Annotated in this window: 129 protein-coding genes (2 of these 129 cut by a window edge); 57 read left to right on the forward strand and 72 right to left on the reverse strand. The window is 37.6% G+C overall.

Annotated features, from left to right (window positions below; translation table 11 throughout):
* Both NOX80_RS02570 and NOX80_RS02575 read right to left on the reverse strand, forming a co-directional pair.
* Positions 1-763, reverse strand: the start of a protein-coding gene (locus NOX80_RS02570; RefSeq protein WP_256551775.1) for a glycine--tRNA ligase. The gene continues 779 nt to the left of window position 1, outside the view; 763 of the gene's 1,542 nt are visible here — the first part of the coding sequence; its start codon is at positions 761-763; its stop codon lies beyond the left edge, outside the window.
* A gap of 61 nt (positions 764-824) precedes the next feature.
* The gene (locus tag NOX80_RS02575) at positions 825-1,619 is read right to left on the reverse strand and encodes a hypothetical protein (RefSeq protein WP_256551776.1); all 795 of its coding nucleotides are present in this window, start codon (positions 1,617-1,619) and stop codon (positions 825-827) included.
* Between the two features lie 62 nt (positions 1,620-1,681).
* Here NOX80_RS02575 and NOX80_RS02580 point away from each other — a divergent pair, with 62 nt between their 5' ends.
* Together NOX80_RS02580 and NOX80_RS02585 are read left to right on the forward strand one after the other, a co-directional pair.
* Complete coding sequence (locus NOX80_RS02580; protein ID WP_256551777.1) at positions 1,682-2,365, forward strand: ComF family protein; 684 nt, start codon at positions 1,682-1,684, stop codon at positions 2,363-2,365.
* Between the two features lie 78 nt (positions 2,366-2,443).
* Positions 2,444-4,054: an Ig-like domain-containing protein gene (locus tag NOX80_RS02585; RefSeq protein ID WP_256551778.1), complete on the forward strand. Its 1,611-nt coding sequence runs from the start codon at positions 2,444-2,446 to the stop codon at positions 4,052-4,054.
* Here NOX80_RS02585 and NOX80_RS02590 read toward each other — a convergent pair.
* The 6 genes from NOX80_RS02590 to NOX80_RS02615 form a co-directional block, all read right to left on the reverse strand.
* Positions 4,046-4,813: an amidohydrolase gene (locus tag NOX80_RS02590; protein ID WP_256551779.1), complete on the reverse strand. Its 768-nt coding sequence runs from the start codon at positions 4,811-4,813 to the stop codon at positions 4,046-4,048. The two genes, NOX80_RS02585 and NOX80_RS02590, sit on opposite strands and share 9 nt — an antisense overlap.
* A 157-nt stretch (positions 4,814-4,970) precedes the next feature.
* The gene (locus NOX80_RS02595) at positions 4,971-5,714 is read right to left on the reverse strand and encodes a succinate dehydrogenase/fumarate reductase iron-sulfur subunit (protein ID WP_256551780.1); all 744 of its coding nucleotides are present in this window, start codon (positions 5,712-5,714) and stop codon (positions 4,971-4,973) included.
* 44 nt (positions 5,715-5,758) lie between these two features.
* A complete protein-coding gene (locus NOX80_RS02600; protein ID WP_256551781.1) occupies positions 5,759-7,759 on the reverse strand; it encodes a fumarate reductase/succinate dehydrogenase flavoprotein subunit in 2,001 nt (666 codons plus the stop codon).
* A 20-nt stretch (positions 7,760-7,779) separates the two neighbouring features.
* Positions 7,780-8,619: a succinate dehydrogenase cytochrome b subunit gene (locus tag NOX80_RS02605; RefSeq protein WP_256551782.1), complete on the reverse strand. Its 840-nt coding sequence runs from the start codon at positions 8,617-8,619 to the stop codon at positions 7,780-7,782.
* 190 nt (positions 8,620-8,809) lie between these two features.
* Positions 8,810-9,676 (reverse strand): hypothetical protein, encoded by an 867-nt coding sequence (locus NOX80_RS02610; protein WP_256551783.1) that lies wholly within the window; start codon positions 9,674-9,676, stop codon positions 8,810-8,812.
* A 54-nt stretch (positions 9,677-9,730) separates the two neighbouring features.
* Positions 9,731-10,585: a ChaN family lipoprotein gene (locus tag NOX80_RS02615; protein WP_256551784.1), complete on the reverse strand. Its 855-nt coding sequence runs from the start codon at positions 10,583-10,585 to the stop codon at positions 9,731-9,733.
* Between the two features lie 111 nt (positions 10,586-10,696).
* On the opposite strand from NOX80_RS02615, the gene NOX80_RS02620 reads away from it, so the two are divergent.
* Positions 10,697-11,989, forward strand: coding sequence for an aminopeptidase P family protein (locus NOX80_RS02620; RefSeq protein ID WP_256551785.1), 1,293 nt, complete (start codon positions 10,697-10,699; stop codon positions 11,987-11,989).
* A 110-nt stretch (positions 11,990-12,099) separates the two neighbouring features.
* Positions 12,100-12,882, forward strand: a complete 783-nt coding sequence (locus NOX80_RS02625; protein ID WP_256551786.1) for an alpha/beta fold hydrolase — start codon at positions 12,100-12,102, stop codon at positions 12,880-12,882.
* Positions 12,883-12,885: 3 nt separating this feature from the next.
* On the opposite strand, the gene NOX80_RS02630 is transcribed toward NOX80_RS02625, so the two are convergent.
* The 4 genes from NOX80_RS02630 to NOX80_RS02645 all read right to left on the reverse strand — a co-directional run bounded on the left by NOX80_RS02630 (position 12,886) and on the right by NOX80_RS02645 (position 21,610).
* A complete protein-coding gene (locus NOX80_RS02630) occupies positions 12,886-15,651 on the reverse strand; it encodes a PD-(D/E)XK nuclease family protein (RefSeq protein WP_256551787.1) in 2,766 nt (921 codons plus the stop codon).
* A 63-nt stretch (positions 15,652-15,714) separates the two neighbouring features.
* Entirely contained in the window at positions 15,715-17,118 is a 1,404-nt protein-coding gene (locus NOX80_RS02635) for an OmpA family protein (protein ID WP_256551788.1), read from the reverse strand.
* A gap of 109 nt (positions 17,119-17,227) precedes the next feature.
* On the reverse strand, positions 17,228-18,424 hold the full coding sequence (kbl, locus tag NOX80_RS02640) for a glycine C-acetyltransferase (RefSeq protein WP_256551789.1): 1,197 nt from the start codon (positions 18,422-18,424) through the stop codon (positions 17,228-17,230).
* A 33-nt stretch (positions 18,425-18,457) separates the two neighbouring features.
* Positions 18,458-21,610, reverse strand: a complete 3,153-nt coding sequence (locus NOX80_RS02645; protein WP_256551790.1) for a UvrD-helicase domain-containing protein — start codon at positions 21,608-21,610, stop codon at positions 18,458-18,460.
* A 118-nt stretch (positions 21,611-21,728) separates the two neighbouring features.
* Between NOX80_RS02645 and NOX80_RS02650 the strand changes: the two genes are divergently transcribed.
* Positions 21,729-22,337, forward strand: a complete 609-nt coding sequence (locus tag NOX80_RS02650) for a superoxide dismutase (protein WP_256551791.1) — start codon at positions 21,729-21,731, stop codon at positions 22,335-22,337.
* 224 nt (positions 22,338-22,561) lie between these two features.
* Here NOX80_RS02650 and NOX80_RS02655 read toward each other — a convergent pair whose 3' ends face one another.
* The 4 genes from NOX80_RS02655 to purN all read right to left on the reverse strand — a co-directional run bounded on the left by NOX80_RS02655 (position 22,562) and on the right by purN (position 26,602).
* Positions 22,562-24,460 (reverse strand): amidophosphoribosyltransferase, encoded by a 1,899-nt coding sequence (locus tag NOX80_RS02655; RefSeq protein ID WP_256551792.1) that lies wholly within the window; start codon positions 24,458-24,460, stop codon positions 22,562-22,564.
* Between the two features lie 72 nt (positions 24,461-24,532).
* Positions 24,533-25,462, reverse strand: a complete 930-nt coding sequence (locus tag NOX80_RS02660) for a PfkB family carbohydrate kinase (protein WP_256551793.1) — start codon at positions 25,460-25,462, stop codon at positions 24,533-24,535.
* 87 nt (positions 25,463-25,549) lie between these two features.
* Positions 25,550-26,038 carry a ribonuclease HI gene (gene rnhA, locus NOX80_RS02665; RefSeq protein WP_256551794.1) on the reverse strand — a complete coding sequence of 163 codons (489 nt, stop codon included), beginning with the start codon at positions 26,036-26,038 and terminating at the stop codon, positions 25,550-25,552.
* The gene (purN, locus tag NOX80_RS02670) at positions 26,039-26,602 is read right to left on the reverse strand and encodes a phosphoribosylglycinamide formyltransferase (protein ID WP_256551795.1); all 564 of its coding nucleotides are present in this window, start codon (positions 26,600-26,602) and stop codon (positions 26,039-26,041) included. It abuts the gene before it with no gap.
* A gap of 174 nt (positions 26,603-26,776) precedes the next feature.
* Here purN and NOX80_RS02675 point away from each other — a divergent pair, with 174 nt between their 5' ends.
* The 5 genes from NOX80_RS02675 (at position 26,777) to pyk (ending at position 31,224) form a co-directional block, all read left to right on the forward strand.
* Positions 26,777-27,013 (forward strand): acyl carrier protein, encoded by a 237-nt coding sequence (locus NOX80_RS02675; protein WP_019037482.1) that lies wholly within the window; start codon positions 26,777-26,779, stop codon positions 27,011-27,013.
* Positions 27,014-27,204: 191 nt separating this feature from the next.
* Positions 27,205-28,458: a beta-ketoacyl-ACP synthase II gene (gene fabF, locus NOX80_RS02680; protein WP_256551796.1), complete on the forward strand. Its 1,254-nt coding sequence runs from the start codon at positions 27,205-27,207 to the stop codon at positions 28,456-28,458.
* A 7-nt stretch (positions 28,459-28,465) separates the two neighbouring features.
* Positions 28,466-29,206, forward strand: coding sequence for a ribonuclease III (rnc, locus tag NOX80_RS02685; protein WP_256551797.1), 741 nt, complete (start codon positions 28,466-28,468; stop codon positions 29,204-29,206).
* Between the two features lie 96 nt (positions 29,207-29,302).
* Positions 29,303-29,788, forward strand: a complete 486-nt coding sequence (locus NOX80_RS02690; protein WP_256551798.1) for an IPExxxVDY family protein — start codon at positions 29,303-29,305, stop codon at positions 29,786-29,788.
* A gap of 5 nt (positions 29,789-29,793) precedes the next feature.
* Positions 29,794-31,224, forward strand: a complete 1,431-nt coding sequence (gene pyk / locus NOX80_RS02695; RefSeq protein ID WP_256551799.1) for a pyruvate kinase — start codon at positions 29,794-29,796, stop codon at positions 31,222-31,224.
* A gap of 56 nt (positions 31,225-31,280) precedes the next feature.
* On the opposite strand, the gene dinB is transcribed toward pyk, so the two are convergent.
* Positions 31,281-32,363 (reverse strand): DNA polymerase IV, encoded by a 1,083-nt coding sequence (dinB, locus tag NOX80_RS02700; RefSeq protein ID WP_256551800.1) that lies wholly within the window; start codon positions 32,361-32,363, stop codon positions 31,281-31,283.
* 41 nt (positions 32,364-32,404) lie between these two features.
* Positions 32,405-34,453 carry a site-specific recombinase gene (locus NOX80_RS02705; RefSeq protein ID WP_256551801.1) on the reverse strand — a complete coding sequence of 683 codons (2,049 nt, stop codon included), beginning with the start codon at positions 34,451-34,453 and terminating at the stop codon, positions 32,405-32,407.
* A 95-nt stretch (positions 34,454-34,548) separates the two neighbouring features.
* Here NOX80_RS02705 and NOX80_RS02710 point away from each other — a divergent pair, with 95 nt between their 5' ends.
* Both NOX80_RS02710 and NOX80_RS02715 read left to right on the forward strand, forming a co-directional pair.
* Positions 34,549-35,019: a CYTH domain-containing protein gene (locus NOX80_RS02710; RefSeq protein WP_256551802.1), complete on the forward strand. Its 471-nt coding sequence runs from the start codon at positions 34,549-34,551 to the stop codon at positions 35,017-35,019.
* Positions 35,019-35,474: a YciI family protein gene (locus NOX80_RS02715; RefSeq protein WP_256551803.1), complete on the forward strand. Its 456-nt coding sequence runs from the start codon at positions 35,019-35,021 to the stop codon at positions 35,472-35,474. Before NOX80_RS02710 ends, NOX80_RS02715 begins: the two co-directional genes overlap by 1 nt.
* A 1-nt stretch (position 35,475) precedes the next feature.
* Here NOX80_RS02715 and NOX80_RS02720 read toward each other — a convergent pair whose 3' ends face one another.
* From NOX80_RS02720 to NOX80_RS02745, 6 genes are all read right to left on the reverse strand, one after another.
* The gene (locus NOX80_RS02720; protein ID WP_256551804.1) at positions 35,476-35,937 is read right to left on the reverse strand and encodes a septal ring lytic transglycosylase RlpA family protein; all 462 of its coding nucleotides are present in this window, start codon (positions 35,935-35,937) and stop codon (positions 35,476-35,478) included.
* Positions 35,938-36,012: 75 nt separating this feature from the next.
* Entirely contained in the window at positions 36,013-36,435 is a 423-nt protein-coding gene (locus NOX80_RS02725) for a hypothetical protein (RefSeq protein ID WP_256551805.1), read from the reverse strand.
* A 103-nt stretch (positions 36,436-36,538) separates the two neighbouring features.
* On the reverse strand, positions 36,539-38,731 hold the full coding sequence (locus NOX80_RS02730; RefSeq protein ID WP_256551806.1) for a M12 family metallo-peptidase: 2,193 nt from the start codon (positions 38,729-38,731) through the stop codon (positions 36,539-36,541).
* 98 nt (positions 38,732-38,829) lie between these two features.
* On the reverse strand, positions 38,830-39,489 hold the full coding sequence (locus NOX80_RS02735; RefSeq protein ID WP_136403485.1) for an aspartate kinase: 660 nt from the start codon (positions 39,487-39,489) through the stop codon (positions 38,830-38,832).
* A 72-nt stretch (positions 39,490-39,561) separates the two neighbouring features.
* Positions 39,562-39,921, reverse strand: coding sequence for a YraN family protein (locus NOX80_RS02740; protein ID WP_256551807.1), 360 nt, complete (start codon positions 39,919-39,921; stop codon positions 39,562-39,564).
* Between the two features lie 9 nt (positions 39,922-39,930).
* Positions 39,931-40,827, reverse strand: a complete 897-nt coding sequence (locus tag NOX80_RS02745) for a S66 peptidase family protein (protein ID WP_256551808.1) — start codon at positions 40,825-40,827, stop codon at positions 39,931-39,933.
* Positions 40,828-41,104: 277 nt separating this feature from the next.
* On the opposite strand from NOX80_RS02745, the gene metG reads away from it, so the two are divergent.
* Genes metG through NOX80_RS02770 form a run of 5 tightly spaced genes read left to right on the forward strand, consistent with a single transcriptional unit; the run spans position 41,105 to position 45,869 of the window.
* Complete coding sequence (gene metG, locus NOX80_RS02750) at positions 41,105-43,165, forward strand: methionine--tRNA ligase (protein WP_256551809.1); 2,061 nt, start codon at positions 41,105-41,107, stop codon at positions 43,163-43,165.
* 18 nt (positions 43,166-43,183) lie between these two features.
* The gene (locus tag NOX80_RS02755; RefSeq protein WP_256551810.1) at positions 43,184-43,873 is read left to right on the forward strand and encodes an HAD family hydrolase; all 690 of its coding nucleotides are present in this window, start codon (positions 43,184-43,186) and stop codon (positions 43,871-43,873) included.
* Complete coding sequence (locus tag NOX80_RS02760) at positions 43,870-44,496, forward strand: chloramphenicol acetyltransferase (protein ID WP_256551811.1); 627 nt, start codon at positions 43,870-43,872, stop codon at positions 44,494-44,496. Before NOX80_RS02755 ends, NOX80_RS02760 begins: the two co-directional genes overlap by 4 nt.
* 6 nt (positions 44,497-44,502) lie before the next feature.
* On the forward strand, positions 44,503-44,958 hold the full coding sequence (locus tag NOX80_RS02765) for an NUDIX hydrolase (RefSeq protein WP_256551812.1): 456 nt from the start codon (positions 44,503-44,505) through the stop codon (positions 44,956-44,958).
* Positions 44,959-44,966: 8 nt separating this feature from the next.
* Positions 44,967-45,869 (forward strand): histone deacetylase family protein, encoded by a 903-nt coding sequence (locus NOX80_RS02770; protein ID WP_256551813.1) that lies wholly within the window; start codon positions 44,967-44,969, stop codon positions 45,867-45,869.
* A 4-nt stretch (positions 45,870-45,873) separates the two neighbouring features.
* Here NOX80_RS02770 and NOX80_RS02775 read toward each other — a convergent pair whose 3' ends face one another.
* Positions 45,874-46,200, reverse strand: a complete 327-nt coding sequence (locus tag NOX80_RS02775; protein WP_256551814.1) for a single-stranded DNA-binding protein — start codon at positions 46,198-46,200, stop codon at positions 45,874-45,876.
* A gap of 51 nt (positions 46,201-46,251) precedes the next feature.
* The gene (locus NOX80_RS02780; protein WP_256551815.1) at positions 46,252-48,018 is read right to left on the reverse strand and encodes a T9SS type A sorting domain-containing protein; all 1,767 of its coding nucleotides are present in this window, start codon (positions 48,016-48,018) and stop codon (positions 46,252-46,254) included.
* A 248-nt stretch (positions 48,019-48,266) separates the two neighbouring features.
* Between NOX80_RS02780 and NOX80_RS02785 the strand changes: the two genes are divergently transcribed.
* The 7 genes from NOX80_RS02785 to NOX80_RS02815 all read left to right on the forward strand — a co-directional run bounded on the left by NOX80_RS02785 (position 48,267) and on the right by NOX80_RS02815 (position 56,219).
* Positions 48,267-49,796, forward strand: a complete 1,530-nt coding sequence (locus NOX80_RS02785) for a bifunctional GNAT family N-acetyltransferase/carbon-nitrogen hydrolase family protein (RefSeq protein ID WP_256551816.1) — start codon at positions 48,267-48,269, stop codon at positions 49,794-49,796.
* A 7-nt stretch (positions 49,797-49,803) separates the two neighbouring features.
* A complete protein-coding gene (locus tag NOX80_RS02790; protein WP_256551817.1) occupies positions 49,804-50,340 on the forward strand; it encodes a YfiT family bacillithiol transferase in 537 nt (178 codons plus the stop codon).
* Positions 50,341-50,434: 94 nt separating this feature from the next.
* Positions 50,435-51,241, forward strand: coding sequence for an SDR family oxidoreductase (locus tag NOX80_RS02795; RefSeq protein WP_256551818.1), 807 nt, complete (start codon positions 50,435-50,437; stop codon positions 51,239-51,241).
* A gap of 56 nt (positions 51,242-51,297) precedes the next feature.
* Entirely contained in the window at positions 51,298-52,377 is a 1,080-nt protein-coding gene (locus tag NOX80_RS02800) for a winged helix DNA-binding domain-containing protein (protein ID WP_256551819.1), read from the forward strand.
* Positions 52,374-52,763, forward strand: coding sequence for a VOC family protein (locus tag NOX80_RS02805; protein WP_256551820.1), 390 nt, complete (start codon positions 52,374-52,376; stop codon positions 52,761-52,763). Before NOX80_RS02800 ends, NOX80_RS02805 begins: the two co-directional genes overlap by 4 nt.
* Positions 52,760-53,164 (forward strand): DUF6157 family protein, encoded by a 405-nt coding sequence (locus NOX80_RS02810; RefSeq protein ID WP_256551821.1) that lies wholly within the window; start codon positions 52,760-52,762, stop codon positions 53,162-53,164. Before NOX80_RS02805 ends, NOX80_RS02810 begins: the two co-directional genes overlap by 4 nt.
* A 328-nt stretch (positions 53,165-53,492) precedes the next feature.
* The gene (locus NOX80_RS02815) at positions 53,493-56,219 is read left to right on the forward strand and encodes a T9SS type A sorting domain-containing protein (RefSeq protein WP_256551822.1); all 2,727 of its coding nucleotides are present in this window, start codon (positions 53,493-53,495) and stop codon (positions 56,217-56,219) included.
* 61 nt (positions 56,220-56,280) lie between these two features.
* On the opposite strand, the gene NOX80_RS02820 is transcribed toward NOX80_RS02815, so the two are convergent.
* Positions 56,281-58,347 carry a M13 family metallopeptidase gene (locus NOX80_RS02820; RefSeq protein WP_256553056.1) on the reverse strand — a complete coding sequence of 689 codons (2,067 nt, stop codon included), beginning with the start codon at positions 58,345-58,347 and terminating at the stop codon, positions 56,281-56,283.
* A gap of 170 nt (positions 58,348-58,517) precedes the next feature.
* Here NOX80_RS02820 and NOX80_RS02825 point away from each other — a divergent pair, with 170 nt between their 5' ends.
* The 4 genes from NOX80_RS02825 to NOX80_RS02840 all read left to right on the forward strand — a co-directional run bounded on the left by NOX80_RS02825 (position 58,518) and on the right by NOX80_RS02840 (position 61,770).
* Entirely contained in the window at positions 58,518-59,189 is a 672-nt protein-coding gene (locus tag NOX80_RS02825; protein ID WP_256551823.1) for an SCO family protein, read from the forward strand.
* Between the two features lie 113 nt (positions 59,190-59,302).
* On the forward strand, positions 59,303-59,536 hold the full coding sequence (locus tag NOX80_RS02830; RefSeq protein ID WP_256551824.1) for a FeoA family protein: 234 nt from the start codon (positions 59,303-59,305) through the stop codon (positions 59,534-59,536).
* 4 nt (positions 59,537-59,540) lie between these two features.
* Positions 59,541-61,643, forward strand: coding sequence for a ferrous iron transport protein B (gene feoB / locus NOX80_RS02835; protein ID WP_256551825.1), 2,103 nt, complete (start codon positions 59,541-59,543; stop codon positions 61,641-61,643).
* Between the two features lies 1 nt (position 61,644).
* Positions 61,645-61,770 carry a FeoB-associated Cys-rich membrane protein gene (locus NOX80_RS02840; RefSeq protein ID WP_136403505.1) on the forward strand — a complete coding sequence of 42 codons (126 nt, stop codon included), beginning with the start codon at positions 61,645-61,647 and terminating at the stop codon, positions 61,768-61,770.
* Here NOX80_RS02840 and NOX80_RS02845 read toward each other — a convergent pair.
* Complete coding sequence (locus tag NOX80_RS02845; protein ID WP_256551826.1) at positions 61,767-63,653, reverse strand: Nramp family divalent metal transporter; 1,887 nt, start codon at positions 63,651-63,653, stop codon at positions 61,767-61,769. The genes NOX80_RS02840 and NOX80_RS02845 overlap by 4 nt on opposite strands.
* 2 nt (positions 63,654-63,655) lie before the next feature.
* Positions 63,656-64,312 carry a metal-dependent transcriptional regulator gene (locus tag NOX80_RS02850; protein WP_256551827.1) on the reverse strand — a complete coding sequence of 219 codons (657 nt, stop codon included), beginning with the start codon at positions 64,310-64,312 and terminating at the stop codon, positions 63,656-63,658.
* A gap of 101 nt (positions 64,313-64,413) precedes the next feature.
* Between NOX80_RS02850 and NOX80_RS02855 the strand changes: the two genes are divergently transcribed.
* From NOX80_RS02855 to NOX80_RS02885, 7 genes are all read left to right on the forward strand, one after another.
* The gene (locus tag NOX80_RS02855; RefSeq protein ID WP_256551828.1) at positions 64,414-66,672 is read left to right on the forward strand and encodes a TonB-dependent receptor; all 2,259 of its coding nucleotides are present in this window, start codon (positions 64,414-64,416) and stop codon (positions 66,670-66,672) included.
* The gene (locus NOX80_RS02860; protein WP_256551829.1) at positions 66,672-67,142 is read left to right on the forward strand and encodes a thioredoxin family protein; all 471 of its coding nucleotides are present in this window, start codon (positions 66,672-66,674) and stop codon (positions 67,140-67,142) included. The genes NOX80_RS02855 and NOX80_RS02860 overlap by 1 nt, the downstream gene beginning before the upstream one ends.
* Positions 67,143-67,475: 333 nt before the next feature.
* A complete protein-coding gene (locus NOX80_RS02865; protein WP_256551830.1) occupies positions 67,476-69,851 on the forward strand; it encodes a TonB-dependent receptor in 2,376 nt (791 codons plus the stop codon).
* A 152-nt stretch (positions 69,852-70,003) separates the two neighbouring features.
* Positions 70,004-70,414 carry a BrxA/BrxB family bacilliredoxin gene (locus tag NOX80_RS02870; protein ID WP_256551832.1) on the forward strand — a complete coding sequence of 137 codons (411 nt, stop codon included), beginning with the start codon at positions 70,004-70,006 and terminating at the stop codon, positions 70,412-70,414.
* A gap of 87 nt (positions 70,415-70,501) precedes the next feature.
* Entirely contained in the window at positions 70,502-71,236 is a 735-nt protein-coding gene (locus NOX80_RS02875) for a lysophospholipid acyltransferase family protein (RefSeq protein ID WP_256551833.1), read from the forward strand.
* A gap of 4 nt (positions 71,237-71,240) precedes the next feature.
* On the forward strand, positions 71,241-72,230 hold the full coding sequence (locus tag NOX80_RS02880; RefSeq protein WP_256551834.1) for an acyl-ACP desaturase: 990 nt from the start codon (positions 71,241-71,243) through the stop codon (positions 72,228-72,230).
* Positions 72,231-72,289: 59 nt separating this feature from the next.
* The gene (locus NOX80_RS02885; RefSeq protein WP_371926074.1) at positions 72,290-72,934 is read left to right on the forward strand and encodes an HD domain-containing protein; all 645 of its coding nucleotides are present in this window, start codon (positions 72,290-72,292) and stop codon (positions 72,932-72,934) included.
* Here NOX80_RS02885 and NOX80_RS02890 read toward each other — a convergent pair whose 3' ends face one another.
* Positions 72,935-74,425: a hypothetical protein gene (locus NOX80_RS02890; RefSeq protein WP_256551835.1), complete on the reverse strand. Its 1,491-nt coding sequence runs from the start codon at positions 74,423-74,425 to the stop codon at positions 72,935-72,937.
* Between the two features lie 124 nt (positions 74,426-74,549).
* Between NOX80_RS02890 and yiaA the strand changes: the two genes are divergently transcribed.
* From yiaA to NOX80_RS02905, 3 genes are read left to right on the forward strand one after another with little or no spacing between them, the layout of a single operon-like run.
* On the forward strand, positions 74,550-75,014 hold the full coding sequence (gene yiaA / locus NOX80_RS02895) for an inner membrane protein YiaA (protein WP_256551836.1): 465 nt from the start codon (positions 74,550-74,552) through the stop codon (positions 75,012-75,014).
* A gap of 53 nt (positions 75,015-75,067) precedes the next feature.
* On the forward strand, positions 75,068-76,333 hold the full coding sequence (locus tag NOX80_RS02900; RefSeq protein WP_256551837.1) for a DUF2157 domain-containing protein: 1,266 nt from the start codon (positions 75,068-75,070) through the stop codon (positions 76,331-76,333).
* Positions 76,334-76,339: 6 nt separating this feature from the next.
* Entirely contained in the window at positions 76,340-76,900 is a 561-nt protein-coding gene (locus tag NOX80_RS02905) for a GDYXXLXY domain-containing protein (RefSeq protein ID WP_256551838.1), read from the forward strand.
* A gap of 240 nt (positions 76,901-77,140) precedes the next feature.
* On the opposite strand, the gene NOX80_RS02910 is transcribed toward NOX80_RS02905, so the two are convergent.
* The 5 genes from NOX80_RS02910 to NOX80_RS02930 form a co-directional block, all read right to left on the reverse strand.
* Positions 77,141-77,923, reverse strand: coding sequence for an enoyl-CoA hydratase/isomerase family protein (locus tag NOX80_RS02910; RefSeq protein WP_256551839.1), 783 nt, complete (start codon positions 77,921-77,923; stop codon positions 77,141-77,143).
* A gap of 10 nt (positions 77,924-77,933) precedes the next feature.
* A complete protein-coding gene (locus NOX80_RS02915; protein WP_371926075.1) occupies positions 77,934-79,409 on the reverse strand; it encodes a PAS domain-containing sensor histidine kinase in 1,476 nt (491 codons plus the stop codon).
* Positions 79,410-79,967, reverse strand: coding sequence for a CopD family protein (locus NOX80_RS02920; RefSeq protein WP_256551840.1), 558 nt, complete (start codon positions 79,965-79,967; stop codon positions 79,410-79,412).
* 11 nt (positions 79,968-79,978) lie between these two features.
* Positions 79,979-80,995 (reverse strand): ferrochelatase, encoded by a 1,017-nt coding sequence (gene hemH / locus NOX80_RS02925; RefSeq protein ID WP_256551841.1) that lies wholly within the window; start codon positions 80,993-80,995, stop codon positions 79,979-79,981.
* Positions 80,996-81,090: 95 nt separating this feature from the next.
* On the reverse strand, positions 81,091-81,963 hold the full coding sequence (locus tag NOX80_RS02930) for an AraC family transcriptional regulator (RefSeq protein WP_256551842.1): 873 nt from the start codon (positions 81,961-81,963) through the stop codon (positions 81,091-81,093).
* Positions 81,964-82,192: 229 nt separating this feature from the next.
* On the opposite strand from NOX80_RS02930, the gene hemA reads away from it, so the two are divergent.
* The 12 genes from hemA (at position 82,193) to NOX80_RS02990 (ending at position 97,122) form a co-directional block, all read left to right on the forward strand.
* Complete coding sequence (gene hemA, locus NOX80_RS02935; protein WP_256551843.1) at positions 82,193-83,452, forward strand: glutamyl-tRNA reductase; 1,260 nt, start codon at positions 82,193-82,195, stop codon at positions 83,450-83,452.
* The gene (gene hemC / locus NOX80_RS02940; protein ID WP_256551844.1) at positions 83,445-84,362 is read left to right on the forward strand and encodes a hydroxymethylbilane synthase; all 918 of its coding nucleotides are present in this window, start codon (positions 83,445-83,447) and stop codon (positions 84,360-84,362) included. Before hemA ends, hemC begins: the two co-directional genes overlap by 8 nt.
* Positions 84,362-85,039, forward strand: coding sequence for a uroporphyrinogen-III synthase (locus NOX80_RS02945; RefSeq protein WP_256551845.1), 678 nt, complete (start codon positions 84,362-84,364; stop codon positions 85,037-85,039). The genes hemC and NOX80_RS02945 overlap by 1 nt, the downstream gene beginning before the upstream one ends.
* Positions 85,036-85,548 (forward strand): GNAT family N-acetyltransferase, encoded by a 513-nt coding sequence (locus NOX80_RS02950; protein ID WP_256551846.1) that lies wholly within the window; start codon positions 85,036-85,038, stop codon positions 85,546-85,548. The genes NOX80_RS02945 and NOX80_RS02950 overlap by 4 nt, the downstream gene beginning before the upstream one ends.
* A gap of 35 nt (positions 85,549-85,583) precedes the next feature.
* Positions 85,584-86,609: a uroporphyrinogen decarboxylase gene (gene hemE / locus NOX80_RS02955; RefSeq protein ID WP_256551847.1), complete on the forward strand. Its 1,026-nt coding sequence runs from the start codon at positions 85,584-85,586 to the stop codon at positions 86,607-86,609.
* 27 nt (positions 86,610-86,636) lie between these two features.
* Positions 86,637-87,191 (forward strand): DUF3575 domain-containing protein, encoded by a 555-nt coding sequence (locus NOX80_RS02960; protein ID WP_256551848.1) that lies wholly within the window; start codon positions 86,637-86,639, stop codon positions 87,189-87,191.
* A 2-nt stretch (positions 87,192-87,193) separates the two neighbouring features.
* Positions 87,194-88,099 (forward strand): oxygen-dependent coproporphyrinogen oxidase, encoded by a 906-nt coding sequence (gene hemF, locus NOX80_RS02965; protein WP_256551849.1) that lies wholly within the window; start codon positions 87,194-87,196, stop codon positions 88,097-88,099.
* A gap of 64 nt (positions 88,100-88,163) precedes the next feature.
* Positions 88,164-89,213 carry a DUF4421 family protein gene (locus tag NOX80_RS02970; protein ID WP_256551850.1) on the forward strand — a complete coding sequence of 350 codons (1,050 nt, stop codon included), beginning with the start codon at positions 88,164-88,166 and terminating at the stop codon, positions 89,211-89,213.
* A gap of 313 nt (positions 89,214-89,526) precedes the next feature.
* On the forward strand, positions 89,527-90,684 hold the full coding sequence (locus tag NOX80_RS02975) for an HlyD family secretion protein (protein ID WP_256551851.1): 1,158 nt from the start codon (positions 89,527-89,529) through the stop codon (positions 90,682-90,684).
* Positions 90,677-92,836, forward strand: coding sequence for a peptidase domain-containing ABC transporter (locus NOX80_RS02980; RefSeq protein ID WP_256551852.1), 2,160 nt, complete (start codon positions 90,677-90,679; stop codon positions 92,834-92,836). The genes NOX80_RS02975 and NOX80_RS02980 overlap by 8 nt, the downstream gene beginning before the upstream one ends.
* Before the next feature lie 20 nt (positions 92,837-92,856).
* Positions 92,857-96,030 (forward strand): lantibiotic dehydratase, encoded by a 3,174-nt coding sequence (locus NOX80_RS02985; protein ID WP_256551853.1) that lies wholly within the window; start codon positions 92,857-92,859, stop codon positions 96,028-96,030.
* Positions 96,031-96,033: 3 nt separating this feature from the next.
* Positions 96,034-97,122 carry a quinone oxidoreductase family protein gene (locus NOX80_RS02990; RefSeq protein WP_256551854.1) on the forward strand — a complete coding sequence of 363 codons (1,089 nt, stop codon included), beginning with the start codon at positions 96,034-96,036 and terminating at the stop codon, positions 97,120-97,122.
* A 264-nt stretch (positions 97,123-97,386) separates the two neighbouring features.
* Here NOX80_RS02990 and NOX80_RS02995 read toward each other — a convergent pair whose 3' ends face one another.
* The 36 genes from NOX80_RS02995 to NOX80_RS03170 all read right to left on the reverse strand — a co-directional run bounded on the left by NOX80_RS02995 (position 97,387) and on the right by NOX80_RS03170 (position 108,537).
* Complete coding sequence (locus NOX80_RS02995) at positions 97,387-97,551, reverse strand: class I lanthipeptide (RefSeq protein WP_256551855.1); 165 nt, start codon at positions 97,549-97,551, stop codon at positions 97,387-97,389.
* Positions 97,552-98,266: 715 nt separating this feature from the next.
* Positions 98,267-98,437, reverse strand: a complete 171-nt coding sequence (locus NOX80_RS03000; protein WP_256551856.1) for a class I lanthipeptide — start codon at positions 98,435-98,437, stop codon at positions 98,267-98,269.
* A 75-nt stretch (positions 98,438-98,512) separates the two neighbouring features.
* Positions 98,513-98,692 carry a hypothetical protein gene (locus NOX80_RS03005; protein WP_256551857.1) on the reverse strand — a complete coding sequence of 60 codons (180 nt, stop codon included), beginning with the start codon at positions 98,690-98,692 and terminating at the stop codon, positions 98,513-98,515.
* Positions 98,693-98,761: 69 nt separating this feature from the next.
* The gene (locus NOX80_RS03010; protein ID WP_256551858.1) at positions 98,762-98,938 is read right to left on the reverse strand and encodes a hypothetical protein; all 177 of its coding nucleotides are present in this window, start codon (positions 98,936-98,938) and stop codon (positions 98,762-98,764) included.
* A 66-nt stretch (positions 98,939-99,004) separates the two neighbouring features.
* Positions 99,005-99,181, reverse strand: a complete 177-nt coding sequence (locus tag NOX80_RS03015) for a class I lanthipeptide (RefSeq protein WP_256551859.1) — start codon at positions 99,179-99,181, stop codon at positions 99,005-99,007.
* A 66-nt stretch (positions 99,182-99,247) separates the two neighbouring features.
* Positions 99,248-99,424, reverse strand: coding sequence for a class I lanthipeptide (locus tag NOX80_RS03020; protein ID WP_256551859.1), 177 nt, complete (start codon positions 99,422-99,424; stop codon positions 99,248-99,250).
* A gap of 67 nt (positions 99,425-99,491) precedes the next feature.
* A complete protein-coding gene (locus NOX80_RS03025; protein WP_256551860.1) occupies positions 99,492-99,668 on the reverse strand; it encodes a class I lanthipeptide in 177 nt (58 codons plus the stop codon).
* A 26-nt stretch (positions 99,669-99,694) separates the two neighbouring features.
* Complete coding sequence (locus tag NOX80_RS03030) at positions 99,695-99,859, reverse strand: class IIb bacteriocin, lactobin A/cerein 7B family (RefSeq protein ID WP_256551861.1); 165 nt, start codon at positions 99,857-99,859, stop codon at positions 99,695-99,697.
* A 26-nt stretch (positions 99,860-99,885) separates the two neighbouring features.
* Positions 99,886-100,050: a class IIb bacteriocin, lactobin A/cerein 7B family gene (locus NOX80_RS03035; RefSeq protein WP_256551861.1), complete on the reverse strand. Its 165-nt coding sequence runs from the start codon at positions 100,048-100,050 to the stop codon at positions 99,886-99,888.
* A 26-nt stretch (positions 100,051-100,076) separates the two neighbouring features.
* Positions 100,077-100,241, reverse strand: a complete 165-nt coding sequence (locus NOX80_RS03040) for a class IIb bacteriocin, lactobin A/cerein 7B family (RefSeq protein ID WP_256551861.1) — start codon at positions 100,239-100,241, stop codon at positions 100,077-100,079.
* 26 nt (positions 100,242-100,267) lie between these two features.
* Complete coding sequence (locus tag NOX80_RS03045) at positions 100,268-100,432, reverse strand: class IIb bacteriocin, lactobin A/cerein 7B family (protein WP_256551861.1); 165 nt, start codon at positions 100,430-100,432, stop codon at positions 100,268-100,270.
* 26 nt (positions 100,433-100,458) lie between these two features.
* Positions 100,459-100,623 carry a class IIb bacteriocin, lactobin A/cerein 7B family gene (locus tag NOX80_RS03050; protein WP_256551862.1) on the reverse strand — a complete coding sequence of 55 codons (165 nt, stop codon included), beginning with the start codon at positions 100,621-100,623 and terminating at the stop codon, positions 100,459-100,461.
* Between the two features lie 26 nt (positions 100,624-100,649).
* A complete protein-coding gene (locus NOX80_RS03055) occupies positions 100,650-100,814 on the reverse strand; it encodes a class IIb bacteriocin, lactobin A/cerein 7B family (protein ID WP_256551862.1) in 165 nt (54 codons plus the stop codon).
* Positions 100,815-100,839: 25 nt separating this feature from the next.
* Positions 100,840-101,004 carry a class IIb bacteriocin, lactobin A/cerein 7B family gene (locus NOX80_RS03060; protein WP_256551861.1) on the reverse strand — a complete coding sequence of 55 codons (165 nt, stop codon included), beginning with the start codon at positions 101,002-101,004 and terminating at the stop codon, positions 100,840-100,842.
* Positions 101,005-101,029: 25 nt separating this feature from the next.
* The gene (locus tag NOX80_RS03065; protein ID WP_256551861.1) at positions 101,030-101,194 is read right to left on the reverse strand and encodes a class IIb bacteriocin, lactobin A/cerein 7B family; all 165 of its coding nucleotides are present in this window, start codon (positions 101,192-101,194) and stop codon (positions 101,030-101,032) included.
* Positions 101,195-101,220: 26 nt separating this feature from the next.
* Complete coding sequence (locus NOX80_RS03070) at positions 101,221-101,385, reverse strand: class IIb bacteriocin, lactobin A/cerein 7B family (RefSeq protein WP_256551863.1); 165 nt, start codon at positions 101,383-101,385, stop codon at positions 101,221-101,223.
* 71 nt (positions 101,386-101,456) lie between these two features.
* Positions 101,457-101,630: a hypothetical protein gene (locus NOX80_RS03075; RefSeq protein WP_256551864.1), complete on the reverse strand. Its 174-nt coding sequence runs from the start codon at positions 101,628-101,630 to the stop codon at positions 101,457-101,459.
* The gene (locus NOX80_RS03080) at positions 101,608-101,739 is read right to left on the reverse strand and encodes a hypothetical protein (RefSeq protein ID WP_256551865.1); all 132 of its coding nucleotides are present in this window, start codon (positions 101,737-101,739) and stop codon (positions 101,608-101,610) included. The genes NOX80_RS03075 and NOX80_RS03080 overlap by 23 nt, the downstream gene beginning before the upstream one ends.
* 15 nt (positions 101,740-101,754) lie before the next feature.
* Positions 101,755-101,925 (reverse strand): class IIb bacteriocin, lactobin A/cerein 7B family, encoded by a 171-nt coding sequence (locus NOX80_RS03085; protein ID WP_256551866.1) that lies wholly within the window; start codon positions 101,923-101,925, stop codon positions 101,755-101,757.
* A 292-nt stretch (positions 101,926-102,217) separates the two neighbouring features.
* Complete coding sequence (locus NOX80_RS03090; RefSeq protein ID WP_256551867.1) at positions 102,218-102,385, reverse strand: class IIb bacteriocin, lactobin A/cerein 7B family; 168 nt, start codon at positions 102,383-102,385, stop codon at positions 102,218-102,220.
* A gap of 27 nt (positions 102,386-102,412) precedes the next feature.
* The gene (locus tag NOX80_RS03095) at positions 102,413-102,571 is read right to left on the reverse strand and encodes a class I lanthipeptide (protein ID WP_256551868.1); all 159 of its coding nucleotides are present in this window, start codon (positions 102,569-102,571) and stop codon (positions 102,413-102,415) included.
* Between the two features lie 18 nt (positions 102,572-102,589).
* A complete protein-coding gene (locus NOX80_RS03100; protein ID WP_256551869.1) occupies positions 102,590-102,742 on the reverse strand; it encodes a class I lanthipeptide in 153 nt (50 codons plus the stop codon).
* A gap of 141 nt (positions 102,743-102,883) precedes the next feature.
* On the reverse strand, positions 102,884-103,063 hold the full coding sequence (locus NOX80_RS03105) for a class I lanthipeptide (RefSeq protein WP_256551870.1): 180 nt from the start codon (positions 103,061-103,063) through the stop codon (positions 102,884-102,886).
* A 13-nt stretch (positions 103,064-103,076) separates the two neighbouring features.
* Entirely contained in the window at positions 103,077-103,259 is a 183-nt protein-coding gene (locus tag NOX80_RS03110) for a hypothetical protein (RefSeq protein ID WP_256551871.1), read from the reverse strand.
* Positions 103,260-103,261: 2 nt separating this feature from the next.
* Positions 103,262-103,429, reverse strand: coding sequence for a hypothetical protein (locus NOX80_RS03115; RefSeq protein WP_256551872.1), 168 nt, complete (start codon positions 103,427-103,429; stop codon positions 103,262-103,264).
* Positions 103,430-103,443: 14 nt separating this feature from the next.
* Positions 103,444-103,605 (reverse strand): class I lanthipeptide, encoded by a 162-nt coding sequence (locus NOX80_RS03120; RefSeq protein WP_256551873.1) that lies wholly within the window; start codon positions 103,603-103,605, stop codon positions 103,444-103,446.
* An 8-nt stretch (positions 103,606-103,613) separates the two neighbouring features.
* Positions 103,614-103,784, reverse strand: a complete 171-nt coding sequence (locus NOX80_RS03125) for a class I lanthipeptide (protein WP_256551874.1) — start codon at positions 103,782-103,784, stop codon at positions 103,614-103,616.
* Between the two features lie 163 nt (positions 103,785-103,947).
* Positions 103,948-104,124 carry a class I lanthipeptide gene (locus tag NOX80_RS03130; protein ID WP_256551875.1) on the reverse strand — a complete coding sequence of 59 codons (177 nt, stop codon included), beginning with the start codon at positions 104,122-104,124 and terminating at the stop codon, positions 103,948-103,950.
* Positions 104,125-104,141: 17 nt separating this feature from the next.
* Positions 104,142-104,306 carry a class I lanthipeptide gene (locus tag NOX80_RS03135; protein WP_256551876.1) on the reverse strand — a complete coding sequence of 55 codons (165 nt, stop codon included), beginning with the start codon at positions 104,304-104,306 and terminating at the stop codon, positions 104,142-104,144.
* A gap of 94 nt (positions 104,307-104,400) precedes the next feature.
* Positions 104,401-104,556, reverse strand: coding sequence for a hypothetical protein (locus NOX80_RS03140; RefSeq protein WP_256551877.1), 156 nt, complete (start codon positions 104,554-104,556; stop codon positions 104,401-104,403).
* A 210-nt stretch (positions 104,557-104,766) separates the two neighbouring features.
* Positions 104,767-104,943, reverse strand: coding sequence for a class I lanthipeptide (locus NOX80_RS03145; protein WP_256551878.1), 177 nt, complete (start codon positions 104,941-104,943; stop codon positions 104,767-104,769).
* A 12-nt stretch (positions 104,944-104,955) separates the two neighbouring features.
* Positions 104,956-105,114: a class I lanthipeptide gene (locus tag NOX80_RS03150; RefSeq protein ID WP_256551879.1), complete on the reverse strand. Its 159-nt coding sequence runs from the start codon at positions 105,112-105,114 to the stop codon at positions 104,956-104,958.
* A 12-nt stretch (positions 105,115-105,126) separates the two neighbouring features.
* Positions 105,127-105,285, reverse strand: coding sequence for a class I lanthipeptide (locus NOX80_RS03155; RefSeq protein WP_256551880.1), 159 nt, complete (start codon positions 105,283-105,285; stop codon positions 105,127-105,129).
* Positions 105,286-105,389: 104 nt separating this feature from the next.
* The gene (locus NOX80_RS03160) at positions 105,390-105,575 is read right to left on the reverse strand and encodes a class I lanthipeptide (RefSeq protein ID WP_256551881.1); all 186 of its coding nucleotides are present in this window, start codon (positions 105,573-105,575) and stop codon (positions 105,390-105,392) included.
* 51 nt (positions 105,576-105,626) lie between these two features.
* The gene (locus NOX80_RS03165; protein ID WP_256551882.1) at positions 105,627-105,821 is read right to left on the reverse strand and encodes a hypothetical protein; all 195 of its coding nucleotides are present in this window, start codon (positions 105,819-105,821) and stop codon (positions 105,627-105,629) included.
* Positions 105,822-106,692: 871 nt separating this feature from the next.
* Positions 106,693-108,537 carry a helix-turn-helix domain-containing protein gene (locus NOX80_RS03170; RefSeq protein ID WP_256551883.1) on the reverse strand — a complete coding sequence of 615 codons (1,845 nt, stop codon included), beginning with the start codon at positions 108,535-108,537 and terminating at the stop codon, positions 106,693-106,695.
* A gap of 187 nt (positions 108,538-108,724) precedes the next feature.
* Here NOX80_RS03170 and NOX80_RS03175 point away from each other — a divergent pair, with 187 nt between their 5' ends.
* The 7 genes from NOX80_RS03175 to NOX80_RS03205 all read left to right on the forward strand — a co-directional run bounded on the left by NOX80_RS03175 (position 108,725) and on the right by NOX80_RS03205 (position 114,609).
* Entirely contained in the window at positions 108,725-108,892 is a 168-nt protein-coding gene (locus tag NOX80_RS03175) for a hypothetical protein (RefSeq protein ID WP_256551884.1), read from the forward strand.
* Between the two features lie 126 nt (positions 108,893-109,018).
* Positions 109,019-109,993, forward strand: coding sequence for a porphobilinogen synthase (gene hemB / locus NOX80_RS03180; protein ID WP_256551885.1), 975 nt, complete (start codon positions 109,019-109,021; stop codon positions 109,991-109,993).
* A 4-nt stretch (positions 109,994-109,997) separates the two neighbouring features.
* Positions 109,998-110,387, forward strand: coding sequence for a c-type cytochrome (locus NOX80_RS03185; RefSeq protein WP_256551886.1), 390 nt, complete (start codon positions 109,998-110,000; stop codon positions 110,385-110,387).
* An 84-nt stretch (positions 110,388-110,471) separates the two neighbouring features.
* Entirely contained in the window at positions 110,472-110,942 is a 471-nt protein-coding gene (locus tag NOX80_RS03190) for a methylated-DNA--[protein]-cysteine S-methyltransferase (RefSeq protein WP_256551887.1), read from the forward strand.
* A gap of 72 nt (positions 110,943-111,014) precedes the next feature.
* Complete coding sequence (locus tag NOX80_RS03195) at positions 111,015-112,172, forward strand: serine hydrolase domain-containing protein (RefSeq protein ID WP_256551888.1); 1,158 nt, start codon at positions 111,015-111,017, stop codon at positions 112,170-112,172.
* Between the two features lie 20 nt (positions 112,173-112,192).
* A complete protein-coding gene (locus NOX80_RS03200) occupies positions 112,193-112,906 on the forward strand; it encodes a 3'-5' exonuclease (RefSeq protein WP_256551889.1) in 714 nt (237 codons plus the stop codon).
* Positions 112,907-112,920: 14 nt separating this feature from the next.
* Entirely contained in the window at positions 112,921-114,609 is a 1,689-nt protein-coding gene (locus NOX80_RS03205) for an ABC transporter ATP-binding protein (RefSeq protein ID WP_256551890.1), read from the forward strand.
* A gap of 98 nt (positions 114,610-114,707) precedes the next feature.
* Here the strand turns inward: NOX80_RS03205 and NOX80_RS03210 are convergent, their stop codons facing one another.
* Positions 114,708-115,343, reverse strand: partial view of a CoA transferase subunit B gene (locus tag NOX80_RS03210; RefSeq protein WP_256551891.1) — the 3' portion only. 24 nt of this gene lie beyond the right edge of the window; the window shows 636 of its 660 coding nt (coding positions 25-660); the start codon falls outside the window, past its right edge; its stop codon occupies positions 114,708-114,710.

A 115,343-nucleotide genomic window follows, 5' to 3' on the forward strand; every position in this document is an offset into this window, starting at 1 on the left:
CTACGATTTCATTACGGAAAGCTTTTCCGGTTTGTGCAATACCGAAAGGCACTTTCATACGTCCTGTTTTTTGAACATTCAGGAAGTTAACGAAAATTCCCTGAGCGGTTTCCGGACGTAGGTATAGATCCATTGCCGAATCAGCAGATGCACCTAATTTTGTACCGAACATCAAATTAAATTGACGTACTTCAGTCCAGTTTTTAGATCCGGATTCCGGACAAGCGATTTCCAGCTCTTCGATCAAAGCTTTAACATCAGCCAGATTTTCAGTTTCCAGTGAACGAGCCATACGCTCCAGAATTTCTCTTTGACGCGTACGATATTCCATTACACGGGCATTAGTCGTAACGAATTGCGCTTCATCAAAAGCGTCTCCGAAACGTTCACGTGCTTTATCAATTTCTTTTTGTGCTTTCTGATTTAATTTTTCAGCATAGTCTTCAATTAAAACATCAGCACGATATCTTCTTTTTGAATCTTTATTATCAATTAACGGATCATTGAAGGCATCAACGTGGCCGGACGCTTTCCAGGTAGTCGGATGCATAAAAATAGCCGCATCGATACCCACGATATTCTCGTGCATCTGAACCATGGATTTCCACCAATATTCACGAATGTTTTTCTTTAATTCAACACCGTTCTGAGCATAATCATATACTGCGCTCAAACCATCATAGATTTCGCTCGAAGGGAATATAAATCCGTATTCTTTTGCATGCGAAACTACATTTTTAAATAAATCGTCTTGTTTTGCCATGTTGCAAAAATAGGAAAAAGAGATTGTAAAAAACAGGGGAAATTTTAACTTTTTACGGCAATTATCTAAATTGGAAATTAGCCGTTCCGATTATTCGGTCCTGATGTATGATATTGACTTCATACTCGCCTCGGATTAGTTTTTTTTTATCGACATCTACAAAGGCGCAGACATCGGTAGCTTTATTTTCGTAGAACACGATTCCTTTTGCCGTACAGCTTAAATCGCAGTTAAATTTTTCGTCGGAACGGGAACAATTCGCCAGTATTGTATTTTCCGGATTGACGATTTGATAAAAGATTTCCTGATTCCCTTTCGGAATGGATTCGGTAAAATTTAAAGTATAACAAATCCGGATTTGATCAATTTTTTTGGAGCGATTGGTTTCGAGATAGTCACTGTAGATAATTTTTACACCTCGAACACTGACATTGAGTGCTTTTAAGTTTTTTGAGGGAAGCTCCTCATTGTCGGAAGGATGATCATTTAATTCGGCTAACGATTTTACCGATTTTCTTTTCTCCGTTTTGATTTTAGTTGTAAGAATTTTTCTTTTCGCTTTTTCTGCTTTACTGCTAATGGAGTCTGCTTTTGAAAAACTTTTTAAATGCATATCCGGCTTAAACAGTACTGTATTTTTATCCGATCGGTTGACCAGCATACCATTAACCGAATCATATCGTTTTAAAATCTCAGAAAGTTCATTTTTATGAAGCGAGTTTTCTAATGAAATCTTATCTTTAAGTGTTTTATTTTCAACAGATAACCGATATAAATTAAAAGACAAGGTGAGCACTCCGGTTAAAAGCACACCGACACTTACCTGAATTAATCTTGTAGCGTTATTACTTGCCATTTCTATTAAATAATCGCTAAAAGTATTCCTCATCTTGTAATTCCAAAAAAATAATCGATGAAATGATAAAAAACTTGATAAACTTACTTTTTCCGCCACTTTGCGTTGGCTGTAATTCAATTTTATTGCAAAATGAGAATATTATATGCCTTAAATGCCGACATGAGCTTCCGTTCACCGATCATCCTATTTCTGCTAAAAATACAACCTATACAAAATTTTACGGCCGTTTGTCCTTAGAGTATGCTTTCTCCCTTTTATACTATCGAAAAAAAGGTATTGCGCAACAATTGATTCACCATCTAAAATACAATAACAAACAGGAAATCGGCACCTTATTAGCTGAATGGTATCTGGATCGATTTCGAAATCACAGTGCTTTTCAGGATATAACCACCATTATTCCGGTTCCGCTACATAAAAGACGATTAGAGGAACGCGGTTACAACCAGCTAACCCGATTCGGCCAGACATTGGCAGAAGGTCTCCATATCCAATATAATGAAACACTTTTATATCGGGACCATTATTCCAAAACACAAACCCGGAAAAACATCTTTAATCGTACCGAAATAAACAGCGACCTATTTAACTGTCACGCAAGCGAAAGGGATTTTAACAAACATTTCCTTTTAATAGATGATGTTATCACAAGCGGAGCAACGCTGGAAGCCTGCGGAAAACAATTATTAAAAATTCCCGGTGCGAAACTGAGTATTGCAACCATCGCTTATACCGACACGTAATTTTATAAAGATTTTCCAAAAAGATTTTCTTTCCACTGAATATAATCGTTATTTTGTGCTGTTAAAAATGCTGATAACATGTTGAAATACCGCATCGCTTTCCTGATTGTTGTTTTTTCCGTTCTGTTAACCGGATGTGCCAAAAGAGGTATGGTTTCAGGCGGACCAAAAGATACTATTCCTCCTACAATTACCTATAGCGTTCCTAAAAATTTCAGCACGAACTTTAATGGCAACCTGATCAAAATTAATTTTGACGAATACATTAAGGTAAAAGACATCAACAAGCAGCTGATCATTTCTCCTCCAATGAAAAAAGCCCCGGATATTGTTCCGATGGGTTATGCCAGCAAATATATCACGATTAAGATTAAGGATACTTTACTACCCAATACTACTTACAGTTTTAATTTCGGACAGAGTATTGCCGACAATAATGAGATGAATCCGTATTCTCAGTTTAAATATGTCTTCTCGACAGGAGATTATATCGATTCTCTCAAAATAGGCGGTATGATTCGCGACGCATATCACAAGAAAGTTGACAATTTCGTTTCGGTTATGCTATATGAAGCGGAAACATTCGCCGATTCAACTGTTTTTAAACAACATCCCCGTTATGTAACCAATACATTAGACAGTTTAAAAATCTTTACATTGGAAAATTTAAAGGAAGGCAAGTATTTTCTTGTAGCGCTTAAAGATGCCAATAACGATTATAAATTCAATCCGAAAACAGACAAAATCGCTTTCTTTAAAAATCCGATACAGGTTCCTAATGATACTATTTTCCGGTTAGACTTGTTTAAGGAAGAAGTTGATTTTAAAGCGGAAAAACCAACTCAGGAAAATCCGAATCGACTTATTCTCGGATTTGAAGGAAAAGAAAAGGCAAAAAACACTAAAATTGTCGTATCTAAAGGAAACGAAATCCTTAATACAACGATTACCAAATATTCGACCAAAGACTCGTTAAATATCTGGCTTCCGAAAATCAAAGCCGATTCATTAAAAATACAAGTCACCAACGGTGAGTACACCAAAGAATTTATAACAAAAATAAAGGAGATGAAAGCTAAAAACGATACCCTTTCGTTTGAAGCCAAACCAACCGGCAACATCAATTTCCGTGATACTTTCACCATCACACCTTCGATTCCTTTATCCAAGATTGATCAGGCTAAAATCAAGTTAACAAGTTCAAAAGATTCTACTGCCGTACCTTTCCGGATAAATTATCTGGAGTATGAGAAAAAATTGGAAATCGATTTTAAAAAAGATCCGAATCAGCGTTATTCTTTAACATTATTCCCGGGTGCTTTAACGGATTTTTATCAAGCTAAAAACGACACGTTAAAATACACTTTAGCGACACGCCAAAATACTGATTTCGGGAATTTACGGGTTCGTCTTGAAAATGTAAAACGTTTTCCTGTAATCCTGGAATTACTGGATAAAGACGGAAAGATCCTGGCTTCGGAATACAGTGAAAAAGAAACGACAATCGATTATAACTTACTCGATCCGAACGCATACACGCTACGTCTTATCTACGATGACAACAAGAACCGAAAATGGGATACCGGTAATTTCCTAAGAAGAGAACAACCGGAAGAGGTTATTTATTTCCAGGGTGAAGTCGACGTAAGGGCAAACTGGGATGTCGATCAGGTTTTCAAGCTAGATTAGGTTAAATTTATCCCGATCTCTTAAAAACCCTAATTTATTTCTGTTGGCCAACATTAATTCTTTGTCTAAATGCACGGAGAAAACCACTTCTTTTTCGACCGGTTCCACCAAAGCATTTCCAAGATAATCCAATACCTGTGAATGACCGGAATAGAAATTATGATTTACGTCGTCTCCGATTCGGTTAACTCCAATCACATAGGACATATTTTCGATAGCTCTGGCTTTTAAAAGTGTATCCCAGGCTAAAATTCGAACCTGTGGCCAGTTGGCAACATAAATTAACAGATCATAATCATCGTTATTACGGGAATATACCGGGAAACGCAAATCGTAACAAATTAGCGGACATATTCTCCATCCTAAATAATTTACAACTAAACGTTCGGTTCCACCGGCGGTATAGGTTTTATGTTCTCCCGCAAGCGAAAACAAATGGCGTTTATCGTAGTATTCTACATCTCCGTTAGGAAAAACAAACAATAAACGGTTATAAAAAAGATCATTCTCACGGATTACAAGACTTCCCGTTATAGCGCAGTTTTTTTCAATGGCGGTTTCCTTCATCCAGTTTACCGTAACGCCATCCATTGGTTCCGCGACTTCTTCCGGGTTCATTGTAAAACCGGAACTAAACATTTCCGGGAGAATAATTAACAATGAATCTTCCGGTATATTTTGAATTTTTGCTGCGAAATAATTTCGGTTTACTTCTGGGTTTTCCCAAAACAGAGGCGCCTGAATGATGCTAACTTTCATTGTGTGTAGTTCTTTTTTAGGTTGGCGAGTTTTTATATCAATAAAAATATAAAAGTTCTGGCAAACGAAAGGGTTTCACGAAATAAATCTGCTATAAAAAACAAAAACGCATCCAACAAGAAGAAGGATGCGTTTTTTATTGTGATTTTTTTACAAACTATTTAATACTTGCTTTTAAGTATTCTCTGTTCATACGAGCGATATTCTCAAGGGAGATTCCTTTAGGACATTCGATTTCACAAGCTCCTGTATTAGTACAGTTTCCGAAACCTTCGTGATCCATTTGTTCTACCATATTTAATACACGCTCTGCTGCTTCCACTTTACCTTGCGGTAATAAAGCAAACTGAGAAACTTTTGCCGATACGAATAGCATCGCAGAAGAGTTTTTACATGTTGCTACACAAGCACCGCATCCGATACATGTTGCAGCATCAAAAGCTCTGTCGGCATCGTGTTTCGGGATTGGAATAGCGTTCGCATCCTGTGTATTTCCGGAAGTATTAACCGAAATAAATCCTCCTGCATGTTGAATTCTGTCGAAAGCACTTCTGTCAACTACTAAGTCTTTAATAACCGGGAATGCTTTTGCACGGAACGGTTCGATATAAATTGTATCACCGTCTTTGAACATACGCATGTGTAACTGACAAGTTGTTACACCTCTGTCCGGTCCGTGTGCTTCACCATTGATATAAAGTGAACACATCCCGCAGATTCCCTCACGACAGTCGTGATCGAAAGCTACCGGTTCGTCTCCTTTTTCAACTAATCCGTCATTTAATACGTCTAACATTTCAAGGAAAGACATATCCGGCGACACATCGCTGATTTTATAATCAACTAATTGTCCTTTATCTTGAGCGTTTTTCTGACGCCATATTTTTAACGTTAAATTCATAACTTTGAGTATTAAGTATTAAGAGGTTCCCTTAACACATTACATTATTTGTAACTTCTTTGAACCAGTTTCACATTTTCGAATTTCAGCTCTTCTTTGTGTAATACGGCTTCTCTCGGGTCTCCTTTATATTCCCAAGCAGCTACGTATGCAAAGTTAACGTCATCACGTTGTGCTTCACCTTCTTCCGTTTGATATTCTTCTCTGAAGTGTCCTCCACAAGATTCATTTCGGTGTAAAGCATCTTTCGCGAATAACTCTCCTAATTCCAGGAAGTCAGCAACACGTAATGCTTTTTCCAATTCCTGGTTAAATCCGTTAACATCACCCGGTACACGAACGTCTCTGTAGAATTCTTCACGAATGGCTCTGATTTCATCCATCGCTTCAGCAAGTCCTTTTGCATTACGCGCCATACCTACTTTATCCCACATTACTTTACCCAGTTTTCTATGGAAATAGTCAACTGAATGCGTACCGTTATTTTTACTCAATTTTTCAATTTGATCTCTAACATTTTTCTCTGCTTCGATAAACTCCGGTAAATTTGTATCAATTTTTCCGGTACGGATATCTTTAGAAAGATAATCACCAATTGTATAAGGCAATACAAAATATCCGTCAGCAAGTCCCTGCATCAAAGCAGAAGCTCCCAATCGGTTTGCACCGTGATCCGAGAAGTTAGCTTCACCGATTGAATAACAACCTTCAACTGTAGTCATAAGATTGTAATCTACCCAGATACCACCCATAGTGTAGTGTACCGCAGGATATATCATCATTGGTGTTTCGTATGGATTATCGTCAACGATTTTCTCATACATCTGGAACAAGTTTCCGTATTTGTTTGCTACTACTTCCGTTCCTAATTTTTTCACTAAAGCCGCATCATCCGGATCTAAGTGTTTAATTTTTGCCTGTTCCTTTCCATAACGCTGGATTGCAGACGCAAAATCAAGATAAACAGCTTCTCCGGTTTTGTTTACTCCGTATCCGGCATCACATCTTTCTTTTGCTGCACGAGACGCAACGTCACGCGGTACAAGGTTACCGAAAGACGGGTAACGTCTTTCCAAATAGTAATCTCTATCTTCTTCGGCAATTTGTGTCGGTTTTAAACGTCCTTCACGGATTGCCTGAGCATCTTCTAATTTTGCAGGTACCCAGATACGACCATCATTACGCAATGATTCTGACATCAATGTTAATTTTGACTGGTGATCTCCGGAAACCGGAATACAAGTCGGGTGAATCTGTGTATAACAAGGGTTAGCAAAATAAGCTCCTTTTTTATGTATTTTCCATGCAGCCGTTACGTTACTTCCCATTGCATTTGTAGAAAGGAAGAATACGTTTCCGTAACCTCCGGAAGCAATTACAACTGCGTGAGCAGAATGTCTTTCAATTTCTCCTGTAATCAGGTTACGAGCAATGATTCCTCTTGCTTTTCCTTTAACGATTACAAGGTCTAACATTTCGTGACGGTTGTACATTTGGATTTTACCACGTCCGATTTGACGGTTCATTGCAGAATAAGCACCCAACAACAATTGCTGTCCGGTTTGCCCTTTTGCATAGAACGTTCTGGATACTAATGTTCCCCCGAACGAACGGTTGTCTAATAATCCGCCGTATTCACGAGCCAACGGCACCCCTTGAGCCACACATTGGTCAATAATATTAGCCGAAACTTCCGCCAGACGGTGAACGTTTGCCTCACGAGCACGATAATCTCCACCTTTTACCGTATCATAAAATAAACGGAAAGTTGAGTCACCATCTCCCTGGTAGTTTTTTGCTGCATTGATACCTCCTTGTGCTGCAATTGAGTGCGCACGACGCGGAGAATCCTGAAAACAAAAAGCTTTAACGTTATATCCTAATTCTGCTAAAGTTGCAGCAGCCGAACCTCCTGCCAGTCCAGTTCCAACGATAATTACATCGATGTTACGTTTATTGGCCGGGTTCACTAAGTTTATATGATCTTTATAGTCTGTCCATTTTGTAGAAATAGGACCTTGAGGTATTTTAGAATCTAATGCCATAATCTTTATCTATTATAGGATTATTTAAAGAAGTGAATATATAAAGGAATAATAGCAAATAATAAAGGAACAATAATTGCAAATCCTTTTCCGAAAACTTTAATCGCCGGTGTGTATTTTGGATTGTTAGCACCTAACGACTGGAATGCACTGTTAAATCCGTGTAATAAGTGGAATGCTAAAACAGCCATTGAGAACACGTAGAAAATTGTAAATGCTAATCCCAATTTCGGATCTTTAAAGAACTCTATTGTAATTGTGTGTAAATCTTTATACCCTTCTGCAAATTTTACTTTCACCGGTTTTACAGAGTAGAAATCACGTCCTTCCAATACTACATTTTCTCCGTCTACGGTTTGTACCGGAATAAATTTATCTTGTCCCCATCCTGAAGTAAGATAAAATTCCTGCGGAGCACCACCCGTTTGCGATTCTACAGTAATTTTTTGTAATGGCATAGTAGTAAAGTGCATTTTAGCCCAGAAGTTCACCATATGCGTAGCGATGAAAATCAGGATTAATGTTCCCAATACAGCCATATTTCTTGATGCCCAGGCACTGTTTGCTGCCGCGTTGTTCTTCGCATACCCTATCGGCCTCGCCTTTTTATTCTGAATCGTTAAAAGGATACCATCGATCGCATGAAACAGGATCGAAATGTAGGTTACATAAGATAGAATTTTTACCGCTGGATTGGTAGTCATGAATAATGCATATTCATTGAATTGCAGCTGTGTACCGAACAATAATTGTAGGTTACCTGCCAAGTGTCCCACCAAAAACAAGCATAAAAATAAACCCGTAAGAGCCATCCAGTATTTTTTTCCAATAGATGACTTTAAAAGTGCAGATTTTGCCATAGTGTTTGATTGTAATAGTTTTTAAAAAAATCAAACAAAAGTAACGCTATTTCAAATTAACCGCAACCCTTTAAGGCTTATTTATAATGAATTTAAAGTATATCACCTTAAGTTCTGAGAAAACCATATTGACAAAAATAGCTATCTTACTATATTATAGCAAAATAACAACCGGCGATAGAAAAGAATTTTATTTTTGATAAGACGGAACCAATCCTCGCAATCCCATATCCACAACATTTTCACCTGCTGATGGCTCATATTTCCCGTCTACGTGGACTTCTTTCCACTCAAAACTGTTGTTTGCCGATAATGACAAGGTTACTTCTACGTCACGTGTTTCGTTTCCGGTTATTACTAAAGGTGCAGCAAATTTACCGGTAACCACACAGGATTTAGGCGGTATTGGTGATGTCGCATAAAGCGGATTCGGAACGGTTGTAGCTCCTGCCGGTGTTTGCCCCGAAAAAGGCATTCCGTTTACATTTAAAGCCCAATATCCCTGTTCGCGATTTCCGTTTACAGGAAAACTACTATTTCCGATATGATGTGTAGTCAAATAGGTTTTAAACCCTACAAAACTGGCCAGCGTGCCGTTATAGTCAACACCCTGATGCAGAATATTAATATTATAATCCTGATAAGACAATGATACCCGCATCCATTCATAACTTCCTGTTGCGACCTGGCTTAACGGAATTGACAAAAAGATCTCGTTTTCCCCTACAATCTTTGACTGACTGAAATCAATTGCTTTTTCTCCACCCGCCATAGTTTCCGGCGCATGATACAATACTGTTCCCATCCCTAATGCCGTATTAGCATTTGGCGCCATTTCGATATAGTGTGAGCTGATTGCGTTAAAAGAAGGAGATTGTGCAGCATTACCGTCAGCTACAGCTACCGGTTGACCTAAATTGTTTAATCTTGGCTGTGCAGCATCAAATTTAAATCGCATCACCAAATGCGGTTCTGCATTTTTAACATCATCATTGTCATCACACGAAAAGAATGCGATGGCCAACAGTAATACGAATATGATGCTTTTAAATTTCATTGCTTTAGATTAACATAAGATTACCAACAAAAATCCTGCCAAGATTTTGTTAATTTAATAGGTCTTGGTTACATCTTCATCTACAACGAGAATATAGTCTGCTTTATTGTAGTGCTCTGCTTCTAATTGTGAAATATTTTTTTGTGTTACCGTCGCAATAGTAATTATCTTACTTTTCGGATCGCTTTTCATTAAATACCAATAAATCCCTTCGAAGTTATCACTGTGATATGTTCCGTTGTAATGAATAAATACCGCATCCTCTTTTTGGTTTACACGGATAAAATAAGCCATCGTTGCGTCTTTTATAGCCTGGGCTTTCGGAAGATTATCACCGCCATGACCTCCCATCATTTCGATCATTTTCACATAACCCGGTAATTGCGGATCATATGCTATTGGTAAAGGTGCTATCCAGTTCCGCTCTTCCGGTTTCAGGGTTTCCAAAGCTTCAAAACCTTTTTTAAACACCATACTGGCATATCGTCTCGGAACATTCGTTGCGATAAATGCTTTTTGATGTTCTTTCGCAAAGTCAACTAACGGCTTGTAATCGGTTTTATGATTATTCCAAAGTCTTGCCAATGTATCAAATGCTTTTTGATCTATTTCCCCTTTCAGATACTGATTCAATTGCTTCTGATTATCAGCTTCAATCATTTCAGCTCCCAACACCACATCCCGTTTCTTCGCAAGATCTTTTGTCAGTTCCAACTGCAACCAGTGAACCACCGAATTATCATGATGTTCACCAAATAAAACGATATCCGTTTTACCGGCCTCTTTTAGCATTTTACTATAATTGGTCTTTTTTCCCTTTTTATCAAAAATTTGATACGGCATTTTGTCTTGCGCCTGTAAAATTGTCATAAAAAACAGGGTAACGAAGAGTGATATTGTTTTTTTCATGGCAGAAAATTACCTATTATTATGAATTCCTCAAAATTTTAAAGTCGCATTAACACCTTTTCAGCCTAAATTCTTTAAATTTGGGTTCTATACATTTAAATTTATTTCGTTATGAAATACCATCAGATTGACCGAAACCTTTTCATAAAAAACCGCAAAAAATTTAGTGCGGCTATGAAACCAAACAGTGTTGCTATTTTTAACTCTAATGATATCTATCCCGTAAGTGCCGACAGTACTTTGCCGTTTGCACAACATCGCGATATATTTTACCTGTCGGGTGTAGATCAGGAAGAGAGTATCTTATTACTTTTCCCGGATGCACCTTACGAACATCAGAGAGAAATTCTTTTCCTAAGAGAAACCAACGATCATATCGCTGTATGGGAAGGAGAGAAACTGACGAAAGAACGCGCATTTGAGGTTTCCGGAATCAAAACCGTTTACTGGCTTCAGGATTTCAAAAAGGTTTTATACGAACTGATGACATATGCTGATACAATCTACATCAATACCAATGAACATTACCGTGCTTCTGTTGAGACGGAGACACGTGAGGCTCGTTTTGTAAAATGGTGGAAAGAAAACTATCCGGCTCATAAAGTAGAAAAAAGCAATCCGATTTTACAACGTCTTCGTTCTGTTAAAGAAAGCGAAGAACTGGATCTAATCCAACAAGCATGTAATATCACTGAAAAAGGTTTCCGTCGTGTATTATCGTTTGTAAAACCGGGTGTTATGGAATATGAAATCGAGGCCGAATTCATGCACGAATTTTTACGAAATCGCTCTAAAGGTTTTGCTTACACTCCAATAATCGCTTCGGGTAACAATGCGAATGTTTTACACTATATCGAAAACAACCAGCAATGTAATGAAGGCGACTTATTATTGTTAGATGTCGGCGCCGAATATGCGAACTATTCCAGCGACATGACCCGTACAATTCCGGTTTCCGGACGTTATTCCAAAAGACAACGCGAAGTATACGATGCTGTATTGCGCGTAAAAAATGAAGCGGCTAAAATGTTGGTTCCGGGTAATTTCTGGAAACAATATCATGTGGAAGTCGGTAAAATTATGACTTCTGAATTATTAGGTTTAGGATTATTGGACAAAGCCGATGTACAAAACGAAAATCCGGAATGGCCGGCATATAAAAAATATTTTATGCACGGAACATCGCACCATATGGGATTAGACACGCACGATTACGGTTTATTACATGAGCCGATGCAAGCTAATATGGTTTTCACAATTGAACCGGGTATTTACATTCCGGCTGAAGGATTCGGAATCCGTATTGAAGATGATGTTGTGATCCAATCTCAAGGAGAACCTTTCAATCTGATGCGTAATATTCCGATTGAAGCAGATGAAATCGAAAGCATAATGAACGCTTAATAATAGCTTTCTAAATAATTAAAACGGCTTACAATTAAATTTGTAAGTCGTTTTCTTTTGCTGTTATCCCGCTTTATTATTTATTTTTGCAGTATCGAAAATGACTTACCTTGAAGTTTACTCTTTTTAAAAACGCTAAAATCGCCTATACCGATACCGGAAAAGGAACTACATTGGTTTTTCTTCACGGATTTCTTGAAAATGCCGGTATGTGGGATTTTTTCGCAGCCGAATTTTCAAAAAAGTACCGCATTATCACTATTGATTTATTAGGTCACGGACAATCGGAATCCATCGGATATATTCATAGTATGGAAGATATGGCTGATGCCGTACACACCATTCTAAGCGAACTTCGCATTCGGAAAGCGGCTTTTATCGGTCATTCAATGGGCGGTTATGTAGCATTGGCTTTCGCCGAACTGTATCCGGATTACATCAAAGGTATTGTGCTTTTAAATTCAACTTCCAGAGCCGACAGTGAGGAGCGCAAACGCAACCGCGACAGAGCCATTGTTGCCGTTAAACAAAGTTATACGAACTTTATAAAAATGTCGATTTCCAATCTTTTTAGCGAAGAAAACCGAAGCAGACTGGCTGATGTGATCGAAACTGTGAAATCTGAAGCTTTAAAAACTCCGTTACAAGGTATCATTGCAGCATTGGAAGGCATGAAAACACGAAATGACCGGGAAGTTATTTTGCATTTTGCTCCTTACCCGATACTCTTAATTCTAGGCAAAAAAGATCCGGTTTTAAACTACAATGATAGTTTGGAGCAAATTGAAAACACTAATGTAAAACTGGTTACTTTTAATGACGGGCATATGAGTCATCTGGAAAATCAACAGGAATTACTGGTCGTTTTACGCGATTTTTTTAAAGCCCTATAACTATTATTTTATCTTTTCCTCAAAAGGGATATTTTGATCTAAAATTTCATTGATCAGTATTATAATCTGTGTTTTAAAATCGTCCATAATTTCGGGAGTAACTATGGTTTCAAAATCTTTTTCGATTTTTCTTCCAAAAGGCATAAATCCGCTTTTCATATTTTTAAAAGATACGATTCCGACTTCCATTTCCTGTCCTGCCGCCTTTTCTTCATACATAAAAGCATAACACAGCAATTGGATTATTTTATCATTCTTAATATCATCAGTTAAACCGGTCCATTCTTTTAACTGTACATTAGTTTTTAAAACTTTTCCGGTTTTATAATCTACAATTCGAACCTTTCCGTTTCGGATTTCAATTCGGTCTACATTTCCGGCAATTTTAACCGGAAAAGGCAAGCGATTATCTTCCAAAACACGTTCCAAAGGTGTTTCCAGCGCAATAATTTTAACCGCGTCACCTTCTTCCAGTTTTCTTTTTTCTTCTCTTAAAAAATTATAAACGTTTCGTTTCGCTACTTCAAAAGCCAACAGGTTTTTCCCTTTTGTGATTTCTCCTTCTTTATATTCCAAGCGGAATTGTTTTTCCACCTCACCATTTGCCATCGCAAACATCCAGTCGACATCCGAAAGCGAGAGAAACTTATTTTGATAAGGCTTATACAATTCTTCTAAAGTGGCGTGAATAATGGTTCCCAATGTATTTAGCGCAATATTCTCTTCTACTTCTTCCACTTCCGAAATACGTAAAATTCGCTGGTTATAAAACTGTATCGGATTTCGCATATAGGCGGTAAGTCCGGAAGGCGAAAAACCTTTCCCGGTTGCAATTTCTTTTAAACGCGCCATAATTCGATCCGATTTGGGCACCGAAACCGATTCGTAAGCTTTATCCGGTAAGAAGGCATTATAAATCTGATGGGATAATTTGTGATTCGGTTGCTTTTCTATTTCCAATTGTGTCAGGAAGCGACTTCGTTCACCGGCATCCAATCCTTCACTTTCAGTATTATACAACAGGTAAATATTCTTAGCCCGTAACAGTAAATGGTAAAAGTGATAACTATAAATAGCATCCTTCTCTTTGTATGTCGGTAATCCCAATTCCCGTTTAACATCGTATGGAATAAACGAATTCATCGTCTTTCCGGCCGGGAATTTGCCTTCATTCATGGACGTAACAATAACTGTTTCAAAATCAAGAACTCTACTTTCTAAAACTCCCATTATCTGTAGTCCGGTTAACGGTTCTCCTTCAAAAGAAACTTCTGCAAGGTCAATCACTTGCTTATATACGGTATAAAGCGTACTGATTGTATCGATTTTAGGATGGGCTTCGTAGTAATTAATTAGCTTATTAACAACCTTAAAAACAGAATATAAAAATGTTTTCGACAATTTATCTTCTTCGTTATCATTACTTAAAAATGATTTTATTGCCAGCAATGTTTGCGATAGTTTATCCAATATATCGCCTACACTTTTATCATTCCATTTTTCGAATAACAGACGAAATAAAACAGATGGGGTTTCCTGAATTTCAAGCAGTTTTTTTTGCGTCAGGAACGTGATGTTATTTTGATTTATTACTTGTACCAAATGGCCGGCTTTTACGTATGGCTCAACCAATGGATGCGTCAGAATATCTAAGATTTCCTTATAATAAAACACATAATGCTTTTCGTCGCGCTGAATTGCGTTTGTATGCAATTTAAACAGCTTATTTATCAATATTTGCGCCGGGTTGTTTTTACTGCTATATCCCATCGTGATATTGAGACTATCTACGGATGAGGGTAACGCATACAATACCGGAATCAATAAATTCTCTTCTCCTAAAACCAATGCTACCTTATCGAGGCTTTCCGTTTTTAACTGAATTTCTTCTATTAGTTTTCCGGCAATTTTTGCCTGTCCCACAGTTTTCGGAGTTCCGATTATCTGAATGTTTTTTTCCTGACTAAAGTCGTTTACAATCCATTCAAAAGGTTGTGCGGTATATTGTTTCCATTCTTTTTTAAACCGGCGTACAAATAGTCCGGCATCATGAAATGAATCGTTTAAAAAAACGGCATCAATATCCCAATATATTTTTGCCTGATCGTTGAATAATAGTTGTTGAATGATCTTTTCTTCCGCCTGATTCAAGGCATTAAAACCTGCAAAAATGAGTTTTTTTGTTCCTAAAGTTTCCGAAAAATAATTTAGATTTTCAACTGCTTCCCGGTAAATCAGCCCTTGATAGCCGATTCCTTTTCGCAACAAATGCCCATAAAGTGCTTCGTAATATCGCGGTAACAAATTCCAGAATTCAAGATAATTCTCGATCATTGTTGTCCTTTTTTCCAAATCCAGCGACCAGTGTTTTATATCTTCGATATCTTTCAGATATGAAAACACGTAGCTCGGTTTAAGCAGGTAACGATCGATCTCATTAAAATCCTGCAAAAGTGTTTTTGCCCAATTTGCAAAAAGCTCGAAAGATTGTTGCTTTTCTTCGGGTGTTATTTCCAGATACACATCGTAAAACTCAAACAGCAATTCAATATTATCACAGGTTCGTATTCCGGCCACATCCTGAATAAAATCTTCAATACTCACAATTTCTGGAGCAAAGAGTGTCCCGGTCAGTTGCTTTTTTAATGCTTCGATTAAAAATATTTTTGCTCTTTTATTGGGCAGTACGATAACCACATCAGATATATTTCCTTGATACTGATCTATAATTGCGGTGCTGAGTTTATCTAAAAAGGAAAATGTAGTCATGCTATAAAAATAAAAAAACGCCCCGATAATCGGGGCGTTTTCGTTATTTATTTGTGTCGTAAATTATTTGATTAATTTAACTTCTACACGTCTGTTGTTAGCTTTACCTTTCGCAGTTTTGTTAGTATCGATTGGTTTAGTTTCACCGTATCCGATTGAAGATAATCTTTCGAAATCAATTCCGTTTTCGATTAAATAATCTTTAACAGCTTTAGCTCTCTCTTCAGATAATTTCTGGTTGAATGAATCTTTACCATCGCTATCAGTATGTCCTTCGATGCTGAATCTTGCATGAGGATACTCTTTTAAGATTGCAGTGATTGACTGTAATACCGGGAAAGTTTGTTTTTGGAAAGTAGCTTTACCAGAGTTGAACAAGATAGTTTTAGCGTAAGCGTTTAATTTTTTGATAGTTTCGTCAGATACTTCAGGACATCCGTTGTTAGCAACAGTTCCTTTTACGTCTGGACATTTATCATCTTTATCTGGCACACCGTCACCATCTCTATCTGGCCAAGGACATCCACCATTTTCTTTTGGACCTTTAACTTCAGGACATTTGTCTAAGTTATCTGGCACACCGTCACCGTCTGTATCAGGACATCCGTTGAATTGTTTTGGACCAGCTACTTCAGGACAAGCATCATCTTTATCAGGAATTCCGTCTCCGTCTGTATCAGGACAACCTTGGAATTCTTTAGGACCAGCTACATCTGGACAAGCGTCATCTTTATCTGGAATTCCGTCTCCGTCTGTATCAGGACAACCTTGGAATTCTTTTAAACCAGGTACATCCGGACAAGCGTCATCTTTATCATAGATTCCGTCTCCGTCTGTATCTTTACCTCCGAATTTGAAAGTAATACCTGCGAAGTGTTGCATGTGAGAAGGAACGTCGATTGACGGATCTCTTGTCTCATCAAATGAATGTTTGTAAGTTGAACGGAAAGATAAACCTACGTTTTCAGAGAACCAGAAAGTTAAACCTAAACCTCCGTTAACAGTTCCTGTACTAGCGTCTCCGAAGAAAGTATAACCTCCACCAATGTGAGCAGACGGGTCAATAACTTTAGATCCGATAAGGTTCATGAAGCTATAGTTGATAACCCCATCAATTCCATAGTAAGATAAATCTCCAGGATTTACTACAGTGTAGTCTCCAGGTACAGTAACTCGTGGTAAAACGTGTTTAGTAATTTTGTTTACCGATCCAGTCACACCGAAAGAGAAGTTATCTCCAATGTGTCTAGAAACGTTAACGAAAGAAACTGAAGGAATGATATTCCAGTTGTCTTTTGCGTTAAAATACTGTGAAAATTGGTCTTCTAATTTCTTGCTAGCACTGAATCTTGTGTCTACAGCGTTCGCACCAATTGTAATAGCCCAAGGGTTATTACTATCCTGAGCCTGCGAACTAAGACCCGCAAACATCAATGCTGCTACGAATAATTTGTTTAGATGTCTCATACTTTTTTTATTTAATTACAATACGTTATAATTACAGCAAAAGTAAGATGTAAAATATTAACTACAAAGCAATTTGTTAAAAAATTCGCTTTTTCTTACTAAAAACTTCTTACTGAATCACTCCCAAGGCCTTTCCAACCTCTGTAAAGGCGTTAATTGCCTTGTCTAAATGCTCTTTCGAATGGCCCGCAGATAATTGTACCCGAATTCTTGCTTTATCTTTCGGAACCACCGGATAAAAGAATCCCGTTACATAGATTCCTTTTTTAAGTAGCTCATCTGCCATTACCTGCGATAATTTCGCATCGTAAAGCATTACCGGCACAATTGCAGAATCACCGTCAATAATATCTAATCCGGCTGCTTTCATTCCGGCTTTAAAATAATTGGTATTCCATTCCAGTTTATCCCGCAATGTAGTATCTTTTTCCAACAATTCAAAAACCTTAATCGAAGCGCCAACAATAGACGGCGCTAATGAATTTGAAAACAAATACGGTCTTGAACGTTGTCTTAACAATTCAATAATTTCTTTTTTGGCCGTAGTATATCCTCCCATTGCTCCCCCTAAGGCTTTCCCTAAAGTTCCGGTAATAATATCGACTCTTCCCATTACGTTTTTAGCCTCTAATGTCCCTTTTCCGGTCGCTCCTATAAATCCGGCTGCGTGGCATTCGTCTACCATCACCATAGCATCATATTTGTCTGCTAAATCACAGATTTTATCTAATGGCGCCACTAAACCATCCATCGAAAAAACACCGTCCGTTACAATCAATTTAAAACGTCTTCCTTCAGCATTTGCCTTGATCAATTGCTGCTCAAGATCTTCCATATTGTTGTTTTCATAACGGTAACGCGCTGCTTTACACAAACGTACTCCGTCAATAATTGAAGCATGATTTAAACTATCTGAAATGATCGCATCTTCTTCTCCTAAAAGCGGCTCAAAAACACCTCCGTTAGCATCAAAAGCAGCGGCATAAAGGATTGTATCTTCCGTACCGTAAAAATCGGCGATCTTCTGCTCTAATGTTTTATGAATATCCTGTGTTCCACAGATAAAACGAACCGACGACATTCCGAATCCGTGTGTATCCAATGCGTCTTTTGCCGCCTGAACCACTTCCGGATGCGATGATAATCCAAGGTAGTTATTGGCACAAAAATTCAACACCGTTTCTCCTGTTGAAATCGTGATTTCCGCACCTTGCGGCGATGTTATGATTCGCTCTTTTTTAAATAATCCGTTATCCTGAATCGTAGTTAACTCGTTCTGTAAATAATCTTTAATTTTTCCGTACATGGTATGCTGTTTATTCGGTTATTATTATTCCGGTTACAAATGTATTACATTTAAAGTTTCCCCTATATACACCAATGTTTTTTTCGCTACCCGGTATCCCATTTCCTGTAATGCCATTTCATATTCTTCCAACTGACGAATATATTGCGGTTTATGTGCTCCGGTTTTATAATCCAGCAAATAAGCCTCTTCTCCGCGAAGCACAACCCGATCCGGCTTTATCGTTCTGCTGTCTTTTTTAATAATATTCTGTTCGTTGTATATTTTATCTGCTTCCTCAAAAAACACCTGTAATGCTTCGTGATTCACAATTTCGTACAGCATTTTAGCCACATCTTCGTGTTGTGCCCTTACAATCAAACCGCTTTCCTGTGCTTTTATTAAAGCTTGCGGAATGTCGTTTTTCGTTTTCACAAAAGATAAAATTTCGTGTAATACATTTCCGAATTCAATTGCTTTTTCCTGAACCGTTCCCCACATTAATGCTTCCCGCTGCGCTATTTTTATCGCTTTCGGATCCAGTTTTTCATTTACCTCCACGATCAACTGTTGCGTATCAACCTGTAATAGTTTCGTTGATTTTCTTTCCGGATCTCCGAATTCAAAGTACATCTTATTTTCATCATACACTCCTTTAAAATCGAGATATTTTATAAAATAGGATGACATATTATTTTGCAATTCTCCTTTACTGTTTACGTTTCGTCCCGTAATAACATACAATTGTTCTTCCGCCCGGGTCAACGCCACATACAATACGTTGATATTATCCAAAATATCCTGCTGGCTTTTCTCTTCGTAAACCTCAGCTGCTTTGCCACCGTATTCCGACACTTCTTTTTTTGCATCTACCAACGCTTTTGTAACCGCCAACTCTTCTTCCTCTATTTCCAGCCACATTTTATTTCGCGGTGCCGTTGCATAATTTTCCTCCGCAAACGGAAAAATCACCACCGGAAATTCCAAGCCTTTCGATTTATGAATGGTCATAATCCGAACAGCGTCATTTCCTTCGGGTGACGGAATACTAAATTTCGATCCGTTTTTGTTCCAGTAATCCAGAAAATCGGCTATTCCCGATTGTGTCCGCACATCTCTTTCCAAAACCAGATCCAGGAAATACTGCACATATGAAACCGTACTTCTTTCTTTGATAAAAACAGCGATGATAATCTCTACTGTTTCGTATAATGATTTTTTCCTGCAATCATCAAATGAAATTCCGACACCCAATTCCTGTAGCCATTTTTCCAAACCGGCTTCTGTTTCCTGCTGCATGCCCTTTTCGATACAATCATGAACCGGCAATACCGTTTGACGATAGCGCGCCACAAAATACAGAAAAGCCGCTTTTGATTCTTTATCTTTATTATTTTTCAGATAGCGCAAGACATTAAGAATCAACCTTACTTCAGTTGCATTTTCAATAAGCAATGTTTCAGAAGACAAGATTTTAATTCCGCTTTCGGTCAGATAATTTGCCAATGCCACTCCGGACGATCGCTTACGCGTAAGCAATACAATATCCTTATACGCAAAACCTTTTTCAACCACATCTTCTATCGTTTTTAAAGTTGCCTTAAGATACAGTTGTTCTTTATCATTCGGTTCTTCTCCGTCCTCGTCCGTTACTTCATCCACATTGGGAATAAAAGAGATATTTACATAGCCGCCTGTTTTGGAATTGGTTTCCTGATAACTATGATTCCTATAAAGATCCTGATAATCTTCATCCGAAAACTCATCGGCCAACATCGCAAAAAAAGCATTATTAAACGCTATAACTTCCGAGTAGCTTCTGTAATTTTTCTCCAGTCGGATCAGTTTTTTATCCGGATTAGAAAACGGATTATGACATTTACTCAGCGCAATAAATTGTTCTGCTTTTCCGCCTCGCCATCGATAAATCGATTGTTTCGGATCGCCTACAATCATCAATGATCCTTTTACACCTGACAGATCTTCACTTGCCAGTGCATTATCGATCAGCGGAATCAGGTTATGCCATTGCATTTCGGAGGTATCCTGAAACTCATCGATAAAAAAGTGACGGTAACGTTCTCCTAATCGTTCGTAAATAAACGGCGCCGGCTGGTTTTGAATTTCTTTATAAATAATAGCATTGAATTCTGAAATCGACAATATATTCTGTTCTTTCTGAATCCGCTCTAATTCCTGACTAATCGAATTCAACAACGACAATGGCGTTATATTTTTCAGAAAGGCTGTGTAGAAATTCTTTTTTTCATAATTTTTATAAACCGCATCCAGAATAGCGATCAGCTCACCGGCTATCGATTCGATTATAGCTTTATCTTTCGCGGTTTTATTAACCGCTATATCTTCAATTTCTCTAAACTTTTTATGCGAACTTTTTAATTCTCCTTTTTGAATATACCCCAAATGATTCGGAAAGGTCCCTCGTGAAAACGATTTCAGATCAATTCCTTTACTTTCAATCAATGCCATAGCCTGATCGGCTTTCTCCACACTATCTTCATCGAGACGCGTCACCGCATCCGTGAGCTTCTTTTTAACGATTAAAAATTCCTCAATCGATTTATCCTGAAAGTTATGAATCTCATTGCGGTTATTTTCATTAAGCAATAAACGTCCCACATCCAACAACTCTCCGGTTACATCCCAACTTCTGTCGTTATCGGTTTTATCCACAGAAAAGTCAACTAAAATACCGGTAAGCTCACTATCCTCTCCTGCTTTGGCCACTATAGCATCCACCGCTTCCTGTAATAACGAATCGGTTTCCAATGAAACATCAAACGTTACCGGGAGATTTAAATCGTGTGCAAAAGCACGAATCACTTTATGGGTAAACTTATCAATAGTGGAAATATCAAAAGACGCATAATTATGGATGATGTTTTTAATGATCGCTTTTGATTTATCTTTTATGGTTGCCAGGCTCAATCGGGTTTCAGCTGAAATATCCTGCATCAGATCCAAAGCTTTATCATTTGTATCCGGTTTTGAAAATTCAGACAAACCGTTTACAATTCTCGTTTTCATTTCTTCTACTGCTTTATTTGTAAAAGTAATGGCCAGAATTTTTTTATACGCATCATTCGAATCGGCCGTCAACAGAATTTTAAGATACTCTTTTACAAGCGTATAGGTTTTTCCGGATCCGGCTGAGGCATCGTAAATTGAGAAAGCTGTTTTTTCCACAGTTAAGAAATGTTTATATTGGCATTACCAATATCGGAATAGAAAATTACTATTTTTTAATCCAAAGTATAATTTATAATTTTGAATAAAATTAATACTAATCTTTAAATAAAATACTATGGCTTTCGAATTACCAAAACTTCCATATGCTTATGATGCGTTAGAGCCTCATATTGATGCCCGTACGATGGAGATCCATCATTCTAAGCATCACAATGCTTATACTACCAATTTAAACGCTGCAATTGCAGGAACGGATTTAGAAGGAAAAACAATTGAAGAAATCCTTACCGGACTTGATTTATCTAAAGCAGCTGTTCGTAATAACGGTGGCGGTTTCTACAATCATAATTTATTTTGGGAAGTGATGACGCCAAACGGTGGCGGACAACCAACAGGAGAGTTAGCTGAGGCTATCAATGCTTCTTTCGGTTCTTTTGATGAATTTAAAGCGCAGTTCTCTAAAGCCGGTGCTACACAGTTCGGTTCAGGATGGGCTTGGTTATGTGTTCAAAAAGGTGGAAAACTTGATGTTTGTGGTACACCAAATCAAGATAATCCATTAATGCCGGGTATCGGATGTGGCGGAACTCCTATTTTAGGAATGGATGTTTGGGAACATGCTTACTACCTGAACTATCAAAACAGAAGACCTGATTATATTGAGGCATTTTTCAATGTGATTAACTGGGCAGAAGTGGCTAAACGTTTTGCTGCTGCAAAATAATACAGCTTATTCTCACTAAATATACCCGATAGTAGTACTGTCGGGTTTTTTATTGCCTTAAAAATAAAAAGGTGGAATAGAATTCCACCCTTTTTGCCCCAAATCTACCATAAACTTAACCTACTAATGCTATGGTGATACAAATGTATTGTCAATGCTTTTCGCTATCAAAAAAATCAGATTATCGACTAATAAATTCGATAAAAAGCGTGTTTTTAACTACTTTAGTAAGCGCGGGCGTCCTTACCTTCGTAAAAATTCATAAAAGCCCGGTTCACAACACGGTTACCTCCGTTGGTCGGATAGTCACCCGTAAAGTACCAATCTCCTAAATTTTCAGGGCACGCTTTATGCAGATTATCCACTGTCTGGAAAATAATTTTGATTTCGGCATTTACAGAAGAAGAGGTTAACATTTCCGCAATTTTATCGGAAATCTCCTGATCCGTAAACGGTGCATATATTTCTTTTACATAGTTTACAATTTCACTATCCGGAAGATTTTCCTGTTCTTTTGATTTTCGATATACTTCTTCCACCAAATGGTACAGGTTTCGTTCTTTCAAAAGTTCCAATGTAGCCTGAAAAGCAACAAGTCCTTCCAGTTTTGCCATATCAATCCCGTAACAATCCGGGTAACGGATTTGCGGAGCTGAAGAGACAATTACAATTTTCTTCGGATGCAAACGATCCATCATTTTGATGATACTCTTTTTCAGGGTTGTTCCCCTTACGATACTATCGTCAATGATAACCAAATTATCCGTTGGCTTGATCACTCCATAAGTTACATCATATACGTGTGCTACTAAATCATCACGACTACTGTCTTCCGTAATAAACGTACGTAGTTTCGCATCTTTAATCGCTACTTTCTCCGTTCTGAGTTTTACGGATAGTATTTCCTGTAATTTTTCAGATGTAAGTTCTTCTTTATTCGCCAGAATATCCGAAATCTTACGTTGATTCAAAAAGTCCTGAGCCGCTTCTACCATTCCGTAAAAAGACGTTTCCGCTGTATTCGGAATATAAGAGAACACCGTATTATCCGTATCATTTCCGATTGCTTCCAATACCGCCGGCATAATCAGTTTTCCTAATTCTTTTCGCTCCTGATAAATTTGCGCATCACTTCCTCTTGAAAAATAAATTCTTTCGAATGAACACGCCTTTAACGGTAAAGCTTCCCGGATTTGCTCATCCAATACACTTCCGTCCTTTTTAACAATAATGGCATGTCCCGGTGTAATTTCACGGATTGCTTCAAACGGCACATTAAATACGGTTTGAATCACCGGTCTTTCCGATGCCACTACCACGATTTCATCATCCTGATAGTAAAACGCCGGACGAATTCCAGCCGGATCACGGGTTACAAACGCATCACCATGACCTAAAAGTCCGGCCATAGCATAACCTCCGTCCCAGTTTTTGGATGCACGACGTAAAATACGACCAATATCCAAACGCTCAGCAATAACCGGAGAAGCTTCTCTTTTACTTAACCCTTCATTTTTACATTGCTGATACAAATCGGTTACTTCATCATCTAAAAAATGTCCGATCTTTTCCATTACGGTTACCGTATCGGCCATTTCTTTCGGATGTTGTCCCAATCGTACTAAGTCATCAAAAAGTTCCTTTACATTGGTCATGTTGAAATTCCCGGCTACAATCAGATTACGATGCATCCAGTTATTCTGACGTAAAAAAGGGTGTACACTTTCGATACTGTTTTTACCGAAAGTTCCGTAACGTACGTGTCCTAAAAACAATTCACCGATATACGGGATTTCCTGTTTTTGTAAGTCAACGTTATCATTATATTCGGGATGCGCTGTCAACTCTTCATTAATTCGTTGGTTAACCTGTGCAAAAATATCCTGAATCGGTTGTGACTGATTGGATCGGATTCTGCTGATATAGCGTTCACCCGGTTCAACATCCAGTTTGATACTCGCCAAACCGGCACCATCCTGCCCTCTGTTATGTTGTTTCTCCATTAACAGATACATCTTCTGTATTCCGTAAAATGCAGAACCATACTTTTCTTTATAAAATGATAATGGTTTTTTTAATCGTAAAAGGGCAATGCCACACTCATGTTTTATTGCGTCACTCATAGTTGTTGTGTTGTTGTTGTTGTGTTTTGTATTAATAAAAAAAGCCCCGTTTCGAGGCTTCGGATGTATCCGTTATTCTTGTAATGCGATGTCGAACTGTGTCAAGGCTTTAAACTGCTGCAATCGGGACAGCACTTCGTGTTTTTCCAGACGTTCCATACGTTGTGTTCCGAATTCTTCCACACAGAATGAAGCCAGATTCGAACCGTATACAATTGCATTTTTCATATTATCGAATGAAATGTTTTCACTTTGCGCGATAAATCCTGAGAATCCTCCCGCAAATGTATCTCCGGCTCCGGTTGGATCGAAAACTTCTTCCAACGGTAAAGCCGGTGCAAAGAAAACATCTTTATTATGGAACAATAATGCTCCGTGTTCTCCTTTTTTGATCACCACATATTTCGGCCCCATAGTATGGATTTTAGCAGCCGCTTTTACCAATGAATATTCTCCTGACAATTGGCGTGCTTCCTCATCATTAATAGTAATTACATCTACTCTTTTCATCACGTCAAGCAATTCCGGTAAAGCGCAGTCCATCCAGAAATTCATAGTATCCAATACTACTAACTTCGGACGCTCTGTCATCTGATCCAGTACACTGCTTTGTACAATCGGGTGCAGGTTTCCTAACATAACCACATCAGCATCGGTATAATCTGCCGGTACTTTCGGTTGGAAATCCGCCAATACATTCAATTGTGTATCTAATGTATCTCTGGAATTCAAGTCGTTGTGGTAGCGTCCGCTCCAAAAGAACGTTTTTCCGCCTTTTACCACTTCAATTCCTGAAATATCGATATTTTTATTTCTAAGTAAGTCCAGGTACGTTTCCGGAAAATCCTCTCCTACAACAGATACGATTGCTGATTTTATATTAAAAAATGAAGCTGAAAGTCCGATATAGGTAGCGGCTCCACCTAAAATTTTGTCAGTTTTTCCGAATGGTGTTTCAATTGCATCAAACGCAACGGTACCTACAATTAATAGTTTATTCATAAAACGTGTTGAAAATTAGGGTGCAAATATACTTCATAAGTTTCAGAGTTGCAACGATTCAGCATCACAAAGTATTGGTAAAGTTTCTTATCCCATTCCTTCGTTGCGCTGCTCTCTTTCATAAAAGGCATCTATCGAAAGTTTTTCCTGTTGCGAAGCCATTACCGCCAGTTGGTCACATCGCTCATTCTGAGGGTGATTACTATGTCCTTTTATCCATTTAAAATCAACCTGATGCTTTCGGTAAATCTTTAGAAAACGCATCCACAAATCCGGATTTTTCTTTCCGGTAAAGTTTTTCTTTTCCCATCCGAAAACCCATCTTTTCAATACGGAATCCACTACATATTTGGAATCAGAAACAACGAGTACTCTGGTTCCTTGTATTTTTAATTTTTCCAAACCCACAATTACAGCCAGCAATTCCATACGATTATTGGTTGTAAGACGAAATCCTTCATAAAACTCTTTTTTATACGGTTTTCCTACCCATTCCAGGATTACACCATAACCGCCGGGACCCGGATTTCCTTTTGCCGCGCCGTCCGTATATATATGTACTTCGTGAGAATGCATTTATTTACGCAATAAGTTTTCGATTACTTTCGGAAAGTGTTCGTGTTCTAACTCCTGAACTTTTGCCGCTACGGCTTCCGGAGTTGTACAATCGACTACCGAAACTTCAGCCTGAAATACAATACCTCCTTCATCATAATGTTCGTTAACATAATGTATCGTTATTCCGGTTTTCTCCTCTCCGTTTTCAAGTATGGCGCGATGCACATTCATTCCATACATTCCTTTTCCTCCGTATTTCGGTAATAAGGCAGGATGAATGTTGATGATTTTTCCCGGATAATGTTCAATAATTGACTCCGGAAACTTCCATAAAAATCCGGCCAGGACAATTAAATCCGGTTGAATCGCGTTAATTTTTGTCAAAACCGTACCGTCAGAAAGTGAATTTCGATCGAAAAGAACAGTTGAAACGCCTAAATTTTCGGCTTTCTCCAGCACTTTTGCATCCGGTTTATTGGAAAAAACAGCCGAAACAACCACCGAATCACTATTTTTAAAGTGTAAAATTATTTTTTCCGCATTGCTTCCCGAACCCGAGGCAAATATGACAATCTTTCTCATTTATCCTTTGTTTTTCAGACCGCAAAAAAAAGAATAATAAATGATATTAAACAGTTTTTGAGAGCCTTTTAAAATTAATTTTCTATTTTCGTAGCTACATTTATTAACTAAAATGTTGTTTTAAAATAAAGTTTTTTATTTTTGCCAACAAATTAAATTTTAAAATTAAAGATTATGTCAGACATTGCATCAAGAGTAAAAGCGATTATCGTAGACAAATTAGGTGTTGACGAAAACGAAGTTGTAACGGAAGCAAGCTTCACTAACGATTTAGGAGCTGATTCATTAGACACTGTTGAGCTTATTATGGAGTTCGAAAAAGAATTCGATATTCAAATTCCAGATGACCAAGCTGAAAACATTTCTACTGTTGGCCAAGCTATCTCTTACATAGAAGAAGCTAAAAAATAATAACCTCATTAATCCCATGTGTTCCTCGTGAATACATGGGTGTTATTATTTTTCGACAGGTATTTGGTTAAGAAATACACGGATTGGAAACAATCATAAAATATATTATCAAATTGCCCATGTTTCCTTTGGTTTATAAAAGAAAACAACATGGGTATTTTTGTTTAAATTGAAACTATAAAATTGAACGTATGAAATTAAGACGAGTTGTAGTAACAGGATTAGGTGCACTTACTCCTATTGGAAACAATATTCAGGAATACTGGAATGGTCTTATTACTGGTGTAAGCGGAGCCGCTCCGATTACTTATTTTGATGCATCTAACTTCAAAACACAATTTGCCTGCGAATTAAAAGGTTTTAATGTTGAGAATTTCATAGATCGTAAAGAAGCTCGAAAAATGGACCGTTATGCACAATATGCAATGGTATCATCTGAAGAAGCGGTTAACGATGCTAATTTCAATTTTGATAAATTAGACAAAGACAGAGTAGGTGTAATCTGGGGATCCGGAATTGGCGGTTTGGAAACGTTCCAACAGGAAGTTACTGATTTTGCCAAAGGAAACGGAATCCCTAAATTCAATCCTTTCTTTATCCCTAAAATGATTGCTGATATTGCCGGTGGTCATATCTCAATTAAATACGGTTTCAGAGGTCCTAACTTTACAACGGTTTCTGCCTGTGCTTCCTCTACAAATGCCCTTATCGATGCGTTTAATTACATTCGTTTAGGTCATGCTGATGTGATGGTAACAGGAGGTTCTGAAGCTGCTGTAACGATTGCCGGAATGGGTGGTTTTAATGCCATGCATGCCTTATCAACCCGAAATAACGATCCGAAAACGGCTTCCCGTCCGATGGACAAAGACCGTGAAGGTTTTGTTTTAGGTGAAGGTGCCGGTGCCTTGATTTTAGAAGAATATGAGCACGCTGTGGCTCGTGGTGCCCGAATCTATTGCGAAATAGGTGGCGGTGGTATGTCAGCTGATGCGCATCATATTACAGCTCCGCATCCGGAAGGATTTGGTGCTAAAAATGTAATGCTAAACTGTTTACGCGATGCCGGTTTACAACCTACCGATGTAGACGGTGTAAATATGCACGGAACTTCTACTCCGCTTGGGGATATCGCTGAAAGCAAAGCAATAGAGCACGTATTCAGTGAACATGCTTATACACTGAACCTGAACGCTACCAAATCGATGACCGGTCACTTACTAGGTGCTGCCGGAGCCATTGAGGCGATTGCTTCAATCCTTTCTATTGTACACGGAATTGTTCCGCCAACCATCAATCATTTTACTGATGATGAAAATATCGACAGTAAATTAAACTTCACTTTTAACCAGGCTCAGAAAAGAGACATGAAAGTGGTTATGAGTAATACTTTTGGTTTTGGTGGCCACAATGCTTGCGTACTTGTAAAAAAATTGGACCTGTAGTCTTGTAATGAGTATTATCAAAAAAATATTTTCAAATTCCCGCTCTAATGAAGACGGGATTTTTTTTGATGAAGTTTCTAAAATACTAGGTTTCAAACCCTTAAACCTGAATCATTACCGAAAAGCCTTTACGCATCGTTCGATGAACAAGACCGATGATGAAGGTAATCCGATTAATTATGAACGCCTTGAGTTTCTGGGTGATGCCATGTTAGGATCGGTAATTGCAGCTCATTTATTCAACAAGGTTCCTACCGGTGATGAAGGTTATCTGACCAAAATGCGATCAAAAATCGTAAGTCGGGAACACCTTAATGAACTCGGAAAAGATCTGAATCTGATCCGACATGTAGAAAGTAAAGTTTCCACGCAACATTTCGGAGAAAACATTCACGGCAACTTATTTGAAGCCTTGATCGGAGCCATTTATCTTGACCGCGGTTTTACCTTTTGTGAAAAATTTATTCACAAAAAAGTAATCGTACCGTATGTTGACATTGCCAAACTGGAAGGAAAAGTAATCAGTTACAAAAGCTTGCTAATCGAATGGTGTCAGAAAGAAAAGCATACTTTTCAATATGATGTTTTTGAAGATAACGGCAACGAAGGCATAAAATATTTCGGAGTAAAATTGAAAATCGACAATAAAATTGTAGCCAAAGCCCGGGCAACTTCCAAGAAAAAAGCAGAAGAAAAAGCCTCACAACGCGCTTATTTTGCTTACCAGGAAAAGATAAACAAAAAGTAAATCGGTTTCTTTGCTAAATTATCGTTAACAACTTTACTTTCCTGTTTTTTAAATCTTTAATGTAGTATCTTTACCATTGGATTTTTCTCAAAAAATATGGCTATTCACAAACTACTGATTAACGATTTTATTTCTGAAGATTATGAATTGATCGCAATTCATTCGACGCTGGAAGATTATCGGTTAGCCTATTTTATTAACCAGAAGCTCCCCGTAACATTCGAAAAGAGCAGCAAGGATATCGGTATTCAGGTACCGGAAGGCCATAGCCATTTTACCCGGTTTATTTTTGATGACGAAGCCCATGAATTATTCTGGAATCTGATTCCGAATAAAACAACGTTGGTAACCCGACAAACGAAAGCCACATCCCTTTTTGAGGAAACGGAATTTGATATGGCCACAAACATTTTCCTTCTTCCGGAGCTCAAAAAAGTGGATTATATTATAAAAATTGAAAATACAGACGATTTTTTCGACCTGGATCAACTGATTGATGAGTTATTAACGATCAAACAAATTACCATGGCGTATAAAATCGAACAGAATAAACTAAAATCGAAAAATAATTTAATTTTCTAATACCAATGCTGACAAGAAAAAAGACAAAAATCGTAGCGACACTTGGCCCTGCTTGTAGTACAAGAGAAGTGATCAAAGAGATGATTGATGCAGGAGTAAATGTGTTCCGAATTAATTTTTCCCATGCTGATTATACTGATGTTAAAGAACGTATAGACATTATTAGAGGACTAAACGAAGAATTCGGCTATACGACTTCCATCCTTGCCGATTTACAAGGCCCTAAACTTCGTGTAGGCGTTATGAAAGAAGATGTTGTCGTAAGCAAAGGCGATACAATTACTTTTACAACGGCCGAAGATATTCTGGGAACATCCGAAAGGGTATATATGAACTACAAAGAGTTCCCTAAAGATGTTAATCCGGGTGAACGTATTCTTTTGGATGACGGTAAACTTATTTTTGAAGTGCTGGAAACCGATAAAAACACGGAAGTTAAAACCGTTGTAATTCAAGGTGGTCCGTTAAAATCGAAAAAAGGAGTTAACCTACCGAATACCAAAGTTTCATTGCCTGCTTTAACCGAAAAAGACATTCGCGATGCCCTTTTCGCTATTGAATGCAATGCCGACTGGATTGCCTTATCTTTTGTAAGAACGCCAAAAGATTTAGAAGATTTACAGGATTTAATTGCTGCTAATTCGGATCATAAAATTCCGATTATCGCTAAAATTGAAAAACCGGAAGCGGTAGAAAACATCGATAAGATTGTCGCTTTTGCTGACGGACTTATGGTGGCCCGCGGTGATCTTGGTGTGGAAATCCCGGCTCAGGAAGTACCGTTAATTCAGAAAAAACTGGTACACCGTGCTAAAACGGCACGTATTCCGGTTATTATCGCCACTCAAATGATGGAAACGATGATTACCAGCTTAACGCCAACCCGTGCCGAAGTAAACGACGTAGCCAATTCGGTTATGGACGGAGCCGATGCCGTTATGCTTTCCGGAGAAACATCCGTAGGTAATTACCCGGTACAGGTTATTGAAAAAATGACGCAGATTATTGAAAGCGTTGAGAATTCACCGCTTATCAAAGTTCCGCAAAACCCGCCATTGGTAAGAACCAAACGTTATATCACAAAATCTATTTGTTATCACGCTGCATTAATGGCCAATGATATCGATGCTAAAGTTATTTCTACTTTAACAAATAGTGGTTATACTGCCTTCCAGATTTCGGCTTGGCGTCCTCATTCTCATATCCTGGTGTTTACATCCAATAAAAAAATTGTAACGCAATTGAGTTTGCTTTGGGGTGTTCATACGTATTACTACGATAAATTGGTTAGTACGGATGATACGGTAGAAGATATTAACCGAATCTCAAAAGAAAAAGGTTTTGTAGAAGAAGGTGATATGCTGATCAATTTAGCCGCTATGCCGGTTATAGACAAAGGAATGGTCAATACCCTTAGAATTTCTCAAATCGTTTAATAAATGCAAAAAGCTATCCTTAAGGATAGCTTTTTTTATATTGTTTAGCATTACTTTTAAAAATCAAACTTTAACTGTACAACAACCGCCTTTTTCACTTCCGTATTCAGGTTTCCGAGCGATATTCCTAATAATCGTACAGAGTCTTTCATCTTTTCCTGATACAACAACTCTTTTGCCGTTTCGAGAATCAAACTTTTGTCGGCAACAAAATAAGGCAAAGTCTTACTTCTGGTTTGTAGCGTAAAATCGGAATATTTAATTTTTAAAGTAATTGTTTTTCCGGCCAGTTTATACGGCTTCATTCTTCTTTCCAATTCTTTTGCAATATTTTCCAGTTTTTCGACCATAAAGATCTCGGAAGACAAATTGACATTAAAAGTCCTTTCCGCTCCTACCGATTTTAATGTTCGATCCGGCTTAACAGCACTATTATGAATTCCGCGTACGATATTATAATAATGCGTACCGCTTTTCCCAAAGTGCTCTTCCAGATATTCCAGCGATTTTGCTTTTAAATCTTTCCCTGTAAATATTCCGCTTTGGTACATTTTTTCGGCCGTTACTTTTCCTATTCCGTAAAACTTTTTAATATCAAGCTCTTCCAGAAATTGTACTACTTCTTCCGGATTAATCGTTTTTTGTCCGTTTGGTTTATTGTAATCACTAGCAACCTTAGCTAAAAACTTATTGATCGAAATTCCCGCAGAAGCCGTTAGTCCGATTTCATCAAAAATTCGTTTTCGGATTTCCTGTGCGATTAATGTTGCACTTGGATTTCCTTTTTTATTTTCAGTTACATCCAGATAAGCTTCATCCAGCGAAAGGGGTTCCACCAGATCCGTATAATCATAAAAGATCTTACGGATTTTTTTTGAGATTTCTTTATACCGATCAAAACGAGGGCGTACAAAAATCAGTTCCGGACAATTTTTTCGCGCCATATAACCGCTCATTGCACTTCGTACTCCAAATTTTCGCGCTTCATAACTCGCTGCTGAAACCACTCCTCTGATTTCACTTCCGCCTACCGCAACCGGCTTTCCCTTAAGTTCAGGATTATCCATTTGTTCTACAGACGCATAAAAAGCATCCATATCTACGTGGATAATTTTTCTGAAATTCGGGGGCGTTTCCATAAAGTAAATGTAGTACTGTTTTGATCAAAAAAGCAACAAGATCAGGAAGCATTTTCCTCTTCCTTTTTATCCTTTACAGGTAGGAAAAAAGATAACGGACGCTTTTTAAAATGTCCCCAGATGGCTTTATTTAACAAATAAATTTCCGATGCCGGTATGTTTCGGGAACGAAAAGCCAAACCGAGTGATAATGCAAAACTGACGATAAAGTTCATAAAACCGATAATCCCGATTCCTAATATACTCCAGCTAATCATCCAGAGATCTACTTTAAAATCGGTACCATATAAGCCCAATGCAAAATTTCCGCTGGCAAAAGTGATGTGACGGATATCCAGATTTAGTCCTAAAAAGATTCCTATTGAAGCCGTACTTCCCAGGAAAATACCAAACCAACCGTTTGAAACAACTCCCGCCCAATTATGCTCAAACCAATTCGCTATTTTTTTGGTTTTTTCAGCTCCTAAACTCATCTTTAAAAAAGGATGTTCCTGAATACGGTAATATACCTGATTGTGTTTATTTCGATTGGAAATACTACCGGAAATAATCCCGGACAAAAACAGGAATACACCGGCAATCGAAGCGTGAAAAATAGCCGGTGAATAAACCGGATTCAAATCACCTAAAAGCTTTGGCCATTTCGTTTCAGCAATATTATAATCGAATGCCTGATCAATTAACCATATTCCCAGTAAAGAAACCGGAAATGCCATTACTACGTTTCCGACAAATGCAATAAACTGCGAACGGAATAATCGTGCAAATAACCGTGCGAACGAACTGTGTTTATTGGCTGCTTCTCCTTTCTTTTTCATCCCTTTTTCCAGCGCCTGAATAATCGTAGCCGCCGTCATTGCCGGTTGTTTGGTCGCTAGTGTAAATCCGCATAAATAGATCGCTATAAATCCTAACGAATAGTTTAAACTATATAGAAAAGCATGTCCGAATGCGCTGGTTTCAATTTTAGAAAACAATAATTTGATGATACACAATATCCCAACGATAAAACCTCCGCCTAACGCCGCTTTTAACATTCCGAAATATTCTTTCGGGCTTTCGGTGATATAATGTTCCCCTGTTTTTGCCGTATGTTGTGTAATCTCATAAGACAACAACTGTGTGCTTTCATTAATCAGCTGACCGACATTGTTTTTGTAGCAGTTAAACTTGATCAACTCTAAAGCCAATTGTATTGTATTCTGTTTTTTATCTTCCTCTTTGTTAACGACAAGAAAAGGAATCAATATTTTCATACGATGCAATTGCTGACGGATTCGGAGTAAACTCTGATTTACTTTAATCGAGATTCCGTATTTCGAACTATTAGCAAAAGCTTTATCTACGTATTCTTCACACTGCCGGTGTAATATCAACAATTGTTTATACAATAAATCATCGGATGTGATTGCATGTTGCTCACCGGTTCGGATTTTTTCGATAATTTCCTGTAGTTCTTTTTCAAAAGCGGCAAACGGACTATCAAACTGACTGTATTCCGGAACCATCTTGATCACATCGTTTTCCATGGCTCTTCCGCTCATACGCTGCGGAACCAGATTCATTACATTGAGTAATTCTGATAACGGTGTTTTTTCCTTTACCGAAACATAAATATCGCGAAAAGAAAGCAGATCATATAATTGCAACAGTTCTTCCGTCGGTATTTTTTCAATCCAAACAGCATCCGAATTCAGATAGAAAACCTGGTTCAGAATGTATTGTAAAGTATCTTTTTTGGGCTGATACGGCAAAATCTTGGCCAGCAATCTTTTTTTCACTTCAAAAAGAAAGTCAGCATCCTGTAAGATCGCAGCATCAGACAACATCCGGCTAAATTTTCGTTCTTTAAACAATTGTGCCAGATAGTGCAGTAACAATTCTCTTTTATCCGGGTTTTCCCTTAGAAAAAAAAGTAGTTTTTCAATAGAAACCACCTTTTGATTTTGCGGTTTTTTAGGCCGGAAAAGATGGACCAGATCCACCAAAAAGTGTAAGCTATCTTCAGAGACATACTGCTGGTTCTCAAAATGTTTATCAAATAGTGTTTCTATTGTTGTTTTTGATTGTAGCTTATGTCTTAAATTCATGGGCCTGTTTTTGTAAATTATTCAACGGCAAAATTACGATCCGAGAGCCATAATTTTCTTAACTTGCTCCTAATTTATATTAATTTCTCCAAAAAATGCAGGAAATCGAGCGAAAGTTTTTAGTCAAATCCGAGTCTTTTATAACCGAATCACAAGGTCATAACCGAATTGTACAAGGGTATCTTAATTCCGATCCGGAAAGAACCGTACGTATTCGTATTAAAGGTAATAAAGGTTTTCTAACCATAAAAGGCAAAGGTAACGATAGCGGAACTACTCGCCTGGAATGGGAAACTGAAATTCCTGTTTCGGATGCAGAAAAACTACTTCCTCTTTGTGAAAAAGGAATGATTGATAAAGTGCGTTATGACATTCGAAAAGGGAATCACCTATTTGAAGTCGACATTTTTTTCGGAGAAAACGAAGGTTTGATTATCGCCGAAGTCGAGCTACAATCGGAAAACGAATCCTTTGAAAAACCCGAATGGCTAGGAGCCGAAGTAACCGGTGATGAACGGTATTACAATGCTTACTTAAGTAACAATCCTTATAAAAACTGGAAATAATGAAAACAAAACAACACGCTTTATTTTTTCTGTTACCTGTTTTATCGATTCTATCGTGCAATAGTTCCAAAAAGGTAGCCGAAACACCGCAATTGCAACCAACGGGAATTGTACCGGAGACTTTTAGCTATAAAGATGGTGACACGACTTATGTTATGCAAAAGTATTTTTTGGTTTTACTTAAAAAAGGACCTAACCGAAATCAATCGAAAGAGGAAGCCGAAGAAATCCAGAAAAACCATATGGCCCATATTTCCTGGTTGCATAAAAACGGAAAGATAAGTTTGGCCGGACCGATGGATAAGCATGAAAATATTTCCGGAATTCTGGTTTTTAACACACCTACATTACGAGAAGCCGACAGTCTTGCCAAACTCGATCCCGCTGTAAAAGCAGGACGACTGGAAGTGGAAACTATCGGGTGGTGGGCTGCAAAAGGAAGCCAACTACAATAAATTAGTCCTGAATCACTTCGATATTAACGTTCACAAAACCTCTTCCTTTACCGTGTGTAATTTCCATAAATGCTTTTTTGGAAAGGTCTATTTCACGTCCACGGGTAAAAGGTCCTCTGTCAATAACTTCAACAATAACCGCTTTTTTATTAGCGACATTCGTTACTTTTATTTTAGTTCCGAAAGGTAGATTTCTATGGGCAGCTGTATATTTTGCATTGTCAAATTTTCTACCGCTTGCCGTTCTTCTGCCATTAAAACGGTCGGCATAATATGATGCATGTACATTTTTTTTAAAATTCTTAAGCCTAAGACCTCCCTGAATTGAGATAGAATCTTTTTTTATCGTATCATTTACTTTCACTTTAGGATCGGCCTGAACAGCAAAAACCTTTCCGCTTGTAGTACTAATCAATAGCACAGCCAATGTAACAAATACGATGTAAACTATTACTTTTTTCATTCTATTCGTTTTTATGATGGTAAAAAGGCAAGAAACATGCCAAGGTAAAAAAAGCCCTTTCGGGCTTTCATTTTATTAGAACCATAATTTCCATGGTATTCTGCTTAATATAAGTAGTAATCCGATGGCGTAAAAAATGGCTATTTTTTTAAATTTATCAGTATCTGTAGTCGCTTTTTTATGTTTTGACCAACCAATTGTTATCAACGCGATAGCAATAATATTGATTAGCGGATGCTCTAAAGACGTTAGTCTTAATTCGCTGTTACTCATTTGTCCGAATGAATCCAAACCAAGTGGCGAAACAAAATAAAGGATCAAACCGAACAATAACTGAATGTGGGAAAAAATAAGTCCGAAAAGTGAGATTCTTCTGTCTTTCGGTTCAAAATTTCTTTTGGAATTCATCCCGATAAAAGCATTAATCACAGCGATGAGTAAAGCCAATAAAGCAAGGTAAGCCAATCCGGAATGGCCTTTTTGAATAATTTCGTTCATAGTTAGTTTTTTGTTTTCTAAACAAAGATAATGAATTGAAAATAAAAAAACCGTTTACCTTAATCAGTAAACGGCTTTTTTATTGCGAATTTGTTAATTTTAATTATAATTTAACAACTTTAAAATTAACGGTTTGGTTATTGATTTTCATCTTAAAGAAGTAGGTTCCTGTTGCATAAGCTGACATATCTACTTTAGTTGTAAGATCATTTAACTGATTTGCATACAATAATTGTCCTTGTACGTTAAATACCTGAATTTCTGAGATCGCATCTTTTGAAACAATATTTACAGCACCGTTAACCGGATTCGGATAATAAGAGAAATCTACATAGCTCGCTTCATCCAATCCTAATGAAGGTATACAAGAAGTTGTAGCTACCCATCCGTTATCAGTAACACCTGCATCCGAAACAAATTTCATTGTTAATGCTCCGTCTGCGGCTGTTGACTCAATCGGTGCCGGTATTGTAGCTCCTGTCAGACCTGCTCCTCCTACTAATGGAGACGCTGTACTTGATCCGTCATAGATATATAAGAAATCATATCCGTCTTCCAATTTAAAAGTTGTAAAAGTTAGTTTTACTCTATTATTCGCCAGGTTCGGGATTAATGTTCTTACAAAAGTCTGGTTGTTACCATATTGTCCGAATATTCCTCCTGTATCCGTTAGCTGAATACCATTACAATAATCAGCTCCGGTTAACATTATAAAATCACGCGGCAACGCAGTCATTCCGAAACCACATACCGGACGGATACGTACTTTGTAATAGGTATTTGCTGTTAATCCCGTTGCATTATAAGAATTCGTATTCACTGTTGTATACTGACCCGGTGATCCTGTAAACGGATACACATTAATTTGCCATGAAGTCGCACTACCGGAATCCGACCAGGTAATTGTTGCTGAAGCATTTCCGGCATTCATGATCGAATTAATTTCCGAAACCATATTAATACAAGTACTAATACAATCTGTTCCTAAACAGGTTCTGGAATCCACATGATTTAGAATGGCAGCAGCCGGTTGCGGTCCGAATCCGTTAGTAAAACTAATTCCTACTCCACCTACTAAGTGACAGTAACTCATAATTGTTCCTTTCACTGAACCCGAAGGAATAGTTGGCGGGTTAGTCATACAGTTATATCCTTCAGAATTTGCTCCCAAAACACTTGGTGCACAGTTGTCGATAGCGGTGTTATTACCATTCCACACACAAGCATGCGTATGTCTTGATCCTAATAAGTGTCCTAATTCATGTGTTACTACCTGTACGGTCCACGAATAAGTAGGCACTGAACTATAACTAAAATTCACATCCGAATAACAGTAGTTGTTAGCTGTACACAATCCACCGATAGTTACGGCTACACCACCTAATCCTCCCGGATCAATTCCAACCAATTGTCCTACATCACCATCAAAAACCGGTCGTACCTGATTGAATTTCGCAAGATAATCTCCGGAACTGGTTCCTACACCTTCATACGGATCTTGTGTTGTCCAGATATATACTGATTTTAAAGCTGTTGTAATACCGTCATTCGTATATAAAGTCTGCACGTTATTAAATACAGATGTCATCCAGTTAGATGTAGTTGTTGTATTACTTCCGTTAGACTGATACAGGTTATTGTCGATTTCGAAATAAACCGTTACACATTTGTTACTGGCCGGGCTAGCCGTTGTGGTTGGCATACTTTTAAATTCCTCCACTTTATCATCCGTACTACATTCAAAATCGTGGGTTACATTCATCTTTTGGTCTTCAAATAGAATATAGTCAGACTTATTGCCTTTCTTATCTAATTTACCAATTGTAAGATTGCTTAATTTCGAACTGGATACGATTCCGTTTAATTCCCCTTTAAAGAAGTTAAACGAAACAAGTGAATAGCCATCGCCTTTAACAATACCGCGGTAGTACACTCCCGGTTCGTATGTGATGTTTTTCTGTTTGTCGGTATCAACATGAAATCCTTCAGCCAATAGATTAACACGGTAAAGTTGTAACGTTACCATTTCATTATGGTAAGGGATTTGCAATTCGATCGCATTATGTTTTTTAGATACGATCTCATTAACCGATGCCTCTTTTATTATAGCAAAAGAAGCATCATTTACAACTCGGGCAATTTCTTTTCCTGGAGTTTTGAATGATGCTTCTAATACTGAAAATTTTTTAAAGTCTGTATTCTGCGATTGCAGTTCGGTCACTTTTTGGGCAACCCTGTTCTGCGAGAATACTGCGAGTCCGGTCAGAAGAGCCAGAAACAGTGTAATTTTTTTCATTTTAGCGGGGTTAGTTAAATTTTAGTCAGTCCAAATATAGAAAAATATTTAGGTTCTGATTCATTTTCCCTGCTTTACTACACAATTTTAACCTTTACTTAGAGGCTTTTGAGGTCTTTTATAGCTTTAAATGCAATATCCACCTGATCATCACTTACAATAATAGTGAATTCGTAATTTGTAGAAACTACTTCGCAAATATTCACTCCTTCCCAAGCCAAACGTTGGAAAACATAGTAAAATAATCCCGGTACAGAAAGGTTGTCTTTTGGAAGTTTAACCGTTATGGAAGCAAGATTTTCTGTTTTATGCGCCCATTTTTCTTCAGCGAAGTATTTTTCCACTAAATGATTTAAGGAATCGCTTACAATAATATTGGTTTCATTAACACCACGTGATGATGTATAAAATATATCCGTATAATTATTAATTTCTGCGATTAAATCCGATTGACAGCTTAATACTTTTGGAGTAATTGCGAAATTATAATCCGTTAAAGAGGAACGTACGGTAATTTCACCTAAATTTTTCAGAACTTTATCCAGTTTGTGGTTCATCCGGAATCCAAGTTCTTCAGATAATCTTTTAAGAGCCATTACAACCGCTCCTTGTTTAATGTTTTTCCCTAATTCCTGCTCTAATTCGGGCATCATTACTCTTGCTAAAGAGGTTAAGTTAATAATACCCTGGGAGAGGCCATTGAGCAAAAAGGGTTTCGTTTTAATGTAATGTTCAACTACAGAGGAAATAGTTTTCATAATTATAGTGGGTTTTAAAAATCTCGTAAAATTACAAAAAAAACAATCTGTTAAAACTTTAACAAAAATAAATTAGAAATAATAAAATGCATCGGCATAATGTTCAATATTAAAAACCATCCCATCTTTATGAATAGCAATAATATCAAAACGCACGTCACATTCGATGTTCCTTAGGATTACATATTCGTTAACAGCTTTTAATAAAAGCTGAATTTTCTTCGATTTCACAAATTCCTGTGGCGATCCAAAATCTAATTTAGAGCGAGTCTTAACTTCTACAACTACTAAAGTTGTCTCTTTTTTTGCAATAATATCAATTTCTGCTTTACAAAACATCCAGTTTCTTTCCAGAATCTGATAGCCATTTTGTATCAAAAATGCAACAGCACGCTCTTCTCCCTCCTTTCCCAGTTCATTATGTCGTGCCATTTATAACTTTTATTTGAATTCTATAACAATTTTGTCATCTGTTACTTCAAAGTCTACTGTAGCGCCTAAAATTAACGCCCTGTTATCTTTAACATGTCCGGACGGAAAGTAAAAACAGACCGGAATGTTATATTCTTTCGCGATAGCTGTGATAATTCCGACTTCATTTTGTCCAAAAGGAATCTCATTATCATGCATATCCGTCATTCCTCCAACTACAAGTCCTTTTAGCCCGTCAAAATAGCCATTCCTTTTTAAATTATACAGCATTCGGTCTACATGATATAAGTATTCATCCAGATCTTCTATAAACAATATCTTATCTTTTGTATCAATAGACGATTTCGAACCTAACAAACTATACAATATGGAAAGATTTCCTCCTACCAATTGTCCCGTTGCTTTTCCTTTAATCTCATATCCTTTTGCCGGAACTTCATACCTTATTTTTTCTCCGAAAAGCGCCTTCCGCAATGTTTCTTTTGAAATTTCTTCCGTACGCGGCACCGTAAACGGCATAATACTATGAAGCGTTGCAATTTTCATATTATGAATATGACTATGAAGCACAGTGACATCACTAAATCCGATAACCCATTTCGGGTTCTTTTTAAATTTAGTAAAGTCCAGACCGTCGATAATACGAACCGTTCCATATCCGCCGCGGGCACACCATATCGCTTTAATATTATCATCGTCCATCATTTCTTGAAAATCAGCAATACGTTCCGAATCGCTACCACCCAATTGACAACTATCTAAACCGATCGTTCGTCCGAGTTTAACTTCAAGTCCCCAGGAACGCAGTAATGCTATCGCGGGTTCGGCATCTTCAGGAAAAAATTTTCTTGCGGTACAAACAATGGCTACGGTATCACCTTTCTTTAAATAGGATGGAATTTTCATTTTTCGTTGTGAATATAAATCTGTCGTTGTAAAAATTAATAGTAAAATCAAAAATGATCTCAAGAATACGGCATGCATATGGAGGCTATTGGTTTTCATCTGAAATCGTTTCTAACAAATTTAGCATTTTTAAAACAATCTGATAAACATCAGTTAAAGCATTTGTCAACGCTTTTTTACACAATTTGAATGAAAAAAACATCAAAATTCGTGGCTAATAGCCTATTTTTGCATTTCATTTTGAAAACACATTCAAAATTAATCTTAGTTTTTTAATATGATACAAAATCCTAAAAGATATACGATTACAGCGGCATTACCTTATACCAACGGCCCGATTCATATCGGACATTTGGCAGGTGTATACGTTCCGGCCGATATATATGCGCGTTATTTACGTCAGCAGGGTAAAGACGTAGCTTTTATTTGCGGAAGTGATGAACACGGGGTAGCTATTTCAATGAAAGCGAAAAAAGAAGGAATCACACCGCAGGAAGTTATCGACAAATACAACGGGATTATTAAAAATTCGTTTGAAGATTTCGGAATCTCTTTTGATAATTATTCCCGAACTTCAGCTCAGATTCACCACGATACTGCTTCTGAATTTTTCAGAAAATTATACGACAACGGTAAATTTATTGAAGAAGTTACCGAACAGCTTTATGATGAAAAAGCACAACAATTTCTGGCCGATCGTTTCGTAACCGGAACTTGTCCGAAATGCGGTAATGAAGAAGCTTACGGTGATCAATGTGAAAAATGCGGAACATCGCTAAACGCAACGGATTTAATTAATCCGAAATCAACAATAACAGGAACGAAACCGGTTTTAAAATCAACCAAACACTGGTTCCTACCTTTAGATCAATATGATACATTCTTAAGAGAATGGATACTGGAAGGACATAAAAACGACTGGAAGCCAAATGTTTTCGGACAAGTAAAATCATGGTTGGACGACGGTTTAAAACCTCGTGCGGTAACTCGTGATTTAGACTGGGGAATTCCGGTTCCGGTTGAAGGTGCAGAAGGCAAAGTATTGTATGTATGGTTTGATGCGCCTATCGGCTATATTTCATCTACAAAAGAATGGGCAGAACGAGTTGGAAAAGACTGGGAACCGTACTGGAAAGATCAGGATACCAAACTGCTCCATTTTATCGGGAAAGATAATATTGTATTCCACTGTGTGATTTTCCCGGCTATGCTAAAAGCGGAGGGCAGCTATATTCTTCCGGATAATGTTCCGGCTAACGAGTTTCTGAATCTGGAAGGCAACAAACTGTCCACTTCTAAAAACTGGGCCGTATGGTTACACGAATATCTTATCGACTTCCCTGAAAAACAGGATGTATTGCGTTATGCATTAACAGCAAATGCACCAGAAACCAAAGACAACGATTTTACCTGGAAAGATTTTCAGGCGCGTAATAACAATGAATTGGTTGCTATTTTCGGAAATTTCATTAATCGTGTTGTTGTACTAAGCAATAAATATTACGACGGTATTATTCCGCAACCTAATGAATTATCGGAAGTTGATGAAGCTACGCTAACGGAATTAAAAGCTTATCCGGCTGTAATTTCGAGTTCTCTTGAGCGTTACCGTTTCCGAGAAGCGCTAGGCGAACTGATGAATGTAGCCCGTCTGGGGAATAAATATCTTGCAGATGAAGAGCCGTGGAAAATCGTAAAAGAGAATCCGGAGCGTATTAAAACCCAAATGTATGTTGCGCTACAAATTGCCGCAGCATTAAGTGTTTTAGCAGAGCCTTTCCTGCCTTTTACCTCTCAAAAATTAAAAACGATCTTAAAATTGGACAATTCATTCGGATGGAATGACATCACGCACAAATCCGATTTAGTTCCGGCCGGTCATCAGATCGGGCAAGCGGAATTATTATTCGCTAAAATTGAAGATGAAGAAATCCAAAAACAAATTGATAAGCTGGAAGCTACAAAAGCCGCCAATAAAGCAGAAAATCAAACTGTAATACCACAAAAAGAGGTGGCTACTTTTGACGATTTTGCTAAACTTGACCTAAGAGTGGGTACTATTGTCGAAGCTGAAAAAATGCCGAAAGCCAATAAACTATTAGTTCTTAAAGTCGACACCGGAATTGATGTACGAACAATCGTTTCCGGAATTGCCGAGCATTTTTCGCCGGAAGACGTAATAGGAAAAAGAGTCACCGTTTTAGCCAACCTTGCTCCGAGAGCCTTACGAGGTGTTGAGAGTGAAGGAATGATTCTAATGACGGAAAATGCAGAAGGAAAACTGGTTTTTGTAAACCCGGATGCCGATGGCGTTAAAAACGGAGCGACTATTAATTAATACCTAAAAAATAGTAAAATGTCATTAAAAGTTATAGCCTTTGATGCTGATGATACCCTTTGGGTAAATGAGCCTTATTTTGAAGAAACAGAAAAGAAATTTTGCGGTCTGATGGAAGATTACCTTTCTCATCAGGGATTGTCGCAGGAATTATTCAAAATTGAAATACAAAATTTACCGGCATATGGTTACGGTATCAAAGGCTATATCCTTTCGATGATCGAAGCTGCTTTAAAGATTTCAAACAACACGATTAACGTTGCAATCATTGAGCGTATAATCGAATTGGGTAAAGAATTACTGGAAAAACCGATCGAATTACTGGACGGTGTCGAAGAGACACTTGAAGCCCTAAAAGGACATTATCGATTGGTTGTTGCTACAAAAGGCGACCTGAAAGATCAGCATCGGAAATTACATGATTCCGGATTGGGTCATTATTTCCACCATATTGAAGTGATGTCCGACAAACAACCGGTGGATTATCAAAAACTGGTTACCCGACTGGATTTAAAACCGGAAGAATTCTTTATGATTGGTAATTCTTTAAAATCGGACGTTTTACCGGTATTGGATATGGGCGGACATGCGGTCCATGTTCCGTTTCATACGACATGGGCTCACGAACGAATCGATCATAAAGTCGAGCATCCTAATTTCAGGACTATCGAAAAATTAACCGACATTTTACCTTTATTATTAAAGTGAAAAAAAATTTAGACCTGACGACCTGGAACAGAAAAGAGCATTTTGAGTTTTTTAAAAACTTCGAAGAGCCTTTTTTCGGCCTTGTCGCAACTGTTGATTGCACTAAAGCCTACAATAATGCAAAACTGGCCGGTGTTCCGTTTTTTATTTATTATTTACACAAAACACTGGTTGCCGTTAATAACATTGAATCATTTCGTTACCGAATCAACGGAGATGACGTTGTAATTTACGATCGCATTGATGCCTCGTCTACTATATTGAGAGACGATCATTCATTTGGTTTTTCATTTATTGAATTTAATCCGGACATCCAAACCTTCACGACTATCGCTCAAACCGAAATCGAGCGGGTTCGTAATACATCCGGACTTTTTACAAGGGAATTCAATATGGATAACCTTATTCATTTTTCTTCTATTCCATGGGTAAACTTTACCTCATTATCACATGCCAGAAGTTTTACATTTCCGGATAGCTGTCCGAAAATATCATTCGGAAAAATGACGCTTACCGATGAAAAAAGAGAAATGCCGGTCTCAGTACATATACATCACGGTTTAGCGGACGGTTATCATGTAGGCTTGTTTTTTGAGGAATTACAAAAACAACTGGACAACTAAACTAATATGAGAAAAATAGCTGCTTTTATCATTTTAAAATGCAATGATGAATTGTTATTGCTAAAACGTTTTAAAGAGCCTTTTAAAGGCTATTACGTACCTGTTGGCGGCAAATTGGATCCTAACGAGACTCCATTGGATGCTGCAATACGCGAAACATTCGAAGAAACCGGTATTCGGCCTGAACATTTTACTTATCTGGGAACTCTTTTTGAAGTTTCTCCGGTAGAATACAACTGGCTTACTTTTGTTTATCTCGCAGAAATCCCATACCAACCGGCACCGGAATGTAACGAAGGTATTTTGGAATGGATACATAAAGACAATCTGAAAAACAAACTGACGCCCGAAACGGATTTGCATATTTACGAAAAAGCCTTTCGTTTACAACCTTTCGCTTATAGCGCCCGATATGATGCTGATTTAAATTTACTGGAACTAAAAGACGAATTAAATCCGTAATATCCGGTATGTTTCCAATAGCTTACCATCCTATTTACAAACATCCGCTTCCGGAGGGTCATCGCTTTCCGATGATCAAATATGAATTACTACCGCAACAACTGGTTTATGAAGGTATTGTAGAAGACGGTGCTTTTTTCGAACCGGATTTACCGGATATGCAACCGATACTCGCTGTTCATCACAAAGACTATGTAAATGATTTGGTTGCGCTCACGCTTGATCCGAGAGCAGTTCGTAAAATCGGTTTTCCGTTAACACCTGAATTGGTTGAAAGAGAATTGCGACTGGTACAAGGTTCTATCACCGGAGCTGAAAAAGCATTACAAACCGGTATTGCTTTTAATATTGCCGGCGGAACGCATCATGCTTATGCCGACCGGGGTGAGGCTTTTTGCCTCTTAAATGATCAAGCTGTTGCAGCTCAACACCTTTTGAATCAAAAATTAGCTAAAAAAATACTTATTGTCGATTTAGACGTGCATCAGGGAAACGGAACTGCTGCTATTTTTGAACACAACAATTCCGTTTTTACCTTTTCAATGCACGGTCAGTCGAATTATCCTTTTAAAAAAGAAAACTCCGACCTTGATATTGCTTTACCAGACAATACATCCGATGACACTTATTTGTCAATCTTAAATGAGACATTACCGCAATTGATCGACAGTCAATGTCCGGATTTTATTTTTTATCTCAGCGGGGTCGATATACTGGCTACCGACAAACTTGGAAAATTAGCCTGTTCTTTGGATGCCTGTAAAAAAAGAGACGAGATCGTTTTCACCCATTGTCACTCATCCGGAATCCCGGTACAATGTAGTATGGGCGGTGGTTATTCTCCTGATATTCGTACAATTATTGAAGCGCACACCAATACGTATCGGATGGCTTCTTATATCTACGGATAAACCTTCAAAACATTAGAATCTCATTCGCAACCACTTCCGTGGAATAACGTTTATTTCCCTCTTTGTCTTCCCAGACACGATGGATCAGTTTTCCTTCCAGGGCAATCTCTTTTCCTTTTTCGACGAACTTTTCAATAATCTCGGCTATTTTTCCCCAGGCAGTCACCAAATGCCATTGCGTATCGGTGACTTTTTCACCTTTGTCATTATAATAAATCTCATTGGTCGCGATCGAAAGTTTAACCAGTTTTTTACCTTCTCCCAATGTTTTTACTTCCGGATCATTTCCTACTTTTCCGATTAACTGTACTCGATTTCTTAATGTGTTCATGGCTTATATATTAAATGATTTAACTTCTGATCCGGAATTTCAACTATTGCTCTAATTATTCTTAACGAACTTCTGATATTCTTTTATCTGTTTTTGAGCATCTTCAACACCCAACACATAAATTCCTGCTGCTAATTTTGACACTTCAATTCCTTTCTCACCAATATCAGCTCCTTTTAATCGGAAAATTTGTCTGCCGTTCAGGTCATATACTGTAAAAAGAGCATTATCCGATAGCTGTTCTTTATTTTTAATAAACAATCTGTCATTTGCAGGGTTCGGATAAGCTGCAAAATTGGCCGTTCCGAATTCAGCCAAACCTAACGCTGAATCACCGGTTTTAGCGATATAAACCAACTGTTTTTGATTGGTTTCAATCGTCAGGTTATTCAATTGTAAATCCGCTGAAGTTGTTCCCAAAATCGTAAAATTATTCGGATCAGAGTTTAACACTTCCATTGGTCCGATACCATTTGCTGCACTCTGATAAATTTCACATGCCTGTACAGCTCCCGATTTGTTATACTTGGCCAAAAAAGAATAAAAATTAGGACCTAAATCATACGTAAAATCCGGCGACATATTTAAAATTCTGTAGAAACTTCCCCCTACGAAAATATTATCCTGAGCGTCAATATACAATCTTTTAAACCAGGAAGATCCTAAACTGGTTGACGGCGCCTGATCGGTTGCAATCCCCCCTTTTTTGGCCCAAACCAAATTTCCGGCAGCATTATATTTCACCATAAAAGCGCCATAATTTCCCGGAAACGATAATGTTGTACCTCCTCCGAAATTAATCGTCGAATTATATACCGCTCCTACCAAATATACACTGTTTTCCGAATCCACCTCAACATCAAACATCTTAGCATCCGAACTTGCCCCTATGGTTGCTGTTTTTGCCCAAACTACAGCTCCGGTATTATCATATTTCACATAAAAAACATTCCCGTTTGTATTGGATGTACGGTTCAATGTAACATTCCCAAAAGTTACTGATCGCGAAAAGAAATCACCTGTTACATATACATTACCGCTATTATCCACTGTCATCGAACGCATCTGCGCTCCGATTCTGTCTGATGACACCGATGTATAAACACCTGTATAACGGGAAGATGAAGTCCAAATCTGGTTACCGTTAACAGGATCAAGCTTTGCCACCATATTTTTATCCATATCCGGAATAGTCGGATTATAACCTGCCACCGGTAACGTTAAACCGTCAAAAGGAAATTGATCATATGCATAATTGGCAGCCATATACAGGTTGTTGTTTTTGTATTTAAGATAAACCGCCCCCATATACAATGGATACTCCTTAGCCCAAACCACATTCCCATCTAATGTTACCTTAGCAAGAAATACCTTTGACGCATTTGCAGTTGTACTTTCAAAAGTATTGTTCCCGATATGGATATCTCCACTAAAACTTCCGCTAATAAAATAATGGTTATTCCCATCGTAGGCTATCGATGTGATTTGCTCATATTTACTACCGCTAAAATGTAGTACATTCAAAAGTGCCCCGTTTGAATCAAATTTCGCAATATAAGTATCTCCTACTATCGCATTATTTACCGGAGGCGCACTGGTATTTTGTAAAGTTGTACCTTGAATCGTTGTAGTTTCTCCTCTGAAATTACCTACAACAAAATGATTGTTATTTTGATCAATAAATCCTAATGGCAATTGTTCCAATATCATCCCATTTTCTGCTTTAGCACTCCAAAGCCATGAACTCTGATTCAATTCCTGAGCCTGAATACTGCAGGCTCCTATTAAAAAAGTGGTTAAAAGTAGTTTTATTTTCATATTTTAGTTTTTATTATTTTAACCAAAATTATAAGAATAATACAATTTACAAACTCCAACACTGTTAAATGTTTTTTCAATGCTGTAAAAAAGCCTCGAAACCCGCATTATTCACAATGTTTCCAAAATGTTAAAATATTATCACATTCCGGTTAATAAATTTTTTCACACTATTGTCCAGATTCAATTCTAAACCTGCGTTTGTAAACCGCTTTTATTTTTTGTAACTTTCTAAAAAATACTTCCCTATGCCACAAGCTATCAATAAAGTAGAATTACGAAATTTACAAATCGAAGACTATAAAGAATTGAAAACCTCCATGGTCGAGGCCTATAGTGAACTGGAAGAGGCATATTGGCAGGAAGAACAAATCGAAAGGCTGTTGGAATTATTTCCCGAAGGCCAGCTGGTTATTCTGGTCGACGGCAAAGTCGTAGGATCGGCACTTTCGCTGATTGTAGACAACCGTAAAGCCAGCGCTACACATACCTACGAAAAAATTACCGGTAATTATACCTTTTCCACTCATGATCCTTTTGGCGATGTATTATACGGTATTGATGTTTTTATTCATCCGGATTATCGCGGGCTTCGTCTTGGCAGACGTTTATATGATGCCCGAAAAGAAATCTGCGAAAAGCTTAACTTACAGTCCATTATTTTTGCCGGTCGGATTCCGAGATACGCCGAATATTCAAAAGAACTGACACCAAAACAATATATTGAAAAGGTCCGCGCTAAGGAAATACATGATCCCGTACTTTCTTTTCAGCTTAGTAATGATTTCCACGTAATCAAAGTGATGAAAAACTACCTTGAAGGTGATGTCAGTTCACAAGAATATGCCGTACTATTAGAATGGAACAATATATATTACGAAAAAGATCAAAAATTGATCAACACTAATAAAAGTGTAATCCGACTCGGATTGATTCAATGGCAGATGCGTCCGCTGAATAACCTGGAAGCTTTGTTTGAACAAGCGGAATTTTTTATTGATGCCGTTTCCGGTTACACCAGTGATTTTGCCATGTTTCCGGAATTATTTATCGCTCCGTTAATGGCCGATTACAATCACTTATCAGAAGCTGATGCTATTCGGGAACTTGCTCGTTATACCGATCCGATCCGGAAAAAATTTCAGGAATTTGCCATTTCCTATAACATCAACATCATTACCGGAAGTATGCCGTTACTGGAAAACGGAAACCTCTATAATGTCGGATTTCTATGTAAAAGGGACGGAACTTCGGAAATGTATTCCAAAATTCATATTACACCGAACGAAGTATTCTATTGGGGAATGAAAGGCGGTTCGCAGATTAAAACTTTTGATACCGATTGCGGCAAAATCGGGATTATGATTTGTTATGATGTTGAATTCCCGGAATTGTCGCGTCTAATGGCGGACGAAGGCATGAATATTCTTTTTGTTCCTTTCCTGACGGATACGCAAAACGGTTATACCCGGGTTCGCAATTGCGCTCAGGCCCGTGCGATCGAAAATGAATGTTATGTCGCCATCGCCGGCTGTGTCGGCAACTTACCTAAAGTAAACAATATGGACATCCAATTTGCTCAGGCAGCTGTTTTTACGCCTTCGGATTTTGCATTTCCTACGAACGGAATCAAGGCTGAAGCAACTCCAAATACCGAAATGACCTTAATTGTAGATGTCGATGTCGACTTACTGAAAGAACTTCACGAACATGGCAGCGTACGTATCATGAAAGACAGACGAAAAGATTTATACCAAATTAGAAAACTAAAATCATGATTGTTTTATGGAACTTGAACAATTAAAATATCCGATCGGAAAATTTATAGTACCAACGGAAATCGACAACAACCATATCCGGGAATGGAAAACGACTCTTAAAAAATTACCGCAGGATCTGGAAAAACAGTTACAAAATCTAACGACTAAAGAGTTAAACTGGATTTACCGTCCGGAAGGCTGGTCGATCAAACAGGTTGTCCATCATCTGGCCGATAGTCACACCAATAGCTTTATTCGTTTTAAACTGACGCTTACCGAAAATGTTCCCGCGATTCGTCCTTATGAAGAGCAATTGTGGGCGGCAACACCTGATGGAAAGAATGATGACATTAGCGCTTCTCTTCAAATTATTAACGGCATACATAACCGTTGGAGTTATCTTTTGGATAATTTGTCTGAAGCCGATATGAACTTATTGTATTTTCATCCGCAACATCAACGGCTTTATTCGCTTAAAGAAGCAATCGGAATCTACGACTGGCATTCCCGACATCATCTGGCTCATATCCAACAGGCATTGAATCATAAAGGTCTCTTTTAAAATTCCCGGCTCTTAACCTTGTTTATTACTTTTCATACAACAAGGTGATACGTGAGCGGAAAAGGATTTACTTTGCCCTGATAAAACGAATATAATGAAACCTTCAATCGCAATATTAGGCTGTGGCTGGCTCGGACTTCCACTGGCCAAATCATTAATCCAACTTGGTTATTCAATAAACGGGTCCACAACTTCCGCAGCAAAATTAAGTCTGCTACAGGAAAGTAACATCGTTCCGTTTCTTATTCATTGTACTGAAAAGCAAGTTGAAGGCGATTGGGAAACGTTTCTTTCCGGAAAGGACATCCTGATTATCGATATTCCGCCCAAACTACGAGGGGAACATCGTGAAAATTTTGTTGCTAAAATACAGACTTTGATTTCCTGTATCGTCAAAACCACTATCACTAACGTTATTTTTATCAGCTCTACTTCGGTTTATCCGGACACCGATTCGGAAATAACAGAAGAAACTTTTTTACAACCGGATGCAGAAAACGGCAGACAACTTCTGGAAGCTGAAACCCTTTTAAAGGATAATACGAATTTCAAAACGACTATAATACGATTTGGCGGTTTAATCGGAAAAGACAGAAATCCGGTAAAATATCTTGCCGGAAAAGAAAACATTGAAAACCCGGATAGTCCGATCAATTTTATTCATCAAGACGACTGCATTGGCATTATAAGCGCCGTTATTGAGAAAGAAATATGGAACGAAACTTTTAATGCGGTTACCCCGTTTCATCCGACCCGTGAAAATTATTATACCCAAAAAGCGATTGAATACGGACTGCCAATCCCAAAATTCAATCATCAAAACCCGTCATCGCAAAAAATCATCCGTTCTGACAAATTACAACGTATTTTAGAATATAAATTTCAGATTTCCGAACTTTGATCACTCTCCCGGTTACCAGAAAAAATGTAATTTTATAGTTACTAAAAACAGCTCCGATGAACTTTTATGATATTGCTATCTTACGGTTGTCTAATCAATGGTTAGAGAAAAGTCCGGCCGCTACAATTCCGGAAATTGTATCCCATATGGGAGCGATACAAGCACAGGATTTTGCAATGTCTAAATGGGCTTTAGGCATTCGAAAACCAGAAGCTACAGAAAGCTCCGTTGAAGCAGCCATTGATTCCGGTTCCATTATCCGCACTCACATATTACGTCCGACCTGGCATATCATACCCGCTTCCGATATTTACTGGATGCTGGATTTATCTGCTAAAAGGATTAAAGGTAGTTCCAATGGCCGTTTAAAAGAACTGGAATTAACTCCGGAAGTACTTTCCCGTTGTTATGCTTTATTAGAAAAAACACTTCTCGGAAATAATCATCAAACGCGAGATGAACTCGTATCGTTGTTTGAACAGCATAACATTGCCAACTATGACAATCGGGTTTCTCATATTTTAGTTCAGGCGGAACAAGACGGTCTTATTTGTAGCGGCAAAATCAAACAGGGAAAAACCACTTATGCTTTACTCCCGGAATGGGTTCCGCAAAAAAAGAGCTTTTCAAAAGAAGAAGCACTGGAGAAACTAGCCCGGACTTATTTTTTCAGTCATGGTCCGGCAACTTTACCGGATTTTCAGTGGTGGTCCGGTTTATCATTATCAGAAGTCAGAAAAGCACTCGAACTGGTTAAACCGGATTTACTATCAGAAGTTATCGGGACTGAAACCTATTGGTTTTTTAACAACAATAGTGTTCCGATAATTAAAGAAAGTCTTCATTTATTACCTGCTTTTGATGAATTTATCATCAGCTATAAAGATCGAAGTGCTACCCTTACATTGGATCATCATAAAAAAGCCATTACGAAAAACGGCATTTTTCATCCGGTTATACTCCATAACGGAATTGCCGTAGGAATATGGAAACGTTTGATTAAAAAACAAACCGTTATGGTCGACATTTATCCTTTTAGCACCTTTACCGAATCCTTAAAAGAACCTTTAGAAAACAAAATACGTCAATTCGGCGTTTTTTTAAATAAAGAAACTACTATTCAATATCACTCATGAAACAAAACATAGCACATATTACGCTTTTGGTAAACGATTATGATGAAACCATTGCTTTTTATACCCAACAACTTCAATTTTCGATATTGGAAAACATTCATGGCGAAGACGGAAGACGATGGGTCACACTTGCTCCGAAAGGCAATCCTGGTAGCGCCTTAGCTTTGATAAAAGCGGAAACTCCGGCACAAAAAGAGAGAGTCGGAAATCAAACCGGAGGCGGTGTTTCCTTTTTTCTGAACACCGATAATATCGAACGCGATCTGAATCATTTCAGACAACAGCAGGTAACGATTACAAGAGAAATTGTAGATGAACCCTGGGGAAAAGTAGCCATTTTCGCCGATCTGTACGGCAATCTTTGGGACTTAATCGAATCCGCATGAAAACAACAAACTATTACAACACGTTTATAGCCGTTGCCGAGGATTGCCCGGTAACACAAGCGGAAGTTCCATCTTTACACGGTGCGGCAAAATCGGCTGTAAATCTGCAATTCGAAACCATCATCGAAAATCCGTATCAGTACACTTCCGATGATATACTATTCCTTGTTCATGCACTCAAAAATCACATCCCAAAATCGGATCACGAAAGGGAACTCTTTTTTTCAAAGAGTCAGGCTTGTTTGCGTTGCTCTCCGCTTTCAAAACGCTATGGTTGGGGTACACATCATAATTCCGATGGTAAAGTCGCTCTTTATGCCATCGCATCGGAAGACTATCAAAAACTAGTAAATGATCCGTCGCTAACACAGGTAAAAGCAATGCGATCCAAACGGAAATAATTCGTTTTACTCTTTTATTTTAACCGGATAGTATCCGGTTTTTTTATTCTACCCCTTTACACATCACTGCAATTTCCGCTATTTTATCACAAATTTTTTGTTTTGTATTTTTTTAAAAAAATCATAACAAACATTTAATTATTTTATATATTTGGTACATATTTAACTATTTTTAACTTGTAATTACAATTAAAAATAGTACTATTTGCACCAAAAAGAGTCCTGATCATTTTTTACAAGCCTCATAATTTTACGCATTTGTTTTCAAGGTATTACAGCATTCCACATACTTTTTCAAGTCGAATTTTAACACCAAAAACAATAAATTATGAAAAAAAGCTTACTCCTACTGTCCGCTTTGCTCGCTTCATTTGCAGCAATGGCACAGGTTCCGGAAACCAGCAGCCCGGACGACCCACCAAGTTACACCCAACCTCAGGAAAACCAGACGCCGGTGTATGAGTTAAACCCGACGCAATTAAGTCCTGAAATTCAGGAATACCTCCACGGTCGTGTGGAAGGTTTTTCGGCCTATCGTTTTGATTATGCCGCCCTAAACGATTACCTGCTCAAAAATCCGTATGCGCTGGAATTTATTCTGAAATCCGATGCCGGTACAACCAAGTTCACAATGCAACGCCACGACATGCGCGCCCTCGATTATACCGAAGGGATTACTCATGAAGGTGGTGAAAGTCAGATTACATTCCAGCGTACTGCCGAAACCGACCTCAACTATAATGTTCCGACGATAAAAGGGATTGCCGATAATAATCCGACCATCCTGACACGTCTGGCCGTTTTTAACGACAATCTTGTCGGCATAAAATGGAATACCGAAGGCAACGAAGTTTTGTATTATACGTCACTTCAGGATTTTATCAAGCTAAACGGCGACGATTTTGTAACCGATGAAAATCCGTTATTGGTTTTTAATCTCAGCAATATCATCAGTACGCAAAACTCGCGTTGTGTGCAGATACAAGATGCGCTTCAACAAACCTCAACAGGGCAAAAAGGTTATTTTAACGAGTGTACTCCTCGATTTCTAACTATAGCTGCTGAAGGCGATAAACCCTGGTGCGATCAGAACGGTAGTAATTCGGCTTCCAATATCCTGCAAAGTTTGTTTTTAGTAGAATGTGTTTACACCCATTATTTCAACATCTCCTTTATCGTAAAACACATCAATCTGTTACCGAATAACGGTTCACTGTACAACACCAATAACGCATCCGATTTACTGTATAAATTCCGGGACAACTGGAATGCCAACCATACCAATAAAGATCGCGATCTGGCTTTATTGTTTACCGGAAGGCGACCGGATAGCGGAACCGTAGGTATTGCCTTCACCAATTCTCTTTGTAACACCAATTGGGCCTATGCCGTTATTGGTAAAGACCCGACACGAACACGTATTATTTCGCACGAAATAGGTCATATTTTTGGCTCCCTTCACGATGATGAACACTACGGATCGGCTCCTTGTACCGGAAGCAACATCCCGATTATGTGTATGTATACGTCTTCACATACACCGCTGTACTTTAGTCCGCATACCCGAAGCATCATCCTGAATTCGATTAACAGTCATGCGTATTGCTTAAACGACTATGCCAATGTTAACAATGCCAACGAAATGGTAAAATCCTGGACCAATAACCGAAACCTGAAATGGATCGCAACCTGGTATATGCAGTTAGGTGATTATATGCTGACCGGAAATTTTGACGGCGAAAATAACGACGAGGAAATTTTCTTCGCCAATCCGGATCGAAACTGGGTCGGAATTATGGATTTCTCCTGCGATCAGGGAACCGACTGGTATCATCTTTGGGGTAATGGCGGAAACCGTACGTTCGGATGCTGGTACCGCAATTATGGCGATCGTTATTATTCGGGTGACTTTGACGGTGACGGAAAAGATGAAATTTTATCGCGAACCGATACCGGAAGTTGGGCGCAAATCAAAGAATATCTTCCGGCAACCTGGTCATGGAAAGAACGCTGGAGCAATAACGGAAATAATACCCCTATTGCTTATTGGTATATGGGACCACAGGATACACTTATTGTCGGTGATTTCGATGGTGACGGAAAAGACGAATTACTGTGTGTCAATCCAAACGGATGGTCGCATCTGGTTAAATTCAATTCCACAGGCGGCGGATGGTATACACCGCAAACCATTTGGAGCAACAATGGTTCCGGATGGATCGGTGGCTTACAGATTTCACAGATTCAGCGCTACTTAAAAGGAAAAATGCGGACCACTACCCGTGATGAGTTATATGCTTTTGTATCCAATTCGTCCAGTAGTTTCTCGGCTATTATGCGTTTCACCGGAAGTGGATGGACGCTAACCGGCGGACAAGGATTAGGAACCAGTTTTACCACAACCAATGTAACTCCTGCTCATTCGAGTTATAAAATGATGACCGGTAATCTGGACAATGACGGTTATAGCGAATATCTGGCGATAAGTAACAACTGGATCGGTAGTTATGATTATAGTAACGGCGGACCGGGCATGTCTTTTAACTGGAGTAACGGCGGTAGTTCGTTTTATAGCGACTGGTATCTGAATCAACCTTCCCGACAATTTCTGGTAAAAGCAGCTCCAACAGCTCCGGATCAGATTTTTAATATCCAATATATTAAACGCAGCTCCGGATGGTGGTTTTGGTATAGAGAATGGTATGAAGCCAATCTGGCAGCAATGTACCGCAGGGAATTACCAACTAAAAACATGAAAGAAGCCGAACCGATACTGAATTTCGAAAAACCATCGGCAATTTCTGTAAACGACAATATGTTGATCTATCCGAATCCGACGAACGACCTTCTAAATATCGACTTTAACAATCTGGAAGTAAAACAGGCTTATGTTGAAATTGTTGATATTACCGGAAAAATCGTAGTAGAACAACCGTTAACCGGACAAAACAATTCGCTGTCCTTACAGCAATTATCCGGCGGCATGTATATTATCCGAATTCATTCGGAAAACCAACCGTTAATTACACAGAAGATTGTGGTTAATAAAAAATAAACGCATTAATTAGGGCGAACCCTAAAATAAAAAAGCCCCGATTATATCGGGGCTTACTTTTTTACCAGATTTTAACTCTGTCTTCCGGTTTTACATATAATTTATCACTTGGTTTAATGTCGAATGCTTCATAGAAAGCGTCCACATTTTGTAGCGGCACATAAGCACGGTACATTCCCGGTGAATGCGGATCCGTTTTAACTTGATTTTTAACCGCTTCATCTCTCATTTTCGAACGCCAGATTGTCGCCCATGAAATAAAGAAACGTTGTTCCGGTGTGAATCCGTCGATTAAGCCCGGATTTCCGTTTTTCTTAAGGAACAATTGCAATCCGTCATAAGCAGCATTTACACCACCTAAGTCTCCGATGTTTTCTCCCAACGTAAATTTACCGTCAACAAAAGTACCCGGTAGCGGTTCTAAAGCGCTATATTGAGCAGCCAAAGCACCTCCTAAACCGGTGAATTGTTTTAAATCTTCATCTGTCCACCAGTTTACTAAGTTTCCGTCCGCATTATAGCGCGCTCCGGAATCATCGAATCCGTGTGAAATTTCGTGACCGATTACAGCACCGATACCACCATAGTTAACCGCTTCATCTGCTTTATAATCGTAAAACGGCGGTTGTAAGATGGCAGCCGGGAATACGATTTCGTTGTATGAAGGATTAAAATAAGCATTTACCGTTTGCGGTGACATTCCCCAACGGGTTTTGTCCACCGGTTTTTTCAAATCGTCTATGTTTTCCTGGAATCCCCAACGCGCAACATTTTTCATGTTTTCGTAGTACGCACCACCGTTAGCCGGTCCGGTGATTTCCAATTTGGAATAATCTTTCCATTTATCTGGGTAACCGATTTTTACAGTCGACTTTCTTAGTTTCGCAATCGCGCCCTGTTTGGTTGCCGGTGTCATCCACGGTAAACGATTGATACGGTTTTCGAAGGCAAGAAATACGTTTTCGATCATCGCTTTGGCTTTCGCTTTAGCTTCAGCCGGGAATTTTTCAGCAACATATAATTTACCTAATGCTTCACCTACAGTTCCGTTTACTACTTGTAAAGCTCTTTCTTCTCTCGGACGTTGTTTAATCGCTCCCTGAAGTGTTTTACTATAGAAATCCCAGTTTGCGTTTTCAATATCGGTTGTCAAAACACCTGTTGATTTGTTGATCAATGTCCAACGTAAATACGCTTTCCAACTTTCTACATCACCTTGTTTGAAGATGTCTTCTAAAGCGGTCATATAACGCGGTTGAGAAACCACCAACGAATCCAGATTTTGCACACCCAAACCATCAAAATAGTTTTTCCAGTTTACCGATGGTGTTAATTTTTGTAAATCCGCTACACGCATCGGGTTGTATGTTTTTCTTCTGTCGCGACGCTCCACACGATCCAGTCTCGGTTTAGCCATAGCCGTTTCCAATGCCAGTACTTTTGCTGCATCGTCTTTAGCCTGAGTTGGTCCTTCTCCTAAAAACTGTAACATTCGGGCTACGTGAGCCACATATTTTTCTCTTTTTTCTTTTGAATCGGCATCATCCGAAATATAATAGTCACGATCCGGTAATCCAAGACTTCCCAAACCAACGTATACTACATTTCTATTACTGTTTTTCGCATCGGCTCCGATTCCCATTCCATAAAAACCTAAACCGCCTTCTGATTCGGCTTCCAGTAAAAGGGTATTCAGATCCTGTACGTTTTTAACCGCATTGATTTTAGCCAAAGCCGGTTTGATCGGGTCAATTCCACGTTTGTTACGTGCAATCGTGTCCATAAACGTTTTATATACGTTTACTGCTTTAGCCTGATCGGATTTCGGATCCAGGTTTTTATCCGCTGCCGCTTTCTTTAAAATAGCCAAAGCATCTTTATCGGTATTCTGACGTAATTCGTCAAAACTTCCCCAACGGGTTTTATCACTTGGGATTTCGGTTTTGTCAAACCAGGTTCCGTTTACATAACGGAAGAAATCATCACCCGGTTTTACCGATTTATCCATATAACTCAGGTTAATCCCCGGATGCGTAGCTTGTTTTTCAGCAGTTGCTGTCGTTTGTCCTGATTTACAAGAAAAAAGAACTAACGAAGCTGTTGCGCCAAGCAATACACCTTTATTCATTTTTATTTCCATATTGTTAAGTTTGGTTGCTATTTGTGTTTCGGATAACAAAAATAACAATTCAGAGCCGAATTGATTTTTTTATTTGTTAAAATTAAACCGCGTGTGATTTAGGCAATATTTAACCGCCTAATAGCGAACTTCTTTTTACTTTTGCAAAAAATTATATCATGCTTAGCTTTTTCAAAAAATACCGGTTGTTTTTTATTGTCCTTTTTGTTCTTTCTGCTATCATTATTACGCTTTTTTACAACGCACTCACCCCTAAAAAACACTTACCGATCTATACGCCTTCGATGGTTAATCCAGAATTAGTAGACACTACTATACAACATGTGGCCAATCATCATAAAATTGCCGACTTTGCTTTTCTCAATCAAAACGGAAAAATGATCACGCAAAAGGATTATGAAGGAAAAATTTATGTAGCCGATTTCTTTTTCACCACTTGTCCGACTATTTGTCCAATTATGACGACCAATATGGTATGGCTTCAGGACAAAATCAAAAACAATCCTAAAGTGATGTTGCTTTCACATTCGGTTACACCGGATATTGACAGTGTACCGGTGTTAAAAAAATATGCGCTGGACAAAGGTGTTATTGACAGCAAATGGAATCTGGTTACCGGAGACAAAAAAGACATCTACTACATCGCCCGTAAATCATACCTGGCTGTAAAAACCGGAAAACCGGAGGAATTATATGACATGGTTCATACAGAAAATTTTGTTTTGGTTGATTCCAAACGTCGCGTTCGCGGATTTTACGATGGTACAAAAATAGAAGATGTACAGCGTTTACTGGAGGATATCAACTGGTTGTCTGCTCAGGAAAAATAAATTCTTCTTCCTGCTTCGTGGATTCATAAAAAAATGTGAAAGTCGGTTTTAACATGGCGTATCCGTTTTAAATGTTTACTTTTGTAGTTCTATTTTAATTCAATCTAAATAAGGTGAAAATTACGTTAGCGCAAATAAAAAAAGGGCAAAAAGCATTGATTAACGACTTCGATGTTGACGTTATCCCACTTAAATTACTGGAAATGGGGTGCCTTCCGGGCAACACTGTAGAACTATTACAAGTAGCTCCATTAGGCGATCCGCTTTATATTAATGTTAATGACAGCCATGTAGCGATTCGCCTTGAAACCGCCAGACAAATTGAGGTTGAGATTATAAAGGAATAAGTTCATGAGTACAAGCACGTTAAAAGTAGCCTTAATAGGTAATCCAAACACAGGAAAAACATCCGTTTTCAATCAACTAACCGGTCTGAATCAGAAAGTAGGGAACTACCCGGGTATTACTGTCGACAAAAAACAAGGAGTCTCTAAATTATCCCCATCGGTAAAAGCAACTATTCTTGATTTACCGGGAACCTATAGTTTAAATGCGAGTTCACTTGATGAAAATGTCGTTATTGAATTGTTGATGAACAAAAACGACAAGGATTTTCCGGATGTTGCGGTTGTGGTTACCGAAGTGGAAAACTTAAAACGTAATTTACTCCTGTTTACTCAGATTAAAGATCTGGAAATCCCGACCATTCTAGTGATCAATATGTCCGACCGAATGGAACATAAAGGGATTACGCTAGACATTCCGTATTTGGAGAAGGAACTGAAAACCAAAATTGCATTGGTGAGTTCCCGTAAAAAAACCGGTATTGAAAACCTGAAAAATCTTATTATTAATTATAAGGAGCTTTCAACAGAACCTTGTTTGAATGCTTCCGGTATTGATGCGGATTATTTTAATAGTCTTCGACATGCTTTCCCAAATCAGCTTTTATACAAATTATGGCTGGTGATTACACAAGATGTCAACTTCGGAAACCTGCATCGCAATGAAGTTTCGATTCAATCCTTTGTTAAATCGGATGCCGATCTGAAACGATTACAACAAAAAGAAACAATAAAACGATATCAGTTTATCAACGATGTTCTTAAAGTTGGTTATACAGTAAACCAGAAAGAAGCAAAAGACATTCGCGCCCGACTGGATCGTGTTTTAACGCATAAATTTTTCGGTTATATTATCTTTTTCGGCATATTATTACTGATTTTTCAGTCGATCTTTAGCTGGTCGAGTATCCCGATGGATTTTATCGATGAGAGTTTTGCTTCGCTTAGCGCTTATGCCGCAGAAAATTTACCGCCCGGATTATTAACCGATCTGATTTCTGAAGGGATTATCCCGGGTCTTGGCGGTATCATCATTTTTATTCCGCAAATCGCATTCCTGTTCCTGTTCATCTCCATATTGGAGGAAAGCGGTTATATGAGTCGGGTTGTATTCCTGATGGACAAAATTATGCGTCGTTTCGGATTAAGCGGAAAAAGCGTCGTGCCGTTGATTTCCGGTACCGCCTGTGCCATCCCGGCAATTATGGCTGCCCGTAATATTGAAAACTGGAAAGAACGTTTGATTACCATATTAGTGACCCCATTTACCACTTGTTCTGCCCGTTTACCGGTATATGCCATCCTTATTTCGTTGATCATTCCGGAAAAACATATATTGGGAGTCTTTAATTTACAAGGATTAACTTTAATGACCTTATATCTGTTAGGTTTTGGTATGGCGATTTTATCGGCTTATATTCTAAACAAAATCCTGAAAGTAAAAGGGAAATCGTATTTCGTAATTGAAATGCCGGGTTATAAAGTGCCGTTATTTAAAAACGTAGCATTAAACGTTATCGAAAAAACCAAAGCCTTTGTTTTTGGAGCCGGTAAAATTATCCTGTCACTGTCTGTTATTTTGTGGTTCCTGGGTTCACATGGTCCGGGTACTAATTTTAAAAATGCCGAGCAGATTATCGAACAGGAATTGGTTCAAAATAAAATCAGCGGTGAAAAAGAAGATTTGGTTGCTTCGTATAAATTAGAAAACTCCTATATCGGAATAATCGGAAAATCGATCGAACCGGTGATTCGTCCATTGGGATATGACTGGAAAATCGGTATCGCTGTGGTGACTTCCTTTGCCGCTCGTGAAGTTTTTGTAGGAACACTGGCAACGATTTACAGTGTAGGAAGTCATTCTGAAGAAGAAACTACCATTAAAAACCGTATGAATGCTGAGATTAACCCGATTACCGGTCAGAAAGTGTTTAACTTCGCTTCCGGTGTATCGCTCTTATTATTCTATGCTTTTGCCATGCAGTGTATTTCAACATTGGCCATCACCAAAAAGGAAACCAATTCCTGGAAATGGCCGGCAATTCAGTTGGTTTTTATGAGTGGGTTTGCCTATATCGTTTCACTTGTAGCGTATCAAATTTTACAATAATATGATCGATTTTCAGCAAATAGCCGTTTATGTAATCCTCGCTGCTGCGGTCTTATTCTTAATCCGAAAGTATTTCTGGAAAAAGAAAAAGAAAAATTGCGGTGGCCCGGATTGTGGTTGTAGTTAATGGTCTTTTACCACTAATAACGGAATCTTTATTTTATGACGAACGGCATCAACTGTGGTTCCGAACAACAAGTCTTTAAACCAATTGTGCCCGTGAGCTCCTAAAACCAGAATGTCAAAATCATTTTCATTGACTACTTTGGCGATACTCTTTTTCGGACTTCCGAAATCCAATATACTGCTCACCTGATACCCTTTGGCTTCTAACACTTTTTTGTATTCTTCAAGGTAATAATGGTCACTTGTTGTTTCATAGTCATGTGTTTCATTTCCATGAACCATAGCTCCTACTGTTTCAACAACGTGAATAATGGTATAATGCGCCGTTTTCCCACCTAATTGTAACGCACTGGCAATGCTTTTCTGATCGGTTTTTGAAAAATCCAATGCAATCGCAATTCTGGAATATACGATAGGTTTATCCGATTCACTCACCACAATCTCATTGATATGCGGCACCAGTTTCGGAATCGTTCTACTTTTTTCGATAAACGGTTTTACAATGATATAGAGTAGTAAAAAAGTCGCAAGTATAGCGATTGGCACTACAAACAACCAAATATAAAGCGGATGTTCCGATGTTGTAATCCAGGTACTAATTTCATCAAAAACCAGTTTTGCATTTAAAGCGACAATAATCAAGGCAACAAACCAGGACGCAATTTTGGTCCGTTTACCAATTGCAAAGCCCTGCATTTTTGTATTATCACTCACAAAATGGATTAGCGGTATAATAGCAAATCCCAATTGTAAACTCAGAACGACCTGACTTAATAAGAGTAATTTCCCGGTTGCTTCTTCTCCGAAATAAATAATCGCAATTAAAGCCGGTACAATAGCAATCAAACGGGTTATAATTCGGCGTACCCATGGCTGAATACGTAAATTCAGGTAACCTTCCATTACAATCTGCCCCGCAAGTGTTCCGGTTATTGTCGAACTTTGACCTGCCGCGATTAGTGCCAATGCAAATAAAACCGAAGCCCAATGGGTTCCCAATAACGGTTCCAGCAAACGATGCGCATCTTGTATTTCGGCAACTTCATGCATTCCGTTTGTATAAAAGGCGGCAGCGGCCAAAATTAAAATAGCCGCATTGACAAAAAAGGCCATATTGAGTGCCAATAAAGAATCAAAGAAATTATACCGAATCGCTTGTCGGATTCCTTTTTCACTTCGGTCAAATTTCCGGGTTTGTACCAATGAGGAATGCAAATAGAGATTATGCGGCATAACCGTCGCTCCGATAATTCCGATCGCAATATACAATGCTGTACTATCCGGTATGGATGGGATCAATCCTTTTGCAATTTCGGTAACATCGGGTTTGGCCAGAAATAATTCAACCAAAAATGACAGTCCGATAATTGCGATTAATGCAATAATAAAGGCTTCCATTTTCCGAATACCTTTATTCAGTAAAAACAACAATAGAAAGGTATCCAGCATGGTAATACTCACTCCCCAAAGCAACGGAATATCAAATAACAACTGTAATCCGATTGCCATCCCGAGTACCTCAGCAAGATCGCAAGCTGCAATAGCTATCTCTGCCAAAATATACAACACCATATTTACCGGACGTGAATAAGTATCGCGGGATGCCTGTGCCAAATCCCGTTGGCGAACAATTCCCAATCGCGCACTAAGACTCTGTAATAACAAAGCCATAATGTTGGACATCAGTAATACCCAAATCAGTTTATAGCCGAACTGACTTCCTCCGGCAATATCCGTAGCCCAATTTCCCGGATCCATATAACCGACACTGACCATATAGGCCGGACCGAAAAAGGCCAGAATTTTTTTCCATACTGAAGTATTTTGTACTATCGCAACCGATTCGTGTACTTCTTCCAGTGAATTTGTTGTTTTACGCGTCATAATCAAGGAGCTAATTTCACAAAAAGATTATTCGCAATCTTATTGGAAATAATCATTTCTTTTCCTTCTACAATAATTGTAAGTGACATATCAAAAGTTTCTTTTCCGACAATTTCAATTTTAGAACCCAATGCGATTTGTTGCTTATCGAGGTATTGCAGAAAAGAAGAGGACGAATCTTTGACACCGACACAGATTCCTTTTTGCCCGGTTTCAAGATCCGATAACAATTGTTTATCAATTTTTTTAATTTCACCTTTCGCATTCGGAATCGGATCACCATGCGGATCCTCTGTCGGAAATCCTAAATAAGCATCCAGTTTATTAATCAGTTTTTCCGATTTAATATGTTCCAGTTCTTCCGCTACATCATGTACCTCATCCCATGTAAAATCTAGCTTTTCCACTAGAAATACTTCCCATAAACGGTGTTTTCGCACAATCATTTTAGCCGCTAGCAATCCTTTCTCCGTTAAGGTTACCCCTTGATATTTCTGATACAATACCAATTCTTTTTCCGCCAGCTTTTTGACCATATCGGTAACCGATGAAGCTTTACTTTCGATCATTCCGGCTATAGCATTCGTATTAACACCTCGCGGAGAGACAACGGATAAATGATATATAACTTTTAAATAGTTTTCTTCTGAATGCGTCATGGGGATAATTTTTACGTTTTCAAAAATACAAATTTTTTTGATTCAAAAATTATTTTTAGTTTTGTCTAAATTTTAATTTAAATCAAATCAAAAATAATATTGTGAGAAATCTAATTTTACTCTTTTTTACCTGCCTGTTAACGGGTTATACTGTTTCGGCTCAAACGACCGTAAAGGGAAAAGTCGCTACCGATGGTCTGCCGTTACAATATGCTAATGTTGTTATCGGAAAACTTCAAAAAGGAAGTGCGACCGATGCCGACGGAAATTTTAGTATCGAAAATGTTGCTCCCGGCACTTATGAAATCCAGGTTACCTTTACCGGTTTCCGTTCTCAGAAAAAAAATATTACAATTGGTGACACGACAACACTTGTGGTTAATTTCGATTTAAAAGAAAATCAATCATTGGATGAAGTCGTTGTTACCGGTACACTGAAAGCGGTGAACAGACTCGAAAGCCCTGTTCCCGTTGAAGTGTACAAGCCTACTTTTTTTAAAAAGAATCCAACTTCCAACATCTTTGAAGCTTTACAAAACGTAAACGGAGTACGCCCGCAATTAAACTGTAATGTGTGTAATACCGGCGATATCCATATTAACGGACTGGAAGGTCCTTATACTCTGGTTTTGATTGACGGAATGCCGATTGTAAGCGGCTTATCAACTGTTTATGGATTATCGGGGATTCCAAATTCTTTGCTTGAACGTGTTGAAATCGTTAAAGGTCCGGCTTCGTCCTTATACGGAAGTGAGGCCGTTGGCGGATTAATTAACATTATCACCAAAAGCCCGAAAACGGCTCCGGTATTTTCAGCAGATGCTTTCGGAACCAGTTGGGGCGAATTCAATGCCGATCTGGGTTTTAAATCGAATATCGGAAAATCGGTATCTTTTTTAACCGGTGTAAATTATTTCAACTATAGCAATCCGATCGATAAAAACAATGATAATTTCACCGATGTAACACTACAAGATCGGGTTTCTGTTTTCCAAAAATGGAATTTTAACCGAAAAAGCAACAAACTGTTTTCTATAGCCGGGCGATATTTTTATGAAGATCGTTGGGGCGGTGAAATGCAATGGGAGAAGAAATACCGTGGCGGTGATCAAGTTTACGGCGAGAGTATTTATACCAAACGATGGGAATTAATCGGCGCCTATGAATTACCGATAGCTGAAAAAATGCTTTTTTCATTTTCTTATACGGACCACGATCAGAATTCCGTATATGGTAATTCTCCTTTTATGGCTGTACAGCGAATCGGTTTCGGACAGTTGACCTGGGATAAAAAAATTAAAAATCACGATTTATTATTCGGTACGGCATTGCGTTATCAATTGTACAACGACAATACTCCGGCAACCAATACCGCCGATGAAACCTGGATTCCGAGTCTTTTTGTACAGGATGAGATCTCTTTTGCAAAAAAACACAGTATTCTCTTAGGAGCGCGTTACGATTATAACAGCAATCACGGTTCTATTTTTACGCCCCGTTTTGCTTACAAATGGAAAGTAAACGACAATAATATTATTCGTTTAAATGCCGGAACCGGTTTCCGTATTGTAAATCTGTTTACCGAAGAACACGCAGCTCTTACCGGCTCGCGTGAAGTAATTGTCGTAGGCGATTTAAAACCGGAGCGTTCCTATAATGTCAATTTGAATTATTTGAAGAAATTCTATAGTCAAAACGGGAACTTTATCGGTATTGAAACCAGTGCATGGTATACTTATTTTACCAATTCGATTATTCCGGATTATGACACCAACCCGAATCAGATCATATACAAAAATCTTGACGGACATGCTATTACCAAAGGGATCAGCGCCAATATCGACATGGTTTTTAATAACGGTATAAAAGTCATTTTAGGCGCGACATATATGGATGTAAACAAAACCGAAAACGGCGTTACCACTCGTCAGATGCTAACAGAACGTTTTTCGGGAACCTGGGCGGTTTCATATCGGATTCCGAAACTTTTCCTGGATATTGATTATACCGGAAATTTGTACGGTCCGATGCGATTACCATTGCTTGGTCCATTGGATCCGCGTAAAGAATATTCTCCTACCTGGAGCATTCAAAATATTCAGTTAACTTTTAACAAACTGAAAAATTTCGAAATTTATGGTGGTGTAAAAAACTTGTTGAACTGGACTCCAAATAAAGGAAACCCTTTTATTATTGCCCGGGCAAACGATCCTTTTGACCAAAATGTACAACATGACAATAACGGAAATGTAATCGCAACGCCCGATAATCCCTATGCATTGACTTTTGATCCAAGTTATGTTTATGGTCCGAATCAAGGCATTCGCGGATTTTTAGGATTGCGCTATACTTTAAAATAATGAAAAAAGTCGTCTTGTTTTTAGTGTTCTTCTTTTGGGTGATTCCTCCGGGATTTGCCCAATTGAAAACCTATACCTTTGAAGAAGCCGAGCTACTTTCCAAACAACATCCGAAACCATATTTTGTTTTTGTCCACACATCCTGGTGCAAATATTGTAAGATGATGGAGAAAACAACTTTTCAAAATCCGGAAGTCATTTCCATCTTAAACGACAATTTTTATTTTATTTCGTTTGATGCCGAAAATCAAAATCCGGTTCGATTTCGGGAACACACTTTTTATTTTCATCCTACAGGAACCAACACCGGTTACCATGAACTGGCCTATCAACTCGCTATGGTGAACGGTCAACTCTCATTTCCGACAATCACGTTACTAAACCCGGAAACGGAAATCCTTTATCAACACGTTAATTTCCTTAACGTTAAATCTTTAAAAGTTATACTATCTCAAGTGATGAGAAATTAAATTTCTATACTTATTTAACCCAGAAGTTCATTTTTCGATACAAAGTGTCGGAAAAATATTTTTTTATTTTCTTTTTCCAAAAATTACATTTCTTATAATTATTGCGCTTTAAATTTCATAACCCGACATTAATTTCAAATCAAAAACTATGTATACATCAAATAAATGTTAAAAAAAATACAATACAACAACCCAAACCCGGATTAAATATTTCATCAAAAAAATCAAACAAATTGATTTTCAGCACTATAAAAATACATTCACATTCCCTTTTTTAATTTTTCTGAAAACTATACATTTGCATTACTTTTATTAAGTCTAAATAATACAATAATGCGTTTTTTATCATTTCTACTCCTTTCTCTTTTTTTCAGTCTGACCACACTAGCACAAAACGGTTCATTAAAAGGGACTATTACCGATGAAAATAACAATCTGGTAGCTCATGCAAGCGTTATTATCGCAGAGTCAAATCAGACAACAATTACCGATGCTTCCGGAAATTATGAATTTTCAAATCTGGTTTACGGAAAATACACTCTTAAAGTAACCAGTCTTTCATACAAGACTGAATCTGTTGTCATTACTATTGACAAACCGAATACCTCAGTAAATTTCAAATTAAAAGTAAACGAACAGATGCTGGACGAAGTAGAAGTATTCGGTAAAAGAAACAAACAGCCGGAAAAACTTCAGGCCTTAACACGTTTACCTTTAAAGCCAAGTGAGCAAATACAGAGTATCTCTATCATTTCGTCCAAACTGATCGAGCAGCAAGGTAACCTTACCATTTCGGATGCTACTAAAAATGTACCGGGTGTTTATACTTTTGCTACTTACGGAAACAAACGTGAAAGTATGTCTTCCCGTGGATTCAGAGGTATTCCGATTTTAAAAAACGGTGTGCGGGTTAATTCGGATTTCCGCGGTGTCGGAATTTTAACGGATGCCAGCGGAATCGACAATATCCAGGTTTTAAAAGGAACGGCTGCCATTACTCAGGGTGTTGCTACCGACATCGGAAGCCCCGGAGGTGTAATTAATATTGTAACCAAAACCCCTAAGTTTCAATCCGGTGGAGAAGTATCACTACGTGGCGGTAGCTGGGGATTATTCCGTCCTACTTTCGATGTGTACGGCCCAATAGACGATAACGAGAAAATCGCTTTCCGTGTAAATGGTGCCTACGAAAGAAGCGATAGCTACAGAAGTATGATTTCCAGTGAACGACTTTATTTTAATCCGTCATTACAATGGAAAGCCAACGATAAAACCACGATTACCGTAGAGATGGATTATCTGGACGATAGCCGGACTCCGGATTTAGGAACCGTTAATCTGGCCGGAAATGATGTAAATGCTATCTACGATTTACCGCATGATAAATTTTTAGGCTTTAAATCGGACCGTGTTTCGACTAAAAATGCAACCTATACGATTCGTGTAGACCGAAAATTAAACGATACTTTCTCATTGCGCGCGGCTTATTTTAAATCGGATCTCGCTCTTGACGATACCGGAGCAAGCCTGTCGCAACTGGCTTCAAGCTTTAACGAGCGCAAACGTTCGATCAGCAATAGCACGCGAAAAGATGTAAACGATGTATTGCAATTGGATTTAATCGGACAGGATGTACAAACCGGTTTTGTAAAACATACTTTTCAGGCCGGTATGGATTATTCCAGTAGTAACGTTTCGACAACCAATTCCAAATCGGTTGTAATTGACACTATTAATGTTTTCGGATCTATCCCTAATAATTATCCGACACCAAATAATGCCTTACCATTTGGTAGTTCCGAGGATTCCAAAACAAGAGCAATGGGCTTATTGGTTCAGGATATGATGACGTGGAATAAATGGTTAAAAACATTTGTCGGATTGCGTTACAGCAGTGTAGAAATCACTAAATCAAGTGTCGTGGGAACACAACGCAATGATGCCTGGAACCCTTTGGCCGGTGTAATTGTTTCTCCTACGCAAAATATTAACCTTTTCGGTTCCTATACAAACAGTTCTAATCCAAGAAGCGCCACTTTATTAAGTAAGGATGGAGAAGAATTGGGTAACGAAAGATGGGATCAGTTTGAAGCCGGTTTTAAAACCACCTGGATTAACGACCGACTGCGTTTTAACCTGACTTTATTTAAAATTAACAACAGAGATATGAACCTTCCGGTTTACGATGAAAACTGGGTAGCTACCGGCTATTATCAAAAAGGAGGTAATGACGAGCGTAAGGGGATTGAAGTGGAATTATCCGGTAGAATTCTGGAAAATCTTGAAGTGATTACCGGTTATTCGTATATCGATGCGCAATACAAAGAACATACAGCTTATGTGTATAACTCGTCGCCGTTAAATACACCGAAACATACTTTTAATGCCTGGGCTAATTATACGTTTACCGGTACTTTAAAAGGGTTATCGTTAGGTGCCGGAGCATATTATACCGGAAAAAGACCAATGAACGACTGGTCGGCAGGAGCCGTAACTCACGAAGGAATTGTTCCCGGTCAAAAACCTTTCGACATTGATGCGTATATGAATGTGAATGTTCAGGCTGCCTACAAATTTGATCAGCATTGGGGAGTTCGTTTGTTTATTAACAACATCTTTAATGAGATCGGATATAATGCCTACCGTACCTCTTTTATTAATCAAACCGATCCGAGAAATATTTCCGGTATGCTTACGTACCGTTTTTAATTCTGAAACCTTATAACAAAGACCCCGAAAAAGGGTCTTTTTTTATTGATACCGGAATCGGGATACAATAACAAATCTTTATGAATCTGACAATTCTCAGATAGGATAAAACTTTGTAACTTTGTACACTAAACATCATAAAAAGAATTGTTATGTATCCAGAAGAAATGGTAAAACCAATGCGCGCTGAATTATCAGACGTTGGTTTTCAGGAATTATATAGTGCCGAAGAAGTAGAAAACGCCCTTTCAAAAGAAGGAACTACTTTAGTGGTTGTAAACTCGGTTTGTGGTTGTGCTGCAAGAAATGCACGTCCGGGAGCTCGAATGAGTCTTGATAACGGTAAAAAACCGGATCAGTTAATTACGGTTTTCGCCGGAGTAGATAAAGATGCAGTTGATGCTGCCCGTCAACACATGTTCCCGTTCCCTCCTTCATCGCCAAGTATGGCTTTGTTTAAAAACGGAGAATTGGTTCATATGTTAGAGCGTCATCATATTGAGGGTCGTCCTGCTGAAATGATTGCGGACAATCTGAAAGATGCTTATAACGAATACTGTTAATTTTGTTTTACAAAATAATGAAAACCACGTTAAAACGTGGTTTTTTTATTTATTGATTTCTGTATCTTTGCGCCAAATATCCACATAATGCAAAAAATAGTTTCTTATCCGTTATCCGTTATTTACTACCTGTTTTTCGGATTATGTTTAGTGATTTTTCACCCTATACAATGGATCTGCCTAAACGTTTTCGGTTATCAGGCTCATAAAAAAAGTGTGGATTATCTGAATTTTTTACTAACCAAGTGTACTAATCTTCTCGGAACAACCTATACATTCGAACACAAAGACCGAATTCCGCAAAATGTTCCGGTAATTTTCGTAGCCAATCATCAGAGTATGTACGACATTATAGGTATTATATGGTACTTACGTCGTTCCCATCCGAAGTTTGTCAGTAAAAAAGAATTAGGAAAAGGAATTCCCAGTGTTTCATACAATTTAAGACATGGCGGTTCCGTTCTTATAGACAGAAAAGATCCGAAACAAGCATTGCCAACCATCAAAGGTTTGGCTGATTATATTGAAAAATACAATCGTTCAGCTGTAATTTTCCCGGAAGGCACCCGAAGCAAAACCGGTGCTCCGAAAAAATTCTCCGAAAACGGTTTGAAAATTTTGTGCAAATATGCCCCATCGGCTTATATTGTTCCGATATCCATTAACAATTCCTGGAAAATGGCTCGTTACGGACTTTTCCCGGTTGGACTGGGTAATAATTTAAAATTCACTATTCACGAACCCTTTGCAGTGAAAGACTATTCCTTTACGGAAATTATGGAAAAGACAGAAAATGCAGTGGTACAGGGAATAAAATACTAAGATTATGTCAATAAAAAACGTACGTCTGGAAGTAATGCAGTTTCTGGAAAAAAACATCGACCATTTTGTCGAGCAATATCTGTTGCCAATAGAAAAAATCTGGCAACCGACAGATTTACTGCCGAATTCCGAACAAGAAACATTTCTTGAAGACGTTAAAGAATTAAGAGAAATCGCAAAAGACCTGCCTTATGATTTTTGGGTAGTTCTTGTAGGCGACACCATTACTGAAGAAGCACTTCCTACTTATGAATCCTGGTTAATGGATGTAGAAGGCGTATCACAACACCCGGACAACGGATGGTCGAAATGGATTCGTCAATGGACCGGTGAAGAAAATCGTCACGGGGATTTATTAAACAAATACCTTTATCTTTCCGGACGTGTTAACATGCGCGAGGTAGAAATTACGACACAACATTTAATCACCGATGGTTTCGACCCGGGAACCGATCGCGATCCGTACAAAAACTTTGTATTTACCAGTTTTCAGGAATTAGCAACTTATGTATCGCATAATCGTGTGGCACAAATTGCTAAAAAATTCGGAGACCACAAACTTTCTAAAATCTGTAAAATGATTGCCGGAGACGAAATGCGTCATCACCATGCTTATAGTGAATTCGTAAATCGTATTTTTAAAGTGGATCCAAGCGAAATGATGCTGGCATTTCATTATATGATGAAACAAAAGATTACCATGCCGGCAAATCTTATCCGTGAATCCGGAGAGAAAATCGGAACGGCTTTCGAACAGTTCTCGGAATCGGCACAACGTATCGGTGTTTACACTTCCATGGATTATGTGGACATCCTTCAGAAACTGATTCAAAAATGGGAAATTGAAAAAATTACCGGTTTAACGGATGAAGCGGAAAAAGCCCGTGATTATTTAATCAAATTACCGGCTCGAATGACTCGTATTGCTGAAAGGATGACTGTCTCTCAGGAATCTCATATTTTTAAATGGGTACAACCGGCTCTAATAAAATAATATTGAAACTTTATCAAAAATCCTTTCGTAACCGGAAGGATTTTTAAATTATATCCTCTATGAATCTAATTGACAACACTATCCTTTTTGTAAAAAAACAACTCGAAAATGCCGAGGGCGGACATGACTGGTTCCATATCGAACGTGTATACAAAAATGCTTTATTAATCGCTCAGGGAGAATCGTGTGATCTTACCGTGGTTAAACTCGGCGCTTTACTACATGATGTGGCCGACAGTAAGTTTCATAACGGTGATGAAACCGTGGGTCCGAAAGTGGCCCGCACTTTTCTTGAAAGTGAAAATGTTCCGGAAGCTACCATCCAACATGTAATCAATATCATTGAAAACATTTCGTTTAAAGGCGGGAACTTCGAAAGAAAATTCCACTCTAAAGAACTGGATATCGTTCAGGATGCGGATCGTCTGGATGCCATCGGTGCTATTGGTATTGCAAGAGCTTTTAATTACGGTGGTTTTAAAAACAGAACCTTACACAATCCGAATATTCCGGTGAATATGAGTATGTCTAAAGAGGAATACAAAAAGACGGAAGCGCCAACTATTAATCATTTTTACGAAAAGTTATTGCTTCTTAAAGATCGTATGAATACCGAAACAGGAAAAAAAATAGCTTTAGATCGTCATAACTATATGGAAGGTTTTCTTTCTCAGTTTTATGCCGAATGGGACGGGGAAAAATAATCAGGTTTCCGCAACCAGTTTTAAGGTGATTTCATAGATATTTTTCTTCTCAATTTTGGCTTTTAACCAGGCGTAAAAACTCATTACAAAAATATCTTCTTCCCGATAAGACTTCCATTGGAAAGATGCTTCAACCTGTTTTTGAAAAGCTTCAGAAGCAAAATTTTCAGGCGTGTCCAGGTATTTCTCTACTAAAGAAAGAAATATCAGGACACGTTTTTCATTGATTGTTGTCAGGTATTTTTTATAGCGCCTCTTAAAACTATTTAATCGGGACATTACATAATCGATATTTTTCAATTCGACGTGGAGTAATATTTCGATTAAATTCTTTTTAATAGTCCATTCCATGCTTTGTTTTTTCTCATACCACGTATCCGTATGCGCGAAATTTTTAAAAACCTGTTTTAACTGATCCAGTTTCAGTTGCTGAAAATAGAAAACGGCAAGACTTAATTGCAGATCCAACACTTCAGAAATCTCAGCTCCTTTGCAGTCATTTAAGATAGTCTCAGTCTGAGTAATCGCAAATTCGGCATTCCCGGAATAATTTGCTATAAGACAATGCAGTAATTTCAGACGATAATAAAACTGTCGGTAATATACTTTATCCTGTTTTTTCATTTCCGACTCCATCTTATCCAAATACAGCATGGCTTCTTCAAACTTTTTATTTCTGAAAAGCGTATTGCCCATAAAATACAATATCTGAATGTGGTAAAACAAATGCTGATCTGCCAGTTCTTTTTTTGCCTGTATAAAACGATAGCTTTTATGTACAAATCGCTCGATTTGATGATAATCATTCCGTAAGGCGGCGTATTCGTTAGCGATAAACAAAATCTGATACAGCGATTTAAATGTCAGAATTTCCTTAAGAGAGATATTAAACTGCTCAATCGTGCTGGTAATCACAATCTGAAAATCGAAGAATACTGCTCCTTCTTTTATTTTCGACAATTCTTTCCGCAATAAAGCATAGCCTAAATTGAGTTGTTCTTCCTGTAAAAACTTCTTTTGATTCTCTCGGTATTTTTCTATCAATTCTGAAAAAATCATTTTTTCATCCAGATGTGCATATTCAATCTGAAGGTGATAAATTTCATTCAGCAGATTAAAATGCTCCTCTTTTAGTGCTTTTTCTTCCGCTTTTCGCAATATTTTAAAAGCCGGTTTATACTGTTTATGCTTAAAAAACACCTTCCCGGCTATAATCAGTTTTAGGATGACTTTCTCTTCTGAAGTCTCATCTTCAAAACGCTTATTTGTTATAAAAGTAACCAGATTATCGTACAAACGTTTGCGAAGTGCATACAGAGCCGGTTTGTTTTTATAATCAATATTATTTTCATTTATATCATCAGATTTAAGCAAGTTAAAAAGTTGAATATTTTGCGTATCATGTCTTTTATTTTGCTGTTTTAAAAAACGAATAAATTCTTGTTTTTCAGCATCTGATAATATATTTATAATTCCGGAAACAGAATTCATAGTTTTTATTTTCGTATATAAACAAAAATAATAAATCATTTTATATCGTCAGTTTTTATTAAAATCTAATTTTAAATACTCTTTTTTTTATAAGAATTTTAACCTAACAAAAAACAAAATCATTATGGAAAATTTCAAACCATCAGAAACTGTAGAAACCGTTTCAAAAAATCAGGGAACTCCTAAAAACAATATACAAAAACCCAGCAATGCGTTCGTGGGTGCTTCCTGGAGCGTACTTCTTATAGGCGTATCGGCGTATTGTATTGGTTTAACGAATGCAGCAATGCAATTAAATGAAAAAGGCTATTACTTTACTTTATTACTATTTGGTCTGTTTTCTGTTATTTCCGTTCAAAAAAGTGTACGTGATAAAATGGAAGGCATACCGGTAACCGAAATTTATTACGGAATCAGTTGGTTTTCGATGATAGCCTCCATTACACTCCTAACGATTGGTTTATGGAATGCTGATCTGGCATTGAGCGAAAAAGGGTTTTTCGGTATGGCGTTTGTCTTAAGCTTGTTTGCTGCTATTACTGTTCAGAAAAACACTCGTGACATAAAAATGGCCGATTCTAATAATTAAACCACTCTTTATTTTAGATTAAAAACCGTATTTTAGTGGTAAAACATACCGTTATGAGTGCAAAAATCATCAAAGAATTACCCAAATTAGTCGATGCTCAGATTATCACTCCGGAAACGGCAGCGGCCATCGAGCAGTACTATCGCAATAGCCCGAGTACAAAATCCAATAGTCTTCTGACTATTTTCGGAGTATTGGGTGCTATTTTAATCGGCTTGGGCATTATCCTGATTTTTGCACATAACTGGGATGATCTTTCAAAAACCACAAAAGTTTTGCTGGCCTTTTTGCCGCTTATCGGTTCTCAGTTTTTAACCGGTTATACCATCATCAAACAGAAAAATTCCGTTTGGAAGGAAGTTTCCGGAACGCTATTGTTTTTCGCCATCGGAGCTACAATTGCGTTGATCAGTCAGATTTATCATATTCCGGGAAATTTAGGTAATTTTCTACTTACCTGGATAGTATTGTCCGTACCGATTCTTTACATTTTAAAATCGAATTCACTGGCATTGCTTCATCTTATTTTCGCCACTTATTATGGTGTAGAAGCAGGCTATGGCAGAACCGGTTATCCGTGGCTATATCTCGTTTTGATTGTGCTCTTTCTTCCTCATTATTACCGGTTATACAAAGCGCATCCGAAAGGAAATATTACTTCCGTTTTCCATTGGCTTCTCCCGTTTAGCATTACTATTATGTTGGGTGCCTTTTTAAGCGGAACATCCCGATTGGGCTTCCTGATCTACATTTCTCTTTTCGGATTATTTTACAATATCGGTAAACTCACCTATTTTGAAGAGCATCGATTTATAAGAAACGGCTATCAGATAATCGGCATTCTCGGAACCAGTATTCTAGCAATTATCTTAAGTTCGAAATGGTTCTGGCTGGAATTTTACAACTCTGTTCATTCCAACTTTACCGATCTTATTCTGCTCTTTTTATTACAGTTCGTTTCTTTGTTCTTGATGTGGTCCTATTTTCAAAAGAAGAAAGACATCAAACAATTTACTGCGTTTCAGATTTTATTCCTTGTTTTTGATGTCATCTTTCTGTTGGGAATAACCAATTCCATCATAGGTATGGTTTTAACCAATATCATTGTTTTATTACTGGGTGTTCTAATGATAAAAAACGGTTCGCAACAGGCCGATTTTACTGTCCTGAATTACGGATTACTTCTGATTTCAATCTTGATCATTTGTCGTTTTTTCGATACCAATATTTCCTTTGTGATCCGGGGATTGTTATTTATTGCGGTTGGCGTTGGTTTTTTCTACGCGAATTATATTCTATTAAAAAGACAAAAAAAATAACAGGCCATGAAAACAAAACAATTCGTACTGCTTTTTAGCATTGTGGCGCTGATACAGCTTGCCGTTCCTACTTCCATGATATGGGAGAATCAAAAGACAATTGAAAACGGAACCGTATATAAATTCAAAACAGCACCTATTGATCCTAATGATCCTTTTATCGGGAAATATATTGCCTTACAGTATGCTTTAGAATCCTTTCCGTCAAAAGATTCAATTTGGGAAAGCGGCGATCCTGTTTTTATTTATCTGGGTAAAGACACCGATGGATTTGCTACGCTGAAAAAAGCAGTAAAAAACAAAGAAAAAGATAACCCGGATGATTATGTGATTGCTAAAGTCAATTATAATTTTGACGGAGTAGTTCATTTTATATTTCCGTTTAACACCTATTATATGGAGGAAAGTAAGGCTTATGATGCAGAAACAGCCTATCGCGAGCAGGTTCGCGACACAACTTCTTCTTATCCGACTTACGCTCTTGTACATGTAAAAGACGGAAAAGCGGTGTTATCAGATGTGATCATTAAAAATACTCCGATAAAAGAGTATGTTCGTAAAAAATAAAAGCTCTTACCAGTATTGATAAGAGCTTCTCTTTATTCTTTATTCTTTATTCTTTATTCTTTATTCTTTATTCTTTATTCTTTATTCTTTATTCTTTATTCTTTATTCTTTATTCTTTATTCTTTATTCTTTATTCTTTATTCTTTATTCTTTATTCTTTATTCTTTATTCTTTATTCTTTATTCTTTATTCTTTATTCTTTATTCTTTATTCTTTATTCTTTATTCTTTATTCTCTTAACTATTTCCCCGGAAATTCGGCTTTTCTTTTTTCTAAGAAAGCGGTTGTTCCTTCTTTAAAATCTTCAGTTCCGAAACATTCTCCGAAAGCACGAATTTCGGTATGATAACCGTTAACCCCTTCTTCGAAGCTGGCGTTTACCGCCTGAATGGCTTTTCCGATAGCTACACTTGAATTTTTAGTAATTTTTCCGGCAATATTTTTAGCCAGATCCATCAATTCAGCCTGTGGTACTACATGATTCACCAATCCGTAATTTAATGCTGTTGCTGCATCGATCATTCCGGCCGTCATAATCATTTCCATTGCACGACCTTTTCCAACTAATTGCGGTAAACGTTGTGTTCCGCCATATCCCGGGATAACCCCTAATGATACTTCCGGAAGTCCCATTTTAGCATTATCCGAAGCAACACGGAAATGAGCCGACATGGCCAGTTCCAATCCGCCTCCCAAAGCAAATCCATTAATTGCAGCGATCACCGGTGTTTCCATATTCTGAACAAAATCAAAAAGCATTTCTTGCCCCTGAGCAGCCAGACGTCCTCCCTCTTTAACTGAAAAGTTAGCAAACTCTGAAATATCTGCTCCGGCTACAAAAGCTTTCTCTCCGCTACCGGTTATAATAATTACTTTCGTCGATCGGTCTTCATTCTCTGCTTTAAAAGCTTTATGTAATTCTTCTATTGTTGCCTTGTTAAGCGCATTCAGTTTGGTTGGACGGTTAATTGTGATAACCGCTACGCCATTTTCTTTTTCAATTAAAATGTTTTCGTAGTTCATGATCTAATTTTTATGTGTTGATGATCGGTAGTGTTACCAAAAATTCGGTTCCCTTTCCATTCTCACTTTGAAATGTAATGGTTCCGTTATAATTTTCTACAATATTCTTAATAATTCCCAAACCTAATCCCATTCCACTGGTTTTTGTCGTGAATTTTGGTTCGAAAATACGATTTTTATGCTCCATACTAATACCAATCCCATTGTCTTTAACAATAATTTTGGCATTGTTATTCTCTTTGTAAACTTTTACTTCAATTTTTGGCGCCGGTTCGGTATCCGGAATGGCCTGAATGGCATTTTTAACCAGATTGGTAATGATGCGTATTAATTGCGTCCGATCAATTTTGGTAATGATCTCTTGCTGTTCCGCTTCAAAATAGATATAATATTCATTAAAAATATCCAGTGCCAGTTGTACCACTTTTACCACATCGAGTGTTTCATTTTGTTGCGCCGGCATCGTTGCAAAATTGGAAAAAGCCGAGGCTACAGAACTCATCGTATCGATTTGCTGAATCAACGTTTTGGAATAATCATCTACTTTTTGGTTGACATTCGGATCATTCGGATCGAACTTACGTTGAAAACTCTGTACCGTAAGTCGCATTGGTGTCAGCGGATTTTTGATCTCGTGCGCTACTTGCTTGGCCATTTCTCTCCAGGCTTGTTCCCTTTCGCTTTGCGCCAGTTTTTCAGCACTTTCTTCCAGTTTATCCACCATTCCATTATAAGCCGTAATCAAGGAAATAATCTCCTTACTACTGGATGCTTCAATCGGTATTTTTTCGTTTTTCTTATTGAATCGGGTATCGTAAATCCTTTCACTGATTGTTTGCAACGATTTTGTAATATAACTCGACAGGAAATAGGCCAACATAATCGAAGTCAACAACATGAAAAAATACACCTGACCAAAACGAATCAGGAAGTTTTTGACTTCATTCTCATAAAAACTGGTTTCTTCCCGATACGGTAAATTCAGAATTCCTAACGGCTTGAACTTTGTATCTTTCAAATAACTATAAGAAGATCGGTATCGCTGACCGTCTATTTGGCGTAAATCAACAAAACGCTTACTGGTAGAGGATTGTATAATTTTTAGAATAATCGGTGAGATAGGGCGAGCCAGACTGTCGATCGAAAAGTTTCCTTTCGAAGAAATCAACAGGTTTCCTTTCAGATCGTGAATATTAATTTCCAGTGCATGGATATTTGCCAATTCCTGGATTTTATCTTTAAAAATCAACGGCAGATTTTCCGTCGTTAAGGGATAAGTAGTTGTAGAAAGGATATAATTGATGTGTTGGGTAATCGCATCTTCTTTTCGCTCCAGACGATCCTGATGATAAATACGAGCTTCCTTTCGAAACTGGTAAATTGACACGGTTGCAATCAAAACCGACGCAATTAATGTCAGGACGATCATCGAGAAAAAGATCCTGACCTGTAATGATAACTGCGTTATTTTGAAATCTTTGAACATTTATGACTGGTTTCTTTCCCGGATTCGCTTATATAATTTATAGCCCAACATAAGCAGAATCGAAAATACAAAAATTCCGATTACGCCATAAATCCAATTTAGCGCATCTTTTAATATTACCAAAAATACCACTGCAAACAGAATAAGAGTTGCTCCTTCGTTCCAGATTCGGAAAAACGCTGAAGTATGGCGCACCTCGTTCCGCTGTAATTGTCGGAATATCTGATGGCATTTCAGATGATACAGGTATAACAAAAAAACAAAAGCAAGCTTAACATGCATCCAGGGCATTTTCAACCAGGCATTACCCAATGTGGTAAAAAACAACATCCAATAGGCAAAAATACTGGCTAGTATCGCCGATGGCCAGGTAATGATATACCATAACCGATAGGTCATGAGTTGATATTGCTTAATCAATATTTCTTTTTCCGGCGAAGGTTTATCTTTTGCTTCAGCGTGATAAACAAACAACCGAACGATATAAAAAAGCCCTGCAAACCAGGTGATCACAAAGATCAGATGCAGGGATTTTATATAATTATAATATTCTTCCATCAAAAATGACGTTAGTTTTTAGACCAGTCTTTAATCCAGCTACTCATGGTATCAATCCAGTTATCATCGTCGTTCAAACAAGGAATGGCTAAAAAGTTTTCACCTCCGTGTTCTTTAAACTGATGGTTGGCTTCCATTGCGATTTCCTCCAATGTTTCCAGACAGTCTGCTACGAATGCCGGTGTAACTACGGCCAGATTTTTTATTCCCTGATCCGGCATTTTATTGATTTCAATATCGGTATACGGTTCCAACCATTTATCTCCGGACAGTCGCGATTGAAACGTCTGACTGTATTTTTCTTTCGGAATATTCAATAATTCCACTACTTGTCTTGTCGTTTCAAAACATTGATGACGGTAGCAAAACTCATGAGCCGGTGACGGTGTACTACAACACGATCCGTCAATTTTACAATGTGAACGTGTTACATCTGTTTTGCGGATATGACGTTCCGGTATACCGTGGTACGAAAATAACAAATGATCGTATTCAAATCCTTGTAAGTGTTTCTGAATTGAATCGGCCAGATTTTGGATATAGTCTTTTTTATTATAAAAAGCCGGTACAGTAGTAAATTTCATTTGCGGGAAATGCTTTTGACGCAGTTCCTCAGCCAGCACAAGAATTGTTGTTGTAGATGCCATAGCATGTTGCGGATACAATGGGAACAACATAACTTCCGTTACACCCTGATCCGCCAATTCCTGTAATCCGCTTAAAATAGACGGATTTCCGTAGCGCATAGCCAACGCAACCGGAACTTCAACTCTTTCCTGTACTTTTTTATGAGCACGTTTTGAAATCACTATTAAAGGAGAACCTTCTTCCCACCATATTTTTTTATAGGCTTCTGAAGATCGTTCCGGACGTTTTCTCAGGATAATACCTCTTACTAATAAGGCACGCAATAAAAAAGGTACATCAATTACGTATTTATCCATTAAAAATTCATCCAGATAAGGCTTTACATCTTTCGGTTCCGGGCTTTCCGGAGACCCCAGGTTTACTAACAATACTCCTTTCATAAATCTTTTTTTTGCAAAATTATCAGCTTGCAAATTATTTTATGGTTTCTATTAATCTCTTTTTTGAATATTCCTATAAATAAATTATATCGTGCTTATGAGCTGATATTGATCGACATCAGGTATTTTTTAGGTGTCGTTCCAAATTTCTTTTTAAATGCCGAAATAAAATGGCTTGCTGTACTATAACCTATTTTCAATCCCACTTCATTCACATTATACGATCCGCTGTCCAATAATTTTCGGGCATACTCCATTTTATAATCGAACAAAAAACTATAAACCGAATCTCCGTAAATCTGCTTGAATCCCATTTTGAGTTTTTTCAGATTTAATCCAACCTGATCAGCCAGTTCCTGTAATCCGGGCGGTTCAGCCATATTTGCCAAAACGATATCTTTTGCTTTTCGTATTTTTAATACATTTTCTTCATCAATCAAAAACGGGCATTGTTCCGCATCCGGATCCTCGTTTCTATTAAAAAACAAACTTAGCAATTCATATCCTTTACCTTTATAATATAACTTTTTAATTGAAGGATTCAGGTTATAATTGAAAATCTGATTGAGTACAATGGCCATCGACGGACTTATATTTTCCTCCTTATAATATTTTTTATCCCGGTTTTCATCGCTAAGAAACGGAATATATTCGGCTTCGGAAGAAAATAAAGCGTGAAATTTTTTAATCGAAATCAATACCGAGACAACCCAGGAATGCGGTTCGATTGTTAAATGCAACGGCAATTCTTTTTGCGGATTATATAACAATAGCGACTTTTCTTCAACAAGATCCAGAGCATAACTTCCCTGATTAAACAGAAATTTTGCTTTCCCCTTTAATCCGAAATGAAACTGAATAAGCCCCATACTAACAGGGCGTTCAAACCGGACAACATCGTTCGTATCATTCTGAAAACGAATCAAAAAAAAGTCTTCTTCAATTTTTATTTCTTCCTGAGAACCCATAGCGGTATTTTTTCGTATATAAGTAAAACCCTTGTGATTTTCTTTATTTAGAATAATTCCAAATAAAAATTACGTAAGGTGTTGATTTCTCTACAAATTTAAAAGATTTTGAGCAGACAACCCTATTTTAGTTTAAAATATCTCAGAGCGATACAAAAAGACCTTTGAGCGTTATTTTTATAAATCAGATAGTGATACTTTTGTTTAACTTTAGAATAAAGTGAAGAAAATGGAAAACAATACTATATTGAAGCATCCCACTTTTTATGCCGTTGGATTGAGTTACAAGAAAGCGGATGCCGAGATGAGAGGAAAATTCAGCCTTGATTTTCAGGCGAAAGATAACTTACTGGCACAAGCTAAAAACGATGGTCTTGGCACCTTAATCGTTACCTCAACTTGTAACCGAACCGAAATTTACGGTTTTGCACAGCATCCTTTTCAATTAATAAAATTACTTTGTGAAAACAGTCTGGGTACTATTGAAGATTTTCAAAAAGTAGCCTATGTATATAAAAATAACGAAGCCATCAACCATATGTTCCGTGTCGGAACCGGTTTGGACAGCCAGATTTTAGGTGACTTCGAAATTATTAGTCAGCTTAAAAACGCTTTTATCGAATCCAAAAGTCATAGCCTGGTGAATAACTTTTTGGAGCGTCTGGTTAATGCCGTGATTCAATCAAGCAAACGGATTAAAAACGAAACCGAAATCAGTTCCGGCGCCACTTCCGTTTCTTTTGCCGCTGTACAATATATTATGAATAACGTTCCGGACATCAGCAATAAAAGCATTTTGCTGTTCGGAACCGGAAAAATAGGTCGTAATACCTGCGAAAATCTGGTAAAACACACCAAAAATGATCATATTACATTGATCAACAGAACCAAAGACAAAGCGGAGAAAATTGCCGGAAAGTTTAATCTTATTGTAAAAGATTATGCCGACTTACAACTGGAAGTTCAAAAAGCCGATGTTTTGGTTGTAGCGACCGGAGCTCAAAATCCGACTATCGACAAAGCGATTCTCAATTTAAAGAAACCAATATTGATTCTGGATCTGTCGGTTCCGAAAAATGTACATGAAAATGTAAAGGAGCTATCTGATGTTACACTTGTCCATATGGATCATCTATCCCAAATGACGGATGAGACACTGGAAAACCGAAAAAAACATATCCCGGCTGCCGAAGCTATAATTGAAGAAGTTAAAGAAGAATTTATCAGCTGGACCAAAGCCCGTAAATTCGCTCCGACAATTCATGCCTTAAAAGAAAAACTGAACACTATTAAAGAAAGTGAGTTGAATTTTCAACGTAAAAAATTCAGTAACTTCGATGAAGAGCAAGCCGAAATCATCAGTACCCGAATTATCCAGAAAATTACCACCCATTTTGCCAATCATCTGAAAGACAACAATACCATGGTCGATGAAAGTATCGAATGGATTGAGAAAATTTTTCAGATAGAAACTGCTAAAAATGAATAAAACAATACGAATTGGAACCCGCGACAGCGAATTGGCATTATGGCAAGCCCACACTGTAGCAAAACAATTAAACGACTTAGGATATCAAACAGAAATTGTCGCCGTAAAATCTACAGGCGACATTATTTTGGATAAACCTTTGTATGAATTAGGCATCACCGGCATTTTCACCAAAACACTTGACATTGCCATGATTCAAGGTGAGGTGGATATTGCTGTTCATTCTATGAAAGATGTTCCGACTGCACTTCCCAACGGAATTGTTCAGGCAGCCGTACTCGAAAGAGCCAATACTGTTGATATTCTGGTTCACAAAGGAAACCTTGACTTTTTAAACGGAAACGGAATTATCGCTACCGGAAGTCTGCGTCGCAAAGCACAATGGCTCAATAAATATCCGTCACATGAAGTGGTTGATTTACGCGGAAATGTCAATACCCGTATGCAAAAACTACAGGATAATAATTGGAACGGTGCCGTTTTTGCCGCTGCCGGACTGGAACGTATTAACCTGAAACCCGATACTTATATCGATCTGGACTGGATGACTCCTGCTCCTGCTCAAGGCGCAATGGTTGTAGTAGCCATGGAAAATGACACTTTTTGTCGTGAGGCTATAGCTAAATTAAACCATAAAGAAACTGAAATCTGCACCTATATCGAACGTCAGTTCCTTAGAGAACTGGAAGGCGGTTGTACAGCTCCGATCGGAGCATTGGCGACGGTTTCCGATAATACAATATCCTTTACCGGAGTTTTGTTTTCGCTTGACGGAAAGGAAAAACATGAAATACAAAAATCCGTTCCGATGGAAGAATATAGCGAACTGGGACAAAAAGCAGCGCGTGAAATTCTGGAAAACGGCGGAAATGACCTAATGGTTCAAATTAGAAAAACACTACAGAAATAATGCAGGAAGCGATTCGTATAATCAGTACCAAAATACTACTGTCTAATCAGAAGCAATATCTGCTTAATGCTGGTTTTTCTGTTATCGAATCCGATTTTATTAAAACGGAGGATCTCGATTTTTCTACGAAAATTCTCCATGATTCCTTGATTTTTACTAGTCAAAATGCGGTCCATAGTGTACTAAAGCATCCCGATTTGAAAATTTTACAGCAAAAAGAAGTATTTTGTGTCGGTTTAAAAACCAAAGCCTTACTGGAAGCAAACGGCTTTAACGTCATTGCCTATACCGGGTATGCGGCGGATCTGGCGGAAATCATCACATTAGTCTATCCGAAAAGAACGTATACTTTTTTTAGCGGAAACTTACGTCGGGACACATTACCGGATACTTTTCAGGAAGCCGGAATTGTTTTTAACGAAATCACAGTATATACAACGTCACTGACTCCGCATAAAATAGAAGCCAAAGCTAACGGTTTGTTATTTTACAGTCCTTCCGGTGTTGTTAGCTATTTAAAGGATAACCCGATAACCGATGAAATTTGTTTTTGTATAGGAACAACAACAGCCGAAGCATTACTGAATGTCACTAAAAATATAGTAATAGCGAACCAGCCTACTATTGAGAATACGATAATTCAATGTCTGAATCACTTTAAATCGTTAGCGTCATGAATTATCTTTTAGAAAATCAGGAAACCAACCGGTTAGTATTCCGAAAACTTACTCCGGGTGATTTTGAAAGCTGGCTACCCTATCATAAAGATTTTGATGCAATCGAATTCTATAACGCCGGCAAAACTCCGGAAGAAGCTTGCAGGAAATGGTTTGAAGAACAATTTTCAAAATACGAACAACAATCGGGAGGTATGAATGTCCTGATTGATAAAAAAAGTAAAGCCGTAATCGGTCAATGCGGATTAGAACCCGATACGGAAGATAAACGTAAAATCGTTATTCGCTATGCCTTGCTTCCGAAATTCAGAGGGAAAGGATATGAAGAAGAAGCCTTACAACAGTGTATTACTGCAGCTTTTAAAACGATGAAAATAAAATCCCTTATAGCATTTGCAAGTCCGTCTGATCAGGAACGGGAAGATGTTTACACCAAAATAGGTATGGAATGGGAAGATACTGATATTGAAAACCATACCATTGTTAATATATTTAAAATAAAGCAATAAGCAATTCTTTTCGGAATTGCTCAAAACAAAAGATTATGATACAGAACGATTTATTTTTAAGAGCTTTAAAAGGAGAAACTGTAGAAAGACCTCCTGTATGGATGATGCGTCAGGCCGGACGTTATTTACCGGAATTCCGTGCATTACGGGACAAGTATGACTTTTTCACCCGTTGTAAAACTCCCGAGTTGGCTGCTGAAATAACCGTTCAACCGATACGTATTGTAAAACCGGATGCTGCTATCCTTTTTTCGGACATTCTGGTTGTACCGCAAGCAATGGGAATTGATGTGGAGTTGAAAGACAATATCGGCCCGATTATTCCAAACCCGATTCGTTCGGCAGCTGATGTGGAAAAAGTATATATTCCCGATGTTCAGGAATCTTTAGGTTATGTAATGGATGCTATTAAACTAACCAAAGAAATGCTAAATAACGAAGTACCGCTAATCGGTTTTGCCGGTTCACCATGGACAATCTTTTGTTATGCCGTGGAAGGAAAAGGTTCCAAAAGCTTTGATACCGCTAAAGGTTTCTGTTTTTCACAACCGGAAGCAGCGCATGTATTACTACAAAAAATTACCGATACTACGATTGCTTACCTGATCGAAAAAGTAAAAACCGGTGTGAATGCCGTTCAGATTTTCGACAGTTGGGGCGGAATGCTTTCTCCGGTTGATTATCAGGAGTTTTCATGGAAATACATTAACCAGATTGTAGAAGCATTGGCTCCACATACCGAAGTAATTGTCTTCGGAAAAGGTTGTTGGTTTGCCTTAAATGATATGGCAAAAAGTAAAGCTTCGGCTTTGGGTGTAGACTGGACTTGTTCGCCTCAGAATGCACGTTATCTAACCGGAGGAAATATTACATTACAAGGAAATTTTGATCCTTCCCGTTTGTTATCACCAATTCCGACCATTAAAAAAATGGTACACGAAATGATCGATGCTTTCGGAAAAGACAAATATATTGTGAATTTAGGCCATGGAATTTTACCGAACATTCCGGTTGATCATGCAAAAGCATTTATCGAAGCTGTAAAAGAGTATCAAAAATAAAACGGCAATAATTATAATATCCACACCGTGATAAATAAAATTAAGATTTGTCTTTTAGCATGTTTGATCACAACAGTTGCATTTAGTCAAACCCGTATTAAAGGAAACATCGCTACGGCTATAGCCGCTATTCCGAATTTTGGCGTAGAAACCAAAATCGGTGAAAAACTTACCTTTCAATTCGATGCAACCGCTTCGTTTTGGAAATCATTTAAAAGCGGTCCGATGGAATTTACATTGGCTTTTGCCGAAGTCCGGTATTATACGAAGGATACTAACAAAGGCTTTTTTGTCGGTGGCCATATTGGCGGAAGCCGTTATAAAATTCAAAAATGGAATTACTGGGATTCCGATTATTACCAGGAAGGTATTGGTGTGATGATAGGAGCTACTGTAGGTTATCTGTACCCTATAAATGATCACTTTAGTGTAGAATTATTTTTAGGCGGAGGATCACATCAGGGTTTTTATAAAGGCTATACAATGTCGACCGGGGAACGGGTTGACGGTGCCGACAGATACAATAAGAGTAGCGAATTCCTTCCTTATCGCGGAGGTTTGATGTTGGTTTATAAATTATAACAATGAAAGAGACATTTTACGCATACATACAAAATTTACAGGATACAATTACATCCGCATTGGAAAAAGCCGATGGTAAAGCCGTTTTTCGTCAGGATATCTGGGAACGCCCGGAAGGTGGCGGCGGAAGAACCCGTGTTATCGAAAACGGTAATGTATTTGAAAAAGGAGGCGTTAATATTTCGGCTGTTCACGGACCGTTACCGAAAGCAATGCAATCCTATTTTAATGTAGGCGATGTCGATTTTTTTGCCTGTGGACTGAGTTTAGTCATCCATCCTAAAAATCCGATGGTACCAACTGTACATGCCAACTGGCGTTATTTTGAAATGTATGACAAAGAAGGAAATATTATAAACCAGTGGTTTGGCGGCGGACAAGATTTGACTCCTTATTATTTATTTGAAGAAGATGCCCGTCACTTTCATCAGATCTGTAAGACAGCCTGTGATAAACACGATCCGGACTTCTATTCGCAATTTAAAAAACAATGCGATGCCTATTTTTGGAATGCACATCGTAATGAAGCACGGGGAATTGGTGGGCTTTTCTTTGATCATTGTAAGGCAACCGAAAAAATGACAATGGAAAACTGGTATGCTTTTGTAACCGAAGTAGGAAATAGTTTTATTGATGCCTACCTTCCGATTGTCGAAAAACGAAAAGAGCTTACCTACACACCGGAAAACAGAAACTGGCAGGAAATCCGCAGAGGACGTTATGTGGAATTCAATCTGGTACACGACAAAGGAACACTGTTCGGATTAAAAACCAACGGACGTATTGAAAGTATTCTAATGAGTTTACCGCCACATGTACAATGGGTCTACGATCATCATCCGGAAAAAGACAGTCCGGAAGAACAATTGATTGCTGTTTTAGAAACACCCGTTGACTGGCTAAAATAGTTTTTCGTAACTTGCGGCCTTAAATCGATTCATGACCGATACATTAATTATCCTCCTGTAACCGATGGATTTTAAAAAAAATTTTTTCATCGGATTCTGTATACTTCTGTCGACTTTTGCTTTTTCTCAAAATGATACCTTGTATCAGGAAGTCACGCAAAAGTACGACACAACGTATCGCGTCAATTATGCAAATAAGATGATCTGTAAACTGAATATTGATTCCGATATCAATAACATTTACATCCGTAAAGTCCGTGAAAAATCAGAAAATAAATTTATCCCGAATGAGATTTTTAAACTACGTTTTTCGTTCGATTACCGGTTTCTCGGGATAACCGTTTCTTTTTCTCCTAGTTTTTTTCCAGGTAATAATGACAACAGCATTAAAGGAAATACCCTTATTCTCGATCTGGGCTTTAAGTTTTTCTATTCTGATCGCCTCCGACAGGAAATTATCTATAAAAATGTACAGGGTTACTACCTGGTTTCCCCTGAAAATGATGAATTGATTGAAGCTTATCCGCATATGAAAGTGAATACTTATGGCGGAAAAACATTCTTTATTGTTAATCGCAATTTCTCGTATCGGGCTTACGAATCGCAAACGGAACGCCAAATGAGAAGTGTCGGTTCCTTTATTCCAAGTGTCTATTACGCATACAATACGCTCGAAACCAATGCCGAAAACACCACTAAACTGTTTATTGATAAGATTTATTCCTATGATCTTATCCTTCAGGCGGGTTATATGTATAATCTCGTTTTAGATAAAAAATGGTTTGCCACCGCAGGATTTCATCCCGGTATCGGTTATAACCATTCCAAAAACTTTTACCAGAACAATCAAAGTAATCTGGAACTCGAACAAAAATCTCAGGGAATCAATTTTAATATTGATGCCAATCTTGCTTTAGGCTTTAACAACAGCAATTTCTTTTCGGGCGTCAAAGCAAATTATCGGAATTTCAATTACATTAATGAATTGAATACCGAGTTTATCAATACCCGTATCGGCATCGATTTTTTTATCGGATATCGGTTTAAAGAGTCAAAACCGATTAAAAAAGTTTTTGAAAAAATCGAAAAACAATTGGACAGACTTCCGATATAAGTCCGTTTTCAACCCACTTTTTATTCTTTTCTTACTACCGTTTGTAATGGCATAAAGTCCAAAAATGGCTTTTTTTATACCTTTTTTGTCCTATACAGCAAAAGGCTACTCCAACTACACCCAAGCCAATCAAGCATCTAATTATCAACATTTTACACCCGTAAAAACCTGTCATTTTTTATAAATTTCGGGTTCCTTCACTTGTACACGCTATATATTCTTCGTTGTTTTGAATCAAAACCCACACGAATATGAATACTGAAATTTTTAAGCGAAAAGGTCAGTTAAGTCCAACTCAAAACTTAATAGCGCTATGAACGACCAAAACATTTTTCCGGAAGATATTCTAAAGAGTACCGTAGAATATCATATTGCTAAACACAGCAAAAAAACCAACATTATTTTCTGGGCTATTTTTGTCACCTTGTTTAGCATCATTATTGCCACTCCTTTTATCTATGTTGATTTGTATACAACCAGCAGAGGACAGATAATTCCACAGGAGAAAAAAGCATCACTATATGCACCGGCGAGCGGTCGTGTTGTTTTATCCGGATTGGAAGAGAATAAAAAAGTACAGGCCGGAGATACCTTATTAATCATTGATCATAAAATAATTGAAGAAAAAGGGCGTCTGAACAATATTCAAACCAGTGAATACAGTGATTATATCTCCGATCTGCGTCATCTTTTAAAAAGGAATTACAACGCACTTAAAACCGAGCAATACAAAAAAGAATATCTGAAACATGCTCAGGAGTTATATAACATTGATGTAGTGATCAAAACTTCACAAACAGAATTCGACCGTGCTGATCGTCTTTATAACAAACAGATCATCGCCAAAGCAGAATATGAAAAGACTTTGTTAGAATTAAACAAGCTTAAAAACGACAGAGTTAACATTATCAAACAGGCTGAATTAGGTTGGCAAAAACAATTGACCGACTATTTACAATCCGTTACCAATATTCATTCCAACTCCAATCAGTTACGCGAAGAAGAAAAAACCTATGTATTGATTGCTCCGATAAGCGGCGAACTATTAAATGTTCAAGGGATTAGCAAAGGAAGTACCGTAACACCCGGTAGTGTAATTGCTGAGATCTCTCCGGATCGTGATATCATTGTGGAAACTTATGTTTCTCCGTCTGATATCGGTTATATCAAAGAAGGTGAAAATGTAAAATATCAGATTGATGCTTATAATTCCAATCAATGGGGATTTGCTACCGGGCGAATTATCGATATCGGAAAAGATGTTGTTTTTATCGGGGATTTACCGGTATACAAAATCAGAAGCTCCATTTCCAAAAAGAGTTTGTATTTAAAAAACGGTTCTGAAGGAAAATTGAAAAAAGGAATGACACTTACCAGTCGCTTCTTTCTTACCAAAAGAAGTATGTTCCAGTTATTATTTGATGAAATTGAAGATTGGTTAAACCCTTATAACAGCATTAAAAATGAGTAAAATCGCCATAAAACAACACGACTACAGCGACTGTGGAGCCACTTGTCTGGCATCGGTTGCCGAACATTATAACCTGAGCCTTCCTATTGCCCGAATCCGACAATATGCCAGTACGAGTCAAAAAGGAACTACACTTTTAGGTTTACGGGAAGCCGCTATCAAACTGGGATTCCTTGCAAAAGGCGTAAAAGCTTCTTTGGACAGTATTAAAGATATTCCGCTTCCTGCAATTGCCCATGTTATTATCCGTCAAGATGATCATGAGTTTCCGCACTATGTAGTGATCTATAAAGTAACCGATAAGTATATCCAGATTATGGATCCGGCTTCCGGTAAAATAGAAAAAAAATCACATGAGGAATTCAAAAGCATGTCTACCGAATATTTTCTGATTCTGATTCCGGATGAAGATATTTTCAAAGAAAGAAATGAGAAAGTTTCGAATCTAAAACGTATTGCATTCCTGTTAAAGCCACATAAATACATTTTGATTCAGGCTTTTATCGGTGCCGTTATTTACACGCTCCTGGGTTTTTCTATGTCCATTTATGTCGAAAAAATTACCGATTTTGTATTGGTTAGCGGAAACAAAAGCCTTTTGAATCTGATGAGCGTTATTGTTTTGGGTTGTATTTTACTCCAATTTACTTTTGGTGCTTTAAAGGATTTTTTCCTTCTCAAAACAAGTCAGCAATTGGATTCCCGTTTAATTCTGGGTTATTATAAACATTTGTTTACCATGCCACAGAAATTTTTCGATACCATGCGTATCGGTGAAATCATGTCCCGTATCGGAGATGCTGTTAAAATCCGATTATTGATCAATGAAACAGCACTGACCGTTTCAGTAAACATCCTAATCGTGATATTCTCTTTTATCTTTATGTATACCTATTACTGGAAACTGGCATTGATTGTATCGCTAATTATTCCGGTATACGTGATCATCTATTTTATCGTGAACAATCTGAATAAGAAAGCAGAACGTCAGGTAATGGAAAAAAATGCGATACTGGAAGCGCAATTGGTCGAATCTATTAAAAATATCGGGACCGTAAAACGTTTATCACTGGAAGAATTTTCCAAAAACAAAACCGAACTGCGTTTTATTGACTTATTGAAAAGTATTTATGCTTCCGGTATTAACAGTATTTTTTCGAGAGTTTCAACCGAATTCGTTTCTCGTATTTTTACTGTAATCCTATTGTGGGCCGGTACTCATTATGCTATCGACGGTCAGATTACACCCGGGGAATTATTCTCTTTTTATTCTGTTATCGGCTATTTTACCGGACCGGCTTCTCAGCTAATCGGAACCAATGTTCAGATTCAGAATGCGATGATTGCAGCCGACCGTTTATTTGGTATTATGGATTTGGATAACGAAAAAACAGAAGCAACTATTAACCTCAACAAAAACAATTTGGGTGATATTGAATTCAAAAATGTGGACTTTTCGTATGAAATCGGTAGAAATACTTTTAAAGAACTTAATCTTACGATTCCGAAAGGTAAATTCACCGCTATTGTAGGCGAAAGCGGAAGCGGAAAAAGTACCATTGCTTCTTTAATCCAAAGTATTTACAACCCGACAGACGGTAAGATTTCGGTTGGAAATTACGATCTGAAATATATTTCAAAAGACAGCATCAACAAATTGATTACTACTGTTCCGCAAAATGTTGAGCTTTTCGACGGTTCTATTATTTCCAATATTGCGATCGGAGATCAGAATCCGGATATGGAGCGCATCATTGATGTCAGCAAAAAAGTAGGAGCCTATGATTTTATTGAATCATTACCGAATGGGTTCGATACGTATCTCGGTGAGTTCGGAGCCAATTTATCCGGTGGAGAACGGCAACGAATCGCTTTTGCCAGAGCGCTATACAAAGATCCGGAAGTGATTATTCTGGACGAGGCAACATCAGCATTGGATTCGGAATCAGAACTGGTTATCAAAGATTTAATTCAGGAATTATCCCAACAAGGAAAAACAATTATTGTGATCGCTCATAAATTACATTCCATAAAAAATGCCGATATTATTATGGCTTTTAAAAAGGGTGAATTAATTGAGAACGGAACACATGACGATTTGCTAAACCAAAAAGGCTACTACTATAAAATGTGGCAAAACAATTTAAACTAAAAACCCCAACCAACTATATTATGAAAAATTATTCTTTTGCCAATAAAGCGATCGTAAGAACGCCGCTTGAACCGAAAAAAATGAACATTACCTGGGAAATGATCCAGGATATTTTTAAAAATCCTAAAAACCGTGAAGCGTTATTTATCGGATCACCGAGTATCTATAAGGCTTTTGAGTTATGGGAAAAAGGAGAAGCTTTCCAGGAAGAAAGCGACTTACGAAATTTAAAAGGTTCCTTATATAAATATACTTCGAGAATGTCCAACCGATGTACGCCTTTCGGGATGTTTGCCCATGTATCAGCTATTGATATGGGATCGGAGACAAAAATCAATTTCGAAAAAGCAGCAATTAGTCGGTATACGAAATACGACATGTACTTTTTAGGTAGTTTTATGCCTATTATTACCAAAGACAATGCGATACGATCGGTATTACAGTATTTCCCGAACACATCTGTTTATACGGTTTTCGACAAATACCGCTATGTTGAATATTATTTTAAAAAGAACGCAAGACTTCACAAGATTTCTGAAGTACTGGCTACTGAATACCTGGATATTATCCTGAAAAATGCCGCTAACGGCACTACAATTTCGGAATTAACCCAATACCTGATTTCCGATGAAATCACGGAAAAAGATGCACTTGCATTTATCAATACCATCATCGACAGTCAGTTTCTGGTAAGTGAACTGGAATTCACATTAACCGGTGAAGATTATTTCGAAAAACTAATTGCGAAATTCAGTGAGGATCGCTTTAATTTTCACGAAGCTCAAGTAATCCGTGAACTGATTGTAAGCTTAAAAGATAAAATCCGCTCGCTGGATGAGAATGTTTACAATGATCCTGAAAAATATCAGGAAATTTACAGCTTACTAAACCAGGAGCTGGATGAAGTTGATGAATCCAAATTATTCCAGGTTGACGGCTACAGAACATTACCGGATGCCAGTCTGAGCAATAGAATCCTAAAAAAACTACGTAATGGTGTAACTGCTTTAAACAAGCTACAGCCTTTACATGAAAAAAGCAATCTGAAAGAATTTAAACGAAAATTTTCAGAACGTTATGAAGAATACGAACAGCCTTTAATCAAAGTATTAGATCCCGATGTAGGAATTGGCTACGGAAAACAATCCGGTGCTAAAACACCTTTAGTGGATGAACTTAACATTATCCCGAATTTTTCCAATTACAAACAAGTAAATATCAGCCCGGAAAGAGCTTTTCTATTCCGTAAATTGGTTCAATCGACTCAAACCGGTGCTACTGCTATTGCTCTGACGGATGATGAAATCAATCAATTTGAAGAAAAAGAGCGTTTGTATACCGACAGTTTCTCCGTTTTCTTTAATATGTTTCATGAAAATAATGAGGAAAAAATTGCGTTGACTTCTGTTGCCGGTCCTTCTGCCAATGGTCTTATCGGTCGATTCGGACACTTAAATGAAAATATTATGGCGCTTTGTGATGAAATTTCCGAAAGAGAAAAAGCATTACACCCGGATAAAATCATTGCGGAAATCATTCACTTACCACAAGCCCGTACCGGAAACATCTTATATCGCGGGTTCCAGAGAGAATATGAAATTCCGTATTTGGGTAGTTCTTCGTTAGACCTGGAGCATCAGATTTCAGTAGATGATCTTTATGTTTCAGTAAAAAACAACCGTATCGTTTTACGTTCAAAAAGATTAAACAAAGAAATTATTCCCCGACTGGGAAATGCTCATAATTATAGTGCCAATGCCTTACCGATTTATCATTTCCTTTGCGATCTTCAAAATCAGGATTCGTCCGGTATCGGATTTTCATGGGGTGAATTACAAAACGACTTTGACTTCCTTCCGAGATTATCGTACAACGATATTCTATTATCGAGAGCCACTTGGAATTTATCCGAAAAAGACATTAAGTTTCTGACTTCCTTAAAAGAGGAAGCGATTATTGATACGGTACGCGCTTTCCAAAGCGAGCGAAAAATACCGGATATTGTAGCTTTTGTTCAGGGTGATAATGAAGTTGTCGTTAACTTCACCAATGATTTGAGCTGTAAAGTCTTTACCTTAATGCTAAAAGGCGAGCGTTTTATCCAACTGAAAGAGTTTTTGTTTAAAGAAGACACCGTAACCGAAAACTATTGCAACGAGTTTATTGTTTCCGCTTTCAGAAATGTTGAAGTAAAAAAAGAAACCAATAATAAACACACTGAAGTAGTATCAGCTTATAAAGCCAAATCACTTCAGGAAGGCACACCTGTTCACAACAGTGCCGTAACACCTTCTTTTTCTATTGGTGAAGAATGGTTGTACTATAAATTCTATTGCGGCGAAAGAGCCGGTGAAGAGCTTTTAAACAGAGCAATCAATCCTATTGTTGCCGAACTGGAAGCCCGGAATCTGATTCAGAAATGGTTCTTTATCCGTTATCAGGATGCATTAGGACATCATTTACGTTTCCGCGTATTGTTAAACGACAAACAACATTTTACAGAGTGCATCAACATTATTAAACAGCATATTCAGCCGTTTGAAAAAAATAACATTATCTGGAAAACACAAACGGATACCTATCTGAGAGAATTACAACGCTACGGACATCTGGCTATTGCCGAAACCGAAAGCTTATTCCATTTTGACAGCGAATGTACATTACGTTTTTCCGATATGATCGAAGGTGATCAGGGCGAAAAGATCAGATGGAAATTCTGTTTATTATCCATGCATTTCTTATTGGAAGATCTTGGCTTTAGCTTAAAAGACCGAATCGAAATGCTAAAAGTAGCAAAAACCAGTTTTGGAAATGAGTTTAACCGTTCCGGTTCCGGCGAACTAAACAAGCAGATCAATGAAATGTTTGCTAAAAACGAACGTGATATCGAATTGTTTATGGATGAATCATTAACGGATGAAATGTATGCTCCGATATGGGACGTCCTAAAAGAACGTTCCGTTAAAAACAGTACCGTTGCCAAACACCTTCAGGAATTGGCGCAAACACAACAGTTGCCGACATCTTTCGGTTCCATAGCGCTAAGTTACCTGCATATGATTTGTAATCGGGTATTTATTGCCAAACAACGGGTACATGAAATGGTTGTTTACGATTATCTGTACCGTTATTACAGCAAACAATTGTATACATCAAAAGCCAAAGCCGAGTCCAAACAAGTTGAAATCCTATAAGCTATGAGATCTTTAGCCGTATTAAGCCCTTCATTATTTGAAAAAACGGATGCCCGAAAAAGGCATCTGTTTTCCATCGATAATCTTCAGATACCTATTGGCCTTATAACCGCCAATAAACCTGATTTTGACGAACAATCCGATGATCATCAAAACTCCGTATTAGTCCGAAAACTTAGTTTTTCACTTAACTATCGCGATTTGGGTGTTATTGAAAATGCCTGGAGAAGAATCGAATCGCTCGATCAGGAAACCTATTATCCGATTGGTTCTGATTTTTGCGGTACTGTTGAAAAAATCGGAAAAAATGTTACCACATTTGCTGTGGGTGATCGGGTAGTCAGTAACAGCTTTTATCCGTTTCCCGAAAACAATGCTGTTCCCGGAATTCCATCTAACCATGCCAGCAGAGAGTTTGAAATTTACAATCAGGGCAAACTAATTAAAATTCCACAGGGAATTACGGCTGAGCAGGCCGGCGGAATCGGTATTGGTACACAAACGGCCATGTCTATGATTCGAAGAGCCGATATTAAACCGGGAGACAATGTTTTGGTAACATCCATCACCTCTAATACTGCTTTTTTCTTTTTAAATCTGTTAAGAGATTTGGATTGTACGGTATACGGTTTGTCGTATTCCGGTAAAAATGTAGAAAGTGTAAAGGCTCATTTTCCTTTTATAAAAGATGTTTTTAGTTTTAAAGACAATCAGCTACCGCAAAACTTATATTTTGATGTTGTATTAGATGCTTTTTCGGATACTTACCTTGTTCCGTTATCCGGATATTTGAATCTTAATGCACGATATTTAACCTGCGGCATTTACAATCAATCAGTAGAGAAGATTAAATCGGTTGAAAAAATCAATCTTACTCTTTTAATTGCCGGTTTAATGACCCGAAATGTTCAGTTAATCGGAAATTGTTTAGGAAATAGCGACGATTTACGAAACGGATTACAAAAATTTGAAAAAAATCCTTTAGTAATCGACAGTATTTTTACGGATAATGATCCGATTAAAGACTTCCTGGACAAAACGTATAATAATAACGGAGATAAATTCGGTAAAGTTTCTTTTATGTATTCCTAAAACGTTTCTTCCGTATATAAAAAAGCTGACTCATTTCTGGGTCAGCTTTTTTATTGGGCTGTATTTCTACTGGTACGGTAATTCATTATAATTCGAACACAACTCATTCTTTCGGTATTTATCCCGTTTAAAAACAAAAATGCCCTACCGTCTTTTCAAAAAACGGCAGAACATTTTTCAGAATATTTTAGAATAATCTATCTACAGTTTTACTATAATGCTAAACTTATTTTGAGATTATCCTAAAGTATTTTTGATGGATTATTAGTGTTTTCCTGCAAGCGTAATAGTTGCCGGAGCCAGAACTGTTGTTGCAAGTGTTATAAGAGTAAACAATGTCCCTCCGCTTACAGCGTTTAATTGATTGTCATTTAATTCTACTAAAGACGATTTTTGGAAAGCCAATTTATTTACATTTTGCTTTTTCATGATAAATTATATTTAAAACTGTCCTACTCTTTTAAGGATTTTCGGGTTACTCCTGCCTGAACTTTACGCGCGCTTGTCCATATTATTTTAAAAAGTTTACACTATTCAGTATATAACCTTTGTGTCGTAATAAAGGGGGCTTAAACTTTACAAATCGCCGTATTTAAATCGTACAAAAATTTAAAAGGGCAGTCGTAATTGTTAATAAAGTCTATTGCTTACTATATACCGCTATTTTGAAACTAAGTTTACACACTAATAGCTAGACTACTAAGCAATAATTGAAGGAGGAATTACTTTATTAAGAGGGAAGTTTGTATCGTGTTGATTATCATTTCCGATTTTAATTATTGTTCGTTACGACTTAAATTAAGAATCCGGAGTATCTGACAAAAACACTTCGTTGTTGTTTTGAAATGTGTTTCAATAAGCAATCATATTTCTCATTTATCAACAGGGCAAAGAAATATCGTTTTTTTATTCCACACAAACGATCAATACCTATTTTTATAAAAAACACACTCTTTTTACGAATTCAAAAAGATTAATTACCAGTACTTTACATTTAAAAATCACTATAAAAAAACAATTTAAAAATTCCCTTAAAAAGGGCTTCATAAAGGCTTATAAGTCGGCTAATTTCTATTTTCAATCCCATATAAAATAACAAAAGGCTGTTTTTACAGCCTTTTATTCATCTACCCTAATTCGGATATTATTTAAAAATATCTTTACTGATATTATAGCTAAGTGCAATTGATGCTACACCTACAGCTACACATGGTACAGTAGTCGCTCCGTCTACATTCATCATTTGTGAATCCGTTAATTCGGTTACGGTAGAAGCATTAAAGGCTAATTTGTTGTTTGCGTTTTGTGTTTTCATAATTATTGGTTTGGTTGAATTGTTCCTACTCTGTTATGGATTTTCGGATTACTCCCCTTTGAATCGGCAATCCGATTACTCAGCCTGTTGGAAAATATCTTTAGAGATATCGTAGCTCAACTTGATAGAAGCGATTGAGATTGCAACACATGGTACTGATGTAGCTCCGTCAACGTTCATCATTTGTGAATCTGTTAATTCCGTTACAGTTGATGCTGTAAAATTCAATTTGTTGTTTGCGTTTTGCGTTTTCATAATAAATGGTTTGATTAATTGGTTCTTACTCTATTAAGGATTTTCGGATTACTCCCGGTTCACAGCTAATTAGTTTGCTGCAAAAATATCTTTAGAGATATCGTAGCTCAACTTGATAGAAGCGATAGATACAGCTACACATGGTACTGAAGTAGCTCCGTCAACGTTCATCATTTGTGAATCCGTTAATTCCGTTACAGTTGATGCTGTAAAATTCAATTTGTTGTTTGCGTTTTGCGTTTTCATAATAAATGGTTTGATTAATTGGTTCCTACTCTATCTGGGATTTTCGGATTACTCCCGGTTAGCTTATTAGTTCGCAGCAAAGATTGCTTTCGAAATGTTGTAGCTTAATGCAATTGAGGCTACGGCAACTCCTACACATGGTACTGTTGTTGCTCCGTCTACATTCATCATTTGTGAATCGGTTAATTCCGTTACAGTTGAAGCATTAAAGGCTAATTTGTTGTTTGCGTTTTGCGTTTTCATAATAAATGGTTTGATTAATTGGTTCCTACTCTGTTATGGATTTTCGGATCACTCCCAGATAACTTATTAGTTCGCAGCAAAGATTGCTTTCGAAATGTTGTAGCTTAATGCAATTGAGGCTACGGCAACTCCTACACATGGTACTGTTGTTGCTCCGTCTACATTCATCATTTGTGAATCGGTTAACTCGGTTACAGTTGAAGCATTAAAAGCTAATTTGTTGTTTGCATTTTGTGTTTTCATAATAAATGGTTTGATTAATTGATTCCTACTCTGTTATGGATTTTCGGATTACTCCCGATTTGAATTATTAGTCAGCAGCAAAGATTGCTTTCGAAATGTTATAGCTTAATGCAATTGAGGCTACGGCAACTCCTACACATGGTACTGTTGTTGCTCCGTCTACATTCATCATTTGTGAATCGGTTAACTCGGTTACAGTTGAAGCATTAAAAGCTAATTTGTTGTTTGCGTTTTGTGTTTTCATGTTGATTATGGTTTAAGGTTAAGTAATTATGATAATAGATAAGCGATTCCGGCTCCTACTAAAGCTCCTCCTGCTGCTACAGCAATCGATATTAATAAAGACCCACCGTTTACATCTTGTAATTGAGAATCATTTAATTCTACTAATGTGCTTTTGTCAAAGCCTAATTTGTTTGCAGTTTGCGTTTTCATGTTGGTTATAGTTTAAGGTTAAGTAATTATGATAATAGATAAGCGATTCCGGCGCCTACTAAAGCTCCTCCTGCTGCTACAGCGATTGATATTAATAAGGATCCACCGTTTACGTCTTGTAATTGAGAATCGTTTAATTCTACTAATGTGCTTTTGTCAAAGCCTAATTTGTTTGCAGTTTGCGTTTTCATGTTGGTTATAGTTTAAGGTTAAGTAATTATGATAATAGATAAGCGATTCCGGCGCCTACTAAAGCTCCTCCTGCTGCTACAGCAATCGATATTAATAAGGATCCACCGTTTACATCTTGTAATTGAGAATCGTTTAATTCTACTAATGTGCTTTTGTCAAAGCCTAATTTGTTTGCAGTTTGCGTTTTCATGTTGGTTATAGTTTAAGGTTAAGTAATTATGATAATAGATAAGCGATTCCGGCGCCTACTAAAGCTCCTCCTGCTGCTACAGCAATCGATATTAATAAGGATCCACCGTTTACATCTTGTAATTGAGAATCGTTTAATTCTACTAATGTGCTTTTGTCAAAGCCTAATTTGTTTGCAGTTTGCGTTTTCATGTTGGTTATAGTTTAAGGTTAAGTAATTATGATAATAGATAAGCGATTCCGGCTCCTACTAAAGCTCCTCCAGCCGCTACAGCAATGGATATTAATAAGGATCCACCGTTTACTTCTTGTAATTGAGAATCGTTTAACTCTACTAATGTGCTTTTGTCAAAGCCTAATTTGTTTGCAGTTTGCGTTTTCATGTTGATTATGGTTTAAGGTTAAGTAATTATGATAATAGATAAGCGATTCCGGCTCCTACTAAAGCTCCTCCTGCTGCTACAGCAATCGATATTAATAAGGATCCACCGTTTACTTCTTGTAATTGAGAATCGTTTAACTCTACTAATGTGCTTTTGTCAAAGCCTAATTTGTTTGCAGTTTGCGTTTTCATGTTGATTATGATTTAAGGTTAGTAATTATGATAATAGATATGCGATTCCGGCTCCTACTAAAGCTCCTCCAGCCGCTACAGCGATTGATATTAATAAGGATCCACCGTTTACGTCTTGTAATTGAGAATCGTTTAATTCTACTAATGTGCTTTTGTCAAAGCCTAATTTGTTTGCAGTTTGCGTTTTCATGTTGATTATGATTTAAGGTTAGTAATTATGATAATAGATATGCGATTCCGGCTCCTACTAAAGCTCCTCCAGCCGCTACAGCGATTGATATTAATAAGGATCCACCGTTTACGTCTTGTAATTGAGAATCGTTTAATTCTACTAATGTGCTTTTGTCAAAGCCTAATTTGTTTGCAGTTTGCGTTTTCATGTTGGTTATAGTTTAAGGTTAAGTAATTATGATAATAGATAAGCGATTCCGGCTCCTACTAAAGCACCTCCTGCTGCTACAGCAATGGATATTAATAAGGATCCACCGTTTACATCTTGTAATTGAGAATCGTTTAACTCTACTAATGTGTTTTTGTTAAAACCTAATTTGTTTGCGTTTTGTGTTTTCATGATTTATTTGATTTATTGATTTATCCCTACTCTGTTCCGGATTTTCGGGAGACTCCTGTTTTATTATAGTATTATCCAGCCTGGAGAATATTTTTAGTCGTATGATAGCCTAATGCAATCACATACATTGCAAATCCCAGGCATGGTACCAGTATAGCACCGTCTGCATTCATCATTTGTGAATTGTTCAACACGGTTACTGTAGAAGCTTTAAAGTCCAGTTTATTTTGTGCTGGTGCTTTCATGATTTTGCTTCTCTTTAGTGATAACATCTTTTGTTATCGTATATCCGGTGTAAACGGATAACAGAAAAACAAAAATCACTGCCAGTTTTTTAAAAGAATATTTTTCCATAGCGCTATTATTTAATTATTTAGCATGTACCAGATATGCGATTCCGGCTCCGATTAAAGCTCCTCCTGCTGCTACAGCAATTGATATTAATAAGGATCCACCGTTTACATCCTGTAGTTGAGAATCGTTTAACTCTACTAATGTGCTTTTGTCAAAGCCTAATTTGTTTGCAGTTTGCGTTTTCATAATTGTACTTGATTTATTGATTTACCCTTACTCTATTCCGGATTTTCAGGAAACTCCGTTGCTATTTCAATTTTTACAGGATAATCTCAACTCAAAAGATCGTCCCGTTTACCATCGATCAGTTCATCAACTCAAACCTGTGTCTGAATTGAATTCCGGATTATTTTTCAATTGTTTTTCCTTGTTTTTTTCGGGTCAAAATGTCCCGGGTGATCTGATATCCGACGTAAAGTGCTATCAGAAAAACAAGAATCATCCATATATCGTCGGTAAAATTGCTTGTCATAGCTTTTTATTTATGTACCAGGTAAGCAATTCCGGCTCCGATTAAGGCACCACCTGCTGCTACCGCGATCGATATTAATAATGAACCTCCGTTTACATCCTGTAATTGGTTGTCGTTCAATTCCACTAAAGTGTTTTTGTTAAAACCTAATTTGTTTGCGTTTTGCGTTTTCATGATATTTGTTTTTTTAGTTATTAATTTTTAGATCCACTCATAGTAAATGGCCATAGCAACAGAAATTGCGATTGTTCCTGTAAGAACTGCCGAAGAACCACCTTGTACTTCGTTTAACTGATTGTCGTTTAACTCCGCTAAAGCATTTTTAGAGAAAGTCAGTTTGTTGGTGTTTTGCGTTTTCATAGGGTATAGTTTTAAAGGTTAAAGAATTACGTCTGCTATCATTCTTGTAAAAATGGATATCGGTACATAAGTGGATGTTCCGCCATTGATTTCATTTAGATGAACATCATTAAGCTCTACTAATACACTTTTAGTAAAAGCCAGTTTTTCTTGTAGATTTGTTGCTTTCATATTTTTCTTTTTTATTGGTTACTATTGGGCATAGCGGTTCCTGTGCAAGTGGAAAAAACAATTTCCATTACCTATTATCTGGATAATATGTTAAATGTGATTATTACTCCTCCGGACAGGAAAGAAAGAGCCGGAAGCGAATTAGGCTAATACCGCCAAATCTCTTACTACAGTTAGAATCGGAAGGCATACACATCCGGAACAAGTTTCCCCGCCAACAATTGTTGATCCTCCGTTAACTGTCATCATTTCAGCAGGGTTTAATTCTGCTACTGAATTTTTGGCAAAAGCCAATTTACTGTTTGCGTTTTGTGATTTCATCGTTTTTATAGTTTTAAGGTTGAAATTTTGTGATATTGCGTATCGGTCCGGGAAGCAGTATACAGTCTCCGCAGATCAATGTGGTTTGTTCATTATTTGTATCACCGCCACCTGCGATATGATACATGAATTCCATGTCCAGTTCCGTAACATCATTTTTCTTAAAATGAAGTGTATTGTTGTTTGCGTTTTTCATAATTAAAGCTGTCGGGTTATTCTTGTAATCATTGGACATAAACAAGTGGATATCGGCATAAAATCAGCAATTGATTCACCTCCTCCGTTAATTGCAGCTAATGTTGTTTCGCTTAACTCTATTACGGACTGTCTTTTAAAAGACAATTTATCTGATGTAGTTGTTTTCATACTATTCTGTTTTTTTAGTTTTCAAATTTTTCAGTAATCGTTTGGAATGTCATCGTAATCAGGGAAGTACTTGACGGTGTCAATGTTCCTCCTGCAATAGCGGTCATAGTTTGATCATTTAACTCGGTTATCGATCGTTTATCAAACGCAAGTCGGTTGCTAGTTTCTTTTTTCATAATCCCGATTACAATAATGTCATATCATATCCTGATCCGGTGGTCAAGACGATCAGTGAAGTTGTCCCTACAAAGATGGTACTTCCGGTTCCGCCGGCGATAGCGCTCATTTTTTGCTCATTTAGTTCAACCAATGAATTTTTGCTGAACTGTAGTGTTGTGTTCATTTGTTTTTTCATGATTCTATATTTTTAAGGTTAAAACTTTTTAATCGCAGGATTATGTTATACAATCTCCAGAGCTTCCGGCAAACGGACATGATGGTTCGCGTTGCTTCATTGCAACCTTTTATTCCCTTCTTATCATCGGGTTGTAAGCCCGTTTGCTATCGCTCTCTGATGATTACAAATGATTCAGATGTCCTAGCTGACGTGTTACGACTACACAATCACCACAGATAAAAGTTGTGGGTCCGTCGTTTGTATCAGCACCGCCCATGATCGATTTCATGGCATTTAAATCCAATTCTGCTATAACGTTTCTTTCAAATGAAAGTTTGTTGTTTTTTGCTGTTTTCATAAGTCGCTTTTTGACTATTATTGCGCTACTTTATTGATAGCCGTGTGCATCGTGATTAACACCAGCGATGTTCCGCCTACAAGCGTTACCGTCCCTCCGATAATGGCTGCCATTTTGGGTTCGTTTAACTCAACCAGGGCCATTTTCTGAAATTCCAGCTTTGTTACATTTTGTTTTTTCATAACTGCTTTTTTTAAGGTTAATCCGTTTTCTACCGTTCTTTTTAAAGATCTGTAGGAAGTAAACAGGTAATCTTACGGGATTACAGCTGTTTTTTTAGTTGATCGCATTGTTGATGCGGGTTGTCACAACCACACACTCTCCGCATACGAAAGTTGTAGCACCACCAATTACGTTTTGCATTACAGCGTTGTCTAATGTTACTACTGAATTTGTTTTAAATACCAGTTTATTTGTTTCTTGTGTTTTCATGATACTTGTGTTTTTTTAGTTTAGGTTATGGTTTCCGCATTATAGCAACGGTGATTCCATCTTATTTCAGGTTGAATCGTTCCTTATCACGGATTCCTTTTTTATTTTGTTGTTTTTTCGGTTTCCTCATTTCCGGCCATAATTATCCTGTTGCCAAACAGCGTATTGCTGCTCACATTCGGAAAAAACAGTTAAGAAAAGGGGATTTTATTACAATGCCTCAATCTGCATTATGGTACGGATAGCTGATAAACAGACACATCCGGTACAGGTTTCACCACCCATAATAGTGGATCCGCCATTTATTTCCAGCATTTCGAGATGATTTAGTTCTGCGATATCATTTTTCGCAAATACCAATTTGTTGATTTTGTTGTGTGTTTTCATGACAATCCCGTTTTATACCTGCGGCTTCATCATGTCTTTGATCTTGTCGCCGATATAATTGATAATCGCGTCCATTGATCCGCCGTTTACATTTAGTAACTGGCTGTCGTTTAATTCAGCAATTGCATTTTTAGCAAAAGCCAAACGGTTGGTGTTTTTTGTCGTTTTCATACTATTGCAGTTTTATACTTGTGGTTTCATCATATCTTTGATTTTATCGCCGATATAGTTAATAATTGCATCCATTGATCCGCCGTTTACATTTAGTAACTGACTGTCGTTTAATTCTACAATTGCATTTTTAGCAAAAGCTAAACGGTTGGTGTTTTTTGTCGTTTTCATATTGTTTATTTTTTTAGGTTAGATTTTGTTTTGTAAAGGAAAAACCAGTCGTATCTGATTATATTTCCAGTATGTCCTGATTTTCCCTTATACTTAAAGTACTATTATTGTGCTAGTTTAATAATCGTTCTGATTGGTCCCGGAACCGGAATACAGTCGCCGCAGATAATTGTAGTTTGATCTTGAATAATGGTTGTTCCACCACCTGCAATATTTCTCATTGCTGTTTGATCTAATTCTGCAACTGAACTTTTCTTAAAAGTAAGTACGCTTTTGTTTTCTTTTTTCATGATTTAAGTATTAAGGTTGATTAAAAATTGATTTGCATGTTTGTTTTGCTATTATAGCGGTCCGGCCATAGGGCTAAATTCATCTACATAATGACCTTTACTGGAGTTGACACAGAAAGTGCAACTTATTGGACTGTTGTTTTGCAGTACACTTGTACCGCCGTTAACACCTTGTAATTCTTCACCGTTAAGTTCAACCAGGGAACTTTTATAGAAGAACAGCATAGTAGTTCTTTGATTTTTCATAATTCTCGTTTTATTTAGTTAATAGATAGTCTGTTCAAAATACTTTTGAATAAAAACATAACCACGAGGAATCGGATTTGCCTGTTATTGCTTTTTCTTAGGCTTGGCTGTAAAAAATTGGGCCACAGCGCTAAAAAATCGCTTCATAGAAGCATAAAATCGGGATTCTTGTACTGTCTCGTCATTCAGCTCTACGATTGTATTTCTTTTAAATCGAGAAGGGCTGATCATTTTTTTCGTTTTCATGGCTTATTTTAAATTGCATTCTTTTTACATCCACAGGAATGAAGTAATTTTCATTTCTTCATGGTGTACCATTTATTTTCGGCTTACAATAGCGCTGTTTTTCGGTTGCTTATTTCGAAACCTTTAAGACGTGTGTAATGCCTGAATAAATTTTGTTCATTCCGATTCCAAATAGTATCGGAATCAGACCATTCCCGGTTAAGGGTTTAAAATGTACCAACGAAAGAAGGGAGTGAGTGGGTCTCTATAAAGGAGGGAACTTTTTTTATCAAAATTTGGCTTTAATAAATAAAAAGTTATCTTTGTAAAGATACTCCAACCTATAATTTGTTGGATTTCGTTTTGTAATTCATTCTATAAAACAGGGCCTTCCACGCTCTGTTTTATTTTTTTGTGTTTTTTGAGTAGCTACTCATATTAGAAATACTTTCGCTACCTAAAAACCCATCCGTTAATGTTTTTGAAATGCTATGATCAAATATCATTCATTTCTCATTCATCAACAGGACAAAGTAAGGACTATTTTTTCTCTCCCACAAACAAACAATGCCTATTTTTATAAAAAAACAGGCATCATTTTAAGGTTTAAAATACTAATAATCAGTTTGTTATAAAAAATATAATTTTATAAAACACTTTCTTCCTTATGCTTCATTTCTTCTATTTTTTTGATGTAAATGGAGGGTGTAATACCGGTTGCAGCCTTAAAATATTTGGTAAAAGAGTCCGAACTTTTATATCCGATCTCATCTGCAATCGAACTTACCGAGTAAGCTCTAAGTTTAGAATTATTTTTTAATTCCAATATAACATAGTTAATACGAAGCTCATTAATATAGGTACTGAAACTTTTACCCAATTCATTATTTACAATCTTGGACAGATAGGCCGTATTGGTTTTTAATTTTTTGGCTACACTATGAAGTGTACAATCTTGTCTTAAAAAGTATTTCTTTTCCTGAAGCTTTTCTAATTTTTCGAGAATATCATTAACCCTTTCATCTTTTATAATAAATGTTCCGTCAGCTGGGACAACATCTTCAATAAGCTCTTCTCCTTCTTCTGATTCAAAGGCTACTTCCTTAATTTCAGGCATTTCCGACATCTTATCCGCTTCTTCCGGTTCAATGATATCCTCTTCTTTACTGATTGTTATATTCGGAATCAGTTGACTTTCCAATATTTCTTCTTTGGACGGACTTTTTTCCGGTTTCTCTTGTTCTTCTAATAATTTTTTTGCTTCAAAATCATTAATCTTACCGATTAGAATATCAAATTTCTCCTGATTAACTCTGTCATTCCTTTTACTTCTAAAATAAAAGAACCCTAAAAAGCCGATCAATAATAAAACCGCAACAATCAGAATATTTTTTTGTTTGACCTCATCCGTTTTTTCCTGGTCTATCTTTTCTAGATCAATTTTATGCAAATCTTCAATCGTTCCGATCTTTTTAGCCGATTTTTTAGAATTTTCATCAATAAACTTCTGATAATAAAAGTTCGATTGCCCGATACTGTCTACAGCCTTATAATTCTCTGCCAGTAGTTTATAATAGTCCGTAAGTTCTTCCGGTGCAAATTCTGATTTATCCTGTTTAGAAAGTCCTGATTTGAGTATCTGGTTTGATTTATTATATTCTTTTTGCTCACTCATTAATCCGGCAAGACTTAACATAACCGTTGCTTCAATCCGTTTGTTTTTAATCTTCACCGATTTTTGCAAGGCATCATTTAGTATTTGTTCGGTCTGGTTATAATTTTTTTTCTTCAGATAACTCAATCCTTTTACATTCAGAAAATAAACTTCTAATTCCTTATCATTAGCCTGCTTACAATATTCCAATCCTTTTTTGATATAAATCATAGAGGAATCCGGTTGGTTCATTTTCAGATAGGCCTTTGCAATTTTAAGCTCAAGTGAGGCAAGTTCAGGTTTTGAAATATCACTATTCAGGTATCTTTTAAAAACAGCCAGGGCCTCACTGTGCTTCCCGATCTCATACTTTATATTCGCAATGCTGATACTGATACTCCTTACACTATACGAATCTTTTAATTTATTAGCCAGTTGTAATGCCTCGTTATATAATAGTAATGCCTGCTCAAAATTATACGTCTGATACAATAAACTTGCCTTATTAATCTTAGCCCGCAATACCAGATTTTGGTTATTAGCTCCATAAGCCTTGATAATCGCCTTATCGCAAAAATAAAATGCGCTATCCGTTTCCGATAGCGTCATACATACATAGCCCAAATAATTATAAGCAATAATTACATCGTTGTCTTCTTTTTGTTTCTCACTGATCGAAAGATAACGATGAATGTATTTTTTAGCAAGTGCCGGGTTGTTATAAATATATTTCTGAATAGAGTCTTTTAACTGATTCTTTGTATCTGTAGCTAAAACCGACTGAAAAGCCAATAGAAAAGCACAAAGAAAAACTCTTTTTGATAAGGAAAGCAACATATTTTAACAGGTTTTTATATAACAAAAATAGTGTTTTTTTTAATTAGAATTTTTTTTTATAACAAACTGACTCGCAATTGTTTACAAAAGTCAAAAGGTGTGTTTTTTTTATAAATTTAGGGAATCTTCACTTTGATAATCAGGCAATTAGATCTAGTTTTGAATCAACAATAAAAACCCACAGACCATGAAAACTACAAAAAACAATTTACTGAAGTTCAAAAAAACATCAATTGTTGAACTATCAAAAAGCGACTGTTCCAAAATAAAAGGCGGTAATAATATTACCGATCCGGACCGAAGCGGAATCTATTCCTTACTGTGTCCGACAACACATCCCACAAGACCTGATTAGTATACTAAGAGCCTCAATTGAGGCTCTTTTTTTTGACTATGTGTTAAACTTATTGTAATGCAATTTACAACATACAACATGCCGGTTGAAATGCCTAAATTTGCAACACACTAAAAACACGTTATTATGTTTCCATTACACAGAAATAGACGCCTTAGAACCAATGATGCTATTCGTTCATTAGTTCGTGAAACTTCATTAAGCCCTAATGATTTTATGTTCCCGATGTTTGTGGCAGAAGGAAAAGACGTTAAAATCGAAATCCCGTCAATGCCGGGAATCTATCGTCGCTCTTTAGATCTTACCGTTAAAGAAGTAAAAGAATTATGGGATTTGGGTATTAAGGCCGTTAATATCTATGTAAAAGTAAGCGATAACTTAAAAGACAATACCGGTAAAGAAGCCTGGAATAAAGACGGACTGATGCAACAAACCATCAAAGCCATCAAAGATGCTGTTCCGGGAATGATTGTAATGCCGGATGTTGCACTGGATCCTTATTCTATTTATGGTCATGACGGAATCGTTGAAAACGGGCAAATTCTGAATGATGCTACTGTGGATGCACTTACGCTTATGAGTGTGAGTCATGCTGAAGCCGGTGCTGATTTCGTAGCGCCAAGCGATATGATGGACGGAAGGGTTCTTGCTATTCGTCAGGCTTTGGAACAAAGCGGCTTTCACGATGTCGGAATCATGAGTTATAGTGCTAAATATGCCTCTTCTTTCTATGGCCCTTTCCGCGATGCATTAGACAGTGCTCCCGGATTTGGCGATAAAAAAACATATCAGATGGACTATGCTAACCGTATTGAAGCCATTAAAGAAGCTTTGGATGACGTGGAAGAAGGAGCTGATATCGTAATGGTTAAACCGGGAATCGCTTATCTGGACATCGTTCGTGAAATAAAAAACACCGTAAACGTACCGGTAGCCGTTTATCAGGTTTCAGGAGAATATGCAATGGTTAAAGCAGCTGCCGAAAAAGGCTGGTTAGACCACGATAAAATCATGATGGAACAATTATATTGCATCAAAAGAGCCGGAGCTAATATTATTTCAACCTATTTTGCCAAAGAAGCAGCTAAATTAATGCAATAATACCATGAGAAAATCACTACTGATTTTGGGCTGCATTACAATGCTGACCGCTTGCAACAAAAAAGAAGAAAAAAAAGAAGCATTATATCCGGAAGTCAAAAAAACGGAAGCCGAACTAACACTGGAATTAGGTCGAGAAGTTTTTGACGGTAAAGGAATGTGTTATTCCTGTCATAAACCGGATCAGAAAGTGATTGGACCGAGTATCCGGGAAATCGCTAAAATCTATAAAGAAAAAGGCGCCAGTATCGTAGACTTCTTAAAAGAAAAAGGAGATCCGATTGTTGATCCGTCACAATATTCCGTGATGAAAACCAATTTTGCCATCACTAAAAATCTTCCGGAAGAAGAATTAGTGGCATTGGAAGCGTATATTTTAAGTCACGCAAAATAATTTAAAAAAACCGGTTCTAAAGGCCGGTTTTTTAATATAATCTTTTGATTTGCAATCCAAAATCGAAACCGGTATCTTTACCTCATGGACACTATTTTTATAAAAACACCCCTTGGTATTGCTAAAATTGAAGGCGACATAACGGGTGTTGCGGTCATATCAGTACAAAACGACGGACAAATTTCGGAAACCATTCCGGAGCATCTTTCGGAAGTTGTTTCGCAACTAAATGACTATTTCGACGGGAAGCGAAAAGACTTTACTTTCAAGCTATCGCCAAAAGGAACCGACTTTCAACAAAAAGTATGGCAGGCACTTCTTGAAATCCCATACGGAAAAACAATGTCCTATCTTGAATTGTCCAAAAAACTGGGTGATGTAAAGGCCATTCGGGCAGTTGCGGCAGCCAATGGAAAAAATCCGATATGGATTGTCGTTCCCTGCCACAGAGTAATCGGATCTGATGGTTCACTGACCGGTTATGCCGGTGGCTTATGGCGCAAAAAATGGCTACTGGAACACGAAAATCCGGTAAAACAAGAAACCCTCTTTTAAATCCGCATCTAAACCGAAAAAACAAACAATAATTTCCTTAAATTCGTAAGATACGTTACAAATTCCGTGCTTATGAAATTCCTGAAAAAATTCCTTTTATGGTTTATTATTATCCTGACCGGTATTATTATCCTGATGTATATTTTCGATGTCGATTATTTGCTTCGTGCTGTCAGAACTATTTATTTTAAAGGCTATACCACCGCTTTCCTGGATGACTATAAAGATTTTCCAAATCGGGAAATCAAAAAAGGAATTGCACAACCCTGGGCTATCGCCAAAGATTATAACAGTATCCCGGCTACTGAAACACTGAATAAAACCCATAAAGAATTACAAACCGTTGCTTACCTGATCATTAAAAATGACAGTATATGGCACGAAAGTTATTTTGACGGCTACGGAAAAGATTCGAAATCCAATTCTTTTTCGATGGCAAAAAGTATTGTTTCCGCTTGTTTGGGCAAAGCAATAATGGATGGAAAAATTAAAAGTTTAGATCAGAAAGTATCGGATTTCTTTCCGGAATTAAAAGGAAAATATGCAAAAGATGTTACGGTTGGCGACCTGTCTTCAATGGCTTCCGGGTTAAGCTGGGATGAACGTTATTACAGTCCGTTTTCCATTGTTACCCGCGCTTACTTCGACAGTGATCTGAAAAAAGTTATTCTCGGGTTAGACGTTAATGAAGAACCCGGAAAAAAATTCAAATACCTTAGCGGTGCTACGGAATTACTCGCAATGGTTATCGAAAAAGCAACCGGAAAATATCTTTCGGATTATATGTCTGAAAGTTTCTGGCAACCGATGGGCGCAGAAAATGAAGCACTATGGCAACTGGATCATGCTCCGGATGGAATTGAAAAAGCCTATTGTTGTATTGCCAGCAATGCCCGGGATTTTGCCCGCTTCGGAAAGTTATACAAACAGAACGGAAAATGGAACGGAAAACAATTACTGGACAGTACTTTTGTAACCAAATCCATCACGCCGCGTTTTCCTGAATCTCCGGAATACGGATATGGTTGGTGGCTACATCAGTATCTCGGAAAAAAAATGTACTATATGCGAGGCCATTTAGGTCAGTTTGTTATTGTGGTTCCGGAAGACAATGTTATTATTGTGCGATTGGGTCATCTTAAAGGACTGCAAACCAAAACCGATCCGCATAGTAATGATTTTTACGTTTATGTGGGCGAAGCCTATAAAATGCTTGATAAAAGAAAATAATTGAATACATTATATAAGCCATGTTAGAAAAAATCAGATTGGAGAACATTCTTTTTCTGGATATTGAAACTGTTCCGGAAGAAGAAAATTTCAATGCCTTAGACGAAATCAAACAAGAACTTTACAGCCTGAAAACACAATATCAGCGAAAAGACGATTTCACTCCGGAAGAATTTTACGACCGGGCCGGTATTTGGGCTGAATTCGGAAAAATTGTCTGTATTTCCGTAGGTTATTTTACCTTACGCAGTGATGTTCGTCACTTTAGAGTTACTTCCTTTTTTGGGGATGAAATTAAAATTCTAAAAGATTTCAGCAATTTACTCGCTAATCATTTTAATCAACCGCAACATATTTTATGTGGACACAATGCCAAGGAATTTGATTTCCCGTTTATCGCCCGGCGAATGATTATTAACGGAATTGCGATTCCTCCCAAATTAAACCTTTTCGGAAAAAAACCATGGGAAGTCCCGCATTTGGATACGTTAGAATTATGGAAGTTCGGTGATTTCAAACATTTTACTTCTTTAAAATTACTAACGAATATTCTTCATATTCCGTCGCCAAAAGACGATATCGACGGCAGTCAGGTCGGACACGTTTATTATGTTGAAAAAGATATTGACCGGATTATTCATTATTGTGAAAAAGACGTGATAGCCGTTGCCCAGATTCTATTACGATTTCGTCGTGAGGATTTGCTGATTGAAGATGAAATCATCTTTGTTTAATTACCTTTGCTGTAATGAAAGAGCCTCTTTTACAAATAAAAAATGTAACCGTTTCGTTCCGGAAAGAAGGAAACTGGACTCCGATTGTGAAAAACAGTCAATTTGATCTTTATGAAAATGAAATACTGGGGATTGTCGGAGAATCCGGATCCGGAAAATCGGTAACGTCACTGGCTATTATGGGATTACTCCCAAAAATGATTTCCAAAGTAAGTGAAGGTGAAATTATACTGAACGGAAAAAACATCGCTGCTTTATCAGAAAAAGAATGGCAAAAATTAAAAGGTAACGATATTGCAATGATTTTTCAGGAGCCGATGAGTTCACTGAATCCTTCCTTAAAATGTGGTTTTCAGGTAGCCGAAATTTTGATGCAACATACCGATTTATCGCAAAAAGAAATCCAACAGGAAGTCCTTTCGTTATTCGAAAAAGTCAAATTACCCAATCCTGAAATTATATTTGACAAATACCCGCACCAAATTTCAGGTGGCCAAAAGCAACGCGTAATGATTGCCATGGCTATCGCCTGTAAGCCTAAAATTTTAATTGCTGATGAGCCCACAACCGCTTTAGATGTGACGGTTCAAAAAGAAATTATACAGCTGTTAAAAGAACTACAGCAACAAACCAAAATGAGTATTATCTTTATTTCACATGATCTCTCATTGGTTTCCGATATTGCAAACCGCGTACTGGTGATGTATAAAGGTGAAATTGTAGAACAGGGTGATGCCCAACAAATTTTTAAAAATCCGCAGCACAATTATACTAAAGCTTTGATTGCTTCCCGGCCGTCATTGGAATTTCGTGTAAAAAAACTGCCTACGATTCAGGATTTTTTAAATAATACAATCGACAGCACCATTATTACGGATGAAATCCGTGCCGAAAATCATAAAAAACTATACGCACAACAACCTTTACTGGAAGTACAGAATGTAGAAAAAGAATATTTTTCTACAGCCGGATTATTCGGAAAAAAAACGTCCTTTAAAGCGGTAAACGATGTCAGTTTTAAAATATATGAAGGTGAGACACTGGGGCTTGTCGGCGAAAGCGGTTGCGGAAAATCAACTTTAGGAAATGCTATTTTACAGTTAGATAAAGCAACTGCCGGTCATATACTTTATAAAGGACAGGATATTACCCGTCTTTCCTCTTCTGAAATACGAAATCTTCGAAAAGAGATACAGATTATTTTTCAGGATCCGTATTCTTCCTTAAATCCGAGAATTCCGGTAGGAAAAGCCATTATGGAACCGATGCAGGTTCATGGTTTATATAAAAATGATGCTGAGCGCAAACAAAAAACAATTGAAATACTGGAAAGAGTCGGACTAGGCGAAGACTATTTTAACCGTTACCCGCATGAATTTTCCGGCGGTCAACGACAACGGATCGGAATTGCCCGTACTATTGCTTTACAACCAAAGATTATTGTTTGTGACGAATCGGTTTCGGCATTGGATATTTCCGTTCAGGCACAGGTTTTAAATTTATTGAACGAACTAAAAGAGAATTTCGGTTTTACATATATTTTTATTTCGCATGATCTTGCCGTTGTCAAATATATGTCCGATCAGGTTTTGGTGATGAATAAAGGGCAAATCGAAGAAATCGGTGATGCAGACGAATTGTATGCACATCCGCAAAAAGAATACACTAAAAAACTGATTGCTGCTATTCCAAAAGGAAACTAGCAGCTAGTTTTTATACCTGACAGGTTTTAAAACCTGTCAGGTATAAAAAAGCCTGTTCGATTTACCGAACAGGCTTTTTTATAAAATACGGGGTTGTATTAGTCGATTTTCATCTCCGGAATATCACCTTCTACAATAAGGTTGGCTTCCGTTGCTTTAATAATTTCATCAACTGTAACTCCCGGTGCTCTTTCCAATAGTTTAAATCCGTTAGGTGTAATTTCGATTACAGCTAATTCGGTTACCACTTTTTTCACACATTTTACTCCGGTTAACGGCAATGTACATTCTTTTAAGATTTTGGATTCACCGGCTTTATTTACGTGCATCATTGCAACAATAATATTTTCTGCCGAAGCCACTAAATCCATAGCGCCACCCATTCCTTTTACCATTTTACCCGGAATCTTCCAGTTAGCGATATCACCGTTTTCCGAAACTTCCATAGCACCCAAGATGGTTAAATCCACATGTTGTCCGCGAATCATTCCAAAACTGGTAGCTGAGTCAAAAAATGATGCACCCGGTAATGTTGTAATGGTTTGTTTTCCGGCATTGATCACATCAGCATCTTCTTCTCCTTCAAACGGAAACGGTCCCATTCCCAGAACACCATTTTCACTCTGGAATTCTACGCTGATTCCTTCCGGAATATAATTCGCAACTAATGTCGGGATTCCGATACCAAGATTAACAAAATAACCGTCTTTTAATTCCTGTGCAATTCTTTTTGC

The organism is Flavobacterium cerinum, assembly GCF_024496085.1.
Classification (GTDB): Bacteria; Bacteroidota; Bacteroidia; order Flavobacteriales; family Flavobacteriaceae; genus Flavobacterium; species Flavobacterium cerinum_A.

Coding starts and splice junctions, on each gene's coding strand:
- NOX80_RS02575 (WP_256551776.1), bottom strand. CDS start 1,619: ATGGCAAGTAATAACGCTACAAGATTAATTCAGGTAAGTGTCGGTGTG.
- NOX80_RS02580 (WP_256551777.1), top strand. CDS start 1,682: ATGATAAAAAACTTGATAAACTTACTTTTTCCGCCACTTTGCGTTGGC.
- NOX80_RS02585 (WP_256551778.1), top strand. CDS start 2,444: ATGTTGAAATACCGCATCGCTTTCCTGATTGTTGTTTTTTCCGTTCTG.
- NOX80_RS02590 (WP_256551779.1), bottom strand. CDS start 4,813: ATGAAAGTTAGCATCATTCAGGCGCCTCTGTTTTGGGAAAACCCAGAA.
- NOX80_RS02595 (WP_256551780.1), bottom strand. CDS start 5,714: ATGAATTTAACGTTAAAAATATGGCGTCAGAAAAACGCTCAAGATAAA.
- NOX80_RS02600 (WP_256551781.1), bottom strand. CDS start 7,759: ATGGCATTAGATTCTAAAATACCTCAAGGTCCTATTTCTACAAAATGG.
- NOX80_RS02605 (WP_256551782.1), bottom strand. CDS start 8,619: ATGGCAAAATCTGCACTTTTAAAGTCATCTATTGGAAAAAAATACTGG.
- NOX80_RS02610 (WP_256551783.1), bottom strand. CDS start 9,676: ATGAAATTTAAAAGCATCATATTCGTATTACTGTTGGCCATCGCATTC.
- NOX80_RS02615 (WP_256551784.1), bottom strand. CDS start 10,585: ATGAAAAAAACAATATCACTCTTCGTTACCCTGTTTTTTATGACAATT.
- NOX80_RS02620 (WP_256551785.1), top strand. CDS start 10,697: ATGAAATACCATCAGATTGACCGAAACCTTTTCATAAAAAACCGCAAA.
- NOX80_RS02630 (WP_256551787.1), bottom strand. CDS start 15,651: ATGACTACATTTTCCTTTTTAGATAAACTCAGCACCGCAATTATAGAT.
- NOX80_RS02635 (WP_256551788.1), bottom strand. CDS start 17,118: ATGAGACATCTAAACAAATTATTCGTAGCAGCATTGATGTTTGCGGGT.
- kbl (WP_256551789.1), bottom strand. CDS start 18,424: ATGTACGGAAAAATTAAAGATTATTTACAGAACGAGTTAACTACGATT.
- NOX80_RS02650 (WP_256551791.1), top strand. CDS start 21,729: ATGGCTTTCGAATTACCAAAACTTCCATATGCTTATGATGCGTTAGAG.
- NOX80_RS02655 (WP_256551792.1), bottom strand. CDS start 24,460: ATGAGTGACGCAATAAAACATGAGTGTGGCATTGCCCTTTTACGATTA.
- NOX80_RS02660 (WP_256551793.1), bottom strand. CDS start 25,462: ATGAATAAACTATTAATTGTAGGTACCGTTGCGTTTGATGCAATTGAA.
- rnhA (WP_256551794.1), bottom strand. CDS start 26,038: ATGCATTCTCACGAAGTACATATATATACGGACGGCGCGGCAAAAGGA.
- purN (WP_256551795.1), bottom strand. CDS start 26,602: ATGAGAAAGATTGTCATATTTGCCTCGGGTTCGGGAAGCAATGCGGAA.
- NOX80_RS02675 (WP_019037482.1), top strand. CDS start 26,777: ATGTCAGACATTGCATCAAGAGTAAAAGCGATTATCGTAGACAAATTA.
- fabF (WP_256551796.1), top strand. CDS start 27,205: ATGAAATTAAGACGAGTTGTAGTAACAGGATTAGGTGCACTTACTCCT.
- rnc (WP_256551797.1), top strand. CDS start 28,466: ATGAGTATTATCAAAAAAATATTTTCAAATTCCCGCTCTAATGAAGAC.
- NOX80_RS02690 (WP_256551798.1), top strand. CDS start 29,303: ATGGCTATTCACAAACTACTGATTAACGATTTTATTTCTGAAGATTAT.
- pyk (WP_256551799.1), top strand. CDS start 29,794: ATGCTGACAAGAAAAAAGACAAAAATCGTAGCGACACTTGGCCCTGCT.
- dinB (WP_256551800.1), bottom strand. CDS start 32,363: ATGGAAACGCCCCCGAATTTCAGAAAAATTATCCACGTAGATATGGAT.
- NOX80_RS02705 (WP_256551801.1), bottom strand. CDS start 34,453: ATGAATTTAAGACATAAGCTACAATCAAAAACAACAATAGAAACACTA.
- NOX80_RS02710 (WP_256551802.1), top strand. CDS start 34,549: ATGCAGGAAATCGAGCGAAAGTTTTTAGTCAAATCCGAGTCTTTTATA.
- NOX80_RS02715 (WP_256551803.1), top strand. CDS start 35,019: ATGAAAACAAAACAACACGCTTTATTTTTTCTGTTACCTGTTTTATCG.
- NOX80_RS02720 (WP_256551804.1), bottom strand. CDS start 35,937: ATGAAAAAAGTAATAGTTTACATCGTATTTGTTACATTGGCTGTGCTA.
- NOX80_RS02725 (WP_256551805.1), bottom strand. CDS start 36,435: ATGAACGAAATTATTCAAAAAGGCCATTCCGGATTGGCTTACCTTGCT.
- NOX80_RS02730 (WP_256551806.1), bottom strand. CDS start 38,731: ATGAAAAAAATTACACTGTTTCTGGCTCTTCTGACCGGACTCGCAGTA.
- NOX80_RS02735 (WP_136403485.1), bottom strand. CDS start 39,489: ATGAAAACTATTTCCTCTGTAGTTGAACATTACATTAAAACGAAACCC.
- NOX80_RS02740 (WP_256551807.1), bottom strand. CDS start 39,921: ATGGCACGACATAATGAACTGGGAAAGGAGGGAGAAGAGCGTGCTGTT.
- NOX80_RS02745 (WP_256551808.1), bottom strand. CDS start 40,827: ATGAAAATTCCATCCTATTTAAAGAAAGGTGATACCGTAGCCATTGTT.
- metG (WP_256551809.1), top strand. CDS start 41,105: ATGATACAAAATCCTAAAAGATATACGATTACAGCGGCATTACCTTAT.
- NOX80_RS02755 (WP_256551810.1), top strand. CDS start 43,184: ATGTCATTAAAAGTTATAGCCTTTGATGCTGATGATACCCTTTGGGTA.
- NOX80_RS02765 (WP_256551812.1), top strand. CDS start 44,503: ATGAGAAAAATAGCTGCTTTTATCATTTTAAAATGCAATGATGAATTG.
- NOX80_RS02770 (WP_256551813.1), top strand. CDS start 44,967: ATGTTTCCAATAGCTTACCATCCTATTTACAAACATCCGCTTCCGGAG.
- NOX80_RS02775 (WP_256551814.1), bottom strand. CDS start 46,200: ATGAACACATTAAGAAATCGAGTACAGTTAATCGGAAAAGTAGGAAAT.
- NOX80_RS02780 (WP_256551815.1), bottom strand. CDS start 48,018: ATGAAAATAAAACTACTTTTAACCACTTTTTTAATAGGAGCCTGCAGT.
- NOX80_RS02785 (WP_256551816.1), top strand. CDS start 48,267: ATGCCACAAGCTATCAATAAAGTAGAATTACGAAATTTACAAATCGAA.
- NOX80_RS02790 (WP_256551817.1), top strand. CDS start 49,804: ATGGAACTTGAACAATTAAAATATCCGATCGGAAAATTTATAGTACCA.
- NOX80_RS02795 (WP_256551818.1), top strand. CDS start 50,435: ATGAAACCTTCAATCGCAATATTAGGCTGTGGCTGGCTCGGACTTCCA.
- NOX80_RS02800 (WP_256551819.1), top strand. CDS start 51,298: ATGAACTTTTATGATATTGCTATCTTACGGTTGTCTAATCAATGGTTA.
- NOX80_RS02805 (WP_256551820.1), top strand. CDS start 52,374: ATGAAACAAAACATAGCACATATTACGCTTTTGGTAAACGATTATGAT.
- NOX80_RS02810 (WP_256551821.1), top strand. CDS start 52,760: ATGAAAACAACAAACTATTACAACACGTTTATAGCCGTTGCCGAGGAT.
- NOX80_RS02815 (WP_256551822.1), top strand. CDS start 53,493: ATGAAAAAAAGCTTACTCCTACTGTCCGCTTTGCTCGCTTCATTTGCA.
- NOX80_RS02820 (WP_256553056.1), bottom strand. CDS start 58,347: ATGAATAAAGGTGTATTGCTTGGCGCAACAGCTTCGTTAGTTCTTTTT.
- NOX80_RS02825 (WP_256551823.1), top strand. CDS start 58,518: ATGCTTAGCTTTTTCAAAAAATACCGGTTGTTTTTTATTGTCCTTTTT.
- feoB (WP_256551825.1), top strand. CDS start 59,541: ATGAGTACAAGCACGTTAAAAGTAGCCTTAATAGGTAATCCAAACACA.
- NOX80_RS02840 (WP_136403505.1), top strand. CDS start 61,645: ATGATCGATTTTCAGCAAATAGCCGTTTATGTAATCCTCGCTGCTGCG.
- NOX80_RS02845 (WP_256551826.1), bottom strand. CDS start 63,653: ATGACGCGTAAAACAACAAATTCACTGGAAGAAGTACACGAATCGGTT.
- NOX80_RS02850 (WP_256551827.1), bottom strand. CDS start 64,312: ATGACGCATTCAGAAGAAAACTATTTAAAAGTTATATATCATTTATCC.
- NOX80_RS02860 (WP_256551829.1), top strand. CDS start 66,672: ATGAAAAAAGTCGTCTTGTTTTTAGTGTTCTTCTTTTGGGTGATTCCT.
- NOX80_RS02865 (WP_256551830.1), top strand. CDS start 67,476: ATGCGTTTTTTATCATTTCTACTCCTTTCTCTTTTTTTCAGTCTGACC.
- NOX80_RS02870 (WP_256551832.1), top strand. CDS start 70,004: ATGTATCCAGAAGAAATGGTAAAACCAATGCGCGCTGAATTATCAGAC.
- NOX80_RS02875 (WP_256551833.1), top strand. CDS start 70,502: ATGCAAAAAATAGTTTCTTATCCGTTATCCGTTATTTACTACCTGTTT.
- NOX80_RS02880 (WP_256551834.1), top strand. CDS start 71,241: ATGTCAATAAAAAACGTACGTCTGGAAGTAATGCAGTTTCTGGAAAAA.
- NOX80_RS02885 (WP_371926074.1), top strand. CDS start 72,290: ATGAATCTAATTGACAACACTATCCTTTTTGTAAAAAAACAACTCGAA.
- NOX80_RS02890 (WP_256551835.1), bottom strand. CDS start 74,425: ATGAATTCTGTTTCCGGAATTATAAATATATTATCAGATGCTGAAAAA.
- yiaA (WP_256551836.1), top strand. CDS start 74,550: ATGGAAAATTTCAAACCATCAGAAACTGTAGAAACCGTTTCAAAAAAT.
- NOX80_RS02900 (WP_256551837.1), top strand. CDS start 75,068: ATGAGTGCAAAAATCATCAAAGAATTACCCAAATTAGTCGATGCTCAG.
- NOX80_RS02905 (WP_256551838.1), top strand. CDS start 76,340: ATGAAAACAAAACAATTCGTACTGCTTTTTAGCATTGTGGCGCTGATA.
- NOX80_RS02910 (WP_256551839.1), bottom strand. CDS start 77,923: ATGAACTACGAAAACATTTTAATTGAAAAAGAAAATGGCGTAGCGGTT.
- NOX80_RS02915 (WP_371926075.1), bottom strand. CDS start 79,409: ATGTTCAAAGATTTCAAAATAACGCAGTTATCATTACAGGTCAGGATC.
- NOX80_RS02920 (WP_256551840.1), bottom strand. CDS start 79,967: ATGGAAGAATATTATAATTATATAAAATCCCTGCATCTGATCTTTGTG.
- hemH (WP_256551841.1), bottom strand. CDS start 80,995: ATGAAAGGAGTATTGTTAGTAAACCTGGGGTCTCCGGAAAGCCCGGAA.
- NOX80_RS02930 (WP_256551842.1), bottom strand. CDS start 81,963: ATGGGTTCTCAGGAAGAAATAAAAATTGAAGAAGACTTTTTTTTGATT.
- hemA (WP_256551843.1), top strand. CDS start 82,193: ATGGAAAACAATACTATATTGAAGCATCCCACTTTTTATGCCGTTGGA.
- hemC (WP_256551844.1), top strand. CDS start 83,445: ATGAATAAAACAATACGAATTGGAACCCGCGACAGCGAATTGGCATTA.
- NOX80_RS02945 (WP_256551845.1), top strand. CDS start 84,362: ATGCAGGAAGCGATTCGTATAATCAGTACCAAAATACTACTGTCTAAT.
- NOX80_RS02950 (WP_256551846.1), top strand. CDS start 85,036: ATGAATTATCTTTTAGAAAATCAGGAAACCAACCGGTTAGTATTCCGA.
- hemE (WP_256551847.1), top strand. CDS start 85,584: ATGATACAGAACGATTTATTTTTAAGAGCTTTAAAAGGAGAAACTGTA.
- hemF (WP_256551849.1), top strand. CDS start 87,194: ATGAAAGAGACATTTTACGCATACATACAAAATTTACAGGATACAATT.
- NOX80_RS02970 (WP_256551850.1), top strand. CDS start 88,164: ATGGATTTTAAAAAAAATTTTTTCATCGGATTCTGTATACTTCTGTCG.
- NOX80_RS02975 (WP_256551851.1), top strand. CDS start 89,527: ATGAACGACCAAAACATTTTTCCGGAAGATATTCTAAAGAGTACCGTA.
- NOX80_RS02980 (WP_256551852.1), top strand. CDS start 90,677: ATGAGTAAAATCGCCATAAAACAACACGACTACAGCGACTGTGGAGCC.
- NOX80_RS02985 (WP_256551853.1), top strand. CDS start 92,857: ATGAAAAATTATTCTTTTGCCAATAAAGCGATCGTAAGAACGCCGCTT.
- NOX80_RS02990 (WP_256551854.1), top strand. CDS start 96,034: ATGAGATCTTTAGCCGTATTAAGCCCTTCATTATTTGAAAAAACGGAT.
- NOX80_RS02995 (WP_256551855.1), bottom strand. CDS start 97,551: ATGAAAAAGCAAAATGTAAATAAATTGGCTTTCCAAAAATCGTCTTTA.
- NOX80_RS03000 (WP_256551856.1), bottom strand. CDS start 98,437: ATGAAAACACAAAACGCAAACAACAAATTAGCCTTTAATGCTTCTACC.
- NOX80_RS03005 (WP_256551857.1), bottom strand. CDS start 98,692: ATGAAAACGCAAAACGCAAACAACAAATTGAATTTTACAGCATCAACT.
- NOX80_RS03010 (WP_256551858.1), bottom strand. CDS start 98,938: ATGAAAACGCAAAACGCAAACAACAAATTGAATTTTACAGCATCAACT.
- NOX80_RS03015 (WP_256551859.1), bottom strand. CDS start 99,181: ATGAAAACGCAAAACGCAAACAACAAATTAGCCTTTAATGCTTCAACT.
- NOX80_RS03020 (WP_256551859.1), bottom strand. CDS start 99,424: ATGAAAACACAAAATGCAAACAACAAATTAGCTTTTAATGCTTCAACT.
- NOX80_RS03025 (WP_256551860.1), bottom strand. CDS start 99,668: ATGAAAACACAAAACGCAAACAACAAATTAGCTTTTAATGCTTCAACT.
- NOX80_RS03030 (WP_256551861.1), bottom strand. CDS start 99,859: ATGAAAACGCAAACTGCAAACAAATTAGGCTTTGACAAAAGCACATTA.
- NOX80_RS03035 (WP_256551861.1), bottom strand. CDS start 100,050: ATGAAAACGCAAACTGCAAACAAATTAGGCTTTGACAAAAGCACATTA.
- NOX80_RS03040 (WP_256551861.1), bottom strand. CDS start 100,241: ATGAAAACGCAAACTGCAAACAAATTAGGCTTTGACAAAAGCACATTA.
- NOX80_RS03045 (WP_256551861.1), bottom strand. CDS start 100,432: ATGAAAACGCAAACTGCAAACAAATTAGGCTTTGACAAAAGCACATTA.
- NOX80_RS03050 (WP_256551862.1), bottom strand. CDS start 100,623: ATGAAAACGCAAACTGCAAACAAATTAGGCTTTGACAAAAGCACATTA.
- NOX80_RS03055 (WP_256551862.1), bottom strand. CDS start 100,814: ATGAAAACGCAAACTGCAAACAAATTAGGCTTTGACAAAAGCACATTA.
- NOX80_RS03060 (WP_256551861.1), bottom strand. CDS start 101,004: ATGAAAACGCAAACTGCAAACAAATTAGGCTTTGACAAAAGCACATTA.
- NOX80_RS03065 (WP_256551861.1), bottom strand. CDS start 101,194: ATGAAAACGCAAACTGCAAACAAATTAGGCTTTGACAAAAGCACATTA.
- NOX80_RS03070 (WP_256551863.1), bottom strand. CDS start 101,385: ATGAAAACACAAAACGCAAACAAATTAGGTTTTAACAAAAACACATTA.
- NOX80_RS03075 (WP_256551864.1), bottom strand. CDS start 101,630: ATGAAAGCACCAGCACAAAATAAACTGGACTTTAAAGCTTCTACAGTA.
- NOX80_RS03080 (WP_256551865.1), bottom strand. CDS start 101,739: ATGGAAAAATATTCTTTTAAAAAACTGGCAGTGATTTTTGTTTTTCTG.
- NOX80_RS03085 (WP_256551866.1), bottom strand. CDS start 101,925: ATGAAAACGCAAACTGCAAACAAATTAGGCTTTGACAAAAGCACATTA.
- NOX80_RS03090 (WP_256551867.1), bottom strand. CDS start 102,385: ATGAAAACGCAAAACGCAAACAAATTAGGTTTTAACAAAAACACTTTA.
- NOX80_RS03095 (WP_256551868.1), bottom strand. CDS start 102,571: ATGAAAACGCAAAACACCAACAAACTGACTTTCTCTAAAAATGCTTTA.
- NOX80_RS03100 (WP_256551869.1), bottom strand. CDS start 102,742: ATGAAAGCAACAAATCTACAAGAAAAACTGGCTTTTACTAAAAGTGTA.
- NOX80_RS03105 (WP_256551870.1), bottom strand. CDS start 103,063: ATGAAATCACAAAACGCAAACAGTAAATTGGCTTTTGCCAAAAATTCA.
- NOX80_RS03110 (WP_256551871.1), bottom strand. CDS start 103,259: ATGAAAAACGCAAACAACAATACACTTCATTTTAAGAAAAATGATGTT.
- NOX80_RS03115 (WP_256551872.1), bottom strand. CDS start 103,429: ATGAAAACAACTACATCAGATAAATTGTCTTTTAAAAGACAGTCCGTA.
- NOX80_RS03120 (WP_256551873.1), bottom strand. CDS start 103,605: ATGAAAAAAGAAACTAGCAACCGACTTGCGTTTGATAAACGATCGATA.
- NOX80_RS03125 (WP_256551874.1), bottom strand. CDS start 103,784: ATGAAAAAACAAATGAACACAACACTACAGTTCAGCAAAAATTCATTG.
- NOX80_RS03130 (WP_256551875.1), bottom strand. CDS start 104,124: ATGAAAACAGCAAAAAACAACAAACTTTCATTTGAAAGAAACGTTATA.
- NOX80_RS03135 (WP_256551876.1), bottom strand. CDS start 104,306: ATGAAAAAACAAAATGTAACAAAGCTGGAATTTCAGAAAATGGCCCTG.
- NOX80_RS03140 (WP_256551877.1), bottom strand. CDS start 104,556: ATGAAAACACAAGAAACAAATAAACTGGTATTTAAAACAAATTCAGTA.
- NOX80_RS03145 (WP_256551878.1), bottom strand. CDS start 104,943: ATGAAAACACACAACAAAATCAACAAATTGGTATTTGCGAAAAATGAT.
- NOX80_RS03150 (WP_256551879.1), bottom strand. CDS start 105,114: ATGAAAACGACAAAAAACACCAACCGTTTGGCTTTTGCTAAAAATGCA.
- NOX80_RS03155 (WP_256551880.1), bottom strand. CDS start 105,285: ATGAAAACGACAAAAAACACCAACCGTTTAGCTTTTGCTAAAAATGCA.
- NOX80_RS03160 (WP_256551881.1), bottom strand. CDS start 105,575: ATGAAAAAAGAAAACAAAAGCGTACTTACTTTTAAGAAAAGTTCAGTT.
- NOX80_RS03165 (WP_256551882.1), bottom strand. CDS start 105,821: ATGAAAAATCAAAGAACTACTATGCTGTTCTTCTATAAAAGTTCCCTG.
- NOX80_RS03170 (WP_256551883.1), bottom strand. CDS start 108,537: ATGTTGCTTTCCTTATCAAAAAGAGTTTTTCTTTGTGCTTTTCTATTG.
- NOX80_RS03175 (WP_256551884.1), top strand. CDS start 108,725: ATGAAAACTACAAAAAACAATTTACTGAAGTTCAAAAAAACATCAATT.
- hemB (WP_256551885.1), top strand. CDS start 109,019: ATGTTTCCATTACACAGAAATAGACGCCTTAGAACCAATGATGCTATT.
- NOX80_RS03185 (WP_256551886.1), top strand. CDS start 109,998: ATGAGAAAATCACTACTGATTTTGGGCTGCATTACAATGCTGACCGCT.
- NOX80_RS03190 (WP_256551887.1), top strand. CDS start 110,472: ATGGACACTATTTTTATAAAAACACCCCTTGGTATTGCTAAAATTGAA.
- NOX80_RS03195 (WP_256551888.1), top strand. CDS start 111,015: ATGAAATTCCTGAAAAAATTCCTTTTATGGTTTATTATTATCCTGACC.
- NOX80_RS03200 (WP_256551889.1), top strand. CDS start 112,193: ATGTTAGAAAAAATCAGATTGGAGAACATTCTTTTTCTGGATATTGAA.
- NOX80_RS03205 (WP_256551890.1), top strand. CDS start 112,921: ATGAAAGAGCCTCTTTTACAAATAAAAAATGTAACCGTTTCGTTCCGG.